This window comes from Xanthobacter tagetidis (assembly GCF_003667445.1).
Classification (GTDB): Bacteria; Pseudomonadota; Alphaproteobacteria; order Rhizobiales; family Xanthobacteraceae; genus Xanthobacter; species Xanthobacter tagetidis.
Genome location: NZ_RCTF01000011.1, coordinates 1 through 114,316 on the forward strand (window position 1 = coordinate 1; position 114,316 = coordinate 114,316).

Annotated in this window: 99 protein-coding genes and 1 tRNA gene (1 of these 100 cut by a window edge); 32 read left to right on the forward strand and 68 right to left on the reverse strand. The window is 69.8% G+C overall.

Features of this window, described 5'->3' with window-relative positions; all coding sequences use genetic code 11:
• Positions 1-471: 471 nt before the first annotated feature.
• Complete coding sequence (gene tyrS, locus D9R14_RS13855) at positions 472-1,722, reverse strand: tyrosine--tRNA ligase (RefSeq protein ID WP_121623932.1); 1,251 nt, start codon at positions 1,720-1,722, stop codon at positions 472-474.
• Between the two features lie 122 nt (positions 1,723-1,844).
• Here tyrS and D9R14_RS13860 point away from each other — a divergent pair, with 122 nt between their 5' ends.
• Positions 1,845-2,954, forward strand: a complete 1,110-nt coding sequence (locus tag D9R14_RS13860) for an anhydro-N-acetylmuramic acid kinase (protein WP_121623933.1) — start codon at positions 1,845-1,847, stop codon at positions 2,952-2,954.
• 7 nt (positions 2,955-2,961) lie between these two features.
• Here the strand turns inward: D9R14_RS13860 and D9R14_RS13865 are convergent, their stop codons facing one another.
• Positions 2,962-3,330 carry a DoxX family protein gene (locus tag D9R14_RS13865; RefSeq protein WP_170168620.1) on the reverse strand — a complete coding sequence of 123 codons (369 nt, stop codon included), beginning with the start codon at positions 3,328-3,330 and terminating at the stop codon, positions 2,962-2,964.
• Positions 3,331-3,580: 250 nt separating this feature from the next.
• On the opposite strand from D9R14_RS13865, the gene D9R14_RS13870 reads away from it, so the two are divergent.
• Positions 3,581-5,203: an APC family permease gene (locus tag D9R14_RS13870; protein ID WP_121623935.1), complete on the forward strand. Its 1,623-nt coding sequence runs from the start codon at positions 3,581-3,583 to the stop codon at positions 5,201-5,203.
• A 40-nt stretch (positions 5,204-5,243) separates the two neighbouring features.
• Here D9R14_RS13870 and D9R14_RS13875 read toward each other — a convergent pair whose 3' ends face one another.
• The gene (locus D9R14_RS13875; RefSeq protein ID WP_121623936.1) at positions 5,244-7,196 is read right to left on the reverse strand and encodes an ABCB family ABC transporter ATP-binding protein/permease; all 1,953 of its coding nucleotides are present in this window, start codon (positions 7,194-7,196) and stop codon (positions 5,244-5,246) included.
• A 7-nt stretch (positions 7,197-7,203) separates the two neighbouring features.
• Entirely contained in the window at positions 7,204-7,581 is a 378-nt protein-coding gene (locus D9R14_RS13880) for an ArsR/SmtB family transcription factor (RefSeq protein ID WP_245420806.1), read from the reverse strand.
• 129 nt (positions 7,582-7,710) lie between these two features.
• Between D9R14_RS13880 and D9R14_RS13885 the strand changes: the two genes are divergently transcribed.
• Positions 7,711-8,319 (forward strand): LOG family protein, encoded by a 609-nt coding sequence (locus tag D9R14_RS13885; protein ID WP_121624051.1) that lies wholly within the window; start codon positions 7,711-7,713, stop codon positions 8,317-8,319.
• A 38-nt stretch (positions 8,320-8,357) separates the two neighbouring features.
• Here D9R14_RS13885 and D9R14_RS13890 read toward each other — a convergent pair whose 3' ends face one another.
• The 6 genes from D9R14_RS13890 to cysS form a co-directional block, all read right to left on the reverse strand.
• Positions 8,358-8,795 (reverse strand): type II toxin-antitoxin system PemK/MazF family toxin, encoded by a 438-nt coding sequence (locus tag D9R14_RS13890; protein WP_121623937.1) that lies wholly within the window; start codon positions 8,793-8,795, stop codon positions 8,358-8,360.
• Positions 8,792-9,052 carry a type II toxin-antitoxin system prevent-host-death family antitoxin gene (locus D9R14_RS13895; RefSeq protein WP_121623938.1) on the reverse strand — a complete coding sequence of 87 codons (261 nt, stop codon included), beginning with the start codon at positions 9,050-9,052 and terminating at the stop codon, positions 8,792-8,794. Before D9R14_RS13895 ends, D9R14_RS13890 begins: the two co-directional genes overlap by 4 nt.
• A 66-nt stretch (positions 9,053-9,118) precedes the next feature.
• Positions 9,119-10,714 (reverse strand): citramalate synthase, encoded by a 1,596-nt coding sequence (gene cimA, locus D9R14_RS13900; protein ID WP_121623939.1) that lies wholly within the window; start codon positions 10,712-10,714, stop codon positions 9,119-9,121.
• 106 nt (positions 10,715-10,820) lie between these two features.
• Complete coding sequence (locus D9R14_RS13905; protein ID WP_121623940.1) at positions 10,821-11,216, reverse strand: endonuclease domain-containing protein; 396 nt, start codon at positions 11,214-11,216, stop codon at positions 10,821-10,823.
• Positions 11,213-11,704, reverse strand: a complete 492-nt coding sequence (locus tag D9R14_RS13910; protein WP_121623941.1) for a GNAT family N-acetyltransferase — start codon at positions 11,702-11,704, stop codon at positions 11,213-11,215. The genes D9R14_RS13905 and D9R14_RS13910 overlap by 4 nt, the downstream gene beginning before the upstream one ends.
• The gene (cysS, locus tag D9R14_RS13915) at positions 11,701-13,080 is read right to left on the reverse strand and encodes a cysteine--tRNA ligase (protein WP_121623942.1); all 1,380 of its coding nucleotides are present in this window, start codon (positions 13,078-13,080) and stop codon (positions 11,701-11,703) included. Before cysS ends, D9R14_RS13910 begins: the two co-directional genes overlap by 4 nt.
• A 541-nt stretch (positions 13,081-13,621) precedes the next feature.
• On the opposite strand from cysS, the gene D9R14_RS13920 reads away from it, so the two are divergent.
• Positions 13,622-13,981, forward strand: a complete 360-nt coding sequence (locus tag D9R14_RS13920) for a hypothetical protein (RefSeq protein WP_245420807.1) — start codon at positions 13,622-13,624, stop codon at positions 13,979-13,981.
• Between the two features lie 6 nt (positions 13,982-13,987).
• On the opposite strand, the gene D9R14_RS13925 is transcribed toward D9R14_RS13920, so the two are convergent.
• Entirely contained in the window at positions 13,988-14,524 is a 537-nt protein-coding gene (locus D9R14_RS13925) for a CreA family protein (RefSeq protein WP_121623944.1), read from the reverse strand.
• A 230-nt stretch (positions 14,525-14,754) separates the two neighbouring features.
• On the opposite strand from D9R14_RS13925, the gene D9R14_RS13930 reads away from it, so the two are divergent.
• Together D9R14_RS13930 and D9R14_RS13935 are read left to right on the forward strand one after the other, a co-directional pair.
• Positions 14,755-15,849, forward strand: coding sequence for a TRAP transporter substrate-binding protein (locus D9R14_RS13930; protein WP_121623945.1), 1,095 nt, complete (start codon positions 14,755-14,757; stop codon positions 15,847-15,849).
• Positions 15,850-16,077: 228 nt separating this feature from the next.
• Positions 16,078-17,244: a DUF2865 domain-containing protein gene (locus D9R14_RS13935; RefSeq protein WP_121623946.1), complete on the forward strand. Its 1,167-nt coding sequence runs from the start codon at positions 16,078-16,080 to the stop codon at positions 17,242-17,244.
• A 57-nt stretch (positions 17,245-17,301) separates the two neighbouring features.
• Here D9R14_RS13935 and D9R14_RS13940 read toward each other — a convergent pair whose 3' ends face one another.
• The 5 genes from D9R14_RS13940 to hutI are packed head-to-tail and all read right to left on the reverse strand — an operon-like array spanning position 17,302 to position 23,177.
• A complete protein-coding gene (locus D9R14_RS13940) occupies positions 17,302-17,847 on the reverse strand; it encodes a HutD/Ves family protein (RefSeq protein WP_342634787.1) in 546 nt (181 codons plus the stop codon).
• A gap of 50 nt (positions 17,848-17,897) precedes the next feature.
• Entirely contained in the window at positions 17,898-19,565 is a 1,668-nt protein-coding gene (gene hutU / locus D9R14_RS13945) for a urocanate hydratase (RefSeq protein ID WP_121623947.1), read from the reverse strand.
• A gap of 24 nt (positions 19,566-19,589) precedes the next feature.
• Entirely contained in the window at positions 19,590-20,420 is an 831-nt protein-coding gene (gene hutG, locus D9R14_RS13950; protein ID WP_245420808.1) for an N-formylglutamate deformylase, read from the reverse strand.
• 1 nt (position 20,421) lies between these two features.
• Entirely contained in the window at positions 20,422-21,957 is a 1,536-nt protein-coding gene (gene hutH, locus D9R14_RS13955; protein ID WP_121623949.1) for a histidine ammonia-lyase, read from the reverse strand.
• Positions 21,954-23,177, reverse strand: coding sequence for an imidazolonepropionase (gene hutI / locus D9R14_RS13960; protein WP_210210853.1), 1,224 nt, complete (start codon positions 23,175-23,177; stop codon positions 21,954-21,956). Before hutI ends, hutH begins: the two co-directional genes overlap by 4 nt.
• Before the next feature lie 110 nt (positions 23,178-23,287).
• Here hutI and D9R14_RS13965 point away from each other — a divergent pair, with 110 nt between their 5' ends.
• The 6 genes from D9R14_RS13965 to D9R14_RS13990 all read left to right on the forward strand — a co-directional run bounded on the left by D9R14_RS13965 (position 23,288) and on the right by D9R14_RS13990 (position 30,274).
• Positions 23,288-24,661 (forward strand): formimidoylglutamate deiminase, encoded by a 1,374-nt coding sequence (locus tag D9R14_RS13965; RefSeq protein ID WP_121623950.1) that lies wholly within the window; start codon positions 23,288-23,290, stop codon positions 24,659-24,661.
• 14 nt (positions 24,662-24,675) lie between these two features.
• A complete protein-coding gene (gene hutC / locus D9R14_RS13970; protein ID WP_121624054.1) occupies positions 24,676-25,434 on the forward strand; it encodes a histidine utilization transcriptional repressor HutC in 759 nt (252 codons plus the stop codon).
• A 285-nt stretch (positions 25,435-25,719) separates the two neighbouring features.
• Complete coding sequence (locus D9R14_RS13975) at positions 25,720-27,894, forward strand: acetate--CoA ligase family protein (RefSeq protein ID WP_121623951.1); 2,175 nt, start codon at positions 25,720-25,722, stop codon at positions 27,892-27,894.
• Positions 27,891-28,880: an NADPH:quinone oxidoreductase family protein gene (locus tag D9R14_RS13980; protein ID WP_121623952.1), complete on the forward strand. Its 990-nt coding sequence runs from the start codon at positions 27,891-27,893 to the stop codon at positions 28,878-28,880. Before D9R14_RS13975 ends, D9R14_RS13980 begins: the two co-directional genes overlap by 4 nt.
• Positions 28,877-29,683, forward strand: coding sequence for an enoyl-CoA hydratase/isomerase family protein (locus D9R14_RS13985; RefSeq protein ID WP_121623953.1), 807 nt, complete (start codon positions 28,877-28,879; stop codon positions 29,681-29,683). The genes D9R14_RS13980 and D9R14_RS13985 overlap by 4 nt, the downstream gene beginning before the upstream one ends.
• Positions 29,684-29,845: 162 nt before the next feature.
• Positions 29,846-30,274: a Rieske (2Fe-2S) protein gene (locus D9R14_RS13990; RefSeq protein WP_121623954.1), complete on the forward strand. Its 429-nt coding sequence runs from the start codon at positions 29,846-29,848 to the stop codon at positions 30,272-30,274.
• A 6-nt stretch (positions 30,275-30,280) separates the two neighbouring features.
• Here D9R14_RS13990 and D9R14_RS13995 read toward each other — a convergent pair whose 3' ends face one another.
• The 14 genes from D9R14_RS13995 to D9R14_RS14060 form a co-directional block, all read right to left on the reverse strand.
• Positions 30,281-30,973, reverse strand: a complete 693-nt coding sequence (locus D9R14_RS13995) for a glutathione S-transferase family protein (protein WP_121623955.1) — start codon at positions 30,971-30,973, stop codon at positions 30,281-30,283.
• 63 nt (positions 30,974-31,036) lie between these two features.
• A complete protein-coding gene (locus tag D9R14_RS14000; RefSeq protein WP_121623956.1) occupies positions 31,037-31,264 on the reverse strand; it encodes an AbrB/MazE/SpoVT family DNA-binding domain-containing protein in 228 nt (75 codons plus the stop codon).
• A 549-nt stretch (positions 31,265-31,813) separates the two neighbouring features.
• Positions 31,814-35,539, reverse strand: a complete 3,726-nt coding sequence (locus tag D9R14_RS14005; RefSeq protein WP_121623957.1) for a vitamin B12-dependent ribonucleotide reductase — start codon at positions 35,537-35,539, stop codon at positions 31,814-31,816.
• A 473-nt stretch (positions 35,540-36,012) separates the two neighbouring features.
• A complete protein-coding gene (locus D9R14_RS14010) occupies positions 36,013-36,723 on the reverse strand; it encodes a GntR family transcriptional regulator (RefSeq protein ID WP_121623958.1) in 711 nt (236 codons plus the stop codon).
• A 52-nt stretch (positions 36,724-36,775) separates the two neighbouring features.
• Complete coding sequence (gene hpxZ / locus D9R14_RS14015) at positions 36,776-37,165, reverse strand: oxalurate catabolism protein HpxZ (protein ID WP_121624055.1); 390 nt, start codon at positions 37,163-37,165, stop codon at positions 36,776-36,778.
• A gap of 11 nt (positions 37,166-37,176) precedes the next feature.
• A complete protein-coding gene (locus tag D9R14_RS14020) occupies positions 37,177-38,592 on the reverse strand; it encodes an AtzE family amidohydrolase (RefSeq protein WP_121623959.1) in 1,416 nt (471 codons plus the stop codon).
• Positions 38,589-38,810 (reverse strand): AtzG-like protein, encoded by a 222-nt coding sequence (locus D9R14_RS14025; protein WP_121623960.1) that lies wholly within the window; start codon positions 38,808-38,810, stop codon positions 38,589-38,591. Before D9R14_RS14025 ends, D9R14_RS14020 begins: the two co-directional genes overlap by 4 nt.
• Positions 38,811-38,817: 7 nt before the next feature.
• Complete coding sequence (locus tag D9R14_RS14030; RefSeq protein ID WP_121623961.1) at positions 38,818-40,635, reverse strand: dipeptide ABC transporter ATP-binding protein; 1,818 nt, start codon at positions 40,633-40,635, stop codon at positions 38,818-38,820.
• Between the two features lie 11 nt (positions 40,636-40,646).
• Positions 40,647-41,531, reverse strand: a complete 885-nt coding sequence (locus D9R14_RS14035) for an ABC transporter permease (RefSeq protein ID WP_121623962.1) — start codon at positions 41,529-41,531, stop codon at positions 40,647-40,649.
• A complete protein-coding gene (locus D9R14_RS14040; RefSeq protein ID WP_121623963.1) occupies positions 41,528-42,541 on the reverse strand; it encodes an ABC transporter permease in 1,014 nt (337 codons plus the stop codon). The genes D9R14_RS14035 and D9R14_RS14040 overlap by 4 nt, the downstream gene beginning before the upstream one ends.
• Before the next feature lie 356 nt (positions 42,542-42,897).
• Positions 42,898-44,520: an ABC transporter substrate-binding protein gene (locus D9R14_RS14045; RefSeq protein WP_121623964.1), complete on the reverse strand. Its 1,623-nt coding sequence runs from the start codon at positions 44,518-44,520 to the stop codon at positions 42,898-42,900.
• 246 nt (positions 44,521-44,766) lie between these two features.
• On the reverse strand, positions 44,767-45,636 hold the full coding sequence (gene pssA, locus D9R14_RS14050) for a CDP-diacylglycerol--serine O-phosphatidyltransferase (protein ID WP_121623965.1): 870 nt from the start codon (positions 45,634-45,636) through the stop codon (positions 44,767-44,769).
• 3 nt (positions 45,637-45,639) lie between these two features.
• Positions 45,640-46,341 carry a phosphatidylserine decarboxylase gene (locus D9R14_RS14055; RefSeq protein ID WP_121624056.1) on the reverse strand — a complete coding sequence of 234 codons (702 nt, stop codon included), beginning with the start codon at positions 46,339-46,341 and terminating at the stop codon, positions 45,640-45,642.
• A 106-nt stretch (positions 46,342-46,447) separates the two neighbouring features.
• Positions 46,448-47,353 carry a LysR family transcriptional regulator gene (locus D9R14_RS14060; protein ID WP_121623966.1) on the reverse strand — a complete coding sequence of 302 codons (906 nt, stop codon included), beginning with the start codon at positions 47,351-47,353 and terminating at the stop codon, positions 46,448-46,450.
• 97 nt (positions 47,354-47,450) lie between these two features.
• On the opposite strand from D9R14_RS14060, the gene D9R14_RS14065 reads away from it, so the two are divergent.
• Together D9R14_RS14065 and D9R14_RS14070 are read left to right on the forward strand one after the other, a co-directional pair.
• A complete protein-coding gene (locus D9R14_RS14065) occupies positions 47,451-48,200 on the forward strand; it encodes a sulfite exporter TauE/SafE family protein (RefSeq protein ID WP_121623967.1) in 750 nt (249 codons plus the stop codon).
• Positions 48,201-48,326: 126 nt separating this feature from the next.
• Positions 48,327-50,867: an AsmA-like C-terminal region-containing protein gene (locus D9R14_RS14070; RefSeq protein WP_170168621.1), complete on the forward strand. Its 2,541-nt coding sequence runs from the start codon at positions 48,327-48,329 to the stop codon at positions 50,865-50,867.
• 159 nt (positions 50,868-51,026) lie between these two features.
• Here the strand turns inward: D9R14_RS14070 and D9R14_RS14075 are convergent.
• Both D9R14_RS14075 and mgtA read right to left on the reverse strand, forming a co-directional pair.
• Positions 51,027-51,113: transfer RNA gene (locus D9R14_RS14075), tRNA-Leu, on the reverse strand.
• Positions 51,114-51,191: 78 nt separating this feature from the next.
• Complete coding sequence (gene mgtA, locus D9R14_RS14080) at positions 51,192-53,801, reverse strand: magnesium-translocating P-type ATPase (RefSeq protein WP_121623969.1); 2,610 nt, start codon at positions 53,799-53,801, stop codon at positions 51,192-51,194.
• A 245-nt stretch (positions 53,802-54,046) separates the two neighbouring features.
• Here mgtA and D9R14_RS14085 point away from each other — a divergent pair, with 245 nt between their 5' ends.
• The 5 genes from D9R14_RS14085 to D9R14_RS14105 all read left to right on the forward strand — a co-directional run bounded on the left by D9R14_RS14085 (position 54,047) and on the right by D9R14_RS14105 (position 60,747).
• A complete protein-coding gene (locus tag D9R14_RS14085) occupies positions 54,047-55,057 on the forward strand; it encodes an ABC transporter substrate-binding protein (protein ID WP_170168622.1) in 1,011 nt (336 codons plus the stop codon).
• 12 nt (positions 55,058-55,069) lie between these two features.
• Positions 55,070-55,768: a GNAT family N-acetyltransferase gene (locus D9R14_RS14090; protein ID WP_121623971.1), complete on the forward strand. Its 699-nt coding sequence runs from the start codon at positions 55,070-55,072 to the stop codon at positions 55,766-55,768.
• Positions 55,765-56,928, forward strand: coding sequence for an alanine racemase (locus tag D9R14_RS14095; RefSeq protein WP_121623972.1), 1,164 nt, complete (start codon positions 55,765-55,767; stop codon positions 56,926-56,928). Before D9R14_RS14090 ends, D9R14_RS14095 begins: the two co-directional genes overlap by 4 nt.
• Before the next feature lie 317 nt (positions 56,929-57,245).
• On the forward strand, positions 57,246-59,807 hold the full coding sequence (locus tag D9R14_RS14100; RefSeq protein ID WP_170168623.1) for a diguanylate cyclase domain-containing protein: 2,562 nt from the start codon (positions 57,246-57,248) through the stop codon (positions 59,805-59,807).
• 70 nt (positions 59,808-59,877) lie between these two features.
• Positions 59,878-60,747, forward strand: coding sequence for a MurR/RpiR family transcriptional regulator (locus tag D9R14_RS14105; protein WP_121623974.1), 870 nt, complete (start codon positions 59,878-59,880; stop codon positions 60,745-60,747).
• A gap of 42 nt (positions 60,748-60,789) precedes the next feature.
• Here the strand turns inward: D9R14_RS14105 and kdsA are convergent, their stop codons facing one another.
• The 3 genes from kdsA to D9R14_RS14120 form a co-directional block, all read right to left on the reverse strand.
• A complete protein-coding gene (gene kdsA / locus D9R14_RS14110; protein ID WP_121623975.1) occupies positions 60,790-61,656 on the reverse strand; it encodes a 3-deoxy-8-phosphooctulonate synthase in 867 nt (288 codons plus the stop codon).
• A 106-nt stretch (positions 61,657-61,762) separates the two neighbouring features.
• A complete protein-coding gene (locus D9R14_RS14115; RefSeq protein WP_121623976.1) occupies positions 61,763-62,746 on the reverse strand; it encodes a malate dehydrogenase in 984 nt (327 codons plus the stop codon).
• 211 nt (positions 62,747-62,957) lie between these two features.
• The gene (locus D9R14_RS14120; RefSeq protein ID WP_121623977.1) at positions 62,958-63,617 is read right to left on the reverse strand and encodes a TPM domain-containing protein; all 660 of its coding nucleotides are present in this window, start codon (positions 63,615-63,617) and stop codon (positions 62,958-62,960) included.
• A 163-nt stretch (positions 63,618-63,780) separates the two neighbouring features.
• On the opposite strand from D9R14_RS14120, the gene D9R14_RS14125 reads away from it, so the two are divergent.
• The 9 genes from D9R14_RS14125 to D9R14_RS14165 all read left to right on the forward strand — a co-directional run bounded on the left by D9R14_RS14125 (position 63,781) and on the right by D9R14_RS14165 (position 73,245).
• Complete coding sequence (locus tag D9R14_RS14125; RefSeq protein WP_147453034.1) at positions 63,781-64,458, forward strand: GntR family transcriptional regulator; 678 nt, start codon at positions 63,781-63,783, stop codon at positions 64,456-64,458.
• A gap of 116 nt (positions 64,459-64,574) precedes the next feature.
• Complete coding sequence (locus D9R14_RS14130; protein WP_121623979.1) at positions 64,575-65,921, forward strand: FAD-dependent oxidoreductase; 1,347 nt, start codon at positions 64,575-64,577, stop codon at positions 65,919-65,921.
• A 22-nt stretch (positions 65,922-65,943) separates the two neighbouring features.
• Positions 65,944-66,681 (forward strand): enoyl-CoA hydratase/isomerase family protein, encoded by a 738-nt coding sequence (locus D9R14_RS14135; RefSeq protein ID WP_121623980.1) that lies wholly within the window; start codon positions 65,944-65,946, stop codon positions 66,679-66,681.
• Complete coding sequence (locus tag D9R14_RS14140; RefSeq protein ID WP_121623981.1) at positions 66,678-68,264, forward strand: acyl CoA:acetate/3-ketoacid CoA transferase; 1,587 nt, start codon at positions 66,678-66,680, stop codon at positions 68,262-68,264. The genes D9R14_RS14135 and D9R14_RS14140 overlap by 4 nt, the downstream gene beginning before the upstream one ends.
• A gap of 65 nt (positions 68,265-68,329) precedes the next feature.
• Entirely contained in the window at positions 68,330-69,358 is a 1,029-nt protein-coding gene (locus D9R14_RS14145; RefSeq protein ID WP_121623982.1) for a TRAP transporter substrate-binding protein, read from the forward strand.
• 95 nt (positions 69,359-69,453) lie between these two features.
• Positions 69,454-69,975, forward strand: a complete 522-nt coding sequence (locus D9R14_RS14150; protein WP_121623983.1) for a TRAP transporter small permease subunit — start codon at positions 69,454-69,456, stop codon at positions 69,973-69,975.
• Between the two features lie 33 nt (positions 69,976-70,008).
• Positions 70,009-71,322, forward strand: a complete 1,314-nt coding sequence (locus D9R14_RS14155; protein WP_121623984.1) for a TRAP transporter large permease — start codon at positions 70,009-70,011, stop codon at positions 71,320-71,322.
• Positions 71,319-72,095, forward strand: a complete 777-nt coding sequence (locus D9R14_RS14160) for an enoyl-CoA hydratase/isomerase family protein (RefSeq protein ID WP_121623985.1) — start codon at positions 71,319-71,321, stop codon at positions 72,093-72,095. Before D9R14_RS14155 ends, D9R14_RS14160 begins: the two co-directional genes overlap by 4 nt.
• Positions 72,096-72,102: 7 nt before the next feature.
• The gene (locus tag D9R14_RS14165; RefSeq protein ID WP_121623986.1) at positions 72,103-73,245 is read left to right on the forward strand and encodes an acyl-CoA dehydrogenase family protein; all 1,143 of its coding nucleotides are present in this window, start codon (positions 72,103-72,105) and stop codon (positions 73,243-73,245) included.
• An 89-nt stretch (positions 73,246-73,334) separates the two neighbouring features.
• On the opposite strand, the gene argC is transcribed toward D9R14_RS14165, so the two are convergent.
• The 18 genes from argC to dnaE all read right to left on the reverse strand — a co-directional run bounded on the left by argC (position 73,335) and on the right by dnaE (position 97,097).
• The gene (gene argC / locus D9R14_RS14170; RefSeq protein ID WP_121623987.1) at positions 73,335-74,387 is read right to left on the reverse strand and encodes an N-acetyl-gamma-glutamyl-phosphate reductase; all 1,053 of its coding nucleotides are present in this window, start codon (positions 74,385-74,387) and stop codon (positions 73,335-73,337) included.
• A gap of 147 nt (positions 74,388-74,534) precedes the next feature.
• A complete protein-coding gene (parE, locus tag D9R14_RS14175) occupies positions 74,535-76,568 on the reverse strand; it encodes a DNA topoisomerase IV subunit B (RefSeq protein WP_121623988.1) in 2,034 nt (677 codons plus the stop codon).
• A 575-nt stretch (positions 76,569-77,143) separates the two neighbouring features.
• Positions 77,144-78,340 (reverse strand): lipid-A-disaccharide synthase, encoded by a 1,197-nt coding sequence (gene lpxB, locus D9R14_RS14180; protein ID WP_121623989.1) that lies wholly within the window; start codon positions 78,338-78,340, stop codon positions 77,144-77,146.
• On the reverse strand, positions 78,327-79,295 hold the full coding sequence (locus D9R14_RS14185) for an LpxI family protein (protein WP_245420810.1): 969 nt from the start codon (positions 79,293-79,295) through the stop codon (positions 78,327-78,329). Before D9R14_RS14185 ends, lpxB begins: the two co-directional genes overlap by 14 nt.
• A 1-nt stretch (position 79,296) precedes the next feature.
• Positions 79,297-80,103: an acyl-ACP--UDP-N-acetylglucosamine O-acyltransferase gene (gene lpxA, locus D9R14_RS14190; RefSeq protein ID WP_121623990.1), complete on the reverse strand. Its 807-nt coding sequence runs from the start codon at positions 80,101-80,103 to the stop codon at positions 79,297-79,299.
• Between the two features lie 3 nt (positions 80,104-80,106).
• Positions 80,107-80,610 carry a 3-hydroxyacyl-ACP dehydratase FabZ gene (gene fabZ / locus D9R14_RS14195; protein ID WP_121623991.1) on the reverse strand — a complete coding sequence of 168 codons (504 nt, stop codon included), beginning with the start codon at positions 80,608-80,610 and terminating at the stop codon, positions 80,107-80,109.
• A complete protein-coding gene (gene lpxD / locus D9R14_RS14200; protein ID WP_121623992.1) occupies positions 80,607-81,719 on the reverse strand; it encodes a UDP-3-O-(3-hydroxymyristoyl)glucosamine N-acyltransferase in 1,113 nt (370 codons plus the stop codon). The genes fabZ and lpxD overlap by 4 nt, the downstream gene beginning before the upstream one ends.
• 65 nt (positions 81,720-81,784) lie before the next feature.
• Entirely contained in the window at positions 81,785-84,280 is a 2,496-nt protein-coding gene (gene bamA, locus D9R14_RS14205) for an outer membrane protein assembly factor BamA (protein ID WP_121623993.1), read from the reverse strand.
• Positions 84,281-84,465: 185 nt separating this feature from the next.
• The gene (locus D9R14_RS14210; protein ID WP_121623994.1) at positions 84,466-85,611 is read right to left on the reverse strand and encodes a M50 family metallopeptidase; all 1,146 of its coding nucleotides are present in this window, start codon (positions 85,609-85,611) and stop codon (positions 84,466-84,468) included.
• A gap of 267 nt (positions 85,612-85,878) precedes the next feature.
• Positions 85,879-87,060, reverse strand: a complete 1,182-nt coding sequence (gene dxr, locus D9R14_RS14215) for a 1-deoxy-D-xylulose-5-phosphate reductoisomerase (RefSeq protein ID WP_121623995.1) — start codon at positions 87,058-87,060, stop codon at positions 85,879-85,881.
• 25 nt (positions 87,061-87,085) lie between these two features.
• Positions 87,086-87,901, reverse strand: a complete 816-nt coding sequence (locus tag D9R14_RS14220) for a phosphatidate cytidylyltransferase (protein ID WP_121623996.1) — start codon at positions 87,899-87,901, stop codon at positions 87,086-87,088.
• Positions 87,902-88,669 (reverse strand): isoprenyl transferase, encoded by a 768-nt coding sequence (locus tag D9R14_RS14225; RefSeq protein WP_121623997.1) that lies wholly within the window; start codon positions 88,667-88,669, stop codon positions 87,902-87,904.
• Positions 88,670-88,698: 29 nt separating this feature from the next.
• Positions 88,699-89,262, reverse strand: coding sequence for a ribosome recycling factor (gene frr, locus D9R14_RS14230; protein WP_121623998.1), 564 nt, complete (start codon positions 89,260-89,262; stop codon positions 88,699-88,701).
• A gap of 295 nt (positions 89,263-89,557) precedes the next feature.
• A complete protein-coding gene (gene pyrH / locus D9R14_RS14235; protein WP_281042009.1) occupies positions 89,558-90,328 on the reverse strand; it encodes a UMP kinase in 771 nt (256 codons plus the stop codon).
• A 20-nt stretch (positions 90,329-90,348) separates the two neighbouring features.
• Positions 90,349-91,272: a translation elongation factor Ts gene (gene tsf, locus D9R14_RS14240; RefSeq protein ID WP_121623999.1), complete on the reverse strand. Its 924-nt coding sequence runs from the start codon at positions 91,270-91,272 to the stop codon at positions 90,349-90,351.
• A 134-nt stretch (positions 91,273-91,406) separates the two neighbouring features.
• Entirely contained in the window at positions 91,407-92,411 is a 1,005-nt protein-coding gene (locus tag D9R14_RS14245; protein ID WP_121624000.1) for a 30S ribosomal protein S2, read from the reverse strand.
• A gap of 220 nt (positions 92,412-92,631) precedes the next feature.
• Complete coding sequence (locus tag D9R14_RS14250) at positions 92,632-93,456, reverse strand: sulfotransferase family protein (protein ID WP_121624001.1); 825 nt, start codon at positions 93,454-93,456, stop codon at positions 92,632-92,634.
• Between the two features lie 164 nt (positions 93,457-93,620).
• Positions 93,621-97,097, reverse strand: coding sequence for a DNA polymerase III subunit alpha (gene dnaE, locus D9R14_RS14255; protein ID WP_121624002.1), 3,477 nt, complete (start codon positions 97,095-97,097; stop codon positions 93,621-93,623).
• Between the two features lie 253 nt (positions 97,098-97,350).
• Between dnaE and D9R14_RS14260 the strand changes: the two genes are divergently transcribed.
• Positions 97,351-98,133, forward strand: coding sequence for a hypothetical protein (locus D9R14_RS14260; protein WP_147453035.1), 783 nt, complete (start codon positions 97,351-97,353; stop codon positions 98,131-98,133).
• Positions 98,134-98,164: 31 nt separating this feature from the next.
• On the opposite strand, the gene thiL is transcribed toward D9R14_RS14260, so the two are convergent.
• From thiL to glyA, 7 genes are read right to left on the reverse strand one after another with little or no spacing between them, the layout of a single operon-like run.
• Positions 98,165-99,169 (reverse strand): thiamine-phosphate kinase, encoded by a 1,005-nt coding sequence (gene thiL, locus D9R14_RS14265; protein ID WP_245420811.1) that lies wholly within the window; start codon positions 99,167-99,169, stop codon positions 98,165-98,167.
• A gap of 1 nt (position 99,170) precedes the next feature.
• Positions 99,171-99,653 carry a transcription antitermination factor NusB gene (nusB, locus tag D9R14_RS14270; protein ID WP_121624004.1) on the reverse strand — a complete coding sequence of 161 codons (483 nt, stop codon included), beginning with the start codon at positions 99,651-99,653 and terminating at the stop codon, positions 99,171-99,173.
• Entirely contained in the window at positions 99,650-100,141 is a 492-nt protein-coding gene (ribH, locus tag D9R14_RS14275) for a 6,7-dimethyl-8-ribityllumazine synthase (protein ID WP_121624005.1), read from the reverse strand. Before ribH ends, nusB begins: the two co-directional genes overlap by 4 nt.
• Entirely contained in the window at positions 100,135-100,782 is a 648-nt protein-coding gene (locus D9R14_RS14280; RefSeq protein ID WP_121624006.1) for a riboflavin synthase, read from the reverse strand. The genes ribH and D9R14_RS14280 overlap by 7 nt, the downstream gene beginning before the upstream one ends.
• Position 100,783: 1 nt before the next feature.
• Complete coding sequence (gene ribD, locus D9R14_RS14285; RefSeq protein WP_121624007.1) at positions 100,784-101,938, reverse strand: bifunctional diaminohydroxyphosphoribosylaminopyrimidine deaminase/5-amino-6-(5-phosphoribosylamino)uracil reductase RibD; 1,155 nt, start codon at positions 101,936-101,938, stop codon at positions 100,784-100,786.
• Positions 101,935-102,450, reverse strand: a complete 516-nt coding sequence (gene nrdR, locus D9R14_RS14290) for a transcriptional regulator NrdR (RefSeq protein WP_121624008.1) — start codon at positions 102,448-102,450, stop codon at positions 101,935-101,937. Before nrdR ends, ribD begins: the two co-directional genes overlap by 4 nt.
• Before the next feature lie 27 nt (positions 102,451-102,477).
• A complete protein-coding gene (gene glyA / locus D9R14_RS14295; RefSeq protein WP_121624009.1) occupies positions 102,478-103,791 on the reverse strand; it encodes a serine hydroxymethyltransferase in 1,314 nt (437 codons plus the stop codon).
• A 119-nt stretch (positions 103,792-103,910) separates the two neighbouring features.
• Between glyA and D9R14_RS14300 the strand changes: the two genes are divergently transcribed.
• Positions 103,911-105,119, forward strand: coding sequence for a hypothetical protein (locus D9R14_RS14300; protein WP_147453036.1), 1,209 nt, complete (start codon positions 103,911-103,913; stop codon positions 105,117-105,119).
• A 52-nt stretch (positions 105,120-105,171) separates the two neighbouring features.
• Here D9R14_RS14300 and D9R14_RS14305 read toward each other — a convergent pair whose 3' ends face one another.
• The 4 genes from D9R14_RS14305 to D9R14_RS14320 form a co-directional block, all read right to left on the reverse strand.
• On the reverse strand, positions 105,172-106,023 hold the full coding sequence (locus D9R14_RS14305) for an energy transducer TonB family protein (RefSeq protein WP_121624011.1): 852 nt from the start codon (positions 106,021-106,023) through the stop codon (positions 105,172-105,174).
• Complete coding sequence (gene exbD, locus D9R14_RS14310) at positions 106,020-106,550, reverse strand: TonB system transport protein ExbD (protein WP_121624012.1); 531 nt, start codon at positions 106,548-106,550, stop codon at positions 106,020-106,022. The genes D9R14_RS14305 and exbD overlap by 4 nt, the downstream gene beginning before the upstream one ends.
• Positions 106,551-106,565: 15 nt before the next feature.
• Complete coding sequence (gene exbB / locus D9R14_RS14315) at positions 106,566-107,549, reverse strand: tonB-system energizer ExbB (protein WP_245420812.1); 984 nt, start codon at positions 107,547-107,549, stop codon at positions 106,566-106,568.
• A gap of 273 nt (positions 107,550-107,822) precedes the next feature.
• Positions 107,823-108,989 carry an MFS transporter gene (locus D9R14_RS14320; protein WP_121624014.1) on the reverse strand — a complete coding sequence of 389 codons (1,167 nt, stop codon included), beginning with the start codon at positions 108,987-108,989 and terminating at the stop codon, positions 107,823-107,825.
• 305 nt (positions 108,990-109,294) lie between these two features.
• On the opposite strand from D9R14_RS14320, the gene D9R14_RS14325 reads away from it, so the two are divergent.
• Both D9R14_RS14325 and D9R14_RS14330 read left to right on the forward strand, forming a co-directional pair.
• Entirely contained in the window at positions 109,295-110,923 is a 1,629-nt protein-coding gene (locus tag D9R14_RS14325; protein ID WP_121624015.1) for a DEAD/DEAH box helicase, read from the forward strand.
• A gap of 251 nt (positions 110,924-111,174) precedes the next feature.
• Positions 111,175-111,999, forward strand: a complete 825-nt coding sequence (locus D9R14_RS14330; RefSeq protein ID WP_121624016.1) for a class I SAM-dependent methyltransferase — start codon at positions 111,175-111,177, stop codon at positions 111,997-111,999.
• Positions 112,000-112,002: 3 nt separating this feature from the next.
• Here D9R14_RS14330 and D9R14_RS14335 read toward each other — a convergent pair whose 3' ends face one another.
• The 4 genes in view from D9R14_RS14335 to D9R14_RS14350 are tightly spaced (at most 22 nt apart) and all read right to left on the reverse strand, a layout consistent with a single transcriptional unit that may run on beyond the window.
• A complete protein-coding gene (locus D9R14_RS14335) occupies positions 112,003-112,350 on the reverse strand; it encodes a TfoX/Sxy family protein (protein ID WP_245420813.1) in 348 nt (115 codons plus the stop codon).
• 8 nt (positions 112,351-112,358) lie between these two features.
• Positions 112,359-113,135 (reverse strand): ATP12 family chaperone protein, encoded by a 777-nt coding sequence (locus D9R14_RS14340; protein WP_121624017.1) that lies wholly within the window; start codon positions 113,133-113,135, stop codon positions 112,359-112,361.
• A 22-nt stretch (positions 113,136-113,157) separates the two neighbouring features.
• A complete protein-coding gene (locus D9R14_RS14345) occupies positions 113,158-113,838 on the reverse strand; it encodes an HAD-IA family hydrolase (RefSeq protein ID WP_121624018.1) in 681 nt (226 codons plus the stop codon).
• 13 nt (positions 113,839-113,851) lie between these two features.
• Positions 113,852-114,316, reverse strand: partial view of a zinc ribbon domain-containing protein gene (locus D9R14_RS14350; RefSeq protein WP_121624019.1) — the 3' portion only. Its footprint extends 324 nt past the window's final position; 465 of the gene's 789 nt are visible here — the last part of the coding sequence; the start codon falls outside the window, past its right edge; its stop codon occupies positions 113,852-113,854.

The window sequence follows — 114,316 nt, forward strand, 5'->3', positions numbered from 1 at the left end:
CAACGCAAGCCGGCAGCAGCCGGCTTGCTCGGGCGGCGGCATGGACTTCTGAGCTAGAGGAACGTTCTGACGCCGCCCGGCTCTTTCGGGCAACGCAAGCCGGCAGCAGCCGGCTTGCTCGGGCGGCGGCATGGACTTCTGAGCTAGAGGAACGTTCTGACGCCGCCCGGCTCTTTCGGGCAACGCAAGCCGGCAGCAGCCGGCTTGCTCGGGCGGCACGAATAAAGAAGGCGGTCGGACCCTCGGTCCGACCGCCTTTTCTTTTGCCGTGACCCTTCGCCGTCTGCCGAGACCTCGCAAGCCGGGGAACGTCTCCCCTCCCCCTTGTGGGGAGGGGCGAGGGGGTGGGGGTAAAACCGCGGCGGGGTGGGGGGCGGCGGATCGGGGGCGCCGGAACACCCCCTGCCCTTCCCCTCCCCACAACGGGGAGGGGAAGCCTCCACCCCAAATGCTGCGGACGATCCCCTGCCCTTACGCCGGCTTGAGCAGCACGTGCTTCTTCTTGCCGAGCGAGAGCTTGACGACGCCCTCCGGCGTCAGGTCAGCTAGGGACAGCGCGGCCTTCTCGTCCGCCACCGCCTGATCGTTCACCCGGAGCCCGCCGCCCTTGATCTGGCGCCGCGCCTCGCTGGTGGAGGCAACGAGGCCGGCATCCACGAACGCGTTGGCGACGGGGAGACCCGCCTCCAGCTTCGCACGGGGCAGCTCCACGGTCGGCAGGTCCACGGCGAGCGCGCCCTCGGCGAAGGTGGTGCGGGCGGTCTCCTTCGCCTTGTCCGCAGCCTCGCGGCCGTGCAGGAGCGCGGTCGCCTCGGTGGCGAGCACCTCCTTGGCGATGTTGATCTCCTGGCCCTGAAGCGCCGCGAGCCGGGCGATCTCGTCAAGCGGCAGCTCGGTGAAGAGCTTCAAGAAGCGCTCCACGTCCGCGTCGCCGGCATTGCGCCAGTACTGCCAGTATTCGTAAGGCGAGAGCAGGTCGGCATCGAGCCACACGGCGCCGCCGGCGGTCTTGCCCATCTTGGCGCCGGACGAGGTGGTGAGCAGCGGCGTCGTCAGCGCGAACAGCTCGGCGCCGCGCATGCGCCGGCCCAGTTCCATGCCGTTGACGATGTTGCCCCACTGGTCCGAGCCGCCCATCTGCAGGATGCAGCCGTGGCGCTTGTTGAGCTCCACGAAGTCGTAGGCCTGCAGGATCATGTAGTTGAATTCGAGGAAGGTGAGCGGCTGCTCGCGCTCCAGGCGCAGCTTCACCGAATCGAAGGTGAGCATGCGGTTGATGGTGAAGTGCGGGCCCACCTCGCGCAGGAGCGGGATGTATTTCAGCTCGTCCAGCCAGGACGCGTTGTTCTCCATCACCGCGCCGTGCTCGAAATCCAGGAAGCGCGCGAACACCTTGCGGATCGAGGCGATATTGTCCTCGATCTGCTGGTCGCTCAGCATCCGGCGCGCCTCGTCCTTGCCGGACGGGTCGCCGATCTTGGTGGTGCCGCCGCCCATCAGCGCGATCGGCCGGTGGCCGGTGCGCTGCAAGGTGCGCAGCATCATGATGGAGAGCAGATGCCCCGCATGCAGGCTCGATGCGGTGGCGTCGAAGCCGATATAAGCGGTGATGGGGCCTTCCGCCGCCTTGGCGTCGAGGCGCTCAAGGTCCGAGCACTGGTGGATGTAGCCGCGCTCGGAGAGCGTGTTCAGGAAGTCGGAGCGGAAGGCGGGGCTGGTCATCGCAATTCTGTCGGTCTGGCGGAGGACGGGCGGAAGGAGCGGTGGTTTAGCAGGTCCCCGCCTGCTTTGCGACATTGGGAGGCAGGGATGGGCAACCGGGGATGGGGAGGCAGGGAACAGGCATGCGTGCGATCGGGCTCATGAGCGGCACCTCCATGGACGGGGTGGACGTGGCGCTGCTGGAGACCGACGGCGAGGCCGTCTTCTGGCGCGGCCCCTCCCTCGCCGTCCCGTTCGATGGCGCGACGCGGGCGCTGCTGGCCGGCGCGGTGGAGGATGCGCGCGGCGTCAATGGCCGCACCGACCGGCCGGGCCGGCTCGCCGCCGCGGAGGCGCGCATCACCGATCTCAACGCGGCCGCGGTCGAGGCGCTGCTGGCGAGCCTGCGCCTCGCGCCCTCCGACATCGCCGTGGTGGGCTTCCATGGCCAGACGGTGATCCACCGCCCCGACGCGCGCCTCACCGTGCAGCTCGGCCTCGGCGCGGCGCTGGCGCGGCGGCTCGCCATTCCCGTGGTGGCCGACATGCGGGCGGCGGACGTTGAGGCCGGCGGCCAGGGCGCGCCCCTGGTGCCCGCCTATCACCGGGCGCTGGCGCGCGGCCTTAATGGCCCGCGGCCGCTGGCGGTGCTCAATGTGGGCGGGGTCTCCAACGTCACCTTCCTCGACGGCGAAACGGACCCCGTCGCGTGCGACACCGGGCCGGGCAACGCGCTGCTGGACGACTTCCTGCTGGCCCGCGCCGGCCTTCCCTTCGACGATGGCGGCGCCATCGCCGCACGCGGCACGGCGGACGACGAGGCGGTGGCCCGGGTGCTGGCGCACCCCTTCTTCGCCGCGCCGCCGCCCAAGTCGCTGGACCGCAACGCCTTCCGCGAGATCGCCACGGCGCGCCTCGGGCTTGCCGGCCTGTCGCTGGAGGACGGCGCCGCGACCCTTAACGCCCTCACCGCCGCGAGCGTGGCCGCCATCGTGCCGCTTCTGCCGGCGCCGCCGAAGCGCTGGATCGTCGCGGGCGGCGGCGCGCGCAATGCCACGCTGCGCGCCATGCTGGCGGCGCGGCTTCAGGCCGAGGTGCTGACGGCGGATCAGGTGGGCTGGTCGTCCGACGCGCTGGAGGCGGAGGCCTTCGCCTTCCTCGCCGTGCGGGCGCTCAGGGGGCTGCCGCTCACCTTCCCCACCACCACGGGCGCGCCCGCGCCCCTGAGCGGCGGCGTGGTGTTCCGCCCCTGACGCGGCCTCAGGCGGTGGCGGCGGCGAGCACGAGCCCGCCGAGGATGGAGAGGTTCGACTGGATCTGCCGGAGCTTGCCGTCGCGCTCCGGCCCGCTGGAATTCCAGAAGTCGAGCATCAGCACGCTGGCGACCACGGTGAAGCCCGCAAGGCCGAGGGCTGCGGGCGCGACGAGGATGCCGGCCATCAGGCAGGCGGCGGCCGCGACCTGGAAAACGCTGGCGATGGCGAGCAGGATGCGCGCCTGGCGGATGCCGTTGGCCTCCATCATCTTCGCCACCTGTTCGAAGATGAAGGCGTGGTGGATGCCGCCGATGAGGAACAGGCTGCCCAGCAGCACCCGGCCGGCGACCACGCCCCAGCCTGCGAGATCCAAGGCCCCCTCCATCCGCATCTCCTCCCGCGCTTCCCGGCCGGACGCCTAGCGTCAAGCTCGCGGTCAGCCAATACCATGGCGGAAGCCGCCGGCGGGAGCGACGCATAGCGGATTGCGCCCGCCCAAGGCGGCGTGATCCAGAAGCACGCGGTGGAAACCATATCATGACACCGCAAGCTTAGACGAAAGTTGATGCACGGCGCCGCTGCGCCTCCTAGGGTAAGCCGACGGCGGCGCTTCGAGGGCACCCATGGGCAAATTGCACCGTGAGATCGGCCTCATCGGTCTCACCTTCGTCTCCGTCAGCGCCATCATCGGCTCGGGCTGGCTGTTCGCGCCGCTCCTCGCGGCCCAGCATGCCGGACCGGCGGCGCTCGTCGCCTGGGTGCTCGGCGGCATCGCCATGCTGCTGCTGGCGCTCACCTTCGCGGAGATTTCCGCCATGCTGCCGGTGCCCGGCGGCATCGCCCGCGTCCCCCAGTTCAGCCACGGCAACGTGGTCTCCATGGCCATGGGGTGGAGCGGCTGGGTGGGCTATTCCACCACCGCGCCCATCGAGGTGGAGGCCATGCTGCGCTATCTGGCGCCGCATCTGGACTGGCTCTACACGGCGCCGGGCAGCGGCACCCTCTCCTGGGGCGGCGTCGCCCTCGCCGGCGGCCTGCTCGCGCTGTTCACCGTCATCAATGCCTTCGGCGTGAAGTTCTTCGCCTATGTGAACACCACCATCACCTGGGCCAAGCTCGCCATCCCGATGCTGGTGATCGCCCTGTTCCTCGCCTCGCGCTTCGAGACCGCGAACTTCACCGCGCACGGCGGGTTCGCCCCCATGGGCCTTGCCGGCATCCTCGGCGCCATCTCGTCGGGCGGCGTGATCTTCTCCTATATCGGCTTCCGCCACGCCATCGACATGGCGGGCGAGGTGAAGAATCCCGGCCGCACCGTCCCGCTCGCTCTGGTCCTGTCGGTGCTCATCTGCTTCCTGATCTATGGCGGGCTGCAGTTCGCGTTCACCGGCGCGCTCGCCCCCGGCGACCTTGCCAAGGGCTGGGGCGCGCTGGCCCTTCCCGGCGAGCTCGGACCGCTCAGCGCGATCGCCGCCGCGCTGGGACTGCTCTGGCTGGTCAGCCTGCTCAATTTCGGCGCCGTGATCGGCCCGTTCGGCGGCGGCCTCGTGGCGGTCGGCTCCAACGCCCGCCTCGCCTTCGCGCTGGCCGAGAACGGCTTCTTCCCCAAGCTGTTCGCCAGCATCTCGGCGCGCGGCGTGCCGCTGGCGGCGCTGCTGCTCAATCTCGCATTCGCGGTGCTGGCCTTCGTGCTGCTGCCGTTCGACGAGGTGGTCCAGCTGAACTCGGCGGCGATCATCCTCTCGTTCGCGGTGGGGCCGGTGGCGGTGGTGGCGCTGCGCTCGCTTTTGCCGCAGGCCACCCGGCCGCTGCGCATCCCCGGCGTCTTCTTCGTGGCGCTCGCGGCCTTCGTGGTGGCCACGCTCATCATCTATTGGAGCGGGTGGAACACGGTATGGCGCCTCGGCATCTGCCTTGCGGTCGGGCTCGCCCTGTTCCTGGTCAACGCCCGCGCCCGCATGACGCGCGAGCTCGACGTGACGCAGGCGCTGTGGCTCGTGCCCTATCTCCTGGGCATCGCGATCGTGTCCTATCTCGGCGCCTTCGGCGGGCGCGGGATCATTCCGTTCGGGCTGGACATGGCGATCCTGGCGCTGCTCGCCGCGCTGGTGTTCGTCTATGCGATCAAGTCGCGCCTGCCGCAGGAGACGTTCGACCGCTACATGCGGGAGGAGCAGGTGCTGGAGACGCTTTCGGCCGACGCGCCCATCGACCCGCTGGCGACGCCGGGCGAGGTCCGCGTCTGAACCGCTCGCGGCGCCGCGCGGGCCCGGCCTGCTCGCACGCTCACGCCGCGCTGGGCGCATCCTCGCGCAGGTCCGGGTCCACGTCGCGCGGGAGGGCGTGGTCGCGGCTGGTGGCGGCGAGCACCTCCTCGGCGGCGCGCAGCTTCTCCTGCGCGCTCTCGGCCTCGCGCTGGCGGTTCCACAGCGCGGCATAGAGGCCGCCCTTGGCCAGCAGCGCCGCATGGCTGCCGCGCTCCGCGACGCGGCCCTCGGCCAGAACCAGGATCTCATCCGCCCCCACCACGGTGGACAGGCGGTGGGCGATGACCAGCGTGGTGCGGCCTTCCGAGACCCGGTCGAGCGCGGTCTGGATTTCGCTTTCCGTATGGCTGTCGAGGGCGCTCGTCGCTTCGTCCAGCACCAATATGGGCGGCGCCTTCAGGATGGTGCGGGCGATGGCGACCCGCTGCTTCTCGCCGCCGGAGAGCTTGAGGCCGCGCTCGCCCACCTCGGTCTTGAAGCCGTGCGGGGTGGAGCGGATGAAGCCGTCGATCTGGGCGAGGCGCGCCGCCTCCTCCACCTCGGCGTCGGAGGCGCCGGCCCTTCCGTAGCGGATGTTGTAGGCGATGGTGTCGTTGAACAGCACCGTGTCCTGCGGCACCATGCCGATGGCGGCGCGCAGGCTGTCCTGCGTCACCTTGCGGATGTCCTGCCCGTCGATGGTGATGCGGCCCGAGGAGATGTCGTAGAACCGGAACAGCAGGCGCGAGAGCGTTGACTTGCCCGCCCCGGACGGCCCGACGATGGCGACCGTGCGCCCCGCCGGCACCTCGAAGGTGACGCCCTTCAGGATCTCGCGCTCCGGATCGTAGGCGAAGCGCACGTCCTCGAACCGCACCGTGCCGCCGGAGACCACGAGGTCCGGCGCGCCCGGCGCGTCGGTGATCTCCGGATCGCGCGCCAGCACGGCGAACATGGCCTCGATGTCCACCATCGCCTGCTTGATCTCGCGGTAGATCATGCCGAGGAAGTTCAGCGGCACGTAGAACTGGATCATCATGGCGTTGACCATGACGAACGAGCCGACGCTCTGCCGCCCGGCGCGGATGTCCATCACGCACAGCGCCATCAGCGCCGTGAGGCCGAGGGTGAAGATCACCGCCTGCCCGGCATTGAGCCAGGCGAGCGAGGTATAGGTGCTGACGGTCGCCTTCTCGTAGCGCGCCACCGAGCGGTCGTAGCGGGCGGCCTCCCACTTTTCGGCGCCGAAATACTTCACCGTCTCGTAGTTGAGCAGGCTGTCCACCGCCTTGGAGGCGGCGTCGGTGTCGCTCTCATTCATCTCGCGGCGGATGGCGATGCGCCACTCGCTCGCCTTGTAGGTGAAGGCGGTGTAGAGCGCGACCGTCACCGCCACCACCGCCGCATAGCGCCAGTCGAAGGCGAAATAGAGCACGACCAGCACCATCACCAGTTCGACGATGGTGGGCGCGAGCTGCAGCACCAGCATGCGCACGATGGTCTCGATGCCGTCGCGCGCCCGCTCCAGGATGCGGGTGAGCCCGCCGGTGCGCCGCTCCAGGTGGAAGCGCAGCGAGAGCTGGTGCATGTGGCGGAACGTGACCATCGCAAGCTTGCGCACCGCATGCAGCGCCACGCGCGCGAACAGGCCGTCGCGCAACTGGGTGACGCCGGCCATGGTGATGCGGGCGAGGCCGTAGGCGAGCGTGAGCAGGATCGGCGCGCCGAGGATGTAGGCGATGGTCGCGCCGTCGCCCTGCCCGTCCGCCTCGGCGGCAAGCGCGTCGGTGGCCCACTTGAACACGAACGGCACCACCATGGTGGCGCCCTTGGCGGCGAACAGCAGCAGGAAGGTGAAGAGGACGCGGCGCTTCAGGTCCGGCCGGTCGGCCGGCCACAGATAGGGCCACAGCGCGCGCACGGTCGCGGCGAGGCGCGAGCCGGGCGGCGGCGGAAGGGAGGGATCGCGGACGGGAGAAGGGGTCGGGGACATGATGTTCCTAGTCGCGCTCCGCCCGCGCGTGGGGCGCGGGGAGCAGGCGGTCGAAGAAGGCGTCGAGGTCGCCTTTCAGGCGGCGCACTTCCTCGGCGTCGATCTGGTAGTGGGTGCGCTGGCCGTCCGGCCGGGCCGAGACGAGGCCGGCGGCGAGCAGCACCTTGAGGTGCTCGGAGACGGTGGATTGCGCCAGCGGCAGCTCGCGCACGATGTCGCCGCAGGGGCAGCAGTCCCGCCGCGCCAGCATCCGCAGCGCCGCGAGCCGCGCCGGATGGCCGAGCGCGCGCAGGCGGGCGGCAAGCCGTTCGGCGTCACCCTCCGTCATGGGCGCGGGGCAGGATGCGGAATTGGATTCGGGGCGGGCGCGGGTGAGATCATCCATCGTTCATCGCCGATAGCCGATGAATTGCACTTTTTGAAGGCGGGGGCTTGGATTGTCCACCGCGTCACGATTTCGTCGCGGCGGGCGTCGATGGTGGCGCCGCCGAAGCTTCATCACCAAATCAAGGCCATGGCTCATATTCAAAGCGTCTGCGTCTATTGCGGTTCCGCCCCCGGCTCCGATCCCCTGTTCGCCGAGGAGGCGCGCCGGTTCGGCCGCATCCTGGCGGACCACGGGGTGCGCCTCGTCTATGGCGGCGGCGGCATCGGCCTCATGGGCGAGGTGGCGAGCGCCGTCGCGCTCGCCGGCGGCAAGGTCATGGGCATCATCCCCGGCTTCCTGGTGCGGCGCGAGCGGGCGTTCGCGCACGAGGCCGAGATGCTGGTGGTCAACGACATGCACGAGCGCAAGCGGCTGATGTTCGAGCATGCCGATGCCTTCGTCGCTCTGCCGGGCGGCGTCGGCACGCTGGAGGAACTGGTGGAGCAGCTCACCTGGGCCCAGCTCGGCCAGCACCGCAAGCCCGTCCTCCTCGCCAACATCGCCGGCTTCTGGGACCCGTTCCTGACGCTGGTGGACCACATGCGCGCCACCGGCTTCATCCGCGCGCCCTATGCGGTGGACATGCTGGTGGCCGAGAGCGTGGACGAGATCCTGCCCATGCTCCAGGCCGCCGCCGCCCGCATACCCGACGCGGCGCTGCGCGGCACCGACGAGGCGGTGACGGAGAAGATGTGAGCCGCGCGCGGGACGGCGCGCATAGCCTGCCCGCCGGATCAATCCGTCCGCTGAACGCGATCCAGGCGGCGGCGGGAATGGGCCTTCAGAATCTGCTCCCGAACGTGGGAGAAGAAGCGGGGCGGAAGCATTCCGTAGTGGAAGCGTGCCGGTGCGCTGCCCGACACCAGCGCCAGGTCCGGGCCAGGCCAGAGGAAGTCGTTGGTTTCGGTCACAACGATCCAGGAGCGCTGTTCATCCAGGCCGAGGTAGGCCTTGAGCGCGGCAGGAATCTCCACCGCGTCCTGAGGATCGGCCGGCGGCGTGTGCGTGACGGGCACGACGGTGACGATTTCGTGCCCCTCGATCACCTGCCGTGCGGCGACGATGGCACATGGGCGCGCCTTGCGCCCTTCCTCATGGCCGGCGCGGTGCTCGGTGGCCCAAAGATAGGAATACCCGATGACGAGACCCGGACGGGGCGTCGGCAGGCTCACGGCGTCCAGTCTTTGAGCAGGGCGTCGAGCTCGGCATGATCGGCGCTCACCTCGGCGGCGGCGATGGCCTCCAGCGTCTGCGCGTCCAGGTCCTCGACCCGCCGTGCCACGCGACCCTTCACCACCAGCTCGAACAGGGCTGCGGACATCAGCACGGTATGCGGGCGGCCGTCCTTGGTGATGGCGACCGGCTCCCGCTGCGCGGCGTCCTGATAGCGCCCCACATTCTGCTGAAACTCGGCGGAGGAGACCTTCATGGCGATGCGACCTCCCGTGCAGAATAGCGAAAACCGTGCGGCATCGCAAAACTGCCCCCCTCAGGCTTACGCCCGCGCGCCTTCCTTCAGCAGCTTCCAGGTGATGGAATCGATCAGCGCCTGGAACGAGGCGTCGATGATGTTCGGCGAGACGCCCACCGTGCTCCAGCGGTCGCCGGTCTCGTCCACGCTCTCGATCAGCACCCGGGTGATGGCCTCGGTGCCGCCGTCGAGGATGCGCACGCGGTAGTCGGTCAGCTTCAGGCCGCCGATCAGCGGCTGGTACTTGCCGAGGTCCTTGCGCAGGGCGACGTCGAGCGCGTTCACCGGGCCGTTGCCCTCGGCGGCGGAGATCAGCACCTCTCCGTCCACCTCCACCTTCACGATCGCCTCGGCGACGGTGGTCATCTCGCCCTTGGCGTTGAAGCGGCGCTCCACCTTCACGCTGAAGCGCTCGACGCGGAAGAAGTCGGGCACCGTGCCCAGCATGCGCTTCGCCAGCAGCGCGAACGAGGCGTCCGCCGCCTCGTAGGAATAGCCCAGCGCCTCGCGGCTCTTCACCTCGTCCAGCAGGCGCGCGACGCGCGGGTCGCCCTTGTCCACCGCGACGCCGAGCCGCTCCAGCTCGGACAGAACGTTGGACTTGCCCGCCTGGTCGGACACCATCACCCGGCGGCGGTTGCCCACCAATTCCGGCGGCACGTGCTCGTAGGTGGCGGGGTCCTTGAGGATCGCCGAGGCGTGGATGCCGGCCTTGGTGGCGAACGCGCTGTCGCCGACGTAGGGGGCGTGGCGGTTCGGCGCCCGGTTCAGCATCTCGTCGAGGGTGCGCGAGACCTGGGCAAGATGGGTGAGACGTTCGCGGTCGACGCCGATCTCGAACCGGTCGGCATAGTCCGCCTTCAGCAAAAGCGTCGGGATCAGCGAGACGAGGTTGGCATTGCCGCAGCGCTCGCCGAGGCCGTTCAGCGTGCCCTGGATCTGGCGCGCGCCGGCGCGCACGGCGGCGAGCGAGTTGGCCACCGCCTGCTCGGTGTCGTTATGGGCATGGATGCCCACATGGTCGCCGGGGACCACGGCCACCACCTTGCGCACGATCTCCTCCACCTCGTGCGGCAGGGTGCCGCCATTGGTGTCGCACAGCACCACCCAGCGCGCGCCGGACTCGAAGGCGGTGCGGGCGCAGGCGAGCGCGAAGTCCGGGTCTTCCTTGAAGCCGTCGAAGAAGTGCTCGCAATCCACCAGCGCCTCGCGCCCGGCGGCAACCGCCGCCGTCACGCTGTCGCGGATCGAATCGAGGTTGTCCTCCCGGGAGCATTCGAGCGCCACCCGCACCTGGTAGGCGGAGGCCTTGGCGACGAAGCAGATGGCATCCGCCTTCGCCTCCAGCAGCGCCGCGACGCCGGGATCGTTCGCCGCCGAGCGGCCGGGCCGCTTGGTCATGCCGAAGGCCGTGACGCGCGCCTTCGCCGGGTGGCTTTGCGCGAACAACTGGCTGTCGGTCGGGTTGGCGCCGGGATAGCCGGCCTCGATGTAGTCCACCCCGAGGCCGTCCAGCAGGCCCATCACCTTCAGCTTGTCGGCGACGGTGAAGTCGACCCCGTTGGTCTGCGCGCCGTCGCGCAGCGTGGTATCGAACAGATACAGGCGTTCCTTGGCCATGGCAGCGTGCTCTTTTTCCTCCCCTCTCCCGTTGCGGGAGTGGAGTCGGGGGTCATGGGTAGGCCGGGTGCCGGCCTCGATCGGTGCTGAGGCGGCGCCCGCCCCCTCACCCGTCTCGCGGCTGCGCCGCGATCCACCCTCTCCCGCAAGGGGAGAGGGGTTGGCGCCCGGCGCGTCGGCCGGTGCAGCCGGAGGTGTGGCAGCAGGCGTTATCGTTGTTCCAAAAGCGGAGCACACGGAAGCCGCTGCGGCGGAAGAAGGCGTCCCGTGCCGCATCGCGGAGCGCGCCCGCATGCTGCCCGCCGTCCGCCTCCACCACGAGGCGGTGTCCGAAGCTCAGGAAGTCCGCCACATAGGGTCCGGCGGGAACCTGCCGGCGGAACTTGGCGCCGTCGAACCGGCGATCCCGCAGCAGGCGCCACAGCCGCGCCTCGGCGTCGGTCATGCTCCGGCGCAGGGTGCGCGCGCGGGCAACCGGAGCCTGCGGCGCGGCCGACATCATCTCCCCTCCCCCAGGGTCTTCTTCATGCTGGTGTTGCCGAGCCAGGTGTCGGCGCGGGGGACCATGTTGCGGCGCTGGGCCTCGTAGCCGCGGTGCTGGAAGAAGCCGAGCGCGGTGTCGCTCGCGTCCACCGTCAGCGCGGTCTTGCCACGCGCCTTGGCGAGCGCCTCCACGGCGCCGGCGAGCGCGGCGCCGACGCCGGTGCCGGCGGCGTCCGGGCGCACATAGAGCAGCTCGATGTGCTCGTTGTCCTTCAGCGCGACGAAGCCCACCGGTTCGCTGCCGCGGAGCGCCACGACGGTGAGCAGGCCGGCGAGCCGGGTTCCGAACGCCGCCTCGTCGTCGGCGGCGGCCATCCAGGCCTCCTGCTGCTCCTCGTCATAGTCCTCGCCGGTCAGCTCGGCGACGGAGGCGCGGAACAGCGCCGCCAGCACCGGCGCATCGGCGGGCAGATAGGGCCGCAGCGCGATCTTCGCCGCCTCGCTCATCGCGCGATCTCCCAGCTGGTGGTGCCGTCCTTGTTGTCCATCAGCACGATGCCGCCCGCCGCCAGCTCCTCGCGGATCTGGTCGGCGCGCTTGAAGTCCTTGGCCTTGCGGGCGGCGAGGCGCTCGGCGATGAGGCTCTCGATCGCCTGTTCGTCCACGGCAATGGCCGCCTTGGCCCGCGCGCGCCACCCGGTTTCGGTATCGCCGAGCAGGCCGAGCAGGTTGGCGGCGCCCTTGAACAGCATGGCCGAGCGCGCGTCGCTCTCCGCCACGTCGGCCAGTTGGTGCAGGTGGGCGATGGCGGCGGGCGTGTTGAGGTCGTCGCCGAGCCGCTCGGCCAGCTCCGCCTCGAACGGGTTCTCGCCGCCCGTCACCGCCGCGACGTCGCCGACGACGCGGTACCAGCGGTCCAGCGTCTTGGCGGCGAAGCCGAGGCCCTGGCGGGTCCAGTTGATGGGCTGGCGATAGTGGGTGGAGAGCATGGCGAGGCGCAGCACCTCGCCCGGCCACTCGCCGATGAGTTCGCGGATGGTGACGAAGTTGCCGAGCGACTTCGACATCTTCTCGCCTTCCAGCATCAGGAAGCCGTTGTGCATCCAGACCTGCGCCATCACGCCGGTGTGGAAGGCGCAGCGCGACTGGGCGATCTCGTTCTCGTGGTGCGGGAAGACCAGGTCGATGCCGCCGCCATGGATGTCGAAGGTCTCGCCCAGATGCTTCCAGCTCATGGCCGAGCATTCGATGTGCCAGCCGGGCCGGCCAGGGGTGGCGATGCCGGCGGGCGAGGGCCAGCCGGGGGCGTCGCCTGTGCTCGGCTTCCACAGCACGAAGTCCATGGCGTCGCGCTTGTAGGGGGCGACGTCGACCCGCGCGCCGGCGATCATCTCGTCGAGCGGGCGGCGCGAGAGCTGGCCGTAGTCCGGCATGGAGGGCACATTGAACAGCACGTGCTCCTGCGCCACATAGGCATGCCCGGAGGCGACGAGGCGCTCGATGAGCTGGTGCATCTCGGCGATATGCTCGGTGGCGCGCGGCTCGACGCTGGGCGGCAGGCAGCCGAGCGCCGCCACGTCCTCGCGGAACCAGGCGTAGGTCTCCTCGGTCAGGTCGCGGATGGTGATGCCGCGCTCGGCGGCGCGGGCGTTGATCTTGTCGTCCACGTCCGTGATGTTGCGCACATAGGTCACGGCGCGCTCGCCGTAGAGCCGGCGCAGCAGGCGGAACAGCACGTCGAACACGATCACCGGCCGCGCATTGCCGATATGGGCGTGGTCGTAGACGGTGGGCCCGCACACATACATGCGCACCCGCGCCGGATCGATCGGGCGGAAGGGGTCCTTCGACCGCGTCAGGGTGTTGTAGAGCCTAAGCTCCATGGATCGCTCCGCTCCGCATGTTCGGCGCGTGCTCGCGCTCGCCACCGGCCGGGCGTCCAGATCCTCAAGGCATCAGCAAGATGAGCAAGGGACGGCCACGGCCAGCGTGAGGGCTAGCCGCAGATAATCGGCAGAATGGCGCCGACGATGGTGAAAGAACCTTGCATGGCGCGGGACAATGGTTCCGCCCGCGCCGCCCGTCAAGGGATTTCACAAGGGCGTGCGGCCGCCCATCGCGGGACGGCGCCCGCCGCGCGGGCGCGACGCATTGACCCGCGCCGCAACCCCTGCGTATGCCGCGCGGCGCGTTCGCTGGCCGGCCTCTTGCGGGAGAGGCCTTCGGCGATGCCACCCGTCGGGATGCCCCAAGGCGGGGTGCCCCACGGCGGATGCCACACAATGGCTGGAATCGGCGCGCCAGCGTGGTGCCTGCGCCGTCCGCCGCGTCCCACCGGGCGAATGCCTCGCGGCTTCCGTCCACGCCAACACGCCGGGCGACACCGTCAGAAAGGCTATGAACCCGCTCATGCCGAGATCCGCCTTGCCGACATCCGCCTTGCCGAAGCCGGTAGCGCCGAAGCCTGCGGCGCGCCTCTGGCGCAGCCTCGCGGCGGCGCTGGTCGCGCTCCTCGCTCTGTCGGCGGAGGCCCGCGCCGAAACCCGCATCTTCCTGATCGACAGCTCGGACGGCTACGGCATCGACGCGTGCCTGGCCACCGGCGCGCCGTGCGGCGAGCGCATCGCCACCGCCTGGTGCCGCGCCCACCAGTATGATCGCGCCATCGATTTCGGCCGGGTGGCGAACGACGCCATGACGCCGATCTCCTCCGGCTCCGCCGGCGGCCCCTCGTGCCACGGCCCGCTGTGCCCGCCGGTGGTGGCGATCACCTGCTCGCGGTAGGGCCCCTCACCACCCCTTCTTGATGAAGTCCGCGCATTTGGGCACCTCGCCTTGACCGCCCCAGGGCATGATCGGGACCGAGGAGGTGGAGTTCTTCGGGCTGCCGTCGATCAGCTTGTCGGAATAGACGAGGTAGACCAGCACGTTGCGCTTGGGGTCGCAGCCGCGGACGATCTGCATCTTCTTGAAGAAGAAGGAGCGGCTCTCGCGGAACACCACGTCGCCCTGCTCGAACTTGCCCTTGAACGAGATCGGCCCGACCTGCCGGCAGGCGAGCGAGATGTCGGAGGTCTCCTCGGCCACGCCGAACATGCCGGAGACGCCGCCCTTCTCGGGCGTCGTGTAGTGGCAGGCGACGCCGTCCACCACCGGGTCGTCGATGCCGTAGACCGCGAGCTTGTCGTCGGGGGTGAGGAACTTCCACACCGTCGACTTGCGGAAGATGAGGTCCGGCTCCTGGGCCAGCGCCGGCGCGGCGGCGCCCATCAGCAGGAGGCCGGCGGCGGCCACGGCACGGCAGGCCCTGATTGAAATCCGCGTCATCGTCACGCCTTCGCTCCCTCGGTCCCCGGCCCGGCGCCATGCGCGCCCGGTCGGCGCCAGATATGGGGTTGCGCCGGGCAAAGGGGAAGACGCCCGGGGTCTGCCTTCGGCATGCGCGGGGGTGGCGGGCGCGCCGGGCGATTGACGGACGGCGCGCGCCGTGACACCGGTCGCGCTTCAAGCGCCGCTGGCCGAACGGCGGCGAACAAGGTCGCTCCAGGAGAGACGCCATGGTCCCCTCGCGCCGCGCCTTCGTGGGCGCCTCCGCCGCCACACTCGCCACCGGCGGCCTCGCCGCACCGGCGATCGCCCAGTCGCAGCCGCAGGTGAAGTGGCGCCTCACCTCCTCCTTCCCGCGCTCGCTCGACACCATCTACGGCACCGCCCAGATGTTCGCGCGCTTCGTGGCCGAGGCGACCGACGGCGCGTTCCAGATCCAGACCTTCCCGGCGGGCGAGATCGTGCCCGGCCTGCAGGCGCTCGATTCGGTCTCCACCGGCGCGGTCGACTGCGCCCAGACCGCGACCTACTTCTATTCCGGCAAGGACCCGACGCTTGCCTTCGGCACCGGCGTGCCGTTCGGCTTCAACTCGCGCCAGCAGCACTCCTGGTGGTTCTTCGGCGGCGGGGAGCAGATCATCAACGGCGTGCTCGCCAAGTACAACGTCACCTCCATCCCCATGGGCAATTCGGGCTGCCAGATGGGCGGCTTCTTCCGCAAGGAGCTGAACGACGTCGCCGATCTCAAGGGCCTGAAGTTCCGCATCGGCGGCATCGGCGGCCAGGTGCTGGCGAAGCTCGGCGTGGTGCCGCAGCAGATCGCCCCCGGCGACGTGTTCCCGGCGCTGGAGCGCGGCTCCATCGACGCGGCCGAGTTCGTCGGCCCCTATGACGACGAGAAGCTCGGCCTCGTGAAGGTGGCGAAATACTACTACTATCCCGGCTGGTGGGAGGGCGGCGCCATGCTGCACCTGGTGGTCAATGCCCAGAAGTGGGCGGCGCTGCCGAAGCACTACCAGGCGATCGTGCGCAATGCCGCCGAGGCCGCCAACAACTGGATGCTGGCGAAGTACGATTCGGTGAACCCGCCGGCGCTGCGCCGCCTGGTGCAGCAGGGCGTGGAGCTGCGCCCCTTCCCCGCCCCCATCATGGAGGCGGGCTACAAGGCGGCGCAGGAGCTCTATGCGGAGCTGGCCGCCGGCAACCCCGCCTTCAAGCAGGCGCTCGACAGCATGAACGCGATCCGCGCCGACCAATTGGTGTGGTGGCAGATTGCCGAATACGCCTTCGACGGCTTCAACATCCGCACCCGCGGCAAGAGCTGAACGGCGGCGGCACACCGTTTCGCGCGCCCGCCCGATGCCGATGCCGGGAAACCCCTCCCCATTGCGGGGAGGGGGGCCGCGCCCAAGCGGGCCACGTCAGACCGCACCCCGGGCGTGCAATTCCTTACTTTGGTCACCATTGGGCAAGGCCGCCGCGTTATAGAAACCAAGCTGTGCGCCGCTGCCTTTCGGCGCGCATGGCGGGGGCCGTACGGAAGAGAACTGAGAATGGGCGCAGCGGAGACGGTGGTGGAGCGGCTCGGGATGCTGGCGCGCAGCGCCGGAATGGCGCTGCTTTTCGTGGCGGGCGCGGCCGGTCCGGCGCTGGCACAGGTGCCCAACGCGATCTGCCAGCAGCTCGAAGCCCAGCTCGTCGCGCTCGACCGCGGCGTCGGTGCCCGCGCGCAGCAGCAGAACCAGGCGGCGCGCATCCGTTCCGATCTCGACCAGCTCACCCGCCAGGCCAACAGCATGGGCTGCGACGCGCCGCGCGGCTTCCTGATCTTCCAGGGGCCGCCGCGCCCGCCCCAGTGCGACCAGATCTCCGACCAGATCTCGCGCCTGCGCTCCCAGCTCGCCGCCAGCGATCGCGCCGGCGGCGACGACCAGGGCCAGCGCCGCGCCCTCATCATCGCGCTCGCGCAGAACAATTGCGGCCCGCAATACGCCGCCGCGGTGCGCCAGGTGCCGCAACAGCAGCAGCAGCGCCCGCGCAACTTCTTCGAGGCGCTGTTCGGCGGCCCGATCCAGTCGGGCGAGGGCTCGACCGACCTTGAGGTCCTGCCGCTGGAGACGCCGCGGCCCTCAAGCTACAAGTCCGTGTGCGTGCGCACCTGCGACGGCTATTTCTTCCCCATGGCGAACTATTCCTCGCCCGGCCGCTTCGCCCAGGACGAGGCGCTGTGCCAGCGTCTGTGTCCGGCGTCGGAGACCCAGCTCTTCACCATTCCGGGCGACGACATCCGCAACGCCACCAATGTGGCCGGCCAGTCCTACATGTCGCTGCCGAACGCGCTGCGCTACCGCAAGGAGCTGGTCGCCTCCTGCACCTGCAAGCCGGCCGGCCAGTCGTGGGCGCAGGCGCTCGCCGGGCTGGAGGACAAGACCACGCTGCGCAAGGGCGACATCATCGTCACCGAAGAGCAGGCACGCGAGATGTCGCAGCCGCGCTTCAACGATCCGAAGGCACGCGGCGCGGCGCCGCAGCCGGCGGGCGAGCCCAACGCCCCCTCGCTCGCCGCCACCGCCACGGCGCCGCTCGCCCCCGCCTCCGAACAGCCCGGCCGGCGGCAGGTGCGGGTGATCCCGCTGCCGCCGTCGCAGCCGGTTCAGCCTCGGCCCACGGCGGCGGAATCGGCCGATATCGGCGCCAAGTCGGTGCCGGTCCAACAATAGAAATGCGCTCGCAGTCCCGGCCGCGCCAAAGCTGAAGCCGGAGCGCCGCCGAGCCCGTCAAGCCGGCGCGAACTCCACCAGAAGAAGGCGGCATCCCTCGGGCCCCGGCAGGAGCATCGCGGCGCCGCCCGTGACCAGCGCCGCGTCGCCGGATGCCAGCGCGGCACCGGGGCGGCCGTCCTGCGCCGGAACCTGCGCCTCGCCCGCAGCGACAAAGGCCAGCGCGAACGCCCCCGCGCCGGCTGCGAGGCGGGCCGGCGCGCTCATCCGCGTCACCCGGTGGGCGAACATCCCGCGACGGGTCATCACGTTGAGGTCGGTGATCGGGCCGCCGAGGGGCGTGCCCGCGACCGGGACGTCCGCCGGGAAGGCATAGGGCGCCGACGCAAGGTCAAGCCGCACCTCGGCGCCGTCCGCGAAGTCGAGCATCAGCCCGTCGCCGGTGAGCACGCTGAGCGTGCGGTCCACCCCCGGAAACAGCGAGAACGGGCCGGCCACCGCCACCCGCGCGCTGCTCACCCGCCAGCCGAAGTCGTTCAGGCCCGCGCCCTCCGGAAAGCAGGCGATCTCCACCGTCTCGCCGCCGCCGTTCTTCCACGGCATGCGCCGGCCCTCGGCAGAGCGGATGATGCGCAGAACGTCCCCGGGCGCCCTCACCCGAGGATGCCCGGCAGGTCGAGCTGCTTTTCCCGCGCGCAGGCCACGGCGTCCTCATAGCCCGCATCCGCATGGCGCATGACGCCTGTGGCGGCGTCGTTCCAGAGCACCCGCTCCAGGCGCTTCGCCGCCTCCGGCGTGCCGTCGGCGACGATCACCATGCCGGCGTGCTGGCTGAAGCCCATGCCCACCCCGCCGCCATGGTGCAGCGACACCCAGGTGGCGCCCGAGGCGCAGTTCAGCAGCGCGTTCAGCAGCGGCCAGTCGGACACCGCGTCCGAGCCGTCGCGCATGGCCTCGGTCTCGCGGTTGGGCGAGGCGACGGAGCCGGAATCGAGGTGGTCGCGGCCGATCACCACCGGCGCCTTCAGTTCGCCCTTCGCCACCATCTCGTTGAAGGCGAGGCCGAGCCGGTGCCGGTCGCCGAGGCCCACCCAGCAGATGCGCGCCGGCAGGCCCTGGAATTGGATGCGCTCGCGCGCCATGTCGAGCCAGTGGTGCAGATGCCGGTTGTCGGGCAGAAGCTCCTTCACCTTGGCATCGGTGCGGTAGATGTCCTCCGGGTCGCCCGAGAGCGCGGCCCAGCGGAACGGGCCGACACCGCGGCAGAACAGCGGGCGGATATAGGCCGGCACGAAGCCGGGGAAGGCGAAGGCGTCCGCCACCCCCTCCTCCAGCGCCATCTGGCGGATGTTGTTGCCGTAGTCGACCACCGGGACGCCCTGCTTCCAGAAGTCCAGCATGGCGCGCACATGGGTCGCCATGGAACCCTTGGCGGCCTTCTCCACCGCCTTGGGATCGGCGGCGCGCTTCTGCTCCCAGTCGGCGAGCGACCAGCCGGCGGGCAGATAGCCGTTGACGGGATCGTGGGCCGAGGTCTGGTCGGTCACGGCGTCCGGGCGGATGCCGCGGCGCACCAGCTCGGGCAGCAGCTCGGCGGCGTTGCCGAGCAAGGCGACGGAGAGCGGCGTCTTCTCGGCGCAGGACTTTTCGATCATGGCGAGCGCCTCGTCGAGGTCCTTCGCCAGCACGTCCACGTAGCGCGTCTTCAGGCGCATCTCGATGCGGCTCGGCTGGCACTCGATGGCGAGGCAGCTCGCCCCCGCCATCACCGCCGCGAGCGGCTGCGCGCCGCCCATGCCGCCGAGCCCGGCGGTGAGGATCCAGCGGCCGGAGAGGTCGCCGCCATAATGGCGCCGGCCCATCTCGACGAAGGTCTCGTAGGTGCCCTGCACGATGCCCTGGGTGCCGATATAGATCCAGGAGCCGGCCGTCATCTGACCGTACATCATGAGGCCCTTCTTATCGAGGGCGTTGAAGTGGTCCCAATTGGCCCAGTGCGGCACCAGGTTGGAATTGGCGATCAGCACCCGCGGCGCGTCGGCATGGGTGCGGAACACGCCCACCGGCTTGCCGGACTGCACCAGCAGCGTCTCGTCCGCCTCCAGGCGCCTGAGGGTCGCGGCGATGCGGTCGAAGCTTTCCCAGTCGCGGGCGGCCCGGCCGATGCCGCCATAAACCACCAGCTCCCCCGGCTTCTCGGCCACCTCGGCGTCGAGATTGTTCATGAGCATGCGCAGCGGCGCCTCGGTGAGCCAGCTTCTTGCCGACAGCTCGGTCCCGCGCGGGGCGCGGATGCGGCGCTCATTGTCGATGCGCGTCATGGTTCGTTCCTGCTGCGATGAGGGTCAGGCCCGCGCCCGCGCGAAGGCGAGGCAGGCTTCGAGGATTTGCGTGAGGGTGGCGCGCACCGGCGCGGCATAAGCGGGATCGTAGGGCGTCGGCCACGCATCGTCGGCGACGTAGCCCAGCGGCTCGCTCATGTAAGCGCGGCAGGCGAGCTCCATCTGCACCGCATGGACGCCCTCGGCGGGCCGGCCGTACTGGCGGGTGATGTAGCCGCCGGTGAAGCGCCCGTTCAGCACATAGGGCCGCCCGCTCCCGGCGCAGATGTCGCGCACGGTTGATTCAAGCTCGCCGTCGCAGCTCGCGCCCTTGTTGGTGCCGATGTTGAACTCCGGCAGCGTGCCCTCGAACAGGCGCGGAATCACCGAGCGGATCGAGTGGCAGTCATAGAGCGCGATCACCCCATGGCGCGCCTTCGCCGCTGCGATCTCGGCCGCGAGCACCGCGTGGTACGGCTCGAAATAGGCCGCCTTGCGGGCGGCGATGGCGGCGGCGTCGGGGGCGCGGCCCTCGCGGTACAGCGGCTCGCCATCGAAGGTGGTGGTGGGGCACAGCTCGGTGGTCTGCTGGCCGGGATAGAGCGAGACGCCCGAGGGGTCGCGGTTCACGTCGATCACGGTGCGCGAGATCGACGTGCGCACCACGGTGGCGCCGAGGCCGGCGGCGAAGTCGTAGAGCAGGTGGATCCACCAGTCCGCATCCTTGCGGGCGCGTTCCAGGGAGACGAGATCGGGCAGAAACTCGTCCGGAATGTCGGTGCCGGTGTGCGGCAGGCTCACCACCAGGGGGGCGGTGCCGCGGGTCACGCTGATCCAATGGGGATAAGGGGTCACGTCAGTCTCCGCAGATGGAGGGCAGCGCATCGGCGCCCGCCGCCTCGGCCAGCGCGCCGGAGCGCACGAGGCCGGCGGCGGCGGCGATGTCGGGATGGAAATACCGGTCCTCGCCCAGGGTGGGCACGGCGGCGCGCAGCCGCGCGCGCACCCGCTCCAAGGCCGGGCTGGAGGCGAGGCCGACATGGAAGTCGCAGCCCTGCCCCGCCGCCAGAAGCTCGATCGCGACCACCGCGGCGAGGTTCTCCGCCATCGGAGAAAGCCGCCGCGCGCCGTGGGCGGCCATGGAAACGTGGTCTTCCTGGTTGGCCGAGGTGGGGATGGAATCGACGCTCGCCGGATAGGCCCGCTGCTTGTTCTCGGACACCAGCGCCGCCGCCGTCACCTGGGCGATCATGAAGCCGGAATTCAGCCCCGGGCTCGGCGTGAGGAAGGCCGGCAGGCCGGAGAGCGCCGGGTCCACCAGCATGGCGATGCGCCGCTCGGCGAGCGAACCGATCTCGCACAGAGCGAGCGCGATCTGGTCGGCGGCGAACGCCACCGGCTCGGCGTGGAAGTTTCCGCCGGACAGCGCCTCGACGGTATCGGCGAAGATCAGCGGATTGTCGGAGACGCCGTTCGCCTCGATCTCCAGCGTGCCGGCCGCCTGGCGCAGCAAATCGAGCGCGGCGCCCATCACCTGCGGCTGGCAGCGCAGGCAATAGGGGTCCTGCACCCGCTCGTCGCCCACGAGGTGCGAGGCGCGGATGGCGGAGCCGGCCATGAGCACCCGCAGCGCCGCAGCGGTCTCGATCTGCCCGCGATGCCGGCGCAAGGCATGGATGCGCGGATCGAACGGCGCGTCCGAGCCGCGCGCGGCGTCGGTGGAAAGCGCGCCCGTCACCAAAGCCGCGCGGAAGGCGGTCTCGGCGGCGAACAGGCCGGCGAGCGCGCAGGCGGTGGAGAATTGCGTGCCGTTGAGCAGCGCGAGGCCCTCCTTCGGACCCAGCTCCAGCGGCACGAGAGAGGCCCGCACCAGCGCCTCGGCCGCCGGAACGCGCTCGCCCTCCACCAGAAATTCGCCGACCCCGATCATGGCGGCCGCCATGTGCGCCAGCGGCGCGAGGTCGCCCGAGGCGCCCACCGAGCCCTGCGCCGGAACCACGGGGATCAGCCCGCGCTCGGCCATCGCCGCCATGAAGGCCAGCGTCTGCGGCCGGATGCCGGAAGCGCCCTGGGCGAGGCTCGCCATCTTCAGCGCCAGCATCAGGCGGAGCGTGTCGGCCGGCATGGCCTCGCCGACGCCGGCGGCGTGGGAGAGCACGATGTTGCGCTGGAGCCGCGCGAGGTCGGCCGCCTCGATGCGCACGCTGGCGAGCTTCCCGAAGCCGGTATTGATGCCGTAGACCGGCGCGCCCTTGGCGAGGATGGCCTCGACCGCCTTCGCCCCCGCCGCCACAGCGTCCGCGCAGGCGGGATCGAGCGCGAAGGCCGCGCCGGCATGGATCGCGCGCCACGCCGAAAGCGGCACGGCTCCGGGGATAAGGGTGAGGCTCATCGCCCGCCCCGGATGCGCGCGTGAAGCGGGTTCAGCCCCATGCGGTACACCAGCTCCGCCGGGCGCTCCACGTCCCAGATGGCGAGGTCGCAGGCCTTGCCGGCCTCCAGCGTGCCGATGCGGTCGCCCATGCCGAGCGCCCGCGCCGCCTCGCGCGTGACCCCGGCGAGGCATTCGGCCACGGTCATGCGGAACAAGGTGGCGCCCATGTTCATGGCGAGCAGCAGCGAGGTCAGCGGCGAAGTGCCGGGATTGCAGTCGGTGGCGAGCGCCATGGGCACCCCGGCGGCGCGGAACAGGTCCACCGGCGGCGCCTTGGTCTCGCGGATGAAGTAGTAGGCGCCGGGCAGCAGCACCGCGACCGTGCCCGCCTGCGCCATGGCGGCGACGCCCGCCGCGTCCGTGTGCTCCAGGTGATCGGCCGAGAGCGCGCCGAACCGGGCGGCGAGCGCGGCGCCGTGAAGGTTCGAAAGCTGGTCGGCGTGGAGCTTCACCGGCAGGCCGTGGGCCTGCGCCGCCGCGAACACGAGCGCCACCTGCTCGGGCGAGAAGGCGATGCCCTCGCAGAAGGCGTCGACCGCGTCCGCCAGCCCGTCGCGGGCGATGGCCGGCAGCATCTCGTCGATGAGGCGGCGCACATAGGCGTCCTTGTCGCCGTTCGCCTCCGGCGGCAGCGCGTGGGCGCCCAGGAATGTGGTGGCGACGGTGATGGGCCGCGCCGCGCCGAGCGCGCGGGCGGCGCGGAGCTGGCGCATCTCGGCGCCAAGCTCCAGCCCATAGCCGGACTTGATCTCGATGGTGGTGACGCCCTCGGCGATCAGCGCGTCGAGCCGCGGCAGCGCGCTCGCGACCAGATCCTGTTCGCTCGCCGCGCGGGTCGCGCGCATGGTGGAGACGATGCCGCCGCCGGCCCGCGCGATCTCCTCATAGGGCACGCCCGACAGGCGCCTTTCGAACTCGTCCGCCCGGTCGCCGCCATAGACGAGGTGGGTGTGGCAATCGACGAGGCCGGGGGTGATCCAGCGGCCGGCGCAGTCCTCGATCAGCGGCGCGTCGAAGTCGGGCGCCTCCTCGGCCGGGCCGGCATAGAGGATGACGCCGTCGCGGGCGGCGACCAGGCCGTCCTCGACCAGGCCGAGGCCCTCGCGCGCCGGCGCCAGCGTGGCGAGGCGAGCCTTGCGCCAGATGCGGTCGCAGCGGATCGCCGCCCCTGTTGGCATTACGCCGAGCCTCCCCTTCGCGCCGAAATCCATTGGCCCTGACGCCAATAATGTATATACATAAATACGCGCCTTCGCGCTTGTCCAGTCCCGCGTGAGCCCGAGAAGCGATGCCGTCTGCCGCCGCCCGCAGCCTGTGGTTCTCCAGCGCCCTGCTGCCGGAAGGCTGGGCAGAGCGCGTGCGGCTGCGGCTCGTTGCGGGGCGCATCGCGGCGGTCGAGGCGGGCACCGATCCCGCAAACGACGACGAGCGGCACGGCCCGCTCATTCCCGGCCTGCCGAACCTGCACAGCCACGCCTTCCAGCGCGCCATGGCCGGCCTCACCGAGGTGCGCGGACCGGGCGCGGACAGCTTCTGGACCTGGCGCGAGGCCATGTACCGCTTCGTCGACCGGATGGGCCCGCAGGACGTGGAGGCGGTGGCCGCCCTCGCCTTCATGGAGATGCTGGAGGCGGGCTTCACCCGCGTCGGCGAATTCCACTATCTGCATCACGCGCCGGACGGCTCGGCCTATGCCGACCGGGGCGAGCTGAGCCATCGCATCGCCGCAGCGGCGGCGCGCACCGGCATCGCGCTGACCCTGCTGCCGGTGTTCTACGCCCATTCCGGCTTCGGCGGCCTGCCGCCGGGACAGGGCCAGCGGCGCTTCATCAACGACCTCGAGGGCTTCGCCGCGCTGATGGGCTCCGCCCGCCGGGCGGTCGCGGACCTCGATGATGCGGTGGTCGGCCTCGCCCCCCACAGCCTGAGGGCCGCAACCGCCGAGGAGATCGCCGCCCTCGTGCCGCTGGCCGAAGGGGAGCCGGTGCACATTCACGTGGCCGAGCAGGTGAAGGAGGTGGAGGACTGCCTCGCCTTCTGCGGCCGGCGTCCGGTGGAGCGCCTGTTCGACATCGCGCCGGTGAACGAGGGCTGGTGCCTGATCCACGCCACCCACATGAGCGGGGCCGAGACGGCGCGCTTCGCCTTGAGCGGCGCGGTGGCAGGGCTGTGCCCCATCACCGAGGCCAATCTCGGCGACGGCCTGTTTCCGGCGCCGGACTTCCTGGCCCACGGCGGGCGCTTCGGCGTCGGCACCGATTCCAACGTTCTCGTCGATGCGGCGGAGGAACTGCGCACGCTCGAATACGGCCAGCGCCTGTTCCACCGCGCCCGCAACGTGCTCGCGGCCGGTGCCGGCGGCTCCACCGGGCGGGCGGTGTTCGAGGGCGCGCTTCAGGGCGGGGCGCAGGCGCTCGGCGCCCCGGCGGCCGGCATCGCAATCGGCGCGCCGGCGGATTTCGTCACCTTGGATGCCGCCCACCCCGCGCTTCTCGCCCGCAGAGGCGACGCGCTGCTGGACGGCCTCGTCTTCGCTGCCCGCGGCGGCGCGGTGGACGGCGTCTGGCGCGCCGGCCGAAAGTGTGTGACCAACGGCATCCACCACGAGCGCGACGCGATCCGCGGCGCCTTCGCCCGCACCATGGAGACACTGCTGGCGTGAGCGAGGCGGCCGACATCGAAGGCGCGGCGGACGGCGAGGCGGAGGGCAAGGGCGCCCCCACCCTCAACCGGCGCATCCGCGCCGACATCGAGGCCAAGATCCTCTCGGGCGAATGGGGGCCGGGCCACCGCATCCCCTACGAGCACGAACTGATGGCGCAGTATGGCTGCGCCCGGATGACCGTGAACAAGGTGGTGTCCGAACTCGCCGCAGCCGGCCTGATCGAGCGGCGCCGGCGCGCCGGCTCGTTCGTCGCCGCCCCCCGCATCCAGTCGGCGATCCTCCAGATCCCCGACATCGAGGCCGAGGTAACCGCCCGCGGCGAGGCCTACCGCTACGAGCTGCTGCGCCAGGAGCGCCGCCCCGCCGCGCGGTCGGTGCCGGCCGAATGGGCGCTCGCCCCGCGCGGCCGGGTGCTGGAAATCGAGTGCCGCCACATGGCCGGCAGCCGCCCCTTCGCGCTGGAGCACCGGCTCATCAACCTGTCCGCCGTGCCGGAGGCGGAGGCGGTGGACTTCGCCCGGCAGGCGCCCAGTTCCTGGCTGGTGGGCCACGTCCCCTGGACCGCCGCCGAGCACAAGATCGCCGCGGTGAATGCCCTCCCCGAGATGGCGAAGCGGCTCGACATCCCCGACGGCAGCGCCTGCCTCGAACTGGTGCGCCGCACCTGGCGCGGCGACGAGAACATCACCCTCGTGCGCCAGACCTTCCGCGGCGACCTGTTCGACCTCGTCGCCCGCTTCACGCCGGCCCAGACGCCGAACGGCGGCTGAGGCCGCCCGCGCCGCGGGCGCGCGGGACCGACACAAGCGAGACCATGCGGGACTTGGCGGGACCGTGCGGGACTTGGCGGGACCATCTGCCGGTCCCGGCGCGCCGCGAGCCCTGATTTGGGGCGTGCCGGGGACCTGTCGGTCGCCTTGACAGCAATTTTAATTCAATTGTATTAAATGCCGTATGGCCGGTCGGCATCTTGCCCGCCGCGGTCCCAACAAGAATGATCGGGCGCCTGCCCGAAAGCCCGAAACGCCATATCCTTCAACGCCCGAGGTCGAGGCATGTCCGTTCCGCGCGCCGCTGTGCCGGCCGAGCCCCGTTCCGTCCCGCCGGCCACGACGGCGATCGACACCGCCTCCCTGAAGCCGCTCCTGGAGCCGCGTTCGGTGGCCATCGTCGGCGCCTCCACGGTGCCGGGAAAGATCGGCGCAATCCCGGTCGCAATGTTGCGGGAATATGCCTTTCCGGGCGAAGTATTCCCGGTCAATCCCAAGGCGGATGAAGTATTTGGATATCGGGCGGTGCCGGACATCGCGTCGATCCCCTCCGCCATCGATCTGGCGGTGATCGCCATCCCGGCACCGGGGGTCATGGCGGCCCTGGAATCGTGCGCCGACAAGGGCGCGAAGGCCGCCGTGGTGTTCTCCTCCGGGTTCGCCGAGGTGAGCGAGGAGGGCCGCGCCGCCCAGCAGAAGCTGGCCGAATTCGCCCGCGCCCGGGGCCTCAGGATCATCGGCCCCAACGCCCTCGGAGTGGCCAATATCGACGCCGGTCTGGTCGCCAGTTTCTGCCCGTTTTTCAAGCCCCGCTTCGCGCCGGGCGGAGCGGTCGGCCTCGTCAGCCAGTCCGGCGCGTTCGGCGGCTACGTGGCCAATCTCGCCCAGGACCGGGGGCTGTCCTTCACCAAGTGGATCACCACCGGAAACGAGGCGGACGTTGAGGTTGCGGACGGCATCGCCTATCTCGCGCAGGACCCCGCCACCCGCGTGATCCTGGTCTACATGGAAGGCGCCCGCAACGGCGCCCGCCTCGTCCAGGCGCTGGAGATGGCCCGCGCCGCCGGCAAGCCGGTGGTGGTGCTGAAGGTCGGCCGCACCGCCGTCGGCGCCGAGGCCGCCGCCTCCCACACCGCCTCGCTCGCCGGCGCCGATGCGGTCTATGAAGCCGTGATCGCCCAGTGCGGCGCCTACCGCGCCTCCTCCATCGCCGAGTGGTTCGACCTCGGCTACGCCTTCGCCTTCGGAAAGGCGCCAAAGAACAACGCCATAGCCCTCGTCACCGTATCCGGCGGCGTCGGCGTGATGATGGCCGACGAGGCCGAGACCGGCGGGCTCGACACCGTGCCCCTGAGCGCCGCCGCCCAGGACCGCATCCGCGAAATCGTGCCCTTCGCCGGCGCCCGCAACCCGGTGGACGTGACCGGGCAGATGCTCGGCGACCTCGCCGGCTTCGAGCAGATGGTCGAGGTGGTGCTGGCGGAGCATCCGTTCGGCTCCATCGTCGGCTTCAATGCCGGCGCCGGGCACAAGGAGGAGAACGGCTTCCGCATCCAGAAGGTGTGGGAAACCGTGCGCGCGCGCCATCCCGACGCCTATATCGCCATCTCCGGCGCGACCCCGCCGGCGGTGCAGCGGGCCTATGAGGCGGCCGGCTGCCTGGTGTTCACGGCGCCCGACACGGCGGTGGCCACCGCCGCCCGCATGGCGCGCCTCGCCGCCCGGCTCGCGGAGGCCCCCTCCCCCATCGCGGCGCCGGGCGCCCCCGCGGACATCCCGGCCCATGCCCTCAATGAGCACGAGGCATTGGAACTGCTGAAATCCGCCGGCCTGCCCGCCCCGGACGTGCGCGTCGCCGCGACACCGGAGGCGGCCGCCCGCGCGGCCGAGGAGATCGGCTTTCCCGTGGTGGTGAAGATCCTCTCCCCCGACATCCTCCACAAATCGGACATCGGCGGCGTCGCGCTCAATCTCGCCACGGCCCAGGCGGTGCGGGAAGCGGCGGCAACGGTCCTGGAGCGCGCCCGCGCCGCCGCGCCGGATGCGCGCCTCGACGGCGTGCTCGTCGCCCCAATGATGCCGAAGGGCGGCGTCGAGACCATTCTCGGCGTCACGGTGGACCCGGTGTTCGGGCCGATGGTGATGTTCGGCCTCGGCGGCGTGCTGGTGGAGGTGATGGGCGACGTGGCCCTGCGCCGCGCGCCGTTCGGCCTCAAGGAGGCGCGCGCCATGATCGGCGAGATCCGCGGCGCGAAGGTGCTCGAAGGCGTGCGCGGCACCCCGCCCGCCGACACTGAGGCGCTCGCCGCCGCGCTCGTCGCGCTCTCGCGCTTCGCCGCCGCCAATGCGGACCGGATCGAGAGCATCGACGTGAATCCCTTCCTCGTCTTCCCCAAAGGCCGGGGCGCGGTGGCGCTCGACGCCGTCATCGTTCCTGCCGCCGGAAGGGCCGCCTCATGAGCATGCCGGAAACCATGGACGCTTTGGTCTGCACCGCCCACGGCGACCCCTCGGGACTTGCCGTCGCGCCCGCCGCCGTGCCAGTGCCGAAGAAGGGGCAGGTGCTGATCGCGGTGGAAGCCGCCGGCATCTCCTATGTGGACGTGCTGATGGCGCGCAACGCCCACCAGAACAAGCACGAGGTGCCCTTCTCCCCCGGCATGGAGGTCGCGGGCCGCATCGAAGCCTTGGGCGAGGGCGTCACCGGCTTTTCGCCCGGCCAGCGCGTCGCCGCGCTGGTCTATGACGGCGGCCATGCGCCCTTCGTCGCGGCGAGCGTCACGGAAACCTTCGCCCTGCCAGAGGGATGCGATCCGGTGCGCACGGCGGGCCTGCTCTCGGTGGCGCTCACTGCCGACCTGGCTCTGGCGGAACGGGCCCGGCTTCAGCCGGGCGAAACGGTTCTGGTCGGCGGCGCCGCCGGCGGCGTCGGCATCTGCGCGGTCCAGCTCGCCCGGCACATGGGGGCCCGCGCCATCGCCGCCACCAGTTCCGAGGAGCGCAATCCGGTGGCCATGGCGGCCGGCGCCCATGCGGCCCTCATTTATGGCGAGGCGTTCCGCGAGCGATTCCAGGCGCTGAATGGCGGGCGCGATGCGGACGTGATCGTCGATCCCGTGGGCGGCGCCTTTGCCGAGGCTGCCGCGAACCTTCTGGACTGGGACGGGCGCTATGTGGTGATCGGCTTTGCCGGCGGCGCCGTGCCGAGCTTCGCCGCCAACCGGCTGCTGGTGAAGAACCGGGCGGTGCTCGGCATGGTGCTCGGCTATTATCGCTGGCAGAAGCCGCAAGTGCTTGCTAGATCGGCGGAACGGGTTCTGGCGGCGATCGCCGCCGGCGCCCTCGACGGGCCGCTCACCATCGTGGACGGCCTCGGCGCGGTGCCCGAAATCCTCGGCCGCATCGCCGCCCGCCAGCAGCTGGGAAAGGCCGTGGTGCGCCTATGACGACGACCGAGACGACCACCGAAGGGCACGCGGACGATCTGGTGCTGGCCGAGCGGCGCGGCGCCGTGCTCCTCATCACCCTCAACGAGCCGAAGCGCCGCAACGCGCTCTCGCTCGGCCTGCGCGAGGCGCTGCACGACCGCCTCGCCGAGGGCATGGAGGATGGCGCGGTGCGCGCCATCGTGCTCACCGGCGCCGGAGGCACCTTCTGCGCGGGCGGCGACATCTCCATCATGAAGCCGGGCGCCGGCATCGCCAGCCGCGACCGGGTGGAGCGGCTGCAGCGCATCACCCGCCTGCTGGTCGGCGGGCCGAAGGTCGTGGTGGCGGCGGTGGAGGGCCACGCGGCGGGCGCGGGCCTCGGGCTCGCGGCGGCGTGCGACATCGTGGTGGCGGCCGAGACCGCGCAGTTCGTCAGCGCCTTCGGCCGCATCGGCCTGATGCCGGACATGGGCGCGCTGTGGACCCTGCCGTGGCGCATGGGTCCGGCGCCGACGCGGCGCATGGTGTTCCTCGGCCAGGCCTTCTCCGGCGCCGAGGCAGCCGGGAACGGCCTCGCCGACATCGCCTGCCCGGCCGGCGCGGCGCTGGAGGTGGCGCTGGCGCGGGCGCAGGAGATCGCGGACGGCCCGACGCGCGCGTTCGGCCTCGCCAAATCCATGCTGGCGCGCCACCCGGCCTCGCTCGACACCTTCCTGCGCGCGGAGGCCGACGGCCAGGGCCTGCTCTTCACCTCGGACGACTTCGCCGAGGGGCAGAAGGCCTTCTTCGAGAAGCGCGCGCCCGCCTTCAAGGGCGCCTGAGGGCATCCCCGGCGCCGTGTCGCAAGCCCGACACGGCGGGGCTGGGACATCACCGAAGACCCGGCCGAAGCGTGCAGCCACGCCGCTGGCGCGCATATTGCCTGCCCCATGAGCCAGGACCGCCCGCCGGCGCGGCCCGCTTGCGCGCGGAAAGGCTGCCTCATGACCGAACTCTTCGCCATCTGCTCCACCTGGGAGGTGGATGACGCCAGCGCCCGCGGCTTCGTGCTGGCGAAGCGCGATGAGGCCGGCGCCATCACGCGCTGGCCGATCCTCGTCACCCGCAAGGGCAACAATTTCTACGGCTTCGAGAATGCCTGCCCGCACGAGGGCGGCCGGCTCGACACCGTGCCCGGCGAGTTTCTGGACGAGGACGGCAACTTCCTCACCTGCGGCCGGCATAATGCGCAGTTCGACCTCGACACCGGCCACTGCTTCATCGGCCCCTGCCAGGGCAAGGCGCTCACCGCGATCCCGCTGATCATCGACGACGGCGACATCTGCCTCGCCGGCGTCGACCTTGCCGACGAGGACGGCATGGACATCGACGACCCGAACGCGGTGCCGGAGGTGATGATTACGGGCGATTGAGCAAGGTCAGAGCGCGACGGCGGCGTGGATGGCGCGGCAATGGCGCACGAGGTTCGCGTTGGCGTCCACGAACGCCTTCAGGGGCGTCGGGATATCGTAGAAGAAGATGTTGGCGATGAAGCCGTAGATGGCCGCATCCAGGCTGGTGGGCGCCGGCCGGAACACGAAGCCCTCGGCCGGCACGAGGTTCGCCAGCACGCCGAGATCCTTCAGGCCGCGCGCATAGGCCTCCGGCGGGTCGTAGCGGCCGATGCCCTGGAAATGATAGCGCTTGGCGTTGAACTCCTTGGCCGCAACGAGGTCTTCGTCGGTCAGGCGCGGGTGCTCGCGCTTCAGCGCGGCGGCGAACAGCGGCCAGAAGGCCTCGTCCTTCCAGCGCGAATAGGACATCACCCAATAAAGGTCGTCCAGCAGCCGCAGGACGAGGAGCGCCATGTCGCGCTGGGCGGGGGTGAGGCCGGCGTCGAGCGTCACGCCGTATTTGCGCGTCGCATGAGCGATGATCGCTTCGCTGTCGCCGATCCTCTCGCCGTCGTCGGTGGCATAGGGCAGCTGGGCGCGCGGCGCCTGCGAGGCGTCGAACAGGTGCTCGTGCACGAACGGCACGCCGGCGAGCTTCAGGAAGGCATAGACTTTCAGTCCGTAGCCGTTGTTGTCGGCGACGCCGAAGAGCGAGGGGTAGGAATAGAGGGTGAGCATGGGGGGCTACTTGCGTTCGGAGCAGTGGGGCGAGGGATGGCCGGGCGGCGAATCTCAAGCGCGCTACGACTGCGCCAGCAATTGAAGCGCGCGACGTCGGCGCGCCATTATACGGCGCGCGATATCCATCTGCTCTTCGAACTCAGGGTCGTAGATCGTAAGCCGATAGCCGTCCGGCGTCTCGGTGAGATAGAGCCGGTCGCCCTGTCCCACCTTCAGGCGCTGGAGCACTTCCTGGGGGATGATGGCTGCGACGGAATTGCCGACCTTGGTGAGCTTTATAGCGACCATAACGATGCCCACGGCACTCGAAGAGTTCTCATGGAAACTAATGTACTGACCTTACCGAGCATGAAGCAAATCGGTGTTGGCAGCAACAAACGCAAATGCCCAGGGTGACCCCTGGGCATCCGCACCTGCTGCAAAGGCGATCCGACGGACGATGTCGTCCGTCATTTGCCCTTTTTGTTAGGCGCCTGCGTCAACGCAGAGGCCGCTACCGACTTCTCAGCTTTTGTCGCCTTCGAGTCGCGCAGAATCTGCGATGCCTTTGAGGCGACGGACTTCGACGTGGTCTCGTTCTTTGCCATATCTAATAGCTTTCGAATGAGGGACCATGGTTTCCGCTGGACGCCCTTGGCCAGAATCAATACGGTCTGATTGCTAGGAAGACGTATAGCTTCGGCTTACGTTCGCCCCCACAAGTGCCATGGCACTACTTCGTGGGTAGAAGCGCTGGAGCAATTGCTCCAGCGCTTTTTTCTTTGCAAAGTTGTATCTCGTTTTGTTCTCCAAAATTTATAAGCCATCCCGAGCAAAGCTCGGGATGGCTTTTTCTTCTCAGCTGCACCCGGTCGTCCCGCCGCACGTGTCGCACTTCAGGCACGTGCCGTTGCGCACGAGGGTGAAGTTCATGCACTCGGGGCAGGCCTCGCCCTCATAGCCCTTGGCGCGGGCTTCGGCCCTCGCCTCGGCCTTGCGGGCGGTGGCGGACCAGGGGAGCGACTTCTCCATCAGGCTCTCCACCGCGGCCTCGATCTCCTCCGGTTCGGGGGCGGGATCGAGCAGCTGCGTGGTCTCGCCCTTGAGGGCGGTCGCGCCGTCGGTCCAGGCGCGCAGCACGGTGACGTTGTCGCCCGCCCCGCGCGGCTCGCCGGCGGGCTGGGTCGCAAGCAGGCTCACCGTCTTGCCGCGCACCAGGCCCTTGGAGACCACGCGGGAGGCCGGATTGGAGGGCGCCTTGCCCTCGTCCACGCCCTTGCCGAGGGCGTCGAAGCCGGTCTCGGTCAGGTCCACATGGCCGAGGTCGCTGCGGCCGAGATAGCTCACCGCCAGCTCGCGGAACACGTAGTCCAGCATGGAGGTGGCGTACTTGATGGTGTCGTTGCCCTGCACCGGCCCCGCCGGCTCGAAGCGGGTGAAGGTGAAGGCGTCCACATACTCCTCCAGCGGCACGCCGTACTGGAGGCCCAGCGAGATGGCGATGGCGAAGTTGTTGAGCAGCGAGCGGAGCGCCGCGCCCTCCTTGTGCATGTCGATGAAGATCTCGCCGAGCCGGCCGTCATCGTACTCGCCGGTACGCAGATAGACCTTGTGGCCGCCCACCACCGCCTTCTGGGTGTAGCCCTTGCGGCGGTCGGGCATCTTCTCGCGCTCGCGCACCCGGTGCTCGACGATGCGCTCCACCACCCGTTCGACGATCTTCTCGGTGACGGCGGCGGCGCGCGCCGCGTTCGGCTGGGCCACCAGCGCCTCGACAGCGTCGTCCTCCTCCTCGTCGTCCGCCACCAATTGGGCGTTGAGCGGCTGGGAGAGCTTGGAGCCGTCGCGATAGAGCGCGTTGGCCTTCAGCGCCAGGCGCCAGGAGAGCAGGTAGGCCTCCTTGCAGTCGTCGACGCTCGCCTCGTTGGGCATGTTGATGGTCTTGGAGATGGCGCCCGAGATGAAGGGCTGCGCCGCCGCCATCATGTGGATGTGGCTTTCCACCGAGAGATAGCGCTTGCCGATGCGCCCGCACGGCGAGGCGCAGTCGAACACCGGCAGATGCTCGCGCTTCAGATGCGGGGCGCCCTCAAGGGTCATGGCGCCGCAAATGTGGACGTTCGCGGCCTCGATCTCGCTCTTGGCGAAGCCGAGGAAGGCCAGCAGGTCGAACTTCGGGTTCGCCAGTTCCTCCGCCGGCACCTTGAGCGCCTGGCTGAGGAACTCCTCGCCGAAGGTCCACCGGTTGAAGGCGAACTTGATGTCGAAGGCGGTCTTCACCGCGGCTTCCGCCTTCTGGATCGCCTGATCGTCGAAGCCCTTGGCGCGCAGGGTCGTATGGTTGATGGCGGGCGCCTGGGCGAGCGAGCCGTGGCCCACCGCATAGGCCTCGATCTCGGCGATCTCGGCTTCCCCGTAGCCGAGCGCGCGCAGCGCCTCGGGCACGGCGCGGTTGATGATCTTGAAGTAGCCGCCGCCGGCCAGCTTCTTGAACTTCACCAGCGCGAAGTCGGGCTCGATGCCGGTGGTGTCGCAGTCCATCACGAGGCCGATGGTGCCCGTGGGGGCGATCACCGAGACCTGCGCGTTGCGGTAGCCGTGCGCCTCGCCCAGTTCGAGCGCCTTGTCCCACGCCGCGGTGGCGGCGGCGACCAGGCGGGCGTCCGGGCAGGAGGCGTGGTCGAGCGGCACGGGCGCGACCGACAGCGCCTCATAGCCGTCCGCAAGGCCGTGGGCGGCGCGGCGGTGGTTGCGGATCACCTTGAGCATGGTCTCGGCATTGGCGCCGTGGGCCGGGAACGGCCCCAGCTCCTTCGCCATCTCGGCGGAGGTGGCGTAGCACACGCCGGTCATGATGGCGCTGAGCGCGCCGCAGATGGCGCGGCCCTGCGGCGAATCGTAGGGAATGCCGGACGACATCAGCAGGCCGCCGATGTTCGCATAGCCGAGGCCGAGCGTGCGGTACTCGTAGGAGAGTTCGGCGATGCGGCGCGAGGGGAACTGCGCCATCAGCACCGAGATTTCCAGCACCACGGTCCACAGCCGCACGGCGTGCTCATAGCTCGCCACGTCGAACTGCTTGTTCGCGTCCCTGAACTGGAGAAGGTTCAACGAGGCGAGATTGCAGGCCGTGTCGTCCAGGAACATGTATTCCGAGCACGGATTGGACGCGCGGATCTCGCCGCCCGCCGGGCAGGTGTGCCAGTCATTGACCGTGGTGTGGAACTGGATGCCGGGGTCGGCGCAGTGCCAGGCGGCGGCGCCGATCTTCTCCCACAGCTCGCGCGCCTTCACGGTCTTCGCCAGCTTGCCGTCGGTGCGGCGGATCAGGTTCCAGTCCGCATCCGCCTCCACCGCGCGCAGGAAGTCGTCGGTGACGCGCACGGAATTGTTGGAGTTCTGGCCCGCGACCGTGATGTAGGCTTCGCCGTCCCAATCGGTGTCGTAGATGGAAACGTCGATGTCCTTGTAGCCCTGGCGGGCATACTGGATCACGCGGCGGATCGCGGCGTCGGCGATCGCCACCTTGCGGGCCGCCTTGATCTCGCGCTTCAGCGCCGGGTTCTTCTCGGGATCGAAGCAGGCATCGCCCTCGCCCTCGCAGTTCACGCAGGCCTTCATGATGGCCTTGAGGTGCTTGGCGTTGAGCTTGGAGCCGGTGACGAGCGCGGAGACCTTCTGCTCCTCGATCACCTTCCAGTCCACATAGGCCTCGATATCCGGATGGTCGGCGTCGACCACCACCATCTTGGCGGCGCGGCGGGTGGTGCCGCCGGACTTGATGGCGCCCGCCGCGCGGTCGCCGATCTTGAGGAAGCTCATGAGGCCAGACGAGCGGCCGCCGCCGGACAGCTTCTCGCCCTCGCCGCGCAGCGCCGAGAAGTTGGAGCCGGTGCCGGAGCCGTACTTGAACAGGCGCGCCTCGCGCACCCACAGGTCCATGATGCCGCCGTCGCTCACCAGATCGTCGCTGACCGACTGGATGAAGCAGGCGTGCGGCTGGGGATGCTCATAGGCCGAGGTGGAGGCCGTCAGCTCGCCGGTCTGGTAGTCCACATAATAGTGCCCCTGCCCCGGCCCATCGATGCCGTAGGCCCAGAACAGGCCGGTGTTGAACCACTGCGGCGAGTTGGGCGCGGCCATCTGCATGGCGAGCATGTAGCAGTGCTCGTCGAAGAAGGCCTGGGCGTCGGCCTCGGTGTCGAAATAGCCGCCCTTCCAGCCCCAATAGGTCCAGGTGCCGGCGAGGCGGTCGAAGACCTGGCGGGCGGAGGTCTCGCCGACGAGACGCTCCTTCTCCGGCAAGGCCGCGAGCGCGGCCGCGTCGGGCACCGAGCGCCACAGGAAGGAGGGAACCGAATTCTCCTCCACCTTCTTCAGGCGCGCGGGCACGCCGGCCTTGCGGAAATACTTCTGCGCCAGGATGTCGGAGGCCACCTGCGAGAATTGCGCGGGCACCTCGATGCCCTCCTGGCGGAACACCACCGATCCGTCGGGATTCCTGATCTCGCTCACGGTCTCGCGGAAGGGGATGTCCGCGTAGGGGGAACGACCCTCTTGCGTGTAGCGGCGTTCAACGCGCATGACCGGTGCTCCTTCGGCTCGGCCCCCGCATGGGACGAGCAGTCTAGCAAGTGAATAGGCGGCCGTGACGAGGCCACGACGTGACGAGACTGCGGGTGCGGCGCCGCGCGCCGTCCCGGGACAAGGACCGCAGTGTTCGGAAGAACGGGACGTCCTCTTCCGGCCTTCGGCCGATCGGGAATGCCCGCCGTTCAGGAGACGAACGCTAGAGCGAGTCTCCGCCGTCCGTCAAACACTGTTTCGCCTTGATCTAGGGTGCGCAGGTGCCGTCACCCACTATATATGGTGCGCGCCCAACCGTTAACAAATCCCTAGCGGCCTTGCTTTCCGGCCGTTCCCGGCTTCGTGACACGCCGATCATGCACGAGCGGAGCGCACAGGATCTTCACCATCATCCACAGCTTGGGGACGGCGCAGAACATGGCATTGAGGCACCCTGGTGCCATCAGTCCCGCGGCCGGTCCGCTCGCGGCTCACACCGACTCGGCGTAGCGCTCGTAGGCCACTTCGACGGTGTTGATGTGGGCGCGCATGGCGGTGGCGGCCTCGGCCTTGTCGCCGCGCAGGATCGCGCTCACCACCCGGTCGTGCTCCTGGTAGGACAGCGCGAGGCGGCCGAGATTGCGGAACTGGGCGCGCCGGAACGGCTGCAGCCGCGCCCGCGTCGCCAGCGTCAGCTCGCTCAGATAGTCGTTGTGGGCGCCGGCATAGAGCGTGGTGTGGAAGCGCTCGTTCAGCACCGTGTAGCCGCCCTGGTCGCCGCGCCGTGTCAGGTCGGCAAGCTCGGCATGGATCGCCTGGAGGTGGGCGCGCTCCGTGGGCGTCATGTTGGCGGCGCTGAGGCCGGCACACAGCGCCTCCAGCTCCGCCATCACGTCGAACATGCCGCGCAGCCGCTCAAGCGAGGGCTGGGCGACGAGGGCGCTGCGATGGGGCCGCGCCTCCACCAGGCCCGAGGCGGCGAGGTCGCGAATCGCCTCGCGCACCGGGGTCCGGGACACGCCGTAGCGCTTGGCGATGTCCACCTCCTCCAGCGCCGTGCCGGGCGCGAGGCGTCCGCGCACGATGTCGTCCGCGATCTGGAGCCGCAGTTCCTCGGTGCGCGTCACCGCGCGCCGCGCTCCGCGCCTGCGGCGCGGGGCCGAGGCGCCCTCAGTGGCGGCGGATGACGATGCAAGGCTCATGGATCAAGACGCTACCGGGATTCTGTGGCTGGGTGAAAGCTCGCAATGGCCCTTAGGGCATGCTGGCCGGCAGCGCCGAGACGTGCGCCGCCACCACGCGCCAGCCCTCGGCGAACCGGACCCAGGTCTGCTGCTGGCGGCCGATGCGCCCGCCGTCGCTCTCGCGCCGGAACATGGTGGAGGCCACGGCGAAGTCGCGGCCGAAAGTGGTGATGACGGTCCGCTCCAGCGTCCGGGCGATCCCCGCGGGGCTGCGCCCCTTGCGGAAGGCGCGGATCTCCTCGATGCCGTAGAGGTTCTCCCCGCCGCCGTAGCGGATGGTGCGGGGGTCGGCCCGGAAGAAGCCGTCGAGCGCCTCCACGTCGTTGGCGGCGAGCGCCGCCTCATAGCCGGCGAAGGCCGCCTCGACCTCGGCCTTCACCTCGGGAATGTCGATCTCCACATCGCTCTCCTTCACAGCGCGGCCACCCTTGCGTCGGCCGCGCCCGCATCCTGAAGCGCCTTGGCGACGCGCAAGGCAAGGTCCTCCCGCCAAGGCGGGGCGATCACCTGAACGCCCAGCGGCAGCCCATGGTCGATCCAGACCGGGACGGCCGCCACCGGCAGGCCGATGAACGAGATCGGCTGGGTGTAGAGCCCCATGTTCGGGCGCACCAGCAGCGTCTCGCCGTCGAGCACGAAGGTCTTCTGTCCGATCTTCGGCGCCCGGCAGGGCGTCGCCGGGGCAAGGATGACGTCGCAGGTGGCGAACAGCGCCAGCATCTCCTCCCGGAAGCGGCGGCGGAAGCGCTGGGCGGCATCGACCCAGGCGGCGGGAATGGCGAGGCCCGCCAGCAGCCGGTCGCGCACCGCCGGGTCGAAGTCGCCGGGGCGCTCCGCGAGCCGGCGCAAATGGAGGCTCGCCCCCTCGGCTGCCGTGGTGACGTAGGCCGCAGCCCGCGCGCGGGCCGCGTCGGGCACCTCGATCCGGCGGGTGACGCCCAGCGCTGCCGCCGCCTTGTCCACGGCAGCGAAGGCTTCGGGCAGGCCGCGCGTGCGGAAATAGCCGTCCGCCACCGCGATCCTCAGGTCGCCGATGCCGGCGCCGAGCGTGTCCGCCACCGGCTCCGCCGGCCGCGGCGCCTGCATCGGATCGTCCGGGTCGGCGGCCTGCATGGCATCGTAGGCGCGCGCGAGGTCCTCCACCGTGCGGGCGAACGGGCCGAGATGGTCGAAGCTCGACACGAACGGGAAGCTCCCCGCCCGCGACAGGCGCCCATAGGTGGGCTTCAGCCCGAACGTGCCGCACAGCGCCGAGGGCACGCGGATCGAGCCGTTGGTGTCGGAGCCGAGCGCGAGCGGCACGAGGCCCGCCGCCACCGCCGCGCCCGAGCCTCCGGAGGAACCGCCGGACATATGGTCGAGCGCGTGCGGGTTGCGCGAGGCGCCGTCGTGGAGGTTCTCGCCGGTGAAGTCATAGGCGTATTCGCCCATGTTCAGCCCGCCGACCAGAACCGCCCCCTGCGCCTCCAGGAGGCGGATCAGCGTGCCGTCCGCCCCGGCCGGCGCGCGGTCGCGGTTGATCTTCGATCCGGCGCGGGTCGGCAGACCCTTGATGTCGAACAGGTTCTTCACTGCGAACGGCACGCCCGCCAGCGCGCCGAGCGCCTCCCCCTTCGCCCGGCGGGCATCGAGCACATCCGCCGTGGCGCGGGCGCGGGCCGCTGTCACGTCGGTGAAGGCATTCACGGCGCCATCGAGCGCGGCGATGCGGGCGAGGCAGGCCTCGACGACGGCGCGCGCGGTCACGGCGCCGGAATTCACCGCCGCGGCAATCGTCGCGGCATTGGCGGTGGCGAGGTCGAAGGGCGCGCTCACAGCTTCGCTCATGGCCGGTAGACCGGCGCCGGCTCGGCGGCGTCGCCGAGGTCGAGGGAATACACGAGGTGCGCCGCATCGGCGATGGCGCGCAGGTGCATCAGCGCGTCGGCGCGCCAGTGCGGTTCCGGCGCGATGCCGTGAGCGGCGAGCGCGCCGTCGAGCATCTGCGCCAGCGCCGCGTCGGTTGCCTTGGGCAAAGGCATGTCCTCGGACAGATCGATGGTCATGGCGGCCTCACACCGGGGGATGGGGAATGGCTGAGATCAGCTCCCGTGTATAGGCGGCCTTCGGGCTTTCGAGAATCTCCTGCGCCCCGCCCTCCTCGACGATCCGCCCCTGGCGCATGACGATGACGCGGTCGCACAGCAGCCCCACCACGTGCAGATCGTGGGAGACGAAGAGATAGCTCATGCCCAGCGTGTGCTTGAGCTCGTCGAGCAGGTTCAGCACCACCGCCTGCACCGACACGTCGAGCGCCGCCGTGGGCTCGTCGAGGATCACGAGGTCGGGCCGGAGCGCGATGGCGCGGGCGATGCCGATGCGCGCCTTCTGGCCGCCGGAGAGCTGGTGCGGGAAGCGGTCCAGCAGGTTCAGCGGCAGGCCGGCCATGCGCGCGAGCTGCTCCACCTCCTCCCGCAGCTTCGCCCCGCCGCCGACCTTGCCCATGCGGATCAGCGGATCGGCGATGGCGCGGGCGGCGGTGTAGCGCGGGTTGAGGCTCTCGGTCGGGTCCTGGAACACCATCTGGATGCGCCGGCGCATGGGATGGCCGGCGAAGTCCCTGGCGGGAATGGCCGAGATGTCCTCGCCGGCGAACGTGATCTTCCCGGCGGTGGGATCGAGCAGGCGCATCACCATGGACGAGGTGGTGGACTTGCCGCAGCCCGATTCGCCCACGAGGCCGACGCTCTCGCCGCGCCGGATCTCGAACGAGATGCCGTCCACCGCGCGGAAGATCGCGTCCTCTTCCGGCACGGCCTTGCCCTTGAGGCGGGCGATGAGACCGGAGGGCGCGCCCTGCCGGGGATATTCCTTGAGCAGGTTCTCGACCTTGAGGAGCGGCTCGGTCACCGCGGCGGCGGCGCTGGGCGCGCTCCCCGCTCCCCTTGCGGGAGAGGGGCTGGGGGTGAGGGGTTCCGCCGATGGAGCGGGGAGCGGCGCTGCCGCCGAACCCGGCTCGTCCTCCGGCAGCAGGTCCTTCAGCGTGATCCCCGGGCGCGGCGTCGCCCGCATGAGCTTCTTGGTGTAGGGGTGCTGCGGATCGCGGAAGATGCGCTCGGCGGGGGCGGTCTCCACCACCTTGCCCTTCTCCATCACCATCACCGTGTCGCAATAGGCGGCGGCAAGGCCGAGGTCGTGGGTGATGAGGATGGTGGACATGCCGCGCGCGCGGGTGAGTTCGGTGACGAGGTCCATCACCGCCTTCTGCGTCGTCACGTCGAGGCCGGTGGTGGGCTCGTCGGCGATCATCAGCTGCGGCCGGCAGGCGAGCGCCAGCGCGATGACGATGCGCTGGCACATGCCGCCCGACAGCTCGAACGGATAGGCATGGTAGCGCTCCTGCGGCCGGGCGATGCGCACCTGCTCCAGGATCTCGATCACCTTGGCCTTCACGTTGGAGCGGTCCGCCTGGACGTGCTGGAGCAGCACGTCGGCGATCTGGTGCCCCACCTTGCGGATCGGGTTCAGTGCCGCCCGCGGGTTCTGGAAGATCATGGACATCTCGCGCCCGCGCAGATCGCGCATGGCGCTTTCCGGCGCGTGGGCCACATCGAGCCCCGAGAAGGTGATGGAACCCTCCGCGATCCGCCCGGCGCGGTCGAGGATGCGCATCACCGTGTAGGAGGTGACGGACTTGCCCGACCCGCTCTCGCCGACGATGCCCAGGGTTTCGCCCTTGGCGAGCGTCAGGTTCACCTTCTCCACCGCCGTGACGATGCCGCGGCGGGTGAGGAACTCGACCGTCAGGTCCCGGACCTCCAGGAGCGGCCCGCCGGCCACCTCGCGGACGGGGGCGGACAAGGCGGCGGACAGATCGGCGACGCCGTGCATTTGCCCCTCCATCAGGTGCGGCGCTGGGGATCGACGATGTCGCGCAGACCGTCCCCCAGCAGGTTGAAGCAGAACACGGCGAACATCAGCGCGAGGCCCGGGAACAGCGCGATCCACCATTCGCCGGAGACGATATAGGCCGCGCCCTCGGCCACCATGATCCCCCATTCCGGCGTCGGCGGGCGCACGCCGAGGCCGATGAAGGAGAGGCCCGCCGCATTGAGGATCGCGTAGCCCATGGTGAGCGACATCTGCACCATCATGATGGGCATGATGTTGGGCAGGATGGTCGTCAGCAGGATGCGCCATTCCGAATTGCCGGTGAGGCGCGCCGCCTGGACGTATCCCGCCTGCCGGCGGATCGCCGCCTCGGCGCGGGCGACGCGGACATAGAGCGGGAAGTTGATGATGGCGGTGGCGATGACGATGTTGGTCACCGAATTGCCCAGCGCCGCGACGATGCCCATGGCCAGCACGAACAGCGGAAACGCCATGATGGTGTCGGAGATGCGCCCGACGATGCGGTCGGTCCAGCCGCCGAAGAAGCCCGACGCGATGCCGGCGATGCCCCCCGCGGCGAACACCAGCGCCACCGAGAACACCGCGATGGCGAGGTCGAGCCGCGTCGCCACCACGACGCGGGAGAAGATGTCGCGGCCGAGATTGTCGGTGCCGAACCAGTGGGCGCCGGACGGCGGCTGGAGCGCGGACTGGGTGTTGGAGGCGAGCGGATCGTAGGGCACCACATAGGGCCCGATCAGCGCCGCGACCAGCAGCACCAGGAACATGCCGAAGGCGACGCCGGTGACCGGATTGTCCGAGATCACGTAGCGGGCGTGCTTGAGGGTCGCGGCCAGGCCGCTGTGGGGAGCGTCTTCGACGGTGGCGATGGTCATGCTTCGCTCCGCGCGCGGGGGTCGATGATGCCGTAGGTGATGTCGATGATGAGGTTCAGCGCCACGTAGAGCACCGCCATGGCGAGCACGAAGCCCTGCACCGGCGCATAGTCCGAGGTGATGAGCGCCTCGACCGCATAGGAGCCGATGCCGGGCCAGGCAAACACCTTCTCCACCAGCACGTTGGCGCCGAGCAGGAAGGAGAACACCATGCCGAGCGTGGTGATGACCGGCAGCATGGCATTCCGAAAGGCGTAGGTGAGGATGACCGTATAGTCCGTCAGCCCCGCCGCCCGCGCGGTGCGCACGAACTCGGAGGACAGCACCGCCAGCATGGAGGCGCGCGTCATGCGGGCGATCGGCGCCAGCGCGAAGATGGCGAGCGTGATGGACGGCACCGCGAGTTGCGCCAGCGCGGCGCGGAAGGTCTCGAACTCGCCCGTCAGCAGGCTGTCGATGAGATAGAAGCCGGTGATGGTGGGCGGGGCGGAGAAGAACACGTCGAGCCGCCCGAGCGGCGCCGGCGCCCAGCCGAGCTTGAAGTAGAACACATAGACCAGGAGGAGGCCGGTGAAGAACACCGGCAGGGACACGCCGGCGGTCGTTATGAGCCGGCACGCATGGTCCACCCACGAGCCCTGCCTGACCGCCGCCATGATGCCGAACGGCACGGCGATGGCGAGCGCCAGGATCAGGCCGCAGAGCGTCAGCTCGGCGGAGGCGGGCAGCCGGGAGGCGATCTCCTGCGCCACCGGCTGGCCGGTGGAGAGCGAGGTGCCGAGGTCGCCCTTGGCGAGCGCCGTCACATAGTCCGCGAACTGCACCGGCAGCGGCTGGTCGAGGCCGAGCTTCGCCCGGATCTCGGCGATCGCCTGCGGCGTCGCGGCCGGCCCGGCGAAATAGGCCGCCGCATCGCCGGGCAGCACCCGCGTCAGCATGAAGGTGACGATGACGACGCCGATCAGGCTCGGCACGGCTGTGGCGAGACGGCTGGCGATGAGCTTCAGCATGGCCCTCTCCTCGTGTGGTGCGAAGGGGGCGCGGCGCCCCCTCGTCGAGACCATGCGGCGCTAAGGGCCGCGGTGCCTCTTCCCATCGTCCTTGCCCTTGCCGCGTCGTGCTCCGGCTTGACCGGAGCACCCCATCGGCTGCGTCCCCATCGGTCCTCCGGTCAAGCCGGAGGGCGTCTGTGGGAAGCGGCGGGACGCACCCTCTCCCCGCCGGGGAGAGGATGGGGGTCAGGGGAAGAGTGTCACCGGCACAGCCCCCTCCCCTCCGGATCGAGAAAGGGGTGGCACCGGCGCCCCCACCGGCGCCACCCCTCCCGCACGCGCCCTGCGTGGCGCGACCTTGGGATCGCGCCGCCTCAGGACTTGGCGAAGGCGCGATAGTCCAGCCGGCGGTGGAACCAGTATTCGTAGCCGGTGACGTTCTTCTGCATCGCGACGTTGACGTAGGGCTGGTAGAGCGGCACCCGCGGCACATCGGCGAAGGCGAGGTCCACCATGCCCTTGACGCCCGCGTCATAGGCGCCCTTGTCGCCCACCGCAGCCGACTGGCGGGCGGCGTCGATGAAGGCGTCCATGGCCTTGGACTGATAGCTCATGGTGTTGAAGATGGCGTTGTTGCCATGATAGCACCAGAAGAAGAAGTATTCGGGATAGTCGAGCCAGCCCGAAAACACGTTGGTGTAGAGCGGCAGCGTCTTCTTCGTCAGCTCGCCGCGCCAGTTGGCGCCGGGAATCTTGTTGATGGTGGTCTTGACGCCGATCTGCGCCAGGGTCTCCTGCAGCAGCACGCAGATCGGCTCGTTGACGCCGGCAAAGCCCAGGTCGAACGAGATCGTGGACTCGAACCCGTCCGGATAGCCGGCCTCGGTGAGCAGCGCCTTGGCCTTGGCAAGGTCGGTGTTGAACTTGGTGGGCTGCGGCCAGGCCACCTTGGTCTGATAGTCCGCCGGCGCGCCGAACATGGGCTTGGCGAGGCCGAACAGCACCGCGTCCATGATCTTCTGGTAGGGGATGGCGTAGGCCACCGCCTCGCGCACCTTCGGGTTGTCGAACGGCGGCTTGGTGACGTTCATGCCGATATATTGCAGGCCGTTCGAATAGGGCACGGACGTGATGTTCAGCTTGCCGGCCTGCTTCAGCTCCACGAAGTCCTTGTTGGGCAGGTCGTAGGAGATGTCCGCGTCGCCGCGCTCCAGGAGCGCCCGGCGGTTGCCGGCGGAGGGCACCATGCGCCAGATCACGCGCTTGATCTTGGGCAGCGGCCCGCCCTTCCAGTCGTCGAAGCGCTCATAGACCACCTCGGTGCCGGAGGTCCACTTGGTGACCTTGTAGGCGCCCGAGCCGGCGGTGTTCTGCTTGGTGTATTCGAGGCCCCAGGGGTCCTTCTCCGTGGCGTTCTTCTTCACCAGCTCGGAATTCACCACGCACGGCACGATCACCGCGAGATCGGGGATGGTGAGGCGGTCCTTGCGGATGAAGTCGATGCGCACCGTGTGGTCGTCCACCACCACGAACTGCTCCGGCTTCTCGAGCGAGCCGGCCTTCATCTGGAAAGTGGGGAAGCCGCCCACCGAGACCGCGCGGTCGAGCGACCACTTGACGTCCTTGGCGGTGACCGGCGTGCCGTCCTGGAAGGTGGCGTTCTTCTTCAGCTTGAAGGTCGCCGACATGTCGCCGATGCTCATGTCCTCGGCGAGCTCGCCCTTGAGCTTGTCGCGGTCGTAGTAGCGGACCCCGTCCTTCTCGGTCATCTCGTGGGTGATGAGGCGGTCGTAGCAGTTCCAGCTCACCTCGTAGCCGGGCACGTTGGTGCCCACGCCCATGATGTCGAGATTGTTCGGGCCGCTCTCGGAGACGATCAGCAGCGTCTCGTTCCGCGCCTGCGCCTTTGCGGGAGAGAAGACGGCGGGGGCGGCGACGCCCGTGCCGGTGGCAACGGCCGTGGCGGAGGCGGATTTCATAAACTCGCGGCGGTTCATGTGGCGATGTCCCCTCGATGGCAATGGCATGCGAAACTCGCCATCCTCATTCAAGGGTCGTGCCAGTTGTATGCAATTATCTACAACAAATTGATTTAACAGTATTTTTAATCGGATAGAGCCGTTCGATCCGGTCGCCGGAACTCATTTGATGATTATTTTTTAATCGAAATCGACGCATTGCATACAATAATCGCTCGCAGGATAGGCGCAGGCCCCGCGAAGGGGCGGACGCGGCGTGGGCCTTCAATCGGTGCGGGAGTGGGGCTCGGCGGCCGAAGGCATGGGAGAGACGCCGCCGGCGATGGCACCCTCCGCCTTCTCGGCACGGTGGGCGGCCATCAGCCGCCGATAGCGCAGGGCAGAGACCGGCAGCAGGGCCAGATAGATCATCGAGCAGGTGGCGAGCACTGCCCAGGGATAGCTCGCCAGCAGCGCGAAATAGAGCGCCACAAGAACGAACAGCGGCAGCACCATGTCGCGCCGCACCCGGCTGCCCAGAGTCTTGCCGGACCAGGCCGGCACGGTGGAGATCATCAGGAAGCCGATGGCGAGGCAATAGACCAGCGCCACCGGGGCGCTCCAGGCCCCATGGGGAGCGCCGAGCAGCTCCAGATAGACCGGCAGCAGCACGGTGATGGCGCCCGCCGGCGCCGGGATACCGGTGAAGAAGTCGCCCGCGAACGCCGGCCGTTCGGGATCGTCCAGCATCACGTTGAAGCGCGCGAGCCGCAGCGCGGCGCAGATGGCATAGGTGAGCGCGGCGATCCAGCCGAAGGAGCCGGCCTCGTTGAGCCCCCAGAAATAGAGCATCAGCGCCGGCACGCAGCCGAAATTGACGAAGTCGGCCAGGCTGTCCAGCTCGGCGCCGAACTTCGAGGTGCCCTTGAGCGCGCGGGCGAGGCGCCCGTCGATGCCGTCCAGCAGGGCCGCGAACACGATGGCGGCCAGCGCCAGTTCGATCCGCTCCTCGATGGCGAGCCGCACCGCCGTGAGGCCAGAGCACAGTGCCAGCAAAGTCACCAGGTTCGGGATCAGCACCCGCACCGGAATGCGCCCCAGCCGGCCGAACCGGGTGCGACCCTCGGGATCGAACGGGGGAAAGGGCGTCTGCATGGCTCAGCCGACCCGGTAGGCGATATCGCGCGCGGCGGCGCCCGTGAGGTCGGCGATCACGGTCTCGCCCGCAATGGCCGTCTGGCCCTCGGCCACCTGCACCTTGGTGCCCGGCGGCAGATAGATGTCGAGCCGCGAGCCGAAGCGGATCAGGCCGAAACGCTCGCCGGCGCCGATCTCCTCGCCCTCGCGCACGAAGCAGACGATGCGCCGCGCGATCAGGCCGGCGATCTGCACGCAGCCCACCCGCCCCGCCATGGTGCGGATGACGAGGCCGTTGCGCTCGTTGTCCTCGCTCGCCTTGTCGAGGTCGGCATTGAGGAAGATGCCCGGCTTGTAGGCGACGCGCTCGATCCGCCCCGTCACCGGCGCGCGGTTCACGTGCACGTTGAACACGCTCATGAAGACGGAGACGCGCAGCAGCGGCTCGTCCGACAGGTCCAGTTCGCGCGGCGGCCGCGCCGGGCCGATGGACGAGATGGTTCCGTCCGCCGGCGACACCACGAGGCCCTCGCGCACCGGCGTCACCCGCACGGGATCGCGGAAGAACAAGGCGGTCCAGATGGCGAGGCCCACCGCGATCATGCCGAAGAAGGTGCTCACGGAGAGGATGGCGAGCGCGATCACCGCCGCCCCGGCGATGAAGGGATAGCCCTCCCGATGCACGGGCACGAGCGACTTGCGGATCGTGGCGACGAGCGACACCTTCACCTCCGGACGCGCTCCTGAAGCGGGCGCAGGAGGCACAGGTAGTGAGGCCCGCCTGCGCCGTCAAATGACATCGGCGTCCCCGCCTGCGCAGGGCCGTCCGTCAGCGCCCGCGCGCCTGCCAGGCGTCGTCGCGGGCGAGATGCGCGATGAGCGCCTGCGCCTGCGGCGACACATGGCCGTCCCTGCGCACGCAGAGCGCGAGCCGGCGCGTCGCCCAGGGCTCGGCGAGGCGCACCAGAGCGATGCCGCAGCGGGACCGACAGCGCCGCGCCGCCGTCTCCGGCACGATGCCGATGCCGACCCCCGCCCCCGCCATGCGGCAGACGCCCTCCAGGGTGCGCATCTCCACCCGCACCTTCAACCGGCCGCCGATGGCTGCGGCCCGCGCATCGAGATGGGCCGGCAGCGCACCGCCCATCAGGCCGACGAAATGCCTGTCGAGCAGGTCCGCGAACGACGCATGCCCCCGCGCGGAGAGGGGATCGCCCCGCGCCACCACCGCCACCAGCCGGTCGAGGGCGAAAGGCCGCAGGCGCAAAGCGGGGGTTTCGGCGGCATCGGAGAGGATGCCGATCTCGGCAACCCCGGCTGCGACGCCGCGGGCGATCTCGATGCTCTGGCGCTCCCTCAGCTCCACATCGACCTGCGGATGGGCGACCAGGAACGGCGCCAGCCGCTCGGGCAGGAATTCCGTGAGCGCCGCGGTATTGGCGAGCACCTGCACCGTGGCGCGCACGCCCTTGGCATGGCGTCCCAGCTCGCCCCGCAGTTGCGCCATCTGCGACAGGATGGTGCGGGCGTGATGCGCGAGCGCCTCGCCGGCCGGCGTCGGCGTCACCCCGCGCCGCCGCCGCTCCAGCAGCACCACCGCGCCGTCCGCCTCCATGTCGCGCAGGCGCTCGCTCGCCGCCGGCAGCGAGAGGCCCGCCGCCGCTGCGCCATGGGTGATGCTGCCCGCGTCCACCACGGCGAGGAACAGGCGCAAATCGGCGAGATCGAAGCGCATGGGGACAGCTTAGCGCGGCACCAGCCTTCGGAACAGCCGAAGGCTCGAAGCGTGTCATCCGCATTGTGCCACAGCGCTGGAAGCGTATCGCAGACGGATGCTCGACCTTCCTGCGTCCACCGTTGCCGCCATCGCCGTCACCTTCCTCGCGGCCGGGATGGCGAAGGGCATCACCGGGATGGGGCTGCCGACGGTGGCCATGGGCGTTCTGGGCGCCCTGCTCTCCCCGGTCCTGGCCGCCGGCCTTCTGCTCGTGCCCTCCTTCGTCACCAATGTCTGGCAATTGCTGGCCGGCGCGAGCTTCGGCGCACTCGGGCGCCGGCTCTGGCCGATGATGGCGGTGCTCGTTGCGGGCACCTTGCTCGGCGCGGCGCTCCTGGCCGAGGGCGGGCGCGGAGCCACCACCGCAGCGCTCGGCTGGGCTCTCGTCGCCTATGCGCTCTATACGCTCCTGGCGCGCCAGCTCACCGTGCCGCGGCGGCTGGAGTGGCTGCTTTCGCCGCTCGTCGGCGCCGCGACCGGCCTCGCGACCGGCGCAACCGGCGTGTTCGTCATCCCGGCGGTGCCCTATCTGCAGGCGCTGGGACTGACGAAGGACGACCTGGTGCAGGCGCTCGGCCTGTCGTTCACCGTCTCGACGCTCGCGCTGGCGATCGGGCTCGGCGCGCGCGGGGCGGTCGCGGCGGATACGCTGGCCCTCTCCGTCGCCGCCGTGCTGCCGGCGCTCGGCGGCATGTGGGCCGGCCAGAAGCTGCGCGCGCGGATCAGCCCGCCCGCCTTCCGCCGCTGGTTCCTCGTCGCCTTGCTGCTGCTCGGGCTTGAGATGGCGCTGCGACCGCTTTTCTGATCCACCGCATTGGGTCCTGGGGCAACAGGAGACGCAGCGCTTGCCGCGGTGCGTTGGCGTGTGCCAGTCCTATGGCGGCATCGGCGATGTCACGCGATGGGGACACGGCCGACAGCGGAGGACGGGATGAGGCGCTTTGCACTGCGCGTGTTGGCGACCGCCGTGGCGCTTGTGGTGTCGGTTTTCCTGGCGATCATCCTCCTTGCCTATCTGCCCCAGGCGGATGAGCTGCGCCGGTCGGCTGCCGAGCAGGCGCTGTCCCAGCTTTGGGGCGAGCCGGTGAGCATCCGCGGGGCGGTGACCGCCGAGCTTTGGCCGCGTGCGAAGATCAACGTCGCCGGCGTCGCGGCGGAGGGTGCCCACGGCGCCCGCGCCCAGGTCGACCAGCTCGCGTTCTCGGTCTCGAGCTATGATCGCCTGATCCAGGGCACCCTGCGCTACGGGCTCGACGTCGCAGGCGCACAGTTCGACGTTCCGATCGCCGGCACCGCGGATGCCCGGCCGGGCTCGCTCCTGGCGTCGCCGATCTACATCCTGTCCCTGCTGCCGCACCTCACCGTGCGCGATACCGAGATCCGCCTGGGGGATGCCGAGACGGGCTGGATTTTCGCGCTCAAGATGGCGGACCTGAAGAACGCCGTCGAAGACGGGCGCAACGTGCTCGCCGCCGAGGCCGTGCTCAACAACCAGCCCCTCACCCTCGGCTTCGCATTCGACCTGTCCGTCGAAAAGGGAGAGGGCAACCTGCCCTATGGCGCCCAGATCAGCCTCGCGTCGTCCGGCACCAGCGGCGGATTCACCGGGCGGCTGGACATCCGCGCGCCCACCGTCCGCTTCGACCACGGCCTGGTGGTGGACGTGAGCGCCGAGGCCTCCAGCATTGCCCAGGCGCTGCGGCTTGCCGCCATTGCGCCCTCCATCGACGGAACCGGCACGCTGCGCGCCCATCTTGCGGCCGCACGGGGCCGCGTGGCCATGTCCGGCCTCGATCTCAAGCTGGCCCTCGCCAGCGGGGAGCACGTCGCCGTCACCGGCAGCGCCGCCGATCTCGCGACCCTCGACGGCGCCAATCTGAAGGTGGTCGCCGACCTTGATACGGGCGCCCCCTCTGCCGTGTCCTTGCGGAGCATCGTCGTCACCCGCCTGACCGGGGCGTTCGCGAGCGGCCCCGACGGCATGATGCTGGACGACATCCTCATCGAGACCAACGCCTTCGACCAGAATCTGCGCGAGATCGGTCCCGTCAAGGTGCGCTCGGTGGAGCGCGACCCCGAGGGCCATGTGGCGTTCAAGGGCATCTCGGCGGTCGCCGGTCCGCCCGAGCGCCCCCTCGCCAAGCTGGCGGGCAACGTCAACGATGTCCTCAGCCTCAGCGGCGTGGACCTGTCAGGCAGCGTCGATATTCCGGTGGCGAGCGTGCTGGCGCTGCCGGAGGATAGCGGGAACAAGCTCGGCCGCTTCGTCGGCAGCCTCTCCGTATCCGATGCCGACGGCGGACTGGGGGTCGACGCATTCACGGTCCGCATCGACGACAGCGAGCTGATCGAGGCGAACCTGGGCCTGGTGCTCGACAATCTGGCCAAGCCCAACATCGCGACCTCGATCGTGGTCGATTCCCTCCTCAGGATTCCGAACTATGCGGCGCTCGCCGCGGCGCTCGGCGACACGTCCGATTTCAAGGGCCTGGTGAAGTTCGAGGGCCGGCTGAGCGGCAATACGGACGAACTTACCATGGACGGCCGCACCGACATCGGCCGCACCCAGATCAAGGGCGCGCTCACGAGCCTCGCGGCGCCCGGCGGAAGGTCCATGGTGAAGGGCTCGATCAGTTCGCCCCTGGTGCATGGCGACGAAATCCTGAAGTTCCTGCGCCCCGAACAGCCCCAGCCGCGCAAGGGTTTCTCGGTCAAAGGCGCACGGGCGCCGGAGGGCGGAAGCCAGATCGACCTGCTCGGCACCACCGATGCGGACATCGCCATCTCCGCCACCCGGCTGGAAGGCGGCGGCGACACCGCCACCGGCATCGAGGCGCACCTGACGGCGAACAACGGCGCGCTGCGCGTATCGCCCCTGCGCATCCACTATCGGGGCGGCACCCTGTCGGCCGTGATCGAGAGCGAGGGCCGTTCGCTGCTGCGTGCCAAGGGCAGCGGCGAGGGCTGGCCCCTCTCCTCTGTGCTCGGGCGGAACTCCAGCATTTCCGTGACCGGAACGCTGCATCTCGCTTTCGACCTCACGGCGCAGATGGGGGCCCACGACCTCCTGGGCACGCTCGGCGGCACGCTCACCGCCCGGGTCGGCCGCGGAAAGCTCGGAACCGGCCTGCTCGATCTCGCCGGCGTCGGCCTGTTCGCCGGCCTCTTCACCTCGTCGGTGTACAAGGGCGAGAGCGCCCTGCGCTGCGCGAAGGTGCCGCTGCTGTTCCAGAAGGGCGTCGGCCGCACCCATCCGCTGATCGTGGTGCGGACGGAGAACGTCCAAGCCCTGGCGAGCGGCACGGTGGACCTCGCGCGCAACCGCATCGATCTGCGCGTGGTGCCGCGCCCGTTGAATGCGCTCAACGGCGATGCCGGCCACAGCTTCACGGTCAAGGGGCCGCTGTCCCATCCCGCGATCGCGCTCGCCACCGGCGGCGCCGACCTGCGCGGCAACTACGGCTGCGACTGAAGCGCGGGGTCGGGATCCGCGGAGGACATGCCGTGGACCGCTTCGGATTTCACTGCCGGCGCCCCGAACCGTCTAGCGGCGTCTGCCGATCCCGGCGGCCGTCCGTTCCCGTGCGGTCCGGCAGCGCCGAACGTCTGCTGCGCGCGGGCCTGTTCCAATTGGTGCGGGCGGTCGGACTCGAACCGACATATCCGTGAGGACGGCGGATTTTGAGTCCGCTGCGTCTACCAGTTCCGCCACGCCCGCAGCGTCTCGACCCTATACCGGGCACACTCCGGCGAGGCAACTCGCGCGGCGAGGAAGACCATCGTCCCCGAGCGCCCCTCATGCGCCGCCATGCGCGGAACGGTGGCGGCGCTGGCGCGCGTGGGACGTCGGCCGCATGGCGAGGCGCTTCAGCGCCTCGGCGGCAACGAGATAGGCCAGCGTCAGGCCGGCGATCGCCAGCAACACCCCTGCAGGCACGGCGGCAAAGCCCACCATGCGCCCGAGGGGGGTCAGCGCGAGAACGAGCGCCAGCGCCAGCGCTCCGAGCGAGGTCATCGCCAGAATCGGGTCCGGCCGGCTCAACCAGAACGGCCGGGCTGTGCGGATCAGGAAGATCACGAGGATCTGGGTGGCGATCGATTCCACGAACCAGGCGGTGCGGAACGTGTCCACGTCCACGGCGAACCCCCAGGTGAGCACGCCGAAGGTGGCGAGATCGAACAGCGAGGAGAGCGGCCCCATCACCAGGGTAAAGCGCAGAACCCCGCCCATGTCCCAGGCCCGCGGCGCCGCGAGCGCCTCCGGGTCGGCACGATCGAACGGGATGCCGATCTCCGAGAGATCGTAGATGAGGTTGTTGAGCAGAATCTGCAGCGGCGCCAGCGGGAGGAAGGGCAGGAACAGCGAGGCGAACGCCATGGAGAGCATGTTGCCGAAGTTCGAGCTGGTGCCCATGCGGATGTATTTCATGATGTTGGCGTAGGTGCGCCGGCCCTCGCTCACGCCCTCCGCCAGCACGCCAAGGTCGGAATTGAGCAGGATCACGTCCGCCGCCTCGCGCGCCACATCCGTGCCGCCCTCCACCGACAGCCCCACGTCGGCCGCGTGGATGGCAGGGGCGTCGTTGATGCCGTCGCCCAGGAAGCCCACCGTATGGCCGCGCCGGCGCAGCGCGAGGACGATGCGGCGCTTCTGGTCCGGCGCGACGCGCACGAACAGGTCCGCGTGCAGGCAGCGGGTGGCGAGTGCGGTGTCCGAGAGGCGCGCGATCTCGTCGCCCGTGACGATGCCGCGCGCCGGCAGGCCGAGCGCGCCCACCAGGTGCTCCACCACCGCGGCGCCGTCTCCGGAAATGATCTTCACCTTCACGCCCGCCGCCATGAGCCGGGCCACCGCGCCGGAGGCGGACGCCTTGGGCGGGTCGAGGAAGGCGGCGCAGCCGGCAAAGACGAGACCCGCCTCGTCCGCCGCAACAAGGGTGTCGCGACTTTCCGGCGCCTGCCGCACCGCGACCCCCAGCAGGCGCAGGCCTTCCCTGCCCTTTTGCTCGATCAGCGCGGCGAGGCGGGCGCGGCCGGCATCATCGAGCGCGAGCGCGGTGCCGTCCGGCGCCTCCACGCGGGTCGACAGCGCGAGCACCGCCTCGGGCGCGCCCTTTACGATCATCAGCCGCTCGTCGCCCTGCGCGAGCAGCACCGCGGCGCGCCGGCGCTCGAAGTCGAACGGCAGGTCATCGAGGCAGCGCCAGCCGGGCGGCGGAGCGCCATCCGCCAGCAGCGCGTCGTCGAGGGCGCTGCGGGTGCCGGCGGCGAACGCGCTGTTGAGGCGCGCGAGGTCGGCGACCCGCGCGCACGCCGCGCCATCCGGACCGAAGCTTCCGGCCAGGGCGATCCGCGCCTCGGTGAGGGTGCCGGTCTTGTCGGTGCAGAGCACGTCCATGGCGCCGAGATCGTGGATGGCCGAGAGCCGCTTCACCACCACCTGCCGCCGCGCCATCCGAACCGCCCCGCGCGCCAGCGTCACCGTGGTGACCATCGGCAGAAGCTCAGGCGTGAGGCCCACCGCGAGCGCCACCGCGAACAGGAAGCTCTCCAGCGTCAGCCCCTGGCGCAGCATCTGCGTCAGCAGCACGAACAGCACCAGGAAGCCGGTGAGGCGCAGGATCAGCATGCCCAGCGCATGCAGCCCGCGCTCGAACGCGGTCGGCGGCTCGCGCGCCTGGAGCGAGGCGGAGATGGCGCCGAAACGCGTCGCTGCGCCGGTCTCCACCACCAGCATCACGGCCTCGCCGCCGGTGATGGTGGTGCCGGCGAACAGGCCGTTTGAGGCATCGGCCGGGGCGGTGCCGGCGCCGGGCCAGGGATGCTTTTCCACGAGATACGGCTCGCCGGTGAGCACCGCCTCGTTCGCCAGCGCGCCGTGGGCGGCAAGCACCACCCCGTCCGCCGGCACGAGCTTGCCGGCGGCGAGCTCGACGATATCGCCCGGCACGATCTCGCGCACCGGCACATCGCGCGCGACGCCGTCGCGGCGCACCCGCGCGCTCACCGCCACCGAGCGGCGCAGCGCCTCCACCGCCGCCTCGGCCTTCTGCTCCTGGACGAGGTCGAGGGTGATCGACATGAGGACGATGGCGACGATGATGAAGAAGCTCTGCCAGTCGCCCGTGCCGCCGGATATGGCGGCGGCGATCAGCAGGATCGCCACCAGCGGCTCGGCGAGACGCCTGCCGATCTTGGCCGCCAGGCTGCGCTTGAGGCCGGTGACGGCGACATTCGGCCCGAAGCGCTGGAGCCGCGCCCCGGCTTCCTCAGCGGAAAGTCCTCCCGGGCGTGTCTCGAGCCGGGCGAGGAGCGCGGCATCGCCTTGCTGCCAGAATACCGCCGGATCGGCACTGCGGGTCGTGCCCCGCCCCGAAGTCCTGCGCGCTGAACCCGGCTGATCCATGGGGTCTTTCTCCGCGCCCAGTCTCGCTCCTTTCGGCGTGGGAGCAAGATCGCCATTCTGTCGCGGCGCCGCCATCCACCGGGGTACCCGCGAAAGCGTGATCTGCGCCAAACCGCCAGAGCCTGCAAGGCCGGCCGTGGGATACCGCCGCATCATATTTCGCTGTGGCGAGGCAGGCCGGCTTCGCGCTATCTGTGGCGAACAATCTTGGCTGCTTCGGCGGCATGACTCGAAGGCGAAGCGTTGTGATCGACCGGCGAACCCTGCTCTCCCTCGGCATCGGTGCGGGATCGGCGAGCCTCCTCGGCCTCACGGCCGCGCGCGCCCAAGACCGGCCGTTCCGGATCCTGATGATCACCTTCCGCGGCGAGACCGACGTGGAGCGCGGCTTCCGCGACTTCCTCACCGCCAACGAGATCAAGACGGAGATCATCGCCCGCGACGTGAACGGTGATGCCCGCCGCGTCCCCGAGATGATCGCCGACCTCGCCACCCTGAAGCCGGACCTGATCTACACCTGGGGCACGCCGGTGACGCTCGGGGTGGTCGGGCCCTACGATTCGACCGATCCGCAATATGTGCGCGACATCCCGGTGGTGTTCGCGCTGGTCGCAGCGCCGGTGCGGGCGAAGATCGCCCCGGACTTCGCATCCTCGGGCCGCAATGTCACCGGCGCGGTGCACGTGGTGCCCACCGATGTGCACATGCGTGCCATGCAGGCCTACAAGCCGTTCAAGACCGTGGGCGTGCTCTATTCCACCACGGAGCAGAACTCGCGCGTCATCCTCGACGAGGTGAAGAGCGTGTGCGCGACCATGGGCGCGAAGGTGGTGGCCATGCCGTTCAAGCTCGACTCCGGCGGGCGCCCCATCGCCGACGGGGTGGAGGACATGATCCGCAAGATGCGCTCCGATGGGGTGGACTGGCTCTATCTGCTGCCCGACACCTTCCTCGGCACCATCTATGACCGGGTCACGCCCACGGCGCTTGAGAACTCCATACCCACCTTCGCCGCCGCCGAGCGCGGCGTGCGCGAGGGCGGCGCACTGGTTGGGCTCGTCAGCCGCTATTATTCGGTGGGCCAGCTCGCCGCGGCGAAGGCGGTGGAAATCCTGGTGCAGCATCGGGCGCCGAAGGACATCCCCATCGAGACGCTGAAGCGCTTCGCGCTCATCATCAACATGCAGGTGGCGCGCAAGCTTCAGATCTACCCGCCCATCACCATGCTGAACTACGCCGAGATCGTCACCAACTGATCCTGGCGACCCATGTCCCACCCGCAGACCCTCACCTGGCGGCCGCTTGGTCCGCCGGACCTTCCCGCCATCGAGGCGCTGCACCGCCGCGCCATCGGCGCCGCCGGCCCCGACGTGGTGAAGCCGGAGGGGCCGGATTTCTTTCCCGGCATCCTCGGCGGCCGCGGCAAGGCGGTCGGCGCCTTCGAAGGCGATCACCTCATCGCCTACGGAATCCTCCAGCACGTGCTGCCGGATGCCGATGATCCGCGGCCGCTGCTCGGCCTTCCCGACAGCGTGCTCCGGGTGAAGCTGGCCGGGGCCTCGGTGGAGCCGGAGGCGCGAGGACGCGGCCTCCAGCGCGCGCTTATCGAGGAGCGCGTCGCGCTCGCGCGTGCAACGTTCAAGGACACGCCGATCCTCATCTATGCCACCTCCGCTCCGGCCAATGTGGCAAGCTGGAGCAACCTCATGGCCGCGAATTTCACGGTTCGTGCCGTGAAACTGTATTACGGCGGTTATCCCAGATATGTCATGGTACATGAGAGCGTTACGCAGGACTTGGACGGTAGCGAGGTGATTCTCGATCCGGCCGATCTCGACGGGCAGCGCCATTTTCTGGCGCAGGGGTGGAGGGGATCGAAGATGGTGCGCGATCAAGGGGGAGTGCGGATTGCCTACACCGCTCCCCGGCCCGCCCTGCGCGCCGCTGCCGCCGCCGAGCGGCCATGAGCACTCCCGATCTCCCGGCGGATCGCTGCGCCCTCGTGGTCGATCTGGCGGCGATCCGCGCGAACTGGCGCGCCGTGCGGCAGTCGTTCACCGGCGCCGGCGTCGGCGCGGTGGTGAAACAGGACGCCTATGGCCTCGGCATCGCGGAGGTGGTGCCGCTGCTCGCCGCGCTCGGCTGCCGCGATTTCTGGGTCGCCGACCTGACGGAAGCGGAGGACGTACGCCGTTCCGAGCCTTCGGGACGGATTTTCGTGCTGCACGGCCTGTGCGGCGGCACGCCGCACGATTTCAGGATGCTGGGCGCCATTCCCGTCCTGCTGGACATGAGCGAGGTCGAGGCGATGGCCCGCGCGGCGACCGATGCGCCGGTGACCTGCGCCATCCATCTCGACACGGGCCTGAACAGGCTCGGGATCGGCCTTGAGGATGTGCGCCGTCTGGTCGCCGCACCGGATCGGCTCAAGCGGCTCCAGATCGCGGCCTATGTCACCCACCTCGCCCATTTCTCCGATCCCGGCGCCCGCGCGAACGCCTGGCAGTGGCGGCGCTTCTCGGCCTGGACGCGGCGTCTGCCGCCGGCGCCGCTGAGCTTCTGCGCCTCGTCCGGCGTTTTCGGGCCGCGGGAACGCCACGCCGACCTGGCTCGCGTCGGCAGCGCGCTCTACGGGGTCGAGACAACGCCCTCGCGCCCGCAGCCCATCGTCGCCGCGGCAACCCTGACGGCGCCGATCCTGCGCGTGCACGACGTGCCGGCGGGCCGCGAGGTGGGATATTCCGGCGCCTACCGCACCCCCTCCGCCCGCCGCCTGGCCCAGCTGGGCATCGGCTACGGCGACGGGGTGCCGTACCGCTTCCACAGCGATGCCTACGTGCTGATCGCCGGCCATCGCGCGCCGGTGGTCTCGACCAGCGCGATGAGCCTGATGAGCGTCGATGTCACCGGTCTTCCTGAGCAGACCCTGCGTCCCGGACAGCGCGCCATGCTGTTCGGTCCCGGCCTGCCCGTGGACCAGATCGCCGCCGCTGCCGGTGTCGCACCCAACGTCGTGCATGTGCGCGCCGGGCGTTCGGCGCCGCGCTTCTACCTGCCCTGCCCGGACGATGCCGGCGCCGGAACCGCCGCGACCGCGCGGCCGCTTCACGCGCCACAGATGGTTTGACCGCGGCCGCCTGGTCCCCGGGCGCGCACTGCCAGCTTCGGCTTCCTCAGCTCCTTGTGCGTAGTGGTAACGGGCGCCTCGCGCCCGCGCGGCGCCCGTGCTGGGTCTGCGGCGCAATGCCCATCGCCCAAGTCCCGGTATTCTCTGGGAAATATAGGAATTTCAAATACCTCAGCGTAACGAAAAATATGCGGTCTACGTGGATTTGCGGAATTGCGCATGGCACGCTAACACACATCTGCTCCCAGACTTTTGGGCGTACTCCAAGCGGATCGCCAGTGGTGTGCAGAATGGACGGAGGAATAGGTCTCGCACGCGTGATTGTCGTCTATGCCGCCTTCTTGGCGTGCATCGGCGGATACTGGGTCTATCTCGAAGCCTCCTTCGACGCGATGCAGCAACAGGCCCTGTTCGAAGGGCGGCTGCGGGCCAAGCAGATCGCCGAGGCGGCGCGCCAGCAGCTTGCCGCCACCTTCAAGGGTGCGGACTACCTGCTGCAGAACGTGCGCTCCGAATTCCTGCGCGCACCCACGTCGTTCCAGGTGTTCGCGCCGACCGCAATCTCCCTCCTGCCGGCAAGCGCCCAGGCCCAGATCGCGGTCTATGACGCGGAGGGGCAACTCCTGCGATCGACCGGCGGCTGGAGCGCAGCCACGGACATCTCGACCACCGACGAATTCCGCGACCTCGCCGCCCAGTCGCCGCGGGACATATCGGCCATGAGCCGCCCGGAGCCGCGCCCGACCCCCTCCGGATGGGGCATCGTGCTGGCACGCCCGCTGATCCGCGAGGACGAGTTCCAGGGCGTGGTCACGCTGAACCTTTCACCGCTCTACCTTTCCGCCGAACTTGCGCACATCGTGCTCGGCTCCAACGACGTCGTCGGCGCCGTCCATCTGCCCGATGGCGCCTATCTCGCGCGCAACCAAGGCATGGAGCAGGTGCTCGGCAAGTTCGTGGACCCCGGCCGCCCATACCTTGATCCCGGCGCGCCGGCGACCGGAGACTTCACGGCTCTGTCGACCCACGAGCCGGCCGAGCGGCTCTATGCCTGGGCACGCCTGCCGCAGGAACCGGTCGCGGTCCTGGTCGGCCTCGCCACCTCAGACATACTCAGCCGAGCGAATGAGGACATGGCGCGCCACCGCGTGGGCAACCTCGCGGGAACCGCGCTTGTCCTCGCCATCGGCTCGCTCGCTGCCTCGCTGGCGATGCGCGATGTGCGGCAGCGCCGGGCGCTGGTGGAGCAGGAGGCGCTCTACCATTCCCTGTTCGAGCAGAACCACTCGGTCAAGCTCATCATCGATCCCCGCAGCGGCCGCATTCTTGCCGCCAACGGTGCCGCCGCCAACCTCTATGGCTATAGCCGCGAGACGCTCGCCGGCATGAGCATCACGCAGATCAACCAGCTTCCGCAGGACGAGATCGCCGGCTACTTGAATGGGGCGCTCGACGGGCGCAACCCGCATTTCGTGGCGCCGCACCGGCTTGCCTCGGGCGAGATACGGATGGTGGAAGTCTATTCCGGGCCGGTGATGTTCGACGGCAGGGCGGCGCTCTATTCCATCGTCCACGACATCAGCGACCGCTTCCGGCTGGAGCGCGCGCTGCGGGCCAGCGAGGAGCGCTACCGCACCATCTTCGAGGTGGTGCCCGCCGGCCTGATCCTGGTGAACGAGGCGGGCGACATCGTCGCGTGGAACGAGAGCGCCGTCGCCATGCTTGGCAACGACGCCTCAATCCTCGTCAACCGCACGGCGCCGCTGTTCGACCGCCACGGCCGCCCCGTGCCGCGCGATGCCCGCCCCAGCAGCCGCTGCCTGGACGAGGACGTGCGCAACGAGGTCTATTTTACCACCGGAGCCAACCGCGCCCGCCTCTTCATCAACGTGAACAGCCGGCGGATCTTCAACCCCGGGGACGCTCACCCGAGCGGCGCCATCATCACTTTTTCCGACATCACCGACAATGTCCTGCGCGAGGAATCCCTGCTGGTGAGCCAGCGGGTGTTCGATGCCTCCGGCGAGGGCATCGTGGTGTTCGACGGGAACGGGCGCGTGGCACGCGTGAACGCCGCCTTCGAGCAGATCACCGGCGTTTCCGCCGCCGAAGCCATTGGCGGCACGGCCGACGTCATCGCCGGCAGGAGCGTGGACACGAACGTGCTCGCGGCGATCCGCGAAAGCCTCTCGGAAGCCCGTGGCTGGGAAGGGGAAATTACCCTGCGCCGCGCGGATGGCAGCCAGTTGGTCCTGCGCGCGGTCATCAGCGCGATCGATTCGGCCGGAGGCACGCCCGCCGGCCACGTGGCGCTGCTCTCCGACATCACCGTGCGCAAGCGGCAGGAGGAGGAAGCCTGGCGGCGGGCCAATTTCGACGCCCTGACCGGGCTGCCCAACCGCACCTTGCTGATGGAGCGCATCCAGCAGGCCCTCGCGCTGGCGCGACGCCGCGGGGTATGCGCAGGCGTGCTGTTCATGGATCTCGACCGGTTCAAGGCCGTGAATGACGCCTTCGGCCATGCCGCCGGCGACGAGCTGCTGTGCCATGTGGCCCAGCGCATCAGCGCGACCATCCGCGCCGAGGACACGGTGGCGCGCATCGGCGGCGACGAGTTCGTGGTGCTCCTGCCCATGGTGCGGGACGAGGCCGAGGCGACCGCAGTGGCACAGAAGATCCTCGCCGCCATGCGGCGGCCGTTCTGGCTCGCTGCCGGCGAGGCAGAGATCGCCGCCTGCATCGGCGTCGCGGTCTCGGACGAGACGAACCTCGATTCCGCCGTCCTGATCGGCCGGGCGGACACCGCCATGTATCGCGGCAAGGCGCACGGCCGCGACCAGGTGAACACCTATTCCGAAAAGGATGTGCAACCCGCCTAAGGGGCGGTGCGCGCCAAGGTGTGCTAGAGGCCATGGCGGCCCGCGCGTCGCAGGACGGATGGAAGAGTGCATGTCCCAGCTCGAATTCCCGCTCGCCCGCCTGAAGGCGATGCTCGACGACCTGCCGCCGACAGCGCGGCGGATCGCCGGCTTCATGGTGGAACATCCCGAGCGGGTGCCGGCCATGTCGGCGAGCGACATCGCCGCCGCGGTCCAGGCGAGCGAAGGCTCGGTGATCGGGCTGTGCCAGCAGATCGGGGCGCGCGGCTTCGCCGAACTGAAGATCGCCGTGGCGAAGGAGATCGCCACCTCGCGCGCGCTGTTGCATGAGGCCATCACGCCCGGCGACAGCACGGCGGATGTGGTGGCGAAGTTCACGGCAAGCCACGCGGTGGCGCTGGAGGACACGGCGAAGGTGCTGGACGTCGCCGCCATCGACCGCGCCGCTGCGCTGATGGCGAAGGCGAAGCGCATCGAATTCTACGGCATCGGCACCGCCGCGCCGATCGCCGAGGATGCCGCCTACCGCTTCCTGCGACTGGGCCTCGACACCAAGGCGGTGACGGATTCCCACGGCCAGGCGGTCAGCGCCGCCTTCACCGGGCCCCAGGTGGCCACCCTCACCATCTCGCATTCCGGGCGCACCCACGAGACGTTGGAGGCGACGCGCCTGGCGCGGGAGGCCGGCGCGCGCACCATCTGCATCACCAATTACGGCAAGTCGCCGCTCCAGAACCATTGCGAGGTCGTGCTGTTCACGGCGGCACAGGAAACCAAATACCGGATGGAGGCGCTCTCAAGCCGCATCGCCGAACTGTTCGTGATCGACGTGCTTTATGCCCGGCTTGCGCTGGCGCGCTGGGAGCGCTCGCTGGCGGCGATCCAGAAATCCTACGACGTCATCGCCACCAAGCGGGTTTCGCCGGCACCTGAGAAATAGCCGGCCGCGCCGGGGACCATGGGCGCCCGTGCCTGGCGCGCCTCAGATGCTGACCGGGTTCGCCTTCGCCACCACGTCGAACGCCTGGAGGGTGGCGAGAAGGGCTTCGAGGTCCTTCAGCGGCACCATGTTCGGCCCGTCAGACGGCGCCTTGTCCGGGTCGGGGTGGGTCTCGATGAAGACCGCCGCCACGCCCACCGCCACGGCGGCACGCGCCAGGACCGGCACGAATTCCCGCTGCCCGCCCGAGGACGTGCCCTGCCCGCCCGGCTGCTGCACCGAATGGGTGGCGTCGAACACCACCGGCGCGCCGGTGGTCTTGGCGAGGATGGGCAGGCCGCGCATGTCCGAGACCAGCGTGTTGTAGCCGAACGAGGCGCCGCGCTCGGTGACGAGCACCCGGCCGTTGCCGGCGCCGGTGAGCTTCGCCACCACGTTCTTCATGTCCCAGGGGGCGAGGAACTGGCCCTTCTTCACGTTCACCACCTTGCCGGTGCGGGCGGCGGCGATGAGGAGGTCGGTCTGGCGGCACAGGAAGGCGGGAATTTGCAGCACGTCCACCACCTCGGCGGCGGGGGCGCACTGGTCGATCTCGTGCACGTCGGTCAGCGTCGGCAAACCGAGCGTGTCGCGGATCTCGGCGAACACCGGCAGCGCGCACTCCAGCCCCATGCCGCGCTGCGCGGCGAGCGAGGTGCGGTTGGCCTTGTCGAACGAGGTCTTGAAGATCAGCGGGATCTGCCGGCGCGCGGCGATCTCCTTCAGCGCGGACGCCACTTCGAGCGCGTGGGCGCGGCTCTCCATCTGGCACGGGCCGGCGATGAGGGCGAGCGGGAGGGCGTTGCCGATCTTGACGTCGCCGATGCTGACGACGGGCTCGGCCTCCACGGGCGGCGGCTGGATGGTCATGAAACGCAGTTCCTCACGGCGGGGCCTCGCCCGGCGGGCCGCCAAACTAGTTCGCCCCGCTCCCGGAGGGAAGCGGGCGCCGCAGCGCGCGGCGCCCGGCCGTCACTCAGCCCAGGAGGGACGCGACACCCTCGCGCTCTTCCAGGAGTTCGTTGAGGGTCTTGTCGAACATGGTCTTCGAGAAGTCGTCCATGGGCAGGCCCTGGACCACCTCGTATTCCCCGCCCGAGCACACCGCGGGCATGCCGAAGACGATGCCTTCCGGCACGCCGTAGGAGCCGTCCGACGCCACGCCCATGGAGACCCACTTGCCGTTGGTGCCGTGGATCCAGTCGTGCATGTGGTCGATGGCGGCGTTGGCGGCCGAGGCGGCCGACGACAGGCCGCGCGCCTCAATGATGGCGGCGCCGCGCTTGCCGACGGTCGGCAGCAGCACCTCGCGATACCAGGTCTCGTCATTGATGAGCGCCGGCAGCGGCTTGCCGTTCACGGTGGCGAAGCGGTAGTCGGCATACATGGTCGGCGAGTGGTTGCCCCACACCGCGACCTTCTCGATGTCCTTGGAGGCGACATTGGCCTTGGCGGCGAACTGCGAGAGCGCGCGGTTGTGGTCCAGCCGCAGCATGGCGGTGATGTTGCGGGCCGGCAGGTCGGGCGCGCTCTTGGCGGTGATGTAGGCGTTGGTGTTGGCCGGGTTGCCGACCACCAGCACCTTCACGTCGCGCTTGGCCACCTCGTTCAGCGCCTTGCCCTGGACCTTGAAGATCTCGGCATTGGCGGAAAGCAGGTCGGCGCGCTCCATGCCCTTCGAGCGCGGGCGGGCGCCCACCAGGATGGCGGCGTCGATGTCCTTGAAGGCCACCTTCGGATCGTCGGTGATCACCACGCCCGCGAAGTTCGGGAACGCGCAGTCCTCGATCTCCATCACGACGCCCTTCACGGCACCCTGGGCCTGGGGCAGGTCGAGGAGCTGGAGGATGACGGGCTGGTCCTTGCCGAACAGGTCGCCGTTGGCGATGCGGAAAAGGAGGGAATAGCAGATCTGACCGGCGGCGCCCGTGACAGCGACGCGAACGGCGGGTTTGGTCATGAGAGGAAAGCCCCTTGCCTAGTCAGAGCCCAGGTCGGCTCGGGCCGGCAATCTATGCCGCCGTGCAGCAGAATGAAAGCCGGCTCGGGCGCGGGCAAATGTCGGAGCGCGCCTCGGAGTTTGCGCCCTGTCATCCCCCGGCTTGTCCGGGGGATCCACCCTGCGGCCAGGCGGACGAGCCGCGGCACGGCGGCCCCGCCGTCGTCCGTCGTCACATGATGATGACGTGGTTCGCCAGTTCGTTGCGCTCGCCGGGCTTCGACGGCAGCGGGCCGGCGAGCAGGTCGCCCGCCTTGTGCACGCCGGCGATGAGGCCCTCGGCGAGGCTGCCCTTCTTGGCCTGGTCGGCCACGCGCTCGCAGATGTCGCGCCAGGCGCCGTGGCCGAGCGGGGTATGCACACCCTCGTCCGCCACGACCTCGATCAGGTGCTCCTGCGATGCGGCGAAGATGAGGATGCCGCTGCGCCCCTTCGCCTGCGGGATGCCGTGGGCGAGGAACATCTCGACCGCGGCGGAGCGCGCCGCCGCCTTGAGGGCGAGGCGCGGGATCACCTTCTGGGCGATGCTCGGCAGCATGAGGACGCCGGCGAACACCATGAACATGGCCGCCTGGATGCCCAGAAGCTGCATCGGCCGCATGGGCGTGAGGAGAACCAGGATCCACGGCAGCACAAGCGCCGCAAGCGCCGCATACATCACCGAGTAGAACGGGTGCTGGATCAGCGGCTCACGCGCTACCACCACCCGAATCTCGGCCGACGTCTTCGCCTCGGCCGCGGCGACCGCGGCGGCGATGCGCTGGAGCGCGTCGGCGCCGAGCGGCGACTGCTGCGCGTCCTCGGCGACGGCGGGGGGGGGAAAGAGCTTCATCGCAGGTCTCCCGGTGCGTAGGCCTGCTACGCAGGACCGCGCTCTGTTATCATATCCCACGATGGCGACGGCGAAAACTCGCACCGTAGCCGCCACCACCTCCTTGACAAGGTGTACCTGAATTGAATGGGTTAGGCGAATTGTGCGCTGCCAAGGACGGATTGTGATAAAGCCTGTCAAGGTTCTCGACGCCAAGTTTGCGGAATCCCTGTCGTCGGAGGCTTTTCGGGCGATCGAGGAGCGCATCGTTACCTTGGCCTTCGCGCCGGGAAGCACGTGGTCGGAGTCCGCCATCGCGGAGGCCGTCGCCATCGGCCGCACGCCGGTGCGGGAAGCGCTCCAGCGGCTGGCGGTGGGCCATGTGGTGAAGATCGTGCGCGGGCACGGCATCGTCATTTCGCCCATCGATCTGCAGACCCAGCTCCTGGTCATCGAGACGCGCCGCGAGTTGGAGCGCCTCGTCGCCGTCCGCGCGGCGCGGCGCGTGCTGGCGTCCGACAAGCGGGAGCTCCGGCAGATCGCCGACGAGCTGGAGGTGATCGGCCGCACCCAGCAGATCAAGGAATTCCTGAGCAAGCAGTTCGTCTACAAACACCTGCTCGCGGACATCGCCGGCAACCCGTTCGCGGCCGCGGCGCTGGAGCCGCTGCACATCCTCACCCGTCGCTTCTATTTCCGGTACCACCCCGACCTTGAGGACCTGCCCGAGGTGACGGCGGTCCATGCCGCGCTGCTGCGCGCGGTGGCGAGCGGCGACGAGGCTGCCACCGTCGGCGCGGTGAATAACATGATCGACTATGCGGAGCAGCTGACCCGCCGCATCGTCGAGCGCGAGCGTTGAGTATCGTTTTTCAGTGATTTGATGGGGTCGTGGCGGCGGGGCTGAAGCCCTGCTTGACGGCGCTCTCTTTTTGGATATTTTTGCGATATATTAGAAAAATATCTGGAGCGAGACGCGTGGAACAGGGACGGCAGGGCCGGGATGACCGGTCCCCCATCGCGCTTGAGTGCGACGTGCTGGTGGTCGGCGGCGGAGCGGCAGGCCTGGCCGCCGCGGTCACGGCGGCGCGCCAGGGGCTGAAGGTCACCTTGCTGGAGCGCTACGGCTTCTGCGGCGGCGCTGCGGTGGCCGGGCTCTCCGGCACCGTGTGCGGCATGTACGAGGCTTCCGACGACGCGGCACGCCCCCCGGTCCAGGCGGTGTTCGGCTTCCTCGACGAGTTCGTCGCCCGCATGGAGGCGCGCGGGGGCCTCACCGGGCCGGTGCGCTACGGCAAGACGTTCACCCGCGTGCACGACCCGCTCGCTTGGCGCGAAACCGCGGACGACTTGCTGACGGATGCCGGCGTTCAGGTGGTCTACCACACGGTCGTCACCGAGGTGCTGTGCGACGGCGACCGCCTGCGGGGCGTGCGGGGCTACACCAAGCAGGGACCGCTTACTGCCTCTGCACGACTCGTGGTCGACGCCTCGGGCGATGCCGACCTCGCGGTGATGGCCGGCCTGCCCTGCACGGTGGGCGACGAAGGCCGGGTGCAGAACCCCACCATGATCTTCCGCATGATGGGCGCGGACGTCGACCGGCTGAAGGCGGCCGAAGGGGAGGATTCCATCCTTGGCCCCCACGTCTCCGACCTGATCGCCAAGCTCCACGCGCAGGGGGAATACGTGCTCCCCCGCTCGAAGATCTTCCTGTTCCCGACGCCGAGGCCCAACGAGATCTTGTGCAACGTCACCCGCGTCATCGGACGCGACGGGCGCGAGCTGAACCCGCTGGTCGCCGGCGATCTCACCGAGGCGGAAGTCGAGGGCCGCAAGCAGGTCCGCCAGTACGAGCGGTTCCTGAAGAACCACATCGCCGGCTGCGCGGAGGCCTTCGTCAACGACACCGGCGTGCAGGTGGGCGTGCGCCAGACCCGGCAGATCGTCGGCACGAGCCGGCTCGCCAATGCGGACGTGCTGGCGGGCCGCAAGTTCGCCGACGGCATCGCCCGCTCGCCTTGGCCGATCGAGCTGCATTCGGGTGCCAAGCCCAAGCTCGAATGGCTCATGGAGGACGTCTACGAGGTGCCCTACGGCTGCTTCGTGCCCGAGCGCGGCGAGGGGCTCCTCGTCACTGGCCGCTGCCTTTCGGCCGAGCACGAGGCGCTCGCCTCGGCCCGCGTCACCGCCCAGTGCTTCTCCTACGGCCACGCCATCGGCCACGCCGCAGCCATTGCCGTGAAGGAGGGCATGCGCCCCCGCGACATCGACGGCCGCGACCTGCGCCAGGTGCTGAACCGCGACGGCGCACGGCTCGACTGACCCATTCGAAGAGGAGCAATCAATGATCAAGGAAGATCGCCGCGGGACGGTCTGCATCATCGAGATCGACCGTCCGCGCCGGCGCAACGCCCTCGACCACGCCACCGTCGCCGCTTTGCGCGCGCGCTTCGCCGCCCTGGACAGCGATCCGGCGGTCGCGGCCATCGTGCTCGGGGGAACGGCGCCCGGCTTCTGCGCCGGATCTGACCTCAAGGAGCTCGCCACCCTCGACCGGGACGGCATGGCCGAGCACGAGGCGGAGACCGCGGCCTTCGCACGCGCCCTCACCTTCCTGTCGAAGCCGGTGGTGGCGGCGGTGTCTGGCTTCGCCCTCGGCGGCGGCTTCATCCTCGCCGCGTCCTGTGACGTGGTGGCCACCGAGCCGGCGGCCCGCTGGCATCTGCCGGAAGTCACCAACGGCTGGATTCCGCCTTGGGGCCTCACCGTCCTGTCGGCCCGGTGCGGGCCGGTCGCCGCGCGCCGCCTCACCTGGGGCGCCCGTCCGGTGGATGGTGGCGAAGCGCACCGGCTCGGTGTCGCCGACATCCTCGCCGACAGCGCGCTGGAAGCGGCCGTGGAAGAGGCACAGGCGCTTGCGCAGCTTCCCGCCGAAGCGGTGGCCTCCACCAAGCGCTTCTTCGCCCGGCAGGTCATGGCCCAGGGCGAGGCAGAGGACATGGAGGCCAACCGCCTGTTCGTCGAGGACTGCCGCAGCGCCGCAGCCACCGCCACCTTCCAGCGCTTCGGAATGACCGCATGAACGTCCCCGTTTCCCCTGCCCGCAGCAAGATGGTGTCCGCCGAGCAGGCCGCCGGTCTGATCCGCGACGGCGACACGGTGGCCTGCGTCGGCGTGATCGGCTGGATCACCCCGGACGCCGTTCTCAAGGCGGTGGGCGAGCGCTTCGCCGCCTCCGGCACGCCGCGCGGGCTGACCTTCTATTTTCCCGTCGGCACCGGCGACGCGGTGGACATCCGCGGCATGGACCATGTGGCCCGCGAAGGGCTCATGAAGCGCATCGTGTCCGGCTCCTATATCAACCCCGTCAATCCCCGGACCGGCGGGCGCCCGGCCCTCATGGGGCTGATCCGCGAGAACAAGGTGGAGGCCTATTCCTGGCCCATCGGTGCCACCATGCACTGGCTGCGCGAGGTGGCGCGCCGCTCGCCAGGCTATCTGACCAAGATCGGCCTCGGCACCTATGCGGACCCCCGCAACGGCGGCGGCAAGTTCACCGACCGCTGCAAGGACGACCTGATCGAGGTGATGGAGTTCCGCGGCGAGGAGCACCTGTTCTATCCCTCCTGGCCGCTCGACGTGGGCATCATCCGCGCCTCCTCCGCCGACGAGTTCGGCAACCTCTCGTGGGAGGACGAGCCGCTGCTCTCGAGCAACCTGCAGATCGCGCTGGCGGTGAAGGCCTCGGGCGGCAAGGTGATCGCCCAGGTGCGGCGGATCGTGCCGCGCCATTCGCGTCCGGTGTCCGCGGTGCGGGTGCCCGGCGTGCTGGTGGACGCGGTGGTGGTGGACCCGCAGATGGTGATGAGCACCGGGGTCGACTACGACGCAGGCTATCTCGGCATGGCGAACCATCCGCTCGACCTCGGCCCCCTGCCGATCTCGGCGGACAAGGTCATCGCCCGGCGCGCGGCGCGCGAGGTGCGTCCGGGCGAGGTCTCGATCTTCGGCTTCGGCGCCTCCTCCGACACGCCGCAGGTGATGGCCGAGGAAGGACTGCTCACCGGCGACAAGCTCTACGACTACAACTTCACCACCGAGCACGGCCCGTTCGGCGGGTTCGTGATGAGCGGGTGGCAGTTCTCCGCCAACTGGAATCCGGAGGCGCTGCTGGACGGGCCGAGCCAGTTCGACTTCATCGACGGCGGCCTGTGCCCGTTCGCGGCGCTGGCCTTCGCCCAGTTCGACGCCGCCGGGTGCGTGAACGTCAGCAAGTTCGGCGCCGCCAATCCCGGCGCCGGCGGCTTCATCGACATCGCTGCGAACGCGCGCCGCCTGGTCTTCACCGGCACCTTCACCACGGCGGGCCTCGAGTGCGGCTTTCAGGACGGGCGGCTCTCCATCCTCAAGGAGGGCAAGGTTGGCAAGTTCGTCCAGGCCGCCGACAGCATCACCTACCGCGTGCGGGACGGGGTGCGCCAGATCGGCCAGGAGGCGCTGATCATCACCGAGCGCGCGGTGTTCCGGGTCGAGGCCGACGGGCTCGTCCTCGCGGAGGTGGCGGACGGCATCGACGTAAAGACCCAGATCCTCGACCTCATGGCCTACCAGCCCGTGCGGATCGCCGATCCTCTGCCCAAGATGGATCCGGCGCTGTTCAAGTAAGACCAAGAAGACAAAGACAAAACGAGCACAGTCAGACTCGACGACACAAAAATTGGGAGGAGCAGATGGTTACGAGACGCAACATGATCGCGGGCGGAGCTGCACTCGCCGCCTCGGCGACGCTGGCCGCTCCGGCTATTGCCCAGAAGGCGCACCGCTGGCGCATCCAGACGCTGTGGCAGGCGGGCACGGTGAACCAGCAGGCCTTCGAGCGCTTCTGCGAGAACGTCAAGGCCATGACCGACGGGCGGCTGCAGATCACCGCCCTCGCCTCCGGCGCGGCGGTGGGCCAGCAGGAGACGCTCGACGCGGTCTCGCGCGGCCTGCTCGACGGCCATCACCCCGCGACCGTCTACTGGACCGGACGGAACCCGGCCTTCGGCGTCATCGGCGACCTCAACGGCGCCTACGACAATCCCTACCAGGCGCAGGACTATTTCGAGAACTATGGCGGCCTCGATCTGCTGAAGGAGATCTACAAGCCGTTCAAGATCTACCCCATCGGCGTCGCGTGGTGGGGCATGGAATCGATCCCCGTGTCGCGCCCGGTGCGCGGCCCCGAGGACCTCAAGGGCCTGAAGATGCGCCTGCCGCAGGGCATGTCGGCGGACATCTTCGCCAAGTTCGGCGTGGTGGCGGTGAACCTGCCCGGCACCGAGGTGTTCAGCGGCCTCGACCGCGGCGTCATCGAGGCGGCCGACTGGGGCACGCTCGGCATGAACGCCGAGATCGGCCTCCACGAGAAGGCGAAGTGGGCGCTGTTCCCCGGCTTCCACTCCATGCCGGTGGGCGACGTCTCGGTAAACCAGGACCGCTGGGACGCGCTGACCCCGGACCTCAAGGCGATCCTCACGGTGGGCGTGCGCGACTTCTGCCGCGACATGATCCAATCGGTGGCGCGCCAAGATGCGGCCACCGCCGTCGCCCTCGCCGAAAAGAAGGTGGAGCTCATCGCCTGGACCCCCGAGGGGCGGCGCAAGTTCCGCACCACGGCCGAAGAGGTCTGGCAGCAGTACGCGCAGAAGAACGAGCTCTGCAAGAAGGCCGTGGACGGCCAGGTGGCCTACCTCAAGAGCCGCGGCCTCATCGGCTGACGCGCGCGCGCCGGGCGGAGCGGATCGTCCGGCAGACACAAGCATGAGCGCGCGGGGGGCAGCCGCCCGCGCGCCCATCCCCGCAGGAGAGCCCCATGAACCGGTTCGACCGCGCGAGCGCCGCCTTCAGCGACGCGATCGCCTGGATCTACTTCATCGTGTTCCTGATCACCGCCTACGACGTGGCGGCGCGCTATATCTTCAACTCACCGACGGTCTGGGGCGCTGACCTCGTGATCGCGCTGGCCGGCATCCACTACATGCTCTCCGGCGCGGGCGCGCTCCAGCGCGGCGACCACGTGCGCATCGACGTGATCTACAACATGCTGCCCGCGCGGATGAAATTCCTCTCGGACATCTTGTCCGACCTGATCATCATCATGGTCCTCGTCGCGCTCGTCTGGTTCGGCGTCGCCCAGGCCCTGCCTTCGATCCACGATTTCGAGACCACCGGCACGGCCTGGAACGCGCCGACGCCCATGGTCATGAAGATCGCCATCCCCGTCGGCGCCGCGCTCATGCTGGCGCAGGCGCTGGTGAACCTCGCCCGCCGCCTGCGCGGCGAGGTCGGGCCGCCGGCCGAGACCGCCGACGCCACATCCCGTCCGCTCGACTGAGCGCGCCCGCCCTCCGACCGGCACAGGTATCCCATGTCCATCGAATACGGCACGCTCCTGATCGTGACGCTCATGGTCGCGCTGATGGTGATCGGCCTCCCGCTCGCCTTCGTGACCGCATTCACGGCGGGCGTCTTCGGCTTCATCCTCTTTGGAACCGAGAGCTTCTTCCTGATCGTCAGCCGCATCTTCACGCTGATGAACAACTACGCTCTGATCTCGGTGCCCCTGTTCGTGCTCATGGGCTGCATCCTGGAGCGCAGCGGCCTGGTGGAGGGCATGTTCAAGTCGCTTCACCTGCTGGTGGGGCGCATTCCCGGCGGGCTCGCTGTGGCGACCATCGTCGCTTCCACCATCATGGCCGCCATGGTGGGCGTGATCGGCGCCGAGATCGTCACCCTCGGCCTCGTCTGCCTGCCGGCCATGCTCCGGCGCGGCTACGACAAGCGCCTGGTCAGCGGCGTGATCTGCGCCGGCGGCTCGCTCGGAACCATGATCCCGCCCTCGGTGGTGCTCATCGTCTACGGCCTCGTGGCCCAGGTCTCCATCGGCAAGCTGTTCATGGCGGCGATCGGCCCGGGCCTTCTGCTGGCCGGCCTCTATGCAGCCTATACGGTCTTCATCTGCTGGCGCCGGCCCGAACTCGCCCCGCTGCCGGACGCGCGCGAATCCGCTGCTCCGCTCTCCCAGCGCCTCGCCGAGATGCGCCAGCTGATCGCCCCGGCGCTGCTCATCGCCTTCGTGATGACGTGCTTCTACACCGGCATCGCCACCCCCACCGAGGTGGGCGCGCTCGGCACTCTCGGCGCCCTCGTGATCCTCGCCGTGAACGGCCAGTTCACCTTCGCCAACCTGCGCCACTCGGTGGTGCAGACCGGGCGCACGGTGGCCATGGTCACCTGGATCTTCTTCGGCGCCTCGGCGCTGGTGGGAATCTACACGCTGGCCGGCGGCACCGACTTCCTGCGCGGCGAGATCCTCGATTTGGGCTTCAGCCCGCTCGGCACGCTGCTGATGATGATGGGCATCCTGATCGTGCTCGGCTGCTTTATCGACTGGATCGGCATCGCGCTGCTCACCATGCCGATCTTCGTGCCGATCATCAAAAGCCTCGGCTACGACCCGGTTTGGTTCGGCATCCTGTTCTGCATGAACATGCAGCTCTCCTACCTGTCGCCGCCGTTCGGCCCGGCCGCCTTCTACCTGAAGGGCGTGGCGCCGCCGGAGGTGTCGCTCTCCGACATCTTCGCCGGGGTGTGGCCCTTCATCCTGCTCCAGCTCGTGGCGCTCGGCATGGTGATCGCACTGCCCGAGATCGCCATGTGGCTCCCGGCCCACACCCAATGAGGGCGCCCCTGACCGACACCACCGGCATCCTTGCCGAAGAGGCCCACGGGGCGGTGCGCCGCCTCACCCTCCTGCGCCCGCTGCGCCGCAACGCCATGGACGGCGCGCTGGTGGAGGCCCTCGCCATGGCGCTCCGGCGCCTCGACCGGGACGAAAGCGTGCGGGCAATCGTCCTCGACGGCGCCGCCCCCGGCTTCTGCGCGGGGAGCGACCTCAAGTACATCAGCGCCTTGGAACTCGACGCCATGCGCCGCTTCGAGCAGGCCTGCGGCGACCTCGGCCGCCTCATGAGCTTCCTCTCGAAGCCGGTTGTGGCGGCGGTGGAGGGCTTCGCCATCGGCGGCGGCCTCACGCTTGCCGCCTGCTGCGACCTGGTGGTGGCGGCGAAGGGCTCGCGCTGGAGCCTGCCGGAGGTGCCGATCGGCTGGCTCACGCCCTGGGGGCTGAAGGCGCTGGTGGCGCGTGTCGGCTTCGTGCGCGCCCGCACTCTGTGCTTCTGCCTGGAGGCCCTCTCAGGCGAGGAGGCCGCCGCCATGGGCCTTGCCGACCGGCTGGCGGAGGACGGCCAGGCGCTGGCGGACGCGCTGCGCCACGCCGCGCTGCTCGCCGAACTGCCGCCGCCCGCGGTCGCCGCCACCAAGCGCTTCTTCGCCCGCCATGTGATGGCCGAGGGCGAGGCCATGGACGTGGAGGCGAACCTCCTGTTCGCGGCCAACTGCGCCGCCCCCGCCGCCCGCGCCGCCTTCGACACGTTCCGCGCCAAATCCCTGTGAGGATGCCATGCTGCTCGATCTGTCCGACGATGAGACCCTGTTGAAGTCGAGCCTGGAGGCGTTCGCCCAGCAGGTGCTCGCGCCCCGCATCAAGCCCTTCGTCGACCGCCATGAATTCCCGACCGAGCTGGTGAAGGAGTTCCTCGCCCTCGGCTTCATGGGCACGGCCTATGACGAGGCCTATGACGGCGGCGGCATGGGCACGCGCGGCGCGGCCATCGTGGCGGAGACGCTGGCGCGGGTGGAGCCAGGGTTCGCCGCCATCTATCTGTGCAACAGCGCGCCCATGACGGTGATCTCCCGCTACGGCTCGCCGGAGCAGAAAGAGAAATGGCTGGCTCCGCTCTGCCGCGGCGAGATGGTGGCCTCCTTCGGCGTCACTGAGCCCCATGGCGGTTCGGATGTGGCGGCGACCCGCACCCGCGCGGTGGAGGACGGCGACCACTTCGTGCTGACCGGCGCGAAGATCTTCTCCACCAACGGCGGCACGCCGCTCCATGGCCTCTCCACCATCATCGCCGTGACCGATCCGGAGAAGGGGGCCAAGGGCCTGTCCACCTTCGTGGTACCGGTGGGCACGCCTGGCTTCCGCGTGGGCAAGGCAGGGCGCAAGATCGGCTGGCGCATCGCCGATTCCGTCGAGCTCTACCTCGACGAATGCCGCATCCCAAGGGCCAACATGGTGGGCAACCGGGGCGACGGGCTGAAGCAGATCCTCACCACGCTCTCCATCGGCCGCATTCTGGTGGCAGCCACCGGGCTCGGCCTGTCGCGCAAGGCGGTGGATCTCGCCCGCGCCTATGCCGCGGAGCGCAAGGTGGGCGGCGCGCCGATCCTGGCGAACCAGGGCGTCGCTTTCCCGCTCGCCGACGCGCTCACGAAAATCCACGCCGCCGAACTGATGGTGCGGAACGCCGCCGCCATCTCCGACGCCGGCCGGCCGTTCCGCACCGAAACCTCGATGGTGAAGCTGTTCGCCAGCGAGATGGCGAGCGAGATCGCCGACATCGCCATCCAGGTGCATGGCGGCTACGGCGTGTTCGAGGACTTCGAGGTGTCCGGGCTGCTGGGCGAGGCGAAGGTGCTGCGGATCGTCGAGGGCACGAGCGAGGTGCAACGCCTCATCATCGCCCGCGAACTGGCGAACTAGACGCGACCCGACCCTGTGGGGCCGCGCCGTGGCTCCACAGGGTCCGCACTCTCCGCCTCCGAGCCGGAGAACGCGCGCCTCCGGAGCCGCTACGGCGACAGCGCGATCTGCTCCAGGCCCAGCGTCTCGGGGAAGCCGAGCACCAGATTCATGTTCTGCACCGCCTGGCCGGAGGCGCCCTTCACCAGATTGTCCAGCGTCGAGACGATGATGGCGCGGCCGGCGACCCGGTCCGCCACCACGCCGATGAACACCATGTTCGATCCGCGGGTGTGCCGCGACAGCGGCACCTGGCCGAACGGCAGGACGTGCACGAAGGGCTCGCCCTTGTAGTAGGTGGCGATGAGCTGGTGCAGGTCCTCGGCGTTGGCACCGGTGGTGCGCACGAAGATGGTGGCGTAGATGCCCCGGTTCATAGGCGAGAGCACCGGGACGAACATGGGCGTGACCGGGCGGCCGGCGGCCTTGGAATATTCCTGGTCCAGTTCGCCCATGTGCCGGTGCGAGCCGACCGAATAGGCGAACGTGCCCTCGGAGATTTCCGAGAACAGCATCGCCTCCTTGGCCGAGCGGCCGGCGCCCGACATGCCGGTCTTGGAATCGATGACGATGCTGTCCGGCTCGATCGCCCCCGCCTCCAGCAGCGGGACGATGGGCAGGATGGCGGTGGTGGTGTGGCAGCCGGGATTGGCGACGAGCCGCGCGGCCTTGATCTCCTCGCGGTAGATCTCCACCAGGCCGAACACCGCCTCCTTCTGCAGGTCCAAGGCGGCGTGCGGGTGGCCGTACCACTGCTCGTAGGCGCCGGGATCGGACAGGCGGAAGTCGGCGGAGAGATCCACCACCTTGAGGTTCGGATGCTTCTCCAGCAGCCCCTTCACCACCTGCTGCGTGGTGGCGTGGGGCAGCGCGCAGAACACGAGGTCCACGGCCGAGAAGTCCGCCTCCTCGATGGTGAGGAGCTTCGGCAGCGGGAACGGTGCGAACTGCGGGAACACGTCCGCCATCGCCTGCCCGGCCTTGCGGTCGGCGGTGAGCACGGTGATCTCGACCCGCGGATGGCGCAGCAGCAGGCGCACCAGTTCCGATCCGGTGTAGCCGGAGGCACCGAGCACGGCGATGCGCGCCTTCTGATCCGCCATCTTCCTCTCCTGACGCTGCCGGCGCGGGAGGCGGCCGGCGGTGTGGGGCGAAGGTGTCTACACCCTTCCCCCGCGTGGGGAAAGGCAGGAAGCGGGATCGGGTTCCGTACGCCGGCTCAGCATCCGATGGCGCCCGCGCGCCGAGGCTCAGATGTCCAGCAATTCCTCGTCGGCGAAGGCCGCGCGCTCGGAGATGAAGGCGAAGCGCGCCTCCGGCTTGTTGCCCATGAGGCGCTCGACGAGGTCGGCGGTCGCGGCCCGCTCGGCATCCTCGATGCCGACCCGTTGGAGTGTGCGGGTGCGCGGGTCCATGGTGGTCTCCTTGAGCTGCGCCGGCATCATCTCGCCGAGGCCCTTGAAGCGGCCCACCTCCACCTTGCCCTTGGCCGAAAACTCCTTCTTCAGCAGCAGGTCCTTGTGGGCGTCGTCCCGGGCATAGAGCGTCTTCGCGCCCTGCGTTATGCGGTAGAGCGGCGGCACGGCGAGGAAGAGGTGGCCTTCCTCGATCAGCTTCGGCATCTGCCGGTAGAAATAGGTGACGAGGAGCGAGGCGATGTGCGCGCCGTCCACGTCCGCGTCGGTCATGATGATGACCTTCTCGTACCTGAGGTCCGCCTCGCGGTAGTGGGTGAGCGCGCCGCAGCCGAGCGCCTGGCCGAGGTCGGCAAGCTGCTGGTTCGCCGCCAGCTTGTCGCGGGTGGCGTTGGCGACGTTGAGGATCTTGCCGCGCAAAGGCAGCACCGCCTGGGTCTTGCGGTCGCGCGCCTGCTTGGCGGAGCCGCCGGCCGAGTCGCCCTCGACGATGAATATCTCGGAACCCGCCGCCTCGGTGTTGGAGCAGTCGGCGAGCTTGCCCGGCAGGCGCAGCTTGCGCACCGCGGTCTTGCGCGAGACCTCCTTCTCCTGCCTGCGGCGAAGCCGCTCGTCGGCGCGGTCGATCACGTGGTCGAGCAGCCGGCTCGCCTGCACCGGATTGGCGGCGAGCCAGTGGTCGAACGGGTCGCGCAGCGCCTGCTCAACGATGCGGGCGGCCTCCTGGGTGGCGAGCCGGTCCTTGGTCTGGCCCTGGAATTCGGGCTCGCGCACGAACACCGAGAGCATGGCGGCGCAGCCGGTGATGACGTCGTCGCCGGTGACGATGGCCGCGCGCTTGCCCTGGCCGGAGCGCTCGGCATGGTCCTTGAGGCCCTTGAGCAGCATCGTGCGCAGGCCGTTCTCGTGGGTGCCGCCGTCCGGCGTCGGGATGGTGTTGCAATAGGAAGAGATGCCGCCGTCGCCGTCCGCCACCCACGCCACGGCCCATTCCACCGAACCGTGGCCGCCGGGCTTCTGGATGCGCCCGGAGAAGATGTCCGAATGCACCAGCGTCTGGCCTTCCAGGTCGCCGGCGAGATAGTCCCTGAGGCCGCCAGGGAAGCGGAACACCATCTTCTCGGGCACGTCGGTGCCCTTCACCAGCGCGCCGTCGCACGACCAGCGGATCTCGACGCCGCCGAACAGATACGCCTTCGAGCGCGCCATGCGGAACACGCGGGCCGGCTCGAAATGGGCCGCCGCGCCGAAGATTTCCGGATCCGGGTGGAAGCGCACCTTGGTGCCGCGCCGGTTGGTGATGCGGCCGACTTCCTTCAGCGGACCCTGGGGCACACCCTTGGAGAAGCTCTGGCGGTAGAGCGTCTGGTTGCGCGCGACCTCCACCTCCAGGTCGTCGGCGAGCGCGTTCACCACCGAGACGCCGACGCCGTGCAGACCGCCGGAGGTCTCATAGACCTTGCTGTCGAACTTTCCGCCGGCATGGAGCGTGGTCATGATGACCTCGAGCGCCGACTTGCCGGGGAATTTCGGGTGGTCCTCCACCGGGATGCCGCGGCCGTTGTCGGTCACCGTGAGGTAGCCGTCGGCCCCAAGCTCCACCTCGATGAAGGAGGCGTGGCCGGCCACGGCCTCGTCCATGGAATTATCGATCACCTCGGCAAACAGGTGGTGCAGCGCCTTGGAATCGGTGCCGCCGATATACATGCCGGGCCGGCGCCGCACCGGCTCCAGGCCTTCCAGCACCTCGATATGGGCGGCGGTGTAGTCGGAGGCCATGGCCGGCACGGCGGCCGCCTTGGCCTTGGCAGCGGGCTTCGCGGCGGGACGCGGGGTGGACGCCCCGAAGAGGTCATCGGTATCGGACATGGGTGCTCGATAGCAGAAGGGCGGGGCCTCAGGCACGCGAATCGTTCCGCATGCCCCGGCTTGATCCACGCCATAGTGACAGACCCGGCCGCGCAGGGGAACGGAAGGGAAACATTCTGTGGGCCGGGTGTCCTTCCGCGTACCCCTACGGGGGCTGGATGTTTTGCCCGCTGCGCGGGAGTCTCCCCTGGACCCCGGCTCGGCGCTCCGGCTGCGCCGTCGCTTGGCCGGGGAACGACGGCTGCGCCGTCGCTGGGCCGGGAAACCGCCCTCGCGCCCCGGCCGACTGGAGCGCAAGCGGAAGGAGAGCCGGAGCCCAGCGCAAGGAGGCGCCGCAGGCGGCTTCTTCCGCCGCAGGCGGAGCGACGCTGGGATTGCCGGCTGCGCCGGAGTTTCCCCTGGACCCCGGCTCGCCGCTCCGGCTGCGCCGTCGCTGGGCCGGGGAACGACGGCCGCGCCGTCGCTGGGCCGGGGAACCGCCCTCGCGCCCCGGCCGACTGGAGCGCCAGCGGAAGGAGAGCCGGGGCCCAGCGCAAGACTCCGCCGCAGGCGACCATCTCCGCCGAAGGCGCCCGCTACGACGCCGTCAGCGACACCGGCCGTCCGTCCCGCGCCAGCCGCAGCACCACATGGGCCGCCTTCACGCTCGGATGCTCGTCGTCGATGCCGAAGATGTCGTCCAGCCGCGCGAACCCGGCGAGCTGGCGTGCGCGCTGCGGCGTGTCGGCGATGGTGCGGGCGAGCGCGTCGGCGAGCACCGGGACGGTGAGGAATTCCTGCAGCAGCTCGGGCACCACGTCCTCGCCGATGACGCGGTTTGCGAGCACCACGCTGGTGCCCTGGAGCAGGCGCCGGCCGATCTGCGCCTCCAGCCAGCCGATGCGATAGGCCGCGACCATGGGCACGCCGGCGAGCGCCAGTTCGAGCGTCACGGTGCCCGAGGCGGCGAGCGCGGCGCGGGCGCAGCGGAACGCCTGGAACTTCTCCGCCTCCGTCACCACCACCCGCGGCTTCACCGGCCAGGGGGCGATGGTCTCCTCGATCAAGCCCTGCAGGCGCGGCAGGGTCGGCAGAACGAGGTCCATGGCCTGCGTCTTGGCCACGCGGGCGAGCGCCCAGCCGAAATCCTTGCCGAGCCGGGTGATCTCGCGCCGCCGGCTGCCGGGCAGCACCAGGACGAGCGGCAGCTCCGCCTCGCGCCGCGCCGCCTCCTCCGTGCTCGGCCGAAGCGCGCCGAGCCGCTCCAGCAGCGGATGCCCCACATAGGTGGTGGGCGGACCGCCAAGAACCCGGTGCACCTCCGGCTCGAACGGGAGCAGCGCCAGCAGGTGGTCCACATAGGGCCGCATGGCCGCCGCGCGGCCCGAGCGCCACACCCACACCGTGGGCGAGACATATTTGACGATCGGGATCTTCGGATTGGCGGCGCGCACCCGCGCGGCGACGCGGTGGGTGAAGTCCGGCGCGTCGATCAGCACCAGCACGTCCGGCGGGTCGGCCAGCACCGCCTCCACGGTCTGCTTCAGGCGCCGCAGGATGCGCGGCAGGCGCGACAGCACGGCCGCAACGCCGATGGCGGTGAGGTCCTCCATGGGGAAGAGGCTGTCCAGCCCCGCCCGGCCCATGCGGGCGCCGCCGATGCCGGAAAAGGACACGCTCTCCAGCGCGCGCACGGCGAGCGCCTCCATCAGCGCGCCGCCCAGCTGGTCGCCAGATTCCTCGCCCGCCACCAGGAACACCCGGAGCGGCCGGTCCGCGTCAGTTGCCGCCATCTGCACCCGATCCTGCCGTTCGCGCCGCCGCGCCTGCCGCCATGCCCACCACGTAGAGGTCCGCGGCGTCCGCCGCCGCGACCAGCGTCTCGACGTCCGGAACGATGGCGCCGCGTGCCTCGAAGGCGATGCCTGCGAGGCCCACCGCCGCCGCTCGCTCGACCGTGTGCGGACCGAGCGAGGGCAGATCGATGCGCCGGTCCTGGCCGGGCTTCGGCGCCTTCACCAGAACGCCCTGGCGCTTGGCGAGGCGGATGCGGCCGGAGCGGCGCATCTCGCCGAAGCGCGCCAGCATCTGGTCGGTGCCCTCGGCTGCCTCCACCGCCACCACCCAGCCATCGGCGACGATCACCGCCTGGCCCACGTCGAACGGCCCCAGCGTGCGGATGACGGCGAGGCCCTTGGCCATGTCGGCTTCGTCCTCAGGGCTGGGCCGGCAGGAACCGAGGACGCCTTCCGGCAGCAGCAGCCGGGGGGCGACCTCGTGCGCGCCGACGAGATGGAAGCCCTGTTCCTGCACCAGCTCCAGCACGCCGGAGAGGAGATGATTGTCGCCGCCGCGGAACAGGCGCGCGATGCGCGGCAGCAGCCGCAGCATGGTAAAATCGAAGCCGATGTCGCGCAGGCGCGGCCGGGTGAGCCCGCCCACCATGACGAGGTCACGGATGCCGCGCGCGCGGCCCATGGCGGCGACCTTGCCCAGCGAGCCGAGGCGGAACCACACGTGCTCGTAGCGCTCCAGCGCCGGATCGGCGAAGCCCTGGATCAGGAACAGGATTACCTTGCGCCCCTCGGCGAGGGCGGCGTCCGCGACCGCTCCGGGAAAGGCGCCGCTGCCTGCGACGATGCCGAGCGGCCCCTCGCCAGTCGGCCCACGCCGGCCGCGTGGGGAAAGCGCCCCTGCCCCCGGCCCGGTGGCCGGCGCCTCCAGTGCGGGGCGCGGCGGCTCGCTCACCTCAATCCTCCTGGACGACGCCCCGGGAGGGCTGGCACAGGGAACGCGAGCGGTTCTGGTCGATGAACGCCACCACCTGCGCGGCGAAGTCCGACTGGCCTGTCATGGCGCGCACCCGCTCCAGGCGCGCATCGAAGGTGCCGCCGCCGAAGAACAGGTCGCGATAGACCGCGCGCGCCTCGTGGAGCTGGGTCTTGGTGAAGCCACGCCGACGCATGCCGATGACGTTGAGGCCCACCAGCTTGCCGGCCTGGCCGAGCACGTTGCCGAACGGGATCACGTCCTCGCGCACGCCGGTGAGGCCGGAAATCATGCACTGGGCGCCGATGCGCGTGAACTGGTGCACCGCGCACAGGCCGCCCAGGAAGGTAAAGTCGCCGACGCTCACATGGCCCGCCAGGGTGGCGTTGTTGGCGAACACCACGCTCTCGCCGACGAGGCAGTCATGGCCCACATGGGTGCCCACCATGAGCATGCAGCGCGGACCGATCACCGTCTGGCCACGCCCGCCCGCAGTGCCGATATTGGCGGTGACGTGCTCGCGGATGACGCAGTCCTCGCCGATAAGGAGGCGCGTCTTCTCGCCCTTGTAGTGCACCGACTGGGGCGGCGTACCGAGCGAGGCGAAGGGATAGACCACGCTGCGCGCGCCGATCGCGGTGGCGCCGGTGACGTTCACGTGGGAGACGAGGCGCACGCCTTGCGCCAGTTCCACGTCCGGACCGACCGTGCAGAAGGGACCGACCTCCACGTCGTCCGCGAGGTGCGCGCCCTGATCCACCAGCGCGGTGGGGTGGATGTTCGGCACGCGTCAGGTCTCCATGATCATGGCGCCGAGACGTGCCTCGGCGACCAGTTCGCCGCGCACCTTGGCTTCGCCGCGATACCACCACATGTTGCGGCGGCGGGCGATGCGCGTCATGTGATATTCGAGCACGTCGCCCGGCACCACAGGACGGCGGAACTTGGCCTCGTCGATGGTCATGAAATAGACCAGGGACGGCGTCTCGCGCTCCTTGCCCAGCACGCAGATGACGCCTGCGGTCTGCGCCATGCCCTCCATGATGAGCACGCCGGGCATCACGGGATTGCCCGGGAAATGCCCCTGGAAATGCGGCTCGTTGGCGGTGACGTTCTTGATGCCGACGCAGGAGAGGTCGCCGTCGATCTGCTCGACGCGGTCCACCAGAAGGAACGGATAGCGGTGCGGCAGGCAGGCGAGCACGCGCTGGATGTCCACGCTCTGGAGCACCTTGGCGGGCGCCGGCTCGGCTGCGGATTTGGCTTCGTTTTCCGGCTGCGGCGTCTCGCTCATGCGCCCCTTCCCCCGTCGTCCTGCGGCTCGTAAGTACCTTGCGTCCCATCCGCATCATCGGCCCGCCGTTGCGCGAGCCGCTTCAGCGTCATCACCTCGCGGAACCAGTCGCGCACCGGCTTCGCCGGCGAACCACCCCAGCGCACGCCGGGCGGAACCTCGCCGGCCACGTTGCTGGAGGCGGCGATCTGCGCGCCGGTGCCGATAGTGATGTGCCCCACCACGCCCACCTGCCCGCCCAGCATCACGAAATCACCCAGCTTGGTGGAGCCGGAAATGCCGGTCTGCGAGACGATGATGCAGTGGCGTCCGATCACCACGTTGTGGGCGATCTGCACCAGGTTGTCGATCTTGGTGCCCTCGCCGATCACCGTGTCGTTGAGCGCACCCCGGTCGATGGTGGTGTTCGAGCCGATCTCCACGTCGTCCTGGATCACCACGCGGCCAATTTGCGGAATCTTCAGGTGCCCGCGCGCGCTCGGCTGGTAGCCGAAGCCGTCGCCGCCGATGCGCGCGCCGGCATGGATGATGACATTGTTGCCGAGGAAGGCATGGGTCAGGCTCGCGCCCGGCCCGATGGCGCAGTTGCGGCCGATCCGCACCTCGGGGCCGATCACGGCGCCGGCGCAGACCACCGAGCCCGCCCCCACTTCCGCGCCGGGGCCGATCACGGCGCCCGGATCGACGGTGACGCCGTCTTCCAGGCGCGCCTTGGGATGGACCAGGGCGCCGGGCGCCACCCCCTCGTGGCCGAACAGAGGCTGCGGGCGCAGCGCCGCGGGGTAGAGCGCGCGCGTCACCAGAGCGAAGGCGAGCGCCGGGCGCGGCGCGATTAGCAGCGGCAGTTCCGCCGGCGCCTTGGGCGCGAAGCGCTCGGAGGTGATGAGGGCGCCGGCGCGCGTGGTGGCGAGGCGTTCGGCGAACAGGAAGGTATCGCAGAAGGCCAGATCGTCAGGCCCGGCCCCATCGAGGCTCGCCACCGAGGAGATGGTGCGCGCCGCCAGCGCGTCGATCGTCGCGCCGGGACCGGCGAGCTGAGCGCCGCTGATCCGGGCGACCTCGGCAAGGGTGATCGGCGCGGGGCGCGGGAAGAAGGCCGTCTGGCTCATGGATCAACAGGTTCGGGCGCCGAAGGGCTCACGCTCCTCGGCGCCCGCAATGAGGGGATGGGCGATCAGAAGCGGGTGCCGCCGGAGAAGCGGAACGCCTGGAGCTGATCGTAGGACGCCTTCGAGATCGCCCACGCATAGTCGAAGCGCAGCGGGCCGAAGGGCGACTGCCAGATGAGGCTGGCGCCGATGGAGGAGCGGATCACGTCTTCGTCGGCCACGCAGACGTTGCCGGACGCGTTCTTGGTGGAATACCCGGTCGTGCGGCAGTCGACGAAATTGGGCCGGCCGTAGATGTTGTTGCCATTCCAATTCGGCACGCTCGGGAACGAGGTCGGGCCGCCATAGTCGAACAGGTTGCCCGCGTCCGCGAAGATCGCGCCCTTCATGCCGATGTCCTTGGGCAGGAAGGAGAAGGGGAACTGGATTTCAGCCGACACGCCCCAATAGGTGGAGCCGCCCAGCGCATTGGTCGAGTCGGCGACGCAATTGGCGTAGACCAGCGTTCCCGCATTGGACAACGCGCAGGGCGCCACGTCGCGCGGACCGATGCCGGAGGGCGCAAAACCACGCACCAGGTTCGGCCCCATGAAGAAATTGTCCATGATGGCCAGATCGTCGTTCCCCCACGCCGAGACGTAGCCGGCCTGGGCGCGCAGGATGAGGACCGAGTCCGCGATCAGAGGCGTGTAGTGGCGGATATCAGCCGTGGTGCGCAGGAAGTTCACATCGCCGCCGACGCCAGCCAGATCCTGCTTGAGTTCGGCATACAGGCCCTGGGTCGGGTTCAGGTTGTTGTCGAGCCCGTTGAAGGACAGCGTATAGCCCACCGCGGAGGTGATGGTCGCTCCCTGAGCGACCGCATCGCGGATCGCCCAGGACACGTCATTGGCGCACTGGGCATAGAGCAGCCCGCCGGTCGAGTAGCTGTCGCAGATCGACAGTTCGCGCTGGTAGAGGTTGTAGCGCAGGGCCAGCGTCACTTCGTCGGTGATGGGCAGGCCGAAGCGCAGGCCGCCGCCGACGATGTTGGAGGCGTAGGCCGTGTAGCTGGTGGCCTGCGTCTCCTTCCAGTAGAGGTCGATGCCCGCCGCCAGCCGGTAGCCGAGGAAGTACGGCTCGGTGAAGGAGAACTCGGCGCCCTGGGCGTTCTGGCCGAACGAGCCGGACAGCTTCACGTACTGGCCGCGGCCGAGGAAGTTCTTCTCGCCCAGCGAGATCTCGCCGATGATACCATCCTGGGTCGAGTAGCCGCCCGAGATGGCGAACTCGCCGGTGGGCTGGTCTTCCACATCCACCACCAGGATGACGCGGTCGGGCGCCGAGCCGGGCTCGTTCGTGACCTTCACATTCTTGAAGTAGCCGAGGTTGCGCAGGCGCCGCTCGGCGCGATCCACGAGCACGCGGTTATAGGCATCGCCTTCACCGAGGTCGAACTCGCGCCGGATGACCCAGTCACGGGTGCGGGTGTTGCCGCGGATGTCGATGCGCTCGATGTAGACCCGCGGACCTTCCTCAAGCACGAACACGATGTTGATGCGCTTGTTCTCGAAGTCGCGGTCGCCGCGCGGACGCACCTGGGCGAAGGCGTAGCCGCTCTTGGAGGCCTCGATGGTGAGGTTCTCGACCGACTTCTCGACCATCTCGGCGTTGTAGATCTGGCCATCCGCCACCCGCAGCGCGCCCTTCAGGGTCTGCGCCGGGACGTCGCGGATGTTGGAGACTACGTCCACCTTGCCGAACTTGTACTGGTCGCCCTCGTCGAGGGTGAAGGTGATGATGAAGCCGTCGGCGGTCTGCTCGGCGGTGGCAGCCAGGATGCGGAAGTCCGCATAGCCGTTCTTCAGGTAGAAGCGGCGCAGCAGCTCCTGGTCCGAGTTCACCCGATCCGGATCATAGACGTCGGTGGACTTCAGGAACGACAGCCAGTTGGTGACGGTCGTCGAGATCACGTCCTTCAGCTTGTAGTCCGAGAAGGCCTTGTTGCCGACGAACTTGATGTCCTTGACGCCGGTCTTCTCGCCCTCGGTGACCTCGAACACGAGGTCCACCCGGCCATTGCCACGGTCGATGGTGACCGGATTGACGCGCACGCCCTGCCGGCCCGAACGCCGGTAGACCTCGATGATGCGCTGGGTGTCGGCCTGGACGGTGGCCTTGGAGAGGGTGCCGCGGGGCTTGGACTGCACCTCGCCGGCGAGCACTTCGTCCTTGATCTTGGTGTTGCCCTCGAACGCGACCTTGTTGATCACCTCGTTCTCGGAGACGCGCACCAGGATGCGGCCGCCGGACTGGGAAATCTGCACGTCGGAGAACAGGCCGGTGGCGTAGAGCGCCTTCCAGGCCTCGTCGACCTTGGCGGCGGTGTAGGGGCCGCTGCCGAAGTAGGAGCGGATGGTCTGCGCATCCACCCGGCGGTTGCCCTCGACCACGATGCTGGAGCTTTGCGCCGCTGCCGGCGCGGCACCCGCCAGGGACCCGACGACCGTCCCGACCGCAACGCACGCTGCGATTCCGAGGACGGCAGCCAGCTTTCTCATCACCTGGAGCGAAGCAGTCATGTGGCGCGCAACCTTACGATTTCGTTGTTCTCGAACCCGCACGATGGTGCGTGCAGATTCTCACCCTGCGAAGCCGCTTGTACAGGCTTTTACCTGCGGTGCAAACCGAACCCACCCAGCCGGCCCTGCTTTTCTGAAGAACCGTTGCGCTCACGCCACGGCTCCCGCCCTTTCCCCGAAAACCCTTACATCATCGGGATTCGCAGGACGTCGTTCCAGGTCGCGAAGATCATCAGCATCAGCACGATCGCGAGGCCGATGCGGAACCCGATGTCCTGCGTGCGGGCGCTCAGGGGGCGCCCGCGTACCGCCTCGAACGCATAGAACAGGAGATGGCCGCCATCCAACAGCGGTATCGGAAAAAGGTTAAGAATTCCGATCGACACTGAAAGCACGGCAGCCAGCGACAGAAGCGCGCCCATGCCGAAGGTGGCCACCTGCCCGGAGACCTGGGCGATGCGGATCGGGCCGCCGATCTGGTCCGCCGATTCCCGGCCGGCGATCAGGCCGGTGAGATAGTCGTAGGTGCGGGCGACGATGAACCACGTCTCCTGCACGCCCATGCCCACCGCCTCGACCGGGCCGAAATGGCGCACCGTCACGTCGCCGGCGGTGATCGGGCGCGAGATGCCCAGCAGGCCGGTGCGGTGCACGTTGCCGAAGGCGTCCTTGACCTCCTTCAGCTCGGGCGTCGCATTCAGCGTCACCTCGGTGTCGCCGCGCTGCACAATGAAGGTGAGCGTGCGCCCGGCCTGGCCGCCGACGATGCGCTGCATGTCGGAGAAGCTCTCTACCGGCTCGCCGTCGATGGTCAGCACCAGGTCGCCGGGCTTGAAGCCGGCGCGTTCGGCGGCGCTCGCCGGGGCGATCTGGTCGGCGCGCGGCAGCGTCACCTGCTTGCCGAACACCATGAAGACGAACGCAAAAATGACGATGGCAAGGAGGAAGTTGGCAATCGGGCCTGCGGCCACGATGGCGGCACGCCAGCGCACGGGCTGCCAGAAGAAGCTCTCCCGGCGCTCGGCGTCGCTCATCTGGCCGAGCTTCTGGTGATCCGGCGTGGACGCGGCGTCGTCGTCGCCGAAGAATCGCACATAGCCGCCGAGGGGCACAGCCGCCAGCCGCCAGCGCGTGCCGTGGCGGTCGGTGAAGCCGGCGATCTCGGGGCCGAATCCCAGCGAGAAGGTCAGCACCCGCACGCCGGCCCAGCGGGCCACGAGGAAATGGCCGAGCTCATGGAAGAACACCACGATGGTCAGCACGAACAGAAAGGGAATGAGGTATCCAAGGAGGGATGAGCCGGCGCCACTGAGACTGGAAAGCACATCCATCACCCGCTTCCTCGCATTTCTGGGCCTCGGCGCCGGCCGGGCCGCTCCTGAGCCTGACCCGCGACGATCAGCCGATCATCGCCCGAACCTCATGCCGCATCGCGCAATCGATGGCCGGCACGAATATCCGCCGCTAAGTCGCGCGTCCGCAGAAGGTCGGCCGGCCTGCTCCACCCATGCCGGCAGCCGCGGTGCCCGACTGGCACCCCGGTCCCCGGTCCGATCCATCGGCAAGCGGCCCTGCCCCGTCTGCGGTCACACAACCTCTCAGGACGCCTTCGCAGCAAAGTTGGGCAAGAGCGCGGCGGTGACGGCCCGGGCCTCGGCATCCACAGCCAGGGCCTCCGCCACCGAGCCCGGCGCCGGCCCGCCGCTCACCCGCTCCAGCGTGCCCGCCACCGCGTCGGTGATTCCATAAAAGCCGATCCGTCCCTGAAGGAAGGCGGCGACCGCAACCTCGTTGGCGGCATTGAGGACGCAGGTCGCCCGCCCGCCCTGCGCCATGGCGGCGCGGGCCAGAGCCAGCGCGGGAAAGCGCACCTCGTCCGGCGCCTCGAACGTCAGCCGGCCGAGCGCGACCAGATCGAGCCGGCGGCAGTCGGTCGCCACCCGGTCGGGATAAGCGAGGCAGTGCGCGATGGGCACGCACATATCGGGCACGGCGAGGCCCGCCACCACCGATCCGTCCTCATAGGCGACGAGGCCATGCACCACGGATTCCGGGTGCACCACGGCGTCGAGTCTCTCCGGCGGAAGATCGAACAGATGGTGCGCCTCGATCAGCTCCAGGCCCTTGTTCATCAATGTCGCCGAATCGATGGTGATCTTCGCGCCCATGGACCAGTTGGGATGCTTCAGCGCGTCGGCAGGGGTGGCGCGCGCCGCCTCCTCCCGGCTCTTGAGGCGGAACGGTCCGCCCGAGGCGGTCAGCGTCACCTTCTCAACCGCCCGGGCCGGCGCGGCGGACAGCGCCTGGAAGATCGCGTTGTGCTCCGAATCCATGGGCAGCAGCTCGACCCCGCGCCGCGCCGCCTCGGCCATGAAGAAGTGGCCCGCGGCCACGAGGCATTCCTTGTTGGCGAGCGCGATGCGCCGCCCGGCACCGAAGGCCGCCACCGTGGGCGCAAGGCCGGCGACGCCAACGATGGCGCTCACGACGATGTCGGCATCCCGCTGCGCCGCCTCGATCACGGCTTCAGGCCCGGCGCCGCAGGCAATGCCGCTGCCCGACAGGTGCTCGGCGAGGGCGCGGCCGGCGGACGGATCGGCGATCGCCGCGAACCGGGCGCCCAGCGCGCGCGCCGCCTGTGCCAGCGCCTGCGCATCGCGGCCGCCCGCCACCGCCTCGACGGTGAAGCGCCCCGGCGTCGCGGCGAGCACCTTCGCGACGCTCCCGCCGATCGAGCCGGTGCCGCCGAGAAGGCTGAGGCGCTGGGGGAAGCTGCTCATGGACGATGGTCTCTCCCTCGCCTTCCTACCACAGGAGCAGCCCGGCCGCCGGGTCCGCCGCATTGCGCAGGACACCGATCGCCACCGCCAGCAGGGAGGCCGCGGCAAAGCCGTCAAGCCGGTCGAGCAGTCCGCCATGGCCGGGAATGAGCCGGCCGGCGTCCTTCACGCCGAAAGTCCGCTTGGCCGCCGATTCGGCGAGGTCGCCGCACTGTGCGGCGATGCTGACGAGGAAGGCGAGCGCGCCGAGCGGCAGCACGCTCGGCAGGCCCGCGACGATGCCGACGCCGATCCCGGCCGCCATGCCGGCGAGCGCGCCGCCGACCGAACCGGCCCAGGTCTTGTTCGGCGACACCCGTGGCCACAGGCGCGGCCCGCCGATGAGGCGGCCGACGAAATAGGCGAAGATGTCCGTGGCCCAGACCACGGACAGGAGGAACAGCACTGCGGCAAAGCCCTGCTCGCCGCTGCGCAGCGCCATCACCGGCAGGCAGGCGGCGCCGGCCACCAGCACCCCGCCGAGCGCGAAAGCGCTCTGGCGCGGCAGGATGAACACCGAGGACGCCGCACCGAGGCAGAGCAGGCTGAAGGCCGCCTGCCCCGCCCCCAGATGGAGCGTGACGCTGGCGCCGACAAGCGCCGCGCCCGCCAGCGCCAGCCACACCCGTCGCCGCTCCAGCCGGGCGATGTCGGCCCACTCCATCAGGATGGCCAGCCCCGCGAGCGTCCAGAGCAGGACGAAGGGCACGCCGCCGAAATAGGTCGCGGCCAGCACCACCGGCGCGAGCACCAGGGAGGAAAGGGCGCGCTGGCCGAGATCGCGGCCTCCGGGAAGGCGCATCTAGGCGCCGGCGTGCTTGGTGATGCCGCCGAACCTGCGGTCGCGCCGGTTGAATTCGTCGAGCGCGGCGGCAAGCGCCGCGCGGTCGAAGTCGGGCCAATAGATCGGCAGGAAGACGAACTCGGCATAGGCCGCCTGCCAGAGCAGGAAGTTCGAAAGCCGCTGCTCACCCGAGGTGCGGATGATGAGGTCGGGGTCCGGAATGCCCGCGGTGTCGAGCCGATCGGAGATCATGGCGACGCTCACGTCCTCGGGCCGCAGGCGCCCCGCCGCGGCATCGGCGGCGATGCGCGCCACGGCGGCGGCGATCTCCTGGCGGGCGCCGTAATTGAAGGCCACCACCAGCGTCAGCCCGCCATTGCGGCAGGTGAGCTGCTCGGCATCCTGCAGCAGGTTGCGGATGTCGGGGGCCAGGCTGTCGCGCTCGCCGATCACCTTGATGCGCACATGGGCCGCGTGCAGTTCCGCGAGGTCGTGACGCAGGAACAGCTTCAGCAGGCTCATGAGCTCGGAGACCTCGCTCAGAGGCCGCGACCAGTTCTCGCTCGAAAAGCTGTAGATGGTGAGGAAGCGGATGCCGATCTCGCGCGCGGCTCTGACGCAGCGGCGCAGCGCCTCCACGCCCCGCCGGTGCCCTTCGACCCGCGGCAGCCCGCGCGACGTGGCCCAGCGGCCGTTCCCGTCCATGATGATCCCCACGTGCGCCGGCACGCGCGCGCCCGGCTTCGCGGGCGCGCTCAGGTCGGTCGCGGCGGATGACAGGGTCATGGCTGGCTCGGGGCTCACGGCGCGGCGCCTCAAACGGAAAGGATTTCCTTTTCCTTCTGCGCCAAGGTCTGATCGATCTCGGCGATGGTCTCGTCGGTGGCCTTCTGCACGTCCTTGGAGAGCCGATCGACGTCATCGGAACTCATTTCGCCGTCCTTTTCCACCTTCTTGAGGTGGTCCATCCCGTCGCGGCGCACATGACGCACTGCAACGCGGGCCTGTTCGGCATATTTGTGGGCCACCTTCACCAGTTCCTGACGGCGCTCCTGGTTCAGCTCCGGAATGCGCAGGCGCAGCACCTGGCCTTCGGTGTTGGGGTTGAGGCCGAGATTCGAATCGCGGATCGCCTTTTCCACCGCATTCACCATGCTGCGGTCCCAGACCTGCACCGAAAGCAGCCGGGCCTCCGGCACGGAGACCGTCGCCACCTGGTTGAGCGGCATCCGGGCGCCATAGGCTTCCACGGTAATGGGATCCAGCAGGCTGGCGGAGGCACGGCCGGTGCGCAGGCCGCCGAGTTCTTCCCGCAACGCGCCGACCGCGCCATGCATGCGGCGCTTGAGATCGGCCATATCGAACCCTTCGGTGCTCATCGGCAATCCTCTTGTTCTCGTCCGGCCTTGAGCCAGCGGCCCTGCCGCCCCCCGGCCCCGGCGCGGATCCAGCTCCCTGCCCGGATGCGCTCCCCTGACGGAGCACGCATGATGCCCGCTTTCCTCGCGCCACTTGCCACCGATGGCAAGCGCGACGTGCGTCCCACCGTCGGCAAAAGCGCCCGCTCCCCGAGACGGCAAGTCTCATCCCCGCGTTCCGGAACGACGCTCGCCCGCCCCTTTCACGGGGCGCCGCGCGACCATGGTCTGACGTTGGGGTAAGTCCCGCCGCGCCTCACGGGGCGACGATGGTCACGCGCCCTTCGCCCTTGGCGGCCGCCGCGATCGCCCCCGTCTCGCGTATGGAAAATACGATTATCGGCAATGACGCCTCGCGGGCAAGGGCGAAGGCGGCCGCGTCCATGACCTTGAGGTCGCGGGCGATGGCCTCGTCATGGGTCAGGCGGTCATAGCGCGTGGCGGTGGGATCGGTCTTCGGATCGGCGGTGTAGACGCCGTCGACATTGGTCGCCTTCAGGACCGCGTCGCAGTCAAGCTCCGCGGCGCGCAGCACGGCGCCGGTATCGGTGGTGAAATAGGGATTTCCCGTGCCGCCGGTGAGCACCACGATGCGGCCGCGCCGCAGGTGGCGCTGGGCCGGCTGGCGGGCATAGGGCTCGCACACGGTGGGCATGGGGATGGCCGAGAGCGTGCGTGCCGGGGCGCCCGCCGCCTCGATGGCGCGCTCCAAAGCGAGCCCGTTCATCACGGTGGCCAGCATGCCCATGTGGTCGGCCGTGGCGCGGTCGAGATGCTCGTCGGCCACCCGCGCGCCGCGCAGGATGTTGCCGCCGCCCACCACCACCGCCACTTCGCAGCCGAGGGCGCGGGCGGCCACGAGGTCGCGGGCGATGCCCGCGACGGTGGGCGGATGCAGCCCGAAGGGCTCGGCGCCCATGAGCGCCTCGCCCGATACCTTCACCAGGATTCGGGGATAGGGCAGGCCGGGCACCGCGAACGGCGCCCGGGGCTCCGGATAGTCCGAATCGTCCGAAGACCGAGCCATGGGAGCCCCCTCCCCCGCTATCAGGACTGGCCGGCGGCGGCAGCCACCTCGGCGGCGAAGTCGGTCTCTTCCTTCTCGATGCCCTCGCCGAGCGCGTAGCGCACGAACCCGGTGAGCGCGACCGGCGCGCCGACCTGGCCCTCGGCCTCCTTGAGCACCTGCGCCACCGACTTCGAGCCGTCGTGCACGAAGGCCTGGTCGAGGAGGGTGTTCTCCTTGAAGAAGCTCTTCATGCCGCTCTCGGCGATCTTGTCCTGCACGTTGGCAGGCTTGCCCTGATGCTTCTCGAGCAGGATCGCCTTCTCGCGGGCGATGGTCTCGGCGGCGATGCCGGAGGCGTCGAGCGCCAGCGGGTTCAGCGCCGCCACATGCATGGCGATCTGCCGGCCGAGCGCTGCGAGCTTGTCCACGTCGCCCTTCGATTCGAGCGCCACCAGCACGCCGATGCGGCCCTGGCCCTCGACCACCGCGCCGTGCACGTAGGTGGCGATGATGCCGTGGGCCACGGTGAGCTTCGCCGAACGGCGCAGCGTCATGTTCTCGCCGATGGTGGCAATGAGCGAAGTCAGGCGCTCGCCCACCGTGACGCTCTCGCCCGGGAACTTGGCGGCGGCGATCGCCTCCAGCGTACCGTCGGTGTTGAGGCCGACCTTGGCCACCTCGCGCACGAAGGCCTGGAAATCGGGGTTGCGGGCGACGAAGTCGGTCTCGGCATTCACCTCGACGGCCACGGCATAGTGGCCGGAGGACTCCACAGCCACCGCACCCTCGGCGGCGACGCGGCCGGCCTTCTTGGCGGCCTTGGCGAGACCCTTCTTGCGCAGCCAGTCGATCGCGGCCTCGATGTCGCCGTCCGTCTCGGTGAGGGCGGTCTTACAGTCCATCATGCCAGCGCCGGTCTTCTCGCGCAGGTCCTTGACGAGAGCGGCAGTGATCGCGGCCATCTTGCTATCCTCTTCTTCTCACGCCACGGCCGGCACGAGGCGATCCCGAGCCGGCCGTGTGGGCGCTGGGCGCCCTTAAGTCACACTATTCTGTCAGCTCTGCGACGGGGCGAGCGCCCCGCCGGCCGGCGAGGTCACTCCACCTCGGCGGACATCTCCTTGGCCTGGGCGATCCAGCCGTCCACGCGGCCGGGAAGACCCACCTCCTCGCCGATGCGGTGCGCGTCGGCGGCGTCGAGGCCGGCAATCTGCCCGAAATGGAAGACGCCGAGGTCGTTCAGCTTCAGCTCGATCTCCGGGCTGACGCCGGTGAGCTTCTTGAGGTCGTCGGCGACGCCGCGCGGACCGGACAGCGGCTCGAAGGTCGACCAGATGCTGGTCTCCGCCGGCAGGTCTTCCACCAGCGGCGCCTCTTCGGCGCCGACATCGATGCCGAGATCGGTATGGCCGCGGCCGATGCCGTCGATGGCGGCGCGCGCCACCAGCTCGCAATAGAGCTGGATCGCGCGGCCGGCGTCGTCATTGCCCGGCACCGGATAGGCGATGCCGTCCGGATCGCAGTTGGTGTCGAGGATCGCCGCCACCGGGATGCCGAGGCGCTGGGCCTCCTTCACCGCGATGTCCTCCTTGTTCGTGTCGATCACGAACAGCAGGTCCGGCAGGCCGCCCATGTCGCGGATACCGCCGAGCGCCTTGTCCAGCTTCTCCTTCTCGCGCGAGAGCGTCAGGCGCTCCTTCTTGGTGTAGCCCGAGGACGCTTCCGGAGCAGCCAGCGTCTCCTCCAGCTTCTTCAGCCGCGCGATGGAATTGGAAATGGTCTTCCAGTTGGTGAGCATGCCGCCGAGCCAGCGGTGGTTCACGTAATACTGGGCGGAGCGGCGGGCGGCGTCGGCCACCTGCTCCTGGGCCTGGCGCTTGGTGCCGACGAACAGCACGCGGCCGCCCTGGGCCACGGTGTCGGACACCGCCTGCAGCGCGCGATGGAGCGCCGGCACGGTCTGCGACAGGTCGAGGATGTGGATATTGTTGCGGACACCGAAGATGTACGGAGCCATCTTCGGATTCCAGCGATGGGACTGATGTCCGAAGTGCACGCCAGCTTCAAGCAGCTGACGCATCGAATAATCGGGAAGCGCCACTTTGGTATTCTCCGGTTGAGCCTCCGCGGACGTACCCTCGACCCGTCGGGGACGAAGGCACCGGATGGCCGAATTGGCCGTTTGTCCGCGTGCGGAATGGGCCGGCTTATAGGCGAGCCGGCTTCAAGAGGCAAGATGCTGGCGCGGCGAACACCGCGATGGCGGCATCCGGCGACCGCCGGGCGGGCGCGGCGGTTCCACCCGGCCTCAGAACGTCACATCAGAACGTCTCGAACGCCACCGCGATGCGGTCGAGCTTGCGCACAGCGGCGACATCGTTCGGATCGTCCAGAAGGTCCTGCATCGTGGCGTAGGCGCGACGGGACAGGAAGCGGAACCAGGATGTGGGGGCGGGCGGCGCCAGCGCATGGTGCCTCAGGTCGGTCCGTGCCGCTTCGGTGGTCCGCTCCTCGGCCTGCGCCAGCAGCGGCGCGACCGGCTCGCCCAAGGCTTCGGCCACCTTGCTGACCACCAAGCGCCAGTCCTGGAGCGATTCCTCATAGGATATGACTGTCCGCGCCCGCCCGCGGGTGGCGCGCTCCGCGTCCAGCGTGTGGCGCAGCCAGAGCCGCACGGCACGCTCGGTGGTGAATTGGTCGCGCCTGGCCAGCGACGCCGCCACCTCCATGGGATTGCGCACCACCAGCACCGGCGTCGAGCGATAGCCCAAGTCCAGCAATGCGGCTTCGTAGAGCGGCACCAGACGCGAGATTCGCGGATCCTTGAGGACGATCCGATCCGCGGAGCCGAATTCGCTGGCCAGCAGCTCCGTCAGCTCATGATACAGCCCGTTCCGGCGCGTCAGCGCGATCGGGTCCGCCGTCATCCGCGTGCGCTTGTGCCATTGCGTCCCGCACGCCTCGAAGATGCGGTCATTCAGCTTGTAGATGACTTCGGATTCCCAATAGCCCTCCGGATTGGCCTCGTTGGCGGCCATCAGGGTCTTGGGAGCTTCGAAGCCCATCAGGTTGACGATCTTGGAGCACAGCGACGTGCCGCTCCGGTGCATGCCGAGAATGAGGACGGCACGCTTGCCCGACTCCATGTGTGCTCCTTGGCGCCAGCGCCCGGAATCAAGATCCGGCTGCCGCTGGGTCGACCTAGTGTCCGAACGTTTCCCTGACCGCGCGGAACATTAAGTCTGATTGGCGCGCCGCGACAAGCTTCGCCGCGTTTCCGACTGTGGATTTTAAGGTAACCAGATGTTACTCAGGCCGCCGCTTCCACAGCCACGACGCCAGGAATTGCCTTGATGGCGCCGGCGATCTGCGGCGAGATCGGATAGCGCCCCGGCAGGTTGACCTCGACCTCCGCCTTGGCGTCGTCCACCAGCAGAACCAGGCTCACCACGCCGGCACCCGCATCGGCGCCGGCGTTCCCCGCCGCCTTGCCGCTTTCCGAAAGCCGGCGGGCGATGCCTTCCACCGGCTCGGTCGAGCGCAGGAAGATGCGCAATCCCTTGTGGCTGCGCGCGGTGAGCGCGTCGAGCGGCTCGCAATTCTGGATCCGCACGCGCACATCCTCGCCCTGAAGCTCAGCCGCCACCGTGAGCAACAGCGCCGTACCCGGCTCCAGGAGGTCGCGCAGCTGCGCGAGGCCCTCGGAAAAGATCACCGCCTCATAGTGGCCCGAGGGATCGGAGAGCCCGATGATGCCCATGCGGGTACCGGACTTGGTGCGCCGCTCCTGGCGCGACACCACCGTGGCGGCGAGGCGCCCGAACGTGTCCCCTGCCCGCACGCCGCGTGCGAAATCCTGGTAGGGGCGCACGCGCAGCTTCTTCAGGGCCTCGGCGTAGTCGTCCAGCGGATGACCGGTGAGGAAGAAGCCGATGGTGTCGTATTCCTTCTGCAGCCGCTCGGCCGGCATCCAGGGCGCGGCGTCCGGCAGGGGCAGCTCGGCGGCCACGGGGCCGGACCCGAACATGTCGTTCTGGCCCATGGCCCGTCCCTGCTCTTCGCGCGCGGCGTGGGCGGCGATGGCGTCGATGGCGGCGAACGCCTTGGCGCGGTTCTTCTCCAGCACGTCGAAGCAGCCGGCGGCGGCGAGGCTCTCCAGCGTGCGCTTGTTCACGAGCTTCACCGGCAGGCGCGAGGCGAAGTCCGACAGGCTCCTGAACGGGCGGTCCCCGCGCGCGGCGACGAGCGCCTCCACCGCGGCCTCGCCGACGCCCTTGATGGCCGCCATGGCGTAGATGATCCGGCCGTCCTTCACGCCGAACTCGCGGGCCGACAGGTTGATGTTGGGCGGCACCACCTCGATGCCGAGGCGCTGGGCCTCCTGGCGGAATTCCGCGAGCTTGTCGGTATTGCCCTTGTCGAGCGTCATGGAGGCGGCGAGGAACTCGGTCGCGTGGTTCGCCTTGAGCCATGCGGTCTGGTAGGCGACCAGCGCATAGGCGGCGGCGTGCGACTTGTTGAAGCCGTAGTCCGCGAACTTGGCGAGCAGGTCGAAGATGGTGTCGGCCTGCGCCTTGTCGATGCCGCGCTCCACCGCGCCGGAGACGAAGCGCGAGCGCTGCTTGTCCATCTCGGCGCGAATCTTCTTGCCCATGGCCCGGCGCAGCAGGTCCGCCTCGCCCAGCGAGTAGCCGGAGAGCGCCTGGGCGATCTGCATCACCTGTTCCTGATAGATGATGACGCCGAACGTCTCCTTCAGGTAGGGCTCAAGCTTGGGGTGGATGTATTCCGGCGTCGCCTTGCCGTTCTTGCAGTCGCAATACACCGGGATGTTGGCCATGGGGCCCGGCCGGTAGAGGGCCACCAGGGCGATGATGTCCTCGATGCGGTCGGCCTTCATGTCCACCAGCGCGCGGCGCATGCCCGCGCTTTCCACCTGGAACACGCCGACCGTCTCGCCCTTGGCCAGCATGGCGTAGGTCTTGGGGTCGTCGAGCGGGATTTTCGAGATGTCGAGGTCGATCCCGCGGGCGCGGATCAGCTGCACCGCCTTCTCGATCACGGTCAGCGTCTTGAGGCCGAGGAAGTCGAACTTCACCAGGCCCGCCTGCTCCACCCACTTCATGTTGTACTGGGTGACAGGCATGTCGGACTTGGGATCGCGGTAGAGCGGGACCAGTTCGTCGAGCTTCCTGTCGCCGATGACGATGCCGGCCGCATGGGTGGAGGCGTGGCGGTTGAGCCCCTCCAGGCGCACGGCGATGTCGAAGGCGCGCTTGACCACTTCCTCCTGGTCCTTGGCCGCCTGGAGGCGCGGCTCGTCGGCGATGGCCTGCTTGAGCGTGACCGGATTGGCCGGGTTCTGCGGCACCAGCTTGCAGAGCTTGTCCACCTGGCCGTAGGGCATTTCCAGCACCCGGCCCACGTCGCGCAGCACGCCGCGCGCCTGGAGCGTGCCGAAGGTGATGATCTGCGCCACCTGCGAACGGCCGTAGCGCTCCTGCACGTAGTGGATCACCTCGTCGCGGCGCTCCTGGCAGAAGTCCACGTCGAAGTCGGGCATGGACACGCGGTCCGGATTCAGGAAGCGCTCGAACAGAAGCCCGAACCGCAGCGGGTCGAGGTCGGTGATCTGGAGCGAATAGGCCACCAGCGAGCCGGCGCCCGAGCCGCGCCCCGGCCCGACCGGGATGTCGTGCGCCTTGGCCCACTTGATGAAGTCCGACACGATCAGGAAGTAGCCGGGGAACTTCATCTTGGTGATGACGGAAATCTCGTAGGCGAGCCGCTCCTCATACGCGGCCACCTCCAGGCCCGGCGCCGGGCCGTGCTTGGCGAGGCGCGCGGCGAGGCCCTCTTTCGCCTGGCGCTCCAGCTCCGCCGCCTCCTCGGCGAGCGGATCGCCCTCCCCGGCCCCCGAGGTGAAGCGCGGCAGGATCGGCTTCACGGTCTTCACCCGGAAGGCGCAGCGGCGGGCGATCTCGACGCTGTTTGCCGTGGCCTCGGGCAGGTCCGCGAACAGCTCCAGCATCTCCTTGCGGGTCTTGAAGCGGTGCTCGGAGGTCAGGCGGCGCCGGTCGCCCTCGGCGACGAGGCGGCCCTCGGCGATGCAGACCAGAGCGTCGTGCGCTTCGTAGTCCCCATGGGAGCCGAAGAACGGCTCGTTCGCCGCCACCAGCGGCAGGCCCTTGGCATAAGCGAGGTCCAGAAGCTGCGGCTCGGCGATCCGCTCGGCATCGGTGCCATGGCGCTGCAGTTCCACATAGAGCCGGTCGCCGAAGATCGCGGCGAGCGCGTCCAGCCGCTGGGCGGCGACGTCCCCATGGCCACCGGCCAGGGCCAGATCGACCGGGCCCGACGGCCCGCCCGTCAGCGCGACGAGGCCGTGGTGGGCCTGGCTCAGCCAGTCGAGAAGGATGCGGGGCTCGTCCTCGCTGGCGGTCTCCAGGAAGGAGCGGGAGACGAGGCGCATCAGGTTGCGCCATCCCGTCTCGTCCTTGGCGAGCAGGACGATGCGCGGCTTCCTAGCCTTCAGCACCACCCCGCGCGGGCCGGGCGGCTCCGGCAGGTCGAGCGCGAGCGAGGCGCCGGCGATGGGCTGGATGCCCGAGCCCGCCATCTTCTCCGAGAATTCCAGCGCGCCGAAGAGATTGCCCGTGTCCGTGAGCGCCATCGCCGGCTGGCCGTCCGCCTTGGCGAGGTCCGCCAGCTTGCCGATGGAGATCGCCCCCTCCAGCAGCGAGTAGGAGGAGTGCACATGCAGATGGATGAAGCCGGGATCGGGCATGGGTCTCGTTCGGTATCGTTCGGCGAATCGCGCAGCACCAGCCCGCGCGGCCGGAAGCTTACGCCCGTTTCCATCGTATGGCGGCACACCGGGGACGGGAACGCCCGAGCAGGGCCGGCCGTCCCTGGTTTCCACATGTCCCGCCGCGACGCCGGAAAGCTCCGAGGCGCGAGCGGGCATGCAAGCCGCCTTGCGCCGGGCGGCCGGTCTGGAGGAAAGTCCGCCCTCGCGACCCAACGCCGGACCGCCCGTGATGCGCACCCTCTTCATCCATGCCGGCACCCACAAGACCGGCACGACCTCGGTCCAGTGGTATCTCAACCGGCATGGCCGCAAGCTCATGCGCCACGGCACCTACGTGCCGAAAGCCGGCTGCCCGTCGGCGCGCTCCTCCGGCCACCACAACATCCCCTGGCTGCTGATGGGCGACCCGCGGGCCAAGGTCGAGCATGGCGGCATCGACGCGCTGCTGGCGGAACTGGCCGAGGTCGACAGCCCGCAGGCCGTGGTTTCTTCCGAGGAATTCCAGTTCCTCGCCGACCGGCCGCTGGCGCTGGCCGAGCTCGACCACCGCATCCATGAGGCCGGCTGGAGGCCGGTCTACCTCATGTATCTGCGGGCGCCGGGCGCCTATGCCAATTCGCTCTACCGCGAGTTCCCGCTGCAGAACATCCACGTGCCGTTCGCGGATTTCCTTGCCGGGGTGCTGGCGGACGGCGCCTACCAGCCGCCGGGCGAGGTGATCCTGCGGCTCGACTATGATGTGCTGGTGGAGAAGTGGCGCGCCGCCGCCAAGGGCGAGCTGCGCCTCCTCTCCTACGAGGCCGCGTCCGCAGCCGGCGGCATCATCCCCGCCTTCATGGGCGCGCTCGGCCTGCCGGAGCGCACGGCCCAGTTCCGCCAGCGGCGCATCAACACGTCCAGCGGCGTGACCACGGACGAGATGCGGGGCGGGGCGAAGCTGATCGACGCGAAGTTCCGCCCCGCCTTCGAGCGTCACGTGGCGGAGACCGCCGCGACGCGCAACGCGGCCTGACGTCAGGCGCAGCAGGAGTGCCAAAGCGCCTTCAGAAGTGGCTGAAGCTGCCTGAGCCGAGGTCGAGCGCCACCCCGTCCGGGCCGATCACGTCGAGCCCCTCCCCGCCCCGCGTCTCGCCGATCAGCGTCACCGGCACGCCGGCGCGCGCCGCCTCGGCCGTGAAGGCCGGCACGGCGGCATGGGGCACACAGGCGAGAATCTCGTAATCGTCGCCGCCGGTGAGCGCCGTGCGCAGAAGCTCCGCCCGTCCCGCCGTCACCCGGGCCGCAGCGGCCGAGAGCGGCACGCGGCGCGCCTCGATCACGCCGCCGCAGCCGGAGGCGGCGAGCATCTTCGCCGCGTCGCCGGCAAGACCGTCCGACACGTCCATGGCCGCCGCCGCATAGGCGCGCAGCACCGGCGCGAGCGCAAGCCGCGGCTGGGGGTGGAGGTAGCGGTCGAGCAGATGGCCGCGCTGCTCCGCGTCGAGATCGCCGAACGGCACATCGTTCGGCCCCTGCCGGAGCTTCAGGCCCAGGGCCGCGTCGCCGATGGTGCCGGAGACCAGGATCGCCTGGCCCGGCCGCGCGCCGGTACGGGGCACGAAACCGCCTTTGGGCACCGCGCCGAGCGCGGTGATCGTGATCGTCACCGGTCCCGGCGTCGCGACCGTGTCGCCGCCGAGGATCGGACAGCCGAATGCAACCGCGTCCGCCCCGAGCCCGTCCGCGAAGGCCGCGACCCAGGCTTCGCCCGTCCCCTTGGGCAAGGCGAGCGCCAGAAGCGCACCGAGCGGCGCGGCGCCCTTGGCGGCGAGATCGGACAGGTTGACCCGGAGCGCCTTGCGCGCCACCGAGGCCGGCGCGTCGTCGGCGAAGAAATGCACGCCCGCCACCACCGCATCCTTGGTCAGGACCAGGTCGCAGCCCTCGGGCGGCGACAGAAGCGCGGCGTCGTCGCGCAGGCCGAGCGCACCCGCGCCGGCGATGGGGCGGAAGAAGCGGGCGATCAGGCGGTCCTCGCCCGAGCCGCCGCCTTCCATCGCCCCGCCCATGTCAGGCGCCTGGCGGACGATCGAACTCGCCGGGCCGCAGGTCGCGGGCGAGCGAATCCAGAACCGCATTCACCATGCCGGTCTCGTCGCGCTCCAGGAAGGCCCCGGCCACGTTGACATATTCGGCGATCACCACCCGCGCCGGCACGTCCGGACGCGACAGCAGCTCGGCGAGGCCGGCGCGCAGCACGGCGCGCAGCACCGCCTCCACGCGCTTCAGCGGCCACCCCTGGGTGAGCGCAGCGTCGAGCATCTGATCGATACGGCGCTGGTCGCTCAGCGCAGCCTCGACCACGGCACGGAACAGCTTCACGTCGGCGTCGGGCAGCTGGGTGCCCTCCACCTCCTGGCCGAGCCAATGGCTCTCGAACTCCGCGAGGACGTCGTTCACCGGGGTCTGGGCGAGGTCCATCTGATAGAGCGCCTGCACCGCGCCGAGGCGGGCCGCGCTCTTCTTCATGGGCTTGGTGGCGGCCTCGCTCATGCTTCGAGCCGCCGACGCAGGCGCAGCAGGGACAGCGCCGCACGCGCCGCGCCTCCGCCCTTGTCGCCCTCGCTCACGCGCGCCCGCTCCCAGGCCTGCGCTTCGGTATCCACCGTGAGGATGCCGTTGCCGACCGGAAGCGCGTGGGTGACGCCGAGGTCCATGAGACCACGCGCGCTCTCGCCCGCCACGATCTCGAAATGATAGGTCTCGCCGCGGATCACCACGCCCAGCGCGACGACGGCGTCGACGTCCGTGCCGGTGATCTCCGCCGCGTCGAGCGCGATCTCGGCGGCGATGGGAATCTCCAGCGCGCCGGGCACGGTGATGACCTCCACTTCGACGCCGGCCGCCTCAAGCACCGCGCGGGCGCCCTTCAGCAGCTCGTCGGAGAGCGCCTCGTAATAGCGGCCCTCGATGATGAGGACGCGCGCGTCGCCGAGGGGCTCATCGCCCGGGAGCGCGCTTTCGCGCGAAGTCGTCACCATGATCCGGTCTCCTTAGGCCGGGAGGCGTACCCGGCGGCGGGGAACTGCGCAAGCCGCGCGGCATACCGCGCCATCAGATCGACCTCGAAATTGACCGCGTCGCCGGCCCGCCGGGCGCCCCATGTGGTGACCTCCAGCGTGTGTGGAATGAGCAGGCAGGAGAAGGTGTTGCCCTCCACCTCATTGACCGTGAGCGAGGTGCCGTCGAGCGCCACCGAGCCCTTGGGCGCGACGAAACGCGCGAAATCGGCGGGCACCTCGAACCAGAAGCGCGTCGACGACCCGAGGTCCTCGCGCGAGAGGATGCGGGCCTTCGCGTCCACATGCCCGCTCACCATGTGACCGCCGAGTTCGTCGCCGATCCTCAAGGAGCGCTCCAGGTTGATGCGCGCGCCCGGCGCCCAGCCAGCGACCGTGGTGATGGCGAGCGTCTCGGGCGCGGCGTCCACGGTGAACACGGTGCCGCGCGGGCCGCCGGCGCTGACCGAGGTCACGGTCAGGCAGACGCCCGCATGGGCGATGGAGGCACCGAGGTCGATGCCCTCCCCCCCATAGCCGCAGGCGATGGAGAGGGTGCGGACCTCGCCCTTCTCCTCCACGGCGACCACCTCGCCCACATCGGTGACGATGCCGGTGAACATGTCAGCGTCTCCACAGCCGCACGAGATGGTCGGCGCCGAGTTCGGCGTGCTCCACCTCGGCGAATCCAACGGGCGAAAGAAGACGGCCGAGCGGCCGTCCGGCGAGTGCATCCACCGCGTCGGGACCGAGCAGGACCGGGCTCGAAAAGGCCGCCACTTCGTCCACGAGGCCGGCGTCGAGGAACGCCGCAGCGACCTGCGGCCCGCCCTCCACCATCAGCCGGGTGATGCCGAGCAGGCCGAGCAGCTTCACGACGGCGGGAAGGAGCAGGCGCCCCCCCGCCCCGCGCGGCACCCGCAGCACCTCGATGCCGCGCGCATTCAGCGCTTCCTGACGGTCTGCCGGCGCATCCTCCGCCGCGATCACCCACACCGGGACGTCGCACGCGGTCTGCGCCAGCGCGGAGCCGTGCGGCAGGTCCAGCCCCGAATCGAGCACCAGGCGCACCGGCGAGCGCCCTTCCAGGCCCGGCAGGCGGCAGGTGAGCATAGGGTCGTCCGCCTTCACCGTGCCGATGCCCACCAGGATCGCGTCCGCATGGGCGCGCATGAGGTGGGCGCGCTCGCGCGCCTCGCGACCGGTGATGACGGCCGGCGCGGGACCGGGCAGCCCGGCCTTGCCGTCCGCCGATACCGCCATCTTGAGCAGCACATGCGGCCGGCCCTCGGTGACGCGGCGGATGTGGCCGGCATGGTCGAACAGCGCCCGCTCGGCCCCGACCCCGACGCTGACCCAGATGCCGGCGGCGCGCAGGCGGGCGACGCCGCGGCCCCGCACCCGGTTATCGGGGTCCTCGATGGCGGCCACCACCCGGCGCACGCCGGAGGCGATGACGGCGTCGGCGCAGGGTGGCGTGCGGCCGTGATGCGAGCAGGGTTCCAGCGTCACATAGAGCGTCGCGCCGCGCGCTGCCTCCCCGGCCTCGGCCAGTGCCAGCGGCTCGGCGTGGGGGCGGCCGGTGGGAGCGGTCGCGGCGCGGCCCACCACCTGCGGGCCGGACGGCCCGTGCTGGATCACCACTGCGCCCACGGAGGGGTTGGGCCAGGTGCGCCCGAGACCTGCAGCGCCGGCCTCCAAGGCGAGCGCCATGAAACGTTCGTCTTCCTGGGGGGACGTGACGGGCCAGCTCGCCGGCGCGCCGACGGCGGCGCTCATTCCGCCCCCCGCGCGGGAGGACGCCCCTTCGGCTCGGCCTTGGCCGCGGCCTTGCCGTCGCCGTCGCTGGACAGTTCGGCGAGCGCGTTCTCGAAATCCTTGGCCTCGCGGAAGTCGCGATAGACCGAGGCGAAGCGCACATAGGCCACGTCGTCGATCTGCTTGAGGCCTTCCATCACCATCTCGCCGATGGTCTCGGAAGTGATGTCGGTGTCGCCCATGCTCTCAAGCTGGCGCACGACGCCGGAGATCATGCGCTCCACCCGATCCTCGTCCACCGGGCGCTTGCGCAGGGCGACCTTCACCGAGCGTTCCAGCTTCTCGCGCTCGAACGGCACGCGCTTGCCGGAGCGCTTGACCACGGTGAGCTCGCGCAGCTGCACGCGCTCAAAGGTGGTGAAGCGGCCGCCGCAGTCCGGGCAGACGCGGCGGCGGCGGATCGAGGTGTTGTCCTCGGTCGGCCGCGAGTCCTTCACCTGCGTGTCGAGGCTGCCGCAATAAGGGCACCGCATGGTTTCAGGCTCCCGGCCGGCCCCGGTTCACGGATAGATGGGGAAGCGCTTCAGCAGCGCGGACACCTTGGCCCTGACCGCCTCCTCCACCAGCGAATCCTCCTCCACCCCCTTCTGGGAGAGGACGCCCAGCACCTCGGCGATGAGATCGCCCACCTGCTGGAACTCGGCGATGCCGAACCCGCGCGTGGTGCAGGCCGGGGTGCCGAGGCGGATGCCGGAGGTCACAAACGGCTTCTCGGGATCGAACGGGATGCCGTTCTTGTTGGTGGTGATGTGGGCGCGGCCGAGCGCGATCTCGGACGTCTTGCCGGTGAGGCGCTTGGGGCGCAGGTCCACCAGCATCAGGTGCGTGTCGGTGCCGCCGGATACGATGGCAAAGCCATGGCCCTTCAGGTTTTCCGCCAGCGCCCGGGCATTCTCCACCACGTTCTTCGCATAGAGCTTGAACTCGGGGCGCAGCGCCTCGCCGAACGCCACCGCCTTGGCGGCGATGACGTGCATCAGCGGACCGCCCTGGATGCCGGGAAAGATCGCCGAATTGATCTTCTTGGCGAGGTCCTCGTCATTGGTCAGGATCATGCCGCCGCGCGGGCCGCGCAGGGTCTTGTGGGTGGTGGTGGTGGCCACGTGCGCATGGGGGAACGGGCTCGGATGCGCGCCGCCCGCCACCAGGCCCGCGAAATGGGCCATGTCCACCATCAGGTAGGCGCCGACGCTGTCGGCAATGGCCCGCATCTTGGCGAAGTCGATGACGCGCGGATAGGCCGAGCCGCCGGCCACGATCAGCTTCGGCTTGTGCTGGTCGGCGAGCTTCGCCACCTCTTCATAGTCGATGCGCTGGTCGTCCTGGCGCACCGTGTAGGGCACCGGCTTGAACCACTTGCCGGACATGTTCACCGGCGAACCGTGGGTGAGATGGCCGCCGGCGGCGAGGTTGAGGCCGAGGAAGGTGTCGCCCGGCTGGAGCAGCGAGAAGAACACCGCCTGGTTGGCCTGGCTGCCGGAATTCGGCTGCACGTTGGCGAAGCCGCAGTTGAACAGCTTCTTCGCGCGCTCGATGGCGAGGTTCTCGGCCACGTCGACGAACTGGCAGCCGCCATAATAGCGCTTGCCCGGATAGCCCTCGGCATACTTGTTGGTGAGCACCGAGCCCTGGGCCTCAAGCACCGCGCGCGAGACGATGTTCTCGGATGCGATCAGCTCGATCTCGTCGCGCTGGCGACCCAGCTCCGCCTGCACCGCGCCCGCGATCTCGGGATCGCTCTCGGCGAGCGTGGCGGTGAAGAAGCGGTTCATTTCCTCCGTGACGGAGGCGGGGGTCGCGTCGTGCGAGGCCATGTAAGGGCTCCGGGAATGTCGGGGCACCCCGGCCTGGCGCAAAAGCAGCCCGGCCAAAGCGGACTGAGCGCTTATCATACGGCACCGGCGAAGTCCAAATCCCGGCCGGCGGAGCAGGCATGCAGGCGGGACACACATCGCCTTTCCGCGCTCCGCATTCGCTGGCGCAAGCTGACGCTACGTTACTGTTCTACCTACATATTTTCCTGGCCAACCGACTCGGACACGCCTATCCTCCTCACCGTGGGGGCACCGAGCGAGGGCGTGAGCGGACGCCCAGAGTGCCCCCATTGCGAATTCTCATCGCCAACAATCATCTCGTTAATTTTGCCGGATCTGAAATTCACGCGCTCGAACTCGCCGAGCATCTGAACGGTTGCGGCCATGAGGCGGTCCTGACCGCCCTCGTCGTCGCCGCGCCTTTCACCGGTGAAGCCATCCGCCGCCGGGTGCCGGTTGTTCCCATGCGGAAGCTGGACTGGGGCGCCTTCTGGGACGTGGTCTGGTCCCATCATGTCCCCGCCTTCCAGTTCATCCACGGCAAGCTTCAGCTGAAGGCGCGGCGCCACCTGCACGGACTTCTGTCCTCCGTGCTGGCGCTGGAGCGCCCTCCCTTGCCTGCGGATTTCCGCATGGGCCGGCGCAGCCTGACCTTTCTGCCCAATTCCGAGCTGACGCTTGCTTCCGCGAGCCGCCACCTGCCTTGCGATGCGCGCACCCAGATCCTTCGCAATCTGGCGCCGGACGCCTGGGTCGAGGCCGTGCGCGGCGCGCATGCCGCGGAACCGGCCGCCATCGCCTGCGTGAGCAACCACCCGCCCGCCGAGATCTGCGAACTGGCGGAACTGGCGCGCGCGGCAGGGATGCGATTCGACATCATCGGCGCCGGCCAGAGCGGCACGGCGCGGCGCGTCTCGCCTGCGCTTCTCGCGCCGTACGATCTGGTGATCTCCATCGGCAAGACGGTGAACTACTGCCTCGCGGCGGCCATCCCGATATTCGTCTACGACCATTTCGGCGGTCCGGGCTGGCTCGACGCGAAGCGGATCGGCCCGGCCGAGGCCACCATCTTCAGCGGGAAATGCACGCCCGGCGCGCGGCCGGCCAGCCGGCTTTTGGCGGAGATCCGGGCCGGATACCGCCGCGCCAGCGCCTTCGCCGCGCAGACGGCATCGTGGAGCGCCGCCCGATACGGGGTCGGCGCGCAGATCGAGCGCCTCGGCCTGCTCGAAGGCCTTGATCGACGGCCGCAGGCCCTTCTGCCGTGGTGGTGGGGGCGGCGCCGCGTGCGCGTGTTCAACCGCGCGCTGGTAGCCGAGACCGTCTGAGGCTGAGGCAGCCGGCCCGCGCTTCCGGCGGATCGCATCCGCGCGCGGCGTATCAGCGGCTGGTGAAGTTCACCGGCACCGAGAAGCTCGCCCCGCTGCCGTCCGGCGGCTGCGGGAAGGGAGAAGCGCGGCGCACGGTCGCGACCGCCTCATCGTCAAGCACCGCATTGCCGGAGGATCGGGTGAGGCTCACGCCCGTCACCCGGCCGGACGCATCCAGCGAGAACCGCACGGACGGGCGGCCCGTGATGCCCTGCGCGCCCGGCGGATACCGCTTGAACCGGTTGAGATGCGCCGAGACCATGGCCGCCCATGTGGCGCGCGACATGGAATTCGAGCTGCTCGCGCCCTGCGATGGCGCCGCCGTACGCTCGGACGGCGCGGTCTCGCTGCGCGGCGCGGCCGAGGTGGTGGGCGCCTGCTTGCGCCTGGTGGGCTTGGCCTCCGGCTTCGGCTTCTCCTTCTCCGGCGGCCTGGGTTTTTCAGGCGGCAGCGGCGCCGGCTCGGGTTCCGGCTTCTGCAGCACCACCTCGGACGCCTCGGGCGACGGCTCGATCTTGGGAAGCTCCTCCTCCACCTCCTCGCGCTGCACCGGCTCGGGCGGCGGCGTCTCGGCCTCCGGCTCGTCCGGCGCGTCGGGCGTGGTCTCCGGGGCCTGCACCATCTGTGGGCCGGGCGCGAGGTCCTCGGTCTCGCTCGGCGCGCTCACCGGCAGCGCCGCGAGTTCGATCATGACCGCCGCCGGCGGCATTTCCGCGGGCGGCTCCAGGCTGCGCAGATAGAGCGCTCCGTAGACCGCGGCGGCGTGGACCCCGAGGATGACGGCGGCGCCGGCAATCCAGCGCAGGACCGTGTCGCGGAAATGGTTGCGGTCGAAATCGTGCCAGTGGTGGATGGCGCTCACTGCGGCCCTCCCCCGGCGGCGCCGCCTCCCCCGATAGCCGGTGCGGACGGAGCCGCGGCGGCGGGCGCGGTGGGAGCATTGGCAGAGGCCGGAGCCGCCGGCAGCTGCGCCTCGGCGCCTTCGAGCCCGACCAGGGCCACCTTGAGATAGCCGGCGCCTCGCAGGAGGTTCATCACCTCCATCACGTCGCCATAGGGCACCGCCTTGTCGGCGCGCACGAAAACCCGCTGCTGGCGGTCGGTGCCGGTGCGTCCGTCGAGCGCGCGGCCGAGGTCGGTCCGCACCACGGCATCATCGCCGAGCGACAGGGTGAGGTCCTTCTTCACCGAGAGGAACAGGGGCTTCTCGGGGCGCGGCTGCGGCTGGGCGTTGGAGGTGGGCAGGTCGACCTTCACGTCGACGGTGGCGAGCGGCGCCGCCACCATGAAGATGATGAGCAGCACCAGCATCACGTCGATGAACGGCGTGACGTTGATCTCGTGGGTCTCGACGAGGTCGTCCCCGCCGTGGTCGAGCTTGGCGGCCATGGTCGCGTCCTCCGCTCACTCAGCGGCGGCGCGCAGCGACACCACCTCGGCGACCAGGTCTTCGTCGCCGGCGGCGGCCCGGTCGAGGTCACGCGAGAGGTGGCGCATCACCTCGGCCGAGGTGTCGGCCAGCGCGGCCTTGTAGCCGGCGATGGCGCGGGCGAACACGTTGTAGATGACCACGGCCGGGATCGCGGCGACGAGGCCGATGGCGGTGGCGAGCAGCGCCTCGGCGATGCCGGGCGCCACCACGGCGAGGTTCGTGGTCTGCGCCTTGGAGATGCCGATGAACGAATTCATGATGCCCCAGACGGTGCCGAACAGGCCGACGAAGGGCGCTGTGGCGCCGATGGTGGCGAGGATGCCGGTGCCGACCGCCATGCGCCGGCCGGCAGCCGCCTCGATGCGGTTGAGCGCGACGGCGACGCGCTCCTTGATGCCGTCGGCGGGCAGCCCGTCGGAGTGACGCCACTCGCCGAGCGCGGCGCGCACGGTGGTCGGCGCGGCGCCCTTTCCGGCAGGGATGTCGCGGGCCGCCTCCACCAGGGTCGAGGACGACCGCAGCGCCGCGAGGGTGCGCGCGACCGAGCGGCGCGCGAAGGCGATCTCCAGCGACTTCGCGACCCAGACGGTCCAGGTCAGCACGGAGGCGAAGGCGAGGCCGATCATCACCGCCTTCACCACCAGGTCCGCCGCCATGAACATGCCCCAGGGGGACAGATCGTGCGGCAGCAGCGCGTTCGCCGCTGCCGGGGCGGCGGCAGGCGCAGATGCCTCCGATGCCGGAACGGCCTCGGCCGGCGACATATTGTGGCCGGCATGCTCGCCTGGGACCGCCGGCACGGACGGCGACGCTGGCGCGCCCTGGCTTTCCGCAGCGGAGGGCGTGCCGGAACTTGCCGGTTGCGCGACCGGCGGCGGAGCTGCGGCGGGCGCGGCGGCCCCCTGCTGGGCGAGGCTGGGATACGTCGCGCCGATGATCAGAAGGCCGGCCAGCACAAACGCGCCGCCCGAACGGCGGAACGGTGCAAAACAAGCCACAATCGAGCGGAAGCAAAGAAGCATCGCACGTCCCAACAGATAGAAATATGAATGGCGTGCTGGCGATCCCGCGTTGCGGGAATGGCTTGCGGACACTCTTCATACGCCATGCGAGCCGGTTCGTTAAGTCTAACGTCCCGCCACCCCATGCGCCGCCATGCCGCATACGGGCCGGCGGAGACTGACCTGCGCGTGGGGCTGCACGAGCGACATGGGCGTCGCCCGCTGCGCTCAGGCCACGGTCGGGGACGACGTCTGTGGGCGCGGCGGGAGCCTGGAGGCGGGCCATGCGAGCAGCAGCATGGAGGCGCCGGCGATCAGGAAGACCATCTCGGCGCCGACCCGCTGCGCCACACCCGCCATCGCCACTGCGCCGACCGCCTGGCCGATGAAGAACGAACTGGCGAAGAGCGCGACGCCCGAGCCCCGCGCCTCGGGCGCGAGCTCCGTCGCGAGGAGCTGGAGCATGTTGTGGATCATGTAAAAGCCGAAGCCGGCGACGGCGAACGCCGCCGCCGCCATGCCGAGGCTTGGCACCAGAGCCGCGGCGATGAAGAACACGCCCACGGCGGCCGCGCCCACGCCGATCATGCCCTTGAGGCCGAGCAGGCGCACCAGCGGCCCCACGCCCAGCGAATAGCAGGCGCCGCCCAGCGCGAACGCGCCGATGACCAGCCCCGCCTCGATGGCATCGCCAAGATGGTGCGCGACCATGAGCGCCGCCACCAGCGGAAAGATGCCGAAGGTGAAGGCGCCCTCCACCGCCGCCACCGCGAACAGCTTGGACGACATCGGATTGCGCAGCACGAGGCGATAGCGCGACAGGCCGGATGCGAAGGAGAGCGGTTCGCGTGCGCGCTGCTCGGACATGAAGATGATGCAGCCGATGCAGCCGAGCGCCGACACCCCGCACGCGGTCCAGAACACCTGCCGCCAGCCCAGCCACTCGGCGATGAAGCCGGACGCCGTAGAGCCCATGAGCTGGCCGACGATGAGCGCGAACAGGACGCGGCTGAGCGCCACCGGCCGCTCGGCGAAGCTCGCGCGGTCGCCCACCATGGCGAGCACCACGGGGATGATCCCGCCCGCGAAGGCGCCCGAGATGAGGCGCGCGACGAACAGCACCTCGTGGTTCGGCGCCAGCGCCGAGGCCGCGAGGCCGAGCGACAGGATGGCAAGGTTGATGCGCACCAGGCGCACCTTGCCGAACGCGTCGCCGATCGGGCCGAACACGAGCTGCATGGACGCATAGGCGAGCGTGAACACCGAGGCGAGCGTCGCCACCTGCTGAAGCGTGATGCCGAGGTCCGCCGCCACCTGATTGACCATGGGATCGATGGCGCGCATGGAAAACGCGCTCGCGAAGGTCGCGAGACCCAGGACGTAGAGATAATTCATGCGGGCCGTGGGGTGATCGCGGGAGCGAAGGCGCGGGCGGAGGCGGCACGCGGGCGGCGTGGCCGGTGTCTAGGGGTGGAATCAGCAGGGCCGCAGGTCAAGCGGCAGGCTGCATGGCTCTTTTCGCCAGACCTCGCGAAAACGCATGGCTGCATCTATGCATTGACACGGCGCACAATATTTCTATGTTGCTATGCGTCGTCCGAGATATGTCGAATCCAAGCGCGCCGTCCGACGACCACTCGTCTGAGCCCGTACGGCACGGGACGTTCGATCGCGGCGCGCTGCCGCATCCAAAAGATGCAATGTCATTTTCCGAACTCGGCCTGAGCGAGAAGGTTCTCGCGGCCGTCGCAGATACCGGCTATACGCAGCCGACCCCCATCCAGGCACAGGCCATTCCCCACGTTCTTGCGCGCCGCGACGTTCTCGGCCTTGCGCAGACCGGCACGGGCAAGACCGCCGCCTTCACCCTGCCCATGCTCACTCTCCTGGAGCACGGCCGGGCACGTGCGCGGATGCCGCGCACGCTTATCCTTGAACCCACCCGCGAGCTCGCTGCCCAGGTGGAGGAGAACTTCGTCCGCTACGGCAAGAACCACAAGGTGAACGTTGCCCTGCTTATCGGCGGCGTTTCCTTCGGCGACCAGGATTCCAAGCTCGTGCGGGGCGTCGACGTCCTGATCGCGACGCCGGGGCGCCTGCTCGACCATGTGGAGCGCGGCCGTCTGCTGCTGTCCGGCATCGAGATCCTCGTCATCGACGAGGCCGACCGCATGCTGGACATGGGCTTCATCCCGGACATCGAGCGCATCTGCAAGCTGGTGCCCTTCACCCGGCAGACGCTGTTCTTCTCGGCCACCATGCCGCCGGAGATTCAGCGCCTGGTCTCGCAGTTCCTGTCGAGTCCGGTTCGGGTCGAGGTGTCGAAGCCGGCCTCCACGGCCACGACCGTCACCCAGATGCTCGTCGCCTCGCCGAGCGAGGACTTCGAGAAGCGCGACGTGCTGCGCGAGCTGATCCGCAATTGCGACGGCCTGCAGAACGGCATCATCTTCTGCAACCGCAAGCGCGACGTGGCGGTGCTGCACCGCTCGCTGCAGAAGCACGGCTTCAATGCCGTGGCGCTGCACGGCGACATGGACCAGCACGCGCGCATCAAGGCGCTGGACCAGTTCCGGGCCGGCGAGGCGACGCTGCTGGTGGCTTCCGACGTGGCCGCCCGCGGCCTCGACATTCCGGCGGTCAGCCACGTCTTCAACTACGACGTCCCGCACCACGCGGAGGACTATGTCCACCGCATCGGCCGCACCGGCCGCGCCGGGCGCTCGGGCACGGCCTATTCCCTCGTCACCCACGCGGATTCGAAGTCGCTCGCGGCGATCGAGAAGCTGATCGGCAATGCCGTGCCCTGGCAGGGCGAACCGATCGGCGAAGCTCCCCCGCGCGAGCGTCGCGAACGCCGGGACGGCGGCCGCGAGGACGGCCGCCTGCGCGGCAAGCGCCGGATGGACAAGGACGGCCGCGCCGATCGCGGCGAACGCGCGCCCCGCGGCGAGAGCGCCGAACGGGCAGAACGCCCGGCCCGCGCCCGCGATGCCGAGGGCGAGCGCACCGAGCGTCCCGTCGCCGAGCGGGCCGAGCGCGCGCCGCGCCGGGAACGCAGCGAGCGCCTCGCCCGTGCGGAGCGCCCGGAACGGACCGAGCGCCCCGAGCGGACGGAACGGCCGGAGCGCCAAGAGCGTCCAGAGCGCCAAGAGCGTCCGGAACGTGCCGAGCGTCCGGAGCGTACCGAGCGTCCGGAGCGCAGCCGCGGCCCCCGCGACGGCGCCGAGCGCGCCCCGCGGCGCGAGCGGGCCCCGGCGAACGAGCCCGCCGACATGTCCCATTTGCCCGCCTTCCTCCTGCGCCCGGTGCGCGTGAAGGCCGGCTGACCCGGCGGTCCCGCACCGCGCGGGACAGGCCCCTGCCCTTTCGTTGCGCCCGGCCTGTGCCGGGCGTTTCGATTCAGGGGGAAGCCGGGCGCCCAGCCCGGCACAGGAAAAACCTCCGGAATCGGCACCGCGGTAGGCTTTCATTGACGCGGCGCGTGTTTCTTCTTTCGCGTGCGCACTATAAGGAGCCCTACAGCCGGCTTCATGCCGTGCAGCACGCCCGAGACCAGACCAGACCCCGCGAGGCAAAGATGTCTGTCCAGAACCAACGGCTCGTCGATTACTGCCGGTCGGGCCGCAAGAAGGTGAACGGCTGGTTTGCCCGCAATGACGCCGAGCTGTTCCTGCGCATCCTCGACCTGCAGCAGGAGCTCGGCGTGTCCGGCTCGGCGGTGGAGATCGGCGTCCATCACGGCAAGTCGTTCGTGCCCTTGTGCCTCGCGCTTACGGGCAGCGAGAAGGCGCTGTGCATCGACATCTTCGACGACCAGTCGCTGAACGTGGACAATTCCGGGCAGGGCAACCGCGCGGTGTTCGAGGCCAATCTCGGCAAGTTCGGCATCGAGCCTGCGCGCACGATCATCCGCAAGGCCTCCTCGCTCGACGTGAAGCCCCAGGAGATCACCGAGGCGGTCGGCCCGGTGCGCTTCTTCAGCGTCGACGGCGGCCACTGGCACGACATCGTCATCAACGACCTGGACCTCGCGGCGGCGACGCTGGCGGAAGGCGGCGTGATCGCGCTCGACGACTTCCTGAAGCAGGCCTGGCCGGACGTGTCCTACGGCTTCTTCGACTGGCACCGCGAGAAGGGCCAGGACTTCGCGCCCATCGCCATGGGCACGTCGAAGCTCTACCTCGCCCGCAAGTCGTTCGCGCAGAAGTATCTCGACGGCCTCATGGCGAGCCCGGAGATCCGCTCGCGCATCTACAAGGTCTACGACTTCATGGGCGTGAAGGTGCCGGTGCTGATCGAGCCCTACCCGGCCTTCGTCATCGCCGCGAAGAACAAGCTCGCCGAAAGCAACGGCGAGCTGCTCGACAAGCTCCTGGCGCTCAAGCGCCGCTACATGTCCTGACGCCTACCGCGCCGCCTTCGCGCGCCGGGGCTTCGCCGGCGCGCGGCGGGCGATCTCGAAAGCGCGGCGCGACAAAGCGGCGAGGTCTTCGGGATCGTCCATCGCCGCCTCGGGGACGCGCCAATAGCTCATCACCGTGCGCCGGCCGTTGCTGGCCACGTAGCTGAAGGGTTCGGACCCGCGCCCCTCCAGTTCCCCGCCAAACGCCGCATCAGCCTTCAGATAGAGCGTGCCGCCGGCCTCCAGCGCGAACATCGTCCCGTCCCGGTAGATGCCATGGCCGCCGAACATGCGCCGCACGTCGATCGCGCCGAAGGCGGAGAACAGATCGCCGAGGAAGGTGCGGTCCAAAGGGCGCCTCAGGACCGCAGCAGCGCCAGGAGGCGCGCCGCCGCATCCATCTCGGTGCGGCGGGCGGCGCGGCGGGCGGCGGCGGCTTCGTCGTCGCCCCACTGATCGCGGTTGAAATCCTCGTCCACATGGGCCGCATCCCAGGCCACCGGCGCGTCCAGCGCTCCGCCCGCCACGGCAAGCGCCAGCAGCGCCGAGCCCATGAGCGTGGTCATGGAATGCACCGCCGACAGCGCCAGCGCATCCCGCGGGACCAGTCTCTCCACCCGCGCCAGGGCGTCCTCGGGCTGGGCCACGTGGCGGATGCCCTGGGCCAGGAAGAAGCGCGCGCCATGCTGCTCCCGCATCCAGTCCAGCACGCCGTCCCAATGGCGCGCCTGACGCTCGACCAGAGTCTGCGGCCCCTCGGCGCGATAGAACAGGAGGTCGCTGCCGGCATAGCGCACCACCTCGTCGCGGACCGCGTCGATCTCCGGCGCGACCCGGTCGAGGGCGACATTCACGAGCCGCGTCAGGGGCATGGAGAACGGATCGATCTCCGCGCCCTGCGCCGCCCATTCCGCAGCCATGGCCTCGGCGAGCGCGCGGGTGGGCACGGCGAGCAGCGCGCGGGCCGGGGTACGCACCGGGCGGCCGTCGAGCAGCACGCTGAAGCCGCCCTCCCCGTCGCCCACGCCCACGTCCTTATAGAAGCGCTTGGGCAGCGCGGTCTTCTGCGCGGCGCGCACGCGCGCGGCCGGGTCGGCGGCTTCGCCGGCGCCGAGATCGGCCATGATGTCGCGCATGCTCATTCCTCCCCTGCTGGGCTCAGGCGCTCAGCGCGCCGCGCTGCGCCATCAGCGCGAAGGCGGCGCCCGGCACCTGCTCGAAGCGGTCCACCAGCATGTGCGCGCCCGCGCGCTTCAGCTCTTCGACCGGATGATAGCCCCAGGAGACGCCGAGCGCCGACGCCCCGGCAGCCCGGGCCATGGCGATGTCGAAGCTGGTGTCACCCACCACGACGGTGTCCTCGGGCTGCGCACCCACCTCCGCCATCGCCTGGAGCACCATCGCCGGATGCGGCTTGGAGGGGGCGCTGTCGGCGGTCTGGATGGTGGCGAACCAGCCTTCCATGGCGTGGGCCGCCAGGACCCGGTCGACGCCGCGCCGGTTCTTGCCGGTCGCCATGCCAAGGATCACGTCCGGCCGCAGGCGCAGCGCGTCCAGCACGTCGCGGGCGGCCGGGAACATCGGCTCCGGCGGCTCGCTGTCGCGCAGCCGCATGAAGGCGGCGCGATAGGACTCCACCAGGGCTTCCACGGGATAGGCCGGATCGCCGGCGGAGAGCGCCACGAACGCCTCCGGCAGGGAGAGCCCGACCACCGAGAGGATGGTCGCGCGCGAAGGCGGCGCCACGCCGCGCACCGCGTGCGCTTCGTGCATGGCGGCGACAATCATGTGCTGGCTGTCCACCAGCGTGCCGTCGCAATCGAACAGGACCAGCTTCATCCCCCCACCACCTTCATTTCTGGCTCATCTGCTGGGTCGCCACATCATAGAGCCACGTCGCGCCCGAGGGATCGAGGAACACCACCTGACGGAAGCCGCGCTGCGCGCACTGGCGCGGGAACGGCCCGGAGACGATCAGCTCGGCCGCGGTCTGGGCGGGGAAATTGAACTTGATGGTCAGCACCGCCGCGTCGTCACCGGATGTGGCGACGGTCAGATCGAGCCCGTTCTCGACGAACTTCTGCTGCGTCTGCTTGGCGAAGGCCTTGCGCGTTTCCACGTCCGCGGGCGTCACCGGCGGAGGGCTGTGCAGGGTGGGCAAGGGCAGCCTTGCCTCGCCGACGCCGCCGTCGGCCGGTCCCGGCGCGGCGAGCGCCAAGGCCCCGCCGGGCGTCGCGGCCGGCGGCGGCTGGATCGAGCCGAAGGGCTGGGGCGTGATGAGGGCCTGGCTGGCACCGGCGGGCGCATCCGGCGGCGG

What these genes read in the sequence shown, in the direction of transcription:
- tyrS (WP_121623932.1), bottom strand. Translation starts at nt 1,722, where the DNA reads ATGACCAGCCCCGCCTTCCGCTCCGACTTCCTGAACACGCTCTCCGAG.
- D9R14_RS13860 (WP_121623933.1), top strand. Translation starts at nt 1,845, where the DNA reads ATGCGTGCGATCGGGCTCATGAGCGGCACCTCCATGGACGGGGTGGAC.
- D9R14_RS13870 (WP_121623935.1), top strand. Translation starts at nt 3,581, where the DNA reads ATGGGCAAATTGCACCGTGAGATCGGCCTCATCGGTCTCACCTTCGTC.
- D9R14_RS13875 (WP_121623936.1), bottom strand. Translation starts at nt 7,196, where the DNA reads ATGTCCCCGACCCCTTCTCCCGTCCGCGATCCCTCCCTTCCGCCGCCG.
- D9R14_RS13880 (WP_245420806.1), bottom strand. Translation starts at nt 7,581, where the DNA reads ATGGATGATCTCACCCGCGCCCGCCCCGAATCCAATTCCGCATCCTGC.
- D9R14_RS13885 (WP_121624051.1), top strand. Translation starts at nt 7,711, where the DNA reads ATGGCTCATATTCAAAGCGTCTGCGTCTATTGCGGTTCCGCCCCCGGC.
- D9R14_RS13895 (WP_121623938.1), bottom strand. Translation starts at nt 9,052, where the DNA reads ATGAAGGTCTCCTCCGCCGAGTTTCAGCAGAATGTGGGGCGCTATCAG.
- cimA (WP_121623939.1), bottom strand. Translation starts at nt 10,714, where the DNA reads ATGGCCAAGGAACGCCTGTATCTGTTCGATACCACGCTGCGCGACGGC.
- D9R14_RS13905 (WP_121623940.1), bottom strand. Translation starts at nt 11,216, where the DNA reads ATGATGTCGGCCGCGCCGCAGGCTCCGGTTGCCCGCGCGCGCACCCTG.
- D9R14_RS13910 (WP_121623941.1), bottom strand. Translation starts at nt 11,704, where the DNA reads ATGAGCGAGGCGGCGAAGATCGCGCTGCGGCCCTATCTGCCCGCCGAT.
- cysS (WP_121623942.1), bottom strand. Translation starts at nt 13,080, where the DNA reads ATGGAGCTTAGGCTCTACAACACCCTGACGCGGTCGAAGGACCCCTTC.
- D9R14_RS13925 (WP_121623944.1), bottom strand. Translation starts at nt 14,524, where the DNA reads ATGACGCGGATTTCAATCAGGGCCTGCCGTGCCGTGGCCGCCGCCGGC.
- D9R14_RS13930 (WP_121623945.1), top strand. Translation starts at nt 14,755, where the DNA reads ATGGTCCCCTCGCGCCGCGCCTTCGTGGGCGCCTCCGCCGCCACACTC.
- D9R14_RS13935 (WP_121623946.1), top strand. Translation starts at nt 16,078, where the DNA reads ATGGGCGCAGCGGAGACGGTGGTGGAGCGGCTCGGGATGCTGGCGCGC.
- D9R14_RS13940 (WP_342634787.1), bottom strand. Translation starts at nt 17,847, where the DNA reads ATGCCGTGGAAGAACGGCGGCGGCGAGACGGTGGAGATCGCCTGCTTT.
- hutU (WP_121623947.1), bottom strand. Translation starts at nt 19,565, where the DNA reads ATGACGCGCATCGACAATGAGCGCCGCATCCGCGCCCCGCGCGGGACC.
- hutH (WP_121623949.1), bottom strand. Translation starts at nt 21,957, where the DNA reads ATGAGCCTCACCCTTATCCCCGGAGCCGTGCCGCTTTCGGCGTGGCGC.
- hutI (WP_210210853.1), bottom strand. Translation starts at nt 23,177, where the DNA reads ATGCCAACAGGGGCGGCGATCCGCTGCGACCGCATCTGGCGCAAGGCT.
- D9R14_RS13965 (WP_121623950.1), top strand. Translation starts at nt 23,288, where the DNA reads ATGCCGTCTGCCGCCGCCCGCAGCCTGTGGTTCTCCAGCGCCCTGCTG.
- D9R14_RS13975 (WP_121623951.1), top strand. Translation starts at nt 25,720, where the DNA reads ATGTCCGTTCCGCGCGCCGCTGTGCCGGCCGAGCCCCGTTCCGTCCCG.
- D9R14_RS13980 (WP_121623952.1), top strand. Translation starts at nt 27,891, where the DNA reads ATGAGCATGCCGGAAACCATGGACGCTTTGGTCTGCACCGCCCACGGC.
- D9R14_RS13985 (WP_121623953.1), top strand. Translation starts at nt 28,877, where the DNA reads ATGACGACGACCGAGACGACCACCGAAGGGCACGCGGACGATCTGGTG.
- D9R14_RS13990 (WP_121623954.1), top strand. Translation starts at nt 29,846, where the DNA reads ATGACCGAACTCTTCGCCATCTGCTCCACCTGGGAGGTGGATGACGCC.
- D9R14_RS13995 (WP_121623955.1), bottom strand. Translation starts at nt 30,973, where the DNA reads ATGCTCACCCTCTATTCCTACCCCTCGCTCTTCGGCGTCGCCGACAAC.
- D9R14_RS14000 (WP_121623956.1), bottom strand. Translation starts at nt 31,264, where the DNA reads ATGGTCGCTATAAAGCTCACCAAGGTCGGCAATTCCGTCGCAGCCATC.
- D9R14_RS14005 (WP_121623957.1), bottom strand. Translation starts at nt 35,539, where the DNA reads ATGCGCGTTGAACGCCGCTACACGCAAGAGGGTCGTTCCCCCTACGCG.
- D9R14_RS14010 (WP_121623958.1), bottom strand. Translation starts at nt 36,723, where the DNA reads ATGAGCCTTGCATCGTCATCCGCCGCCACTGAGGGCGCCTCGGCCCCG.
- D9R14_RS14020 (WP_121623959.1), bottom strand. Translation starts at nt 38,592, where the DNA reads ATGAGCGAAGCTGTGAGCGCGCCCTTCGACCTCGCCACCGCCAATGCC.
- D9R14_RS14025 (WP_121623960.1), bottom strand. Translation starts at nt 38,810, where the DNA reads ATGACCATCGATCTGTCCGAGGACATGCCTTTGCCCAAGGCAACCGAC.
- D9R14_RS14030 (WP_121623961.1), bottom strand. Translation starts at nt 40,635, where the DNA reads ATGCACGGCGTCGCCGATCTGTCCGCCGCCTTGTCCGCCCCCGTCCGC.
- D9R14_RS14035 (WP_121623962.1), bottom strand. Translation starts at nt 41,531, where the DNA reads ATGACCATCGCCACCGTCGAAGACGCTCCCCACAGCGGCCTGGCCGCG.
- D9R14_RS14040 (WP_121623963.1), bottom strand. Translation starts at nt 42,541, where the DNA reads ATGCTGAAGCTCATCGCCAGCCGTCTCGCCACAGCCGTGCCGAGCCTG.
- D9R14_RS14045 (WP_121623964.1), bottom strand. Translation starts at nt 44,520, where the DNA reads ATGAACCGCCGCGAGTTTATGAAATCCGCCTCCGCCACGGCCGTTGCC.
- pssA (WP_121623965.1), bottom strand. Translation starts at nt 45,636, where the DNA reads ATGCAGACGCCCTTTCCCCCGTTCGATCCCGAGGGTCGCACCCGGTTC.
- D9R14_RS14060 (WP_121623966.1), bottom strand. Translation starts at nt 47,353, where the DNA reads ATGCGCTTCGATCTCGCCGATTTGCGCCTGTTCCTCGCCGTGGTGGAC.
- D9R14_RS14065 (WP_121623967.1), top strand. Translation starts at nt 47,451, where the DNA reads ATGCTCGACCTTCCTGCGTCCACCGTTGCCGCCATCGCCGTCACCTTC.
- D9R14_RS14070 (WP_170168621.1), top strand. Translation starts at nt 48,327, where the DNA reads ATGAGGCGCTTTGCACTGCGCGTGTTGGCGACCGCCGTGGCGCTTGTG.
- mgtA (WP_121623969.1), bottom strand. Translation starts at nt 53,801, where the DNA reads ATGGATCAGCCGGGTTCAGCGCGCAGGACTTCGGGGCGGGGCACGACC.
- D9R14_RS14090 (WP_121623971.1), top strand. Translation starts at nt 55,070, where the DNA reads ATGTCCCACCCGCAGACCCTCACCTGGCGGCCGCTTGGTCCGCCGGAC.
- D9R14_RS14095 (WP_121623972.1), top strand. Translation starts at nt 55,765, where the DNA reads ATGAGCACTCCCGATCTCCCGGCGGATCGCTGCGCCCTCGTGGTCGAT.
- D9R14_RS14105 (WP_121623974.1), top strand. Translation starts at nt 59,878, where the DNA reads ATGTCCCAGCTCGAATTCCCGCTCGCCCGCCTGAAGGCGATGCTCGAC.
- kdsA (WP_121623975.1), bottom strand. Translation starts at nt 61,656, where the DNA reads ATGACCATCCAGCCGCCGCCCGTGGAGGCCGAGCCCGTCGTCAGCATC.
- D9R14_RS14115 (WP_121623976.1), bottom strand. Translation starts at nt 62,746, where the DNA reads ATGACCAAACCCGCCGTTCGCGTCGCTGTCACGGGCGCCGCCGGTCAG.
- D9R14_RS14120 (WP_121623977.1), bottom strand. Translation starts at nt 63,617, where the DNA reads ATGAAGCTCTTTCCCCCCCCCGCCGTCGCCGAGGACGCGCAGCAGTCG.
- D9R14_RS14135 (WP_121623980.1), top strand. Translation starts at nt 65,944, where the DNA reads ATGATCAAGGAAGATCGCCGCGGGACGGTCTGCATCATCGAGATCGAC.
- D9R14_RS14140 (WP_121623981.1), top strand. Translation starts at nt 66,678, where the DNA reads ATGAACGTCCCCGTTTCCCCTGCCCGCAGCAAGATGGTGTCCGCCGAG.
- D9R14_RS14145 (WP_121623982.1), top strand. Translation starts at nt 68,330, where the DNA reads ATGGTTACGAGACGCAACATGATCGCGGGCGGAGCTGCACTCGCCGCC.
- D9R14_RS14150 (WP_121623983.1), top strand. Translation starts at nt 69,454, where the DNA reads ATGAACCGGTTCGACCGCGCGAGCGCCGCCTTCAGCGACGCGATCGCC.
- D9R14_RS14155 (WP_121623984.1), top strand. Translation starts at nt 70,009, where the DNA reads ATGTCCATCGAATACGGCACGCTCCTGATCGTGACGCTCATGGTCGCG.
- D9R14_RS14160 (WP_121623985.1), top strand. Translation starts at nt 71,319, where the DNA reads ATGAGGGCGCCCCTGACCGACACCACCGGCATCCTTGCCGAAGAGGCC.
- D9R14_RS14165 (WP_121623986.1), top strand. Translation starts at nt 72,103, where the DNA reads ATGCTGCTCGATCTGTCCGACGATGAGACCCTGTTGAAGTCGAGCCTG.
- argC (WP_121623987.1), bottom strand. Translation starts at nt 74,387, where the DNA reads ATGGCGGATCAGAAGGCGCGCATCGCCGTGCTCGGTGCCTCCGGCTAC.
- parE (WP_121623988.1), bottom strand. Translation starts at nt 76,568, where the DNA reads ATGTCCGATACCGATGACCTCTTCGGGGCGTCCACCCCGCGTCCCGCC.
- lpxB (WP_121623989.1), bottom strand. Translation starts at nt 78,340, where the DNA reads ATGGCGGCAACTGACGCGGACCGGCCGCTCCGGGTGTTCCTGGTGGCG.
- fabZ (WP_121623991.1), bottom strand. Translation starts at nt 80,610, where the DNA reads ATGAGCGAGACGCCGCAGCCGGAAAACGAAGCCAAATCCGCAGCCGAG.
- lpxD (WP_121623992.1), bottom strand. Translation starts at nt 81,719, where the DNA reads ATGAGCCAGACGGCCTTCTTCCCGCGCCCCGCGCCGATCACCCTTGCC.
- bamA (WP_121623993.1), bottom strand. Translation starts at nt 84,280, where the DNA reads ATGACTGCTTCGCTCCAGGTGATGAGAAAGCTGGCTGCCGTCCTCGGA.
- D9R14_RS14210 (WP_121623994.1), bottom strand. Translation starts at nt 85,611, where the DNA reads ATGGATGTGCTTTCCAGTCTCAGTGGCGCCGGCTCATCCCTCCTTGGA.
- dxr (WP_121623995.1), bottom strand. Translation starts at nt 87,060, where the DNA reads ATGAGCAGCTTCCCCCAGCGCCTCAGCCTTCTCGGCGGCACCGGCTCG.
- D9R14_RS14220 (WP_121623996.1), bottom strand. Translation starts at nt 87,901, where the DNA reads ATGCGCCTTCCCGGAGGCCGCGATCTCGGCCAGCGCGCCCTTTCCTCC.
- D9R14_RS14225 (WP_121623997.1), bottom strand. Translation starts at nt 88,669, where the DNA reads ATGACCCTGTCATCCGCCGCGACCGACCTGAGCGCGCCCGCGAAGCCG.
- frr (WP_121623998.1), bottom strand. Translation starts at nt 89,262, where the DNA reads ATGAGCACCGAAGGGTTCGATATGGCCGATCTCAAGCGCCGCATGCAT.
- pyrH (WP_281042009.1), bottom strand. Translation starts at nt 90,328, where the DNA reads ATGGCTCGGTCTTCGGACGATTCGGACTATCCGGAGCCCCGGGCGCCG.
- tsf (WP_121623999.1), bottom strand. Translation starts at nt 91,272, where the DNA reads ATGGCCGCGATCACTGCCGCTCTCGTCAAGGACCTGCGCGAGAAGACC.
- D9R14_RS14250 (WP_121624001.1), bottom strand. Translation starts at nt 93,456, where the DNA reads ATGGAGTCGGGCAAGCGTGCCGTCCTCATTCTCGGCATGCACCGGAGC.
- dnaE (WP_121624002.1), bottom strand. Translation starts at nt 97,097, where the DNA reads ATGCCCGATCCCGGCTTCATCCATCTGCATGTGCACTCCTCCTACTCG.
- D9R14_RS14260 (WP_147453035.1), top strand. Translation starts at nt 97,351, where the DNA reads ATGCGCACCCTCTTCATCCATGCCGGCACCCACAAGACCGGCACGACC.
- thiL (WP_245420811.1), bottom strand. Translation starts at nt 99,169, where the DNA reads ATGGGCGGGGCGATGGAAGGCGGCGGCTCGGGCGAGGACCGCCTGATC.
- nusB (WP_121624004.1), bottom strand. Translation starts at nt 99,653, where the DNA reads ATGAGCGAGGCCGCCACCAAGCCCATGAAGAAGAGCGCGGCCCGCCTC.
- ribH (WP_121624005.1), bottom strand. Translation starts at nt 100,141, where the DNA reads ATGGTGACGACTTCGCGCGAAAGCGCGCTCCCGGGCGATGAGCCCCTC.
- D9R14_RS14280 (WP_121624006.1), bottom strand. Translation starts at nt 100,782, where the DNA reads ATGTTCACCGGCATCGTCACCGATGTGGGCGAGGTGGTCGCCGTGGAG.
- ribD (WP_121624007.1), bottom strand. Translation starts at nt 101,938, where the DNA reads ATGAGCGCCGCCGTCGGCGCGCCGGCGAGCTGGCCCGTCACGTCCCCC.
- nrdR (WP_121624008.1), bottom strand. Translation starts at nt 102,450, where the DNA reads ATGCGGTGCCCTTATTGCGGCAGCCTCGACACGCAGGTGAAGGACTCG.
- glyA (WP_121624009.1), bottom strand. Translation starts at nt 103,791, where the DNA reads ATGGCCTCGCACGACGCGACCCCCGCCTCCGTCACGGAGGAAATGAAC.
- D9R14_RS14300 (WP_147453036.1), top strand. Translation starts at nt 103,911, where the DNA reads ATGCAGGCGGGACACACATCGCCTTTCCGCGCTCCGCATTCGCTGGCG.
- exbD (WP_121624012.1), bottom strand. Translation starts at nt 106,550, where the DNA reads ATGGCCGCCAAGCTCGACCACGGCGGGGACGACCTCGTCGAGACCCAC.
- D9R14_RS14320 (WP_121624014.1), bottom strand. Translation starts at nt 108,989, where the DNA reads ATGAATTATCTCTACGTCCTGGGTCTCGCGACCTTCGCGAGCGCGTTT.
- D9R14_RS14325 (WP_121624015.1), top strand. Translation starts at nt 109,295, where the DNA reads ATGTCATTTTCCGAACTCGGCCTGAGCGAGAAGGTTCTCGCGGCCGTC.
- D9R14_RS14330 (WP_121624016.1), top strand. Translation starts at nt 111,175, where the DNA reads ATGTCTGTCCAGAACCAACGGCTCGTCGATTACTGCCGGTCGGGCCGC.
- D9R14_RS14340 (WP_121624017.1), bottom strand. Translation starts at nt 113,135, where the DNA reads ATGCGCGACATCATGGCCGATCTCGGCGCCGGCGAAGCCGCCGACCCG.
- D9R14_RS14345 (WP_121624018.1), bottom strand. Translation starts at nt 113,838, where the DNA reads ATGAAGCTGGTCCTGTTCGATTGCGACGGCACGCTGGTGGACAGCCAG.